We start from the raw sequence: 109,707 nt of genomic DNA, 5'->3' as shown, positions 1-109,707 counted from the left end.
GCATGCGCGGATCGCGCGCCGTATCCCTTGAGGCCGACCATGGCCAGCGCCTCCTCGACCGCGGCGGCCTTTTCAGCCTTGCTGCGCGGATCGCGGCGCAGGCCGAAGGCCACGTTCTCGGCGACGGTCAGATGCGGGAAGATGGCATAGGACTGGAACACCATGTTGGTGGGCCGCTTGTTCGCGGGAACCTCCTCCATGCGCTTGCCGCCGATCAGGATGGCGCCGTCGCTGATGTCTTCGAAGCCCGCGATGGTGCGCAGAAGCGTGGTCTTGCCGCAGCCCGACGGGCCCAGCAGGGAGAAGAACTCTCCGGCCCGGATGGTCAGGTCGATCCCGCGCAGCGCGTGATAGTCGCCGTAATACTTGTGGACGCGCTGACATTCGATCATTGGCTTGGCTTCGATCACATCAACCCTCCGGTGGGCTTGCCGCCGATGCGGGCATTGCCCCGGCGGCGGAAATATTCGCCGATCGCCAGAAGGACGATCGACAGGATCACCAGCACCGTGCCCAACGCCATGATGACGGGGATCGCGCGCGGAAAGCGTAGCTGGCTGAAGATGTAGGTGGGCAGCGTCGGTTCGTTCCCCGCCAGGAAGAAGGCCAGGATGAACTCGTCCAAGCTGATGGTGAAGCTGATCAGCAGCGCGCTGATGATGCCCGGCATGACCAAGGGCAGCGTGACCAGACGGAACGCGCCCCACTTGCTTTCGCCCAGGTCATAGGCCGCCTCCTCCAGGCTGCGGTCCAGCGACGAGAAGGCGGTGGTCAGCACGGCGATGGCATAGGGCATACAGATCAGCGTGTGCCCCGCGATGACCGTCATCAGCGACAGCTGCACCCCCATGCCCAGCAGCACGACCAGCAGCGACATGGCCACGATGATTTCCGGCAGCACCATGGGCAGCATGATGAACCCCATCATCCCGCCCTTGCCCGGAAACACGAAGCGGGTCGAGGCGCGCGCCGCGAAGATGCCAAAGCAGGTGGCCAGGATGGACGAGGCCACCGCCACGGTCAGCGAATTGGTCAGCGCCCGGCGCAGCGTCGCGTCGCCCCACATCTGCCGGAACCAGTCGGTCGTCACCCCCTGCAGCGGAAAGGCGATGATCGTGCCCGAGTTGAACGCGAACATCGGCAGCAGGATGATCGGCGCATACAGGAACAGCAGATAGAAGATTGCATAGGCCTGCAGGCCGCGTCCCTGGCGGTTCATTGGCGCACCTTGAGGAAGCGGCGGTTGAGGAACAGGAAGACCAGGCTGACCACCGCCACGATGGCCATGGCCGTCACCGCCAGCGCCGATCCCAGGGGCCGGTTGTCCAGCGCCAGCATCTGGACCTGGATCAGGTTGGCGATCATCGGGATCTTGCCGCCGCCGATGACCTCGGGCGTGACATAGTCGCCGATGGTCGGGATGAAGACGATCAGCACCGCCGCGATGACGCCCGGCATCGCCAGGGGCAGCGTCACCCGCCAGAAGGTCATCAGCCGGCTTTCGCCCAGATCGCGCCCGGCCTCCAGCAGGGATCGGTCGATCTTCTCCAGCGCGACGAAGATCGGCAGGATCGCGAAGGGCGCGTAGGCATGGGCCAGCGTCAGCACGATCGCGTTGGTGTTGTAGAGGATGAAGGTCAGCGGCTCGTCGATGATGCCAAGCCCCGTCAGGGACGAGTTGATGACGCCGTTGTACCCCAGGATCACCTTCCACAGGAACACCCGGATCAGATAGCTGGTCCAGAAGGGGATCGTGATCAGGAACAGCCACATGGCCTTCTTTTCGGGCCGCACGCAGAAGCTGACGTAATAGGCGACCGGAAAGGCCATCACCACGGTCGCCAGCGTCACGATGGCCGCCACGACCAGCGACCGCAGCATCACCGTCCGCACGATCGGGTCGGTCAGCACCTGGGTATAATTGTCCAGGGTGAAGTCGCGGATGATCTCAAGATAGCCGTCGGTCAGGAAGCTGTAGGCCAGGATGGTCAGCAGCGGCGCCGCCAGGATCACCAGCGCATACAGGAACGGCGGCGCGATCAGCGACAGCCCGGCCCGTGCCTGGTCGTCGAACTTGGCCTTTGCCATGGCGATCCCCTTCCGTCCGCCCCGCCGGGCCTTTCGCAATTGCTGTCACAGGCCGCGCGCGAGGAAAAGAGGTTTCTAGCCCGCCTAGCGCCACCAATGCCCGGTCAGCGCCAGCCGGGCCAGCGATGCGCGCCGCTGAAACGGCGTGATCGCGGTGGTGGCCTCGAACGGATCGGTGCGCCCGGCCATGATCTCGGACAGCAGGCGCGGCACGCGGGGGCCGGGATACAGCGCCGCCGCCGCCCGGCGCGGCAGCTTGCGGTGCATCCGTGCGGCCATGCGCAGCCCGTCGCGCGCCTGTTCTGCCAAGGCCCGCGCGTCCTCGGGGCGGGCCGGTTCCAGCCCCAGCCGGACTGCCTGCAATTGCGGCAGCGCGCGCAGCCACGCGGCCAGACCGGCACCGCGGGCCTGATGGGCCACGATCTCTCGCGTGCCTTCGGGCGCGCCGCAGCGGCGCGCGGCGGTCCACATCAGCGCGCCCGCCGTCGCGTCGACATAGGCCAGCACCGCCTGCGGCCCGTCAAAGGGCTGGCGTTCGCAATCCCTGCGCCGGGCCTCGGCCATGGGCGACAGGGCGCCCGCGTCGGTCCCCCAGGCCTCCCACAGGGGCGTCAGCACGTCGTGCAGCGGGGGCGCGGTGCCCTGCCCCATCTCGTCCAGCCGGTCGATCCACCATTGCAGCCGCATCTCGGCCAGCATCGGCTCGGCCGACTGGAACGGCGCGCGGGCGATCTCCAGGTTCAGCGCATAGAGCGTGACCAGCGCCGGACGGTCCGCCGCCTCGGCCACCAGCACCGCACCGAACCGGTCGGGGTCATGCTGGCGCAGCGCCTCGGTGCAGGCCTCCAGGGTCATGTGCCGTGGGTCCGCGCCAGATCGGCCAGTCGTGCCGGATCGAACCCCGCGGCCAGCGACCATTCGGGCCCCTTGGCCGTGTCCTTGACCTCGACGCCCGCTGCCGCGAACCCGTCGCGGATCGCATCCGCACGGGCGAAATCACGGGCTTGGCGCGCCGCCAGTCGCGCCGCCAGCAACGCCTCGATCTGGCCCGCCGCACCGGCATCGGCCTGGGCCCACTCGCCCACACCCGGCAGCAGCAGGCCCAGCATCCGGGCCGATGCCAGCAGCGTCTCCGCGTCCCCCCGACCCGCCAGGTCGTGCAACACCGCGATGGCACCCGCAGCGTTCAGGTCATCGGCAAGCGCCTCGATCAGCGCGGGTGCCGGGCTTGTTGCGGGTTCGATGCCCGCAACAAGCCCATGCCACCGCCGAAGCACAGCTTCGGCCTCCTGCGCCTTGGCCTCGGTCCAATCCATCGGCTTGCGGTAATGCGTGGACATCATCACGAAGCGGATCACCTCGCCGGGCACGCCCCGGTCCAGCAGGTCGCGCACGGTGAAGAAGTTGCCCAGGGACTTGGACATCTTCTTGCCTTCGACCTGCAGCATCTCGTTGTGCAGCCAGACATTGGCGAAACCCGCGCCGGGATGGGCGCAGCAACTCTGTGCGATCTCGTTCTCGTGGTGCGGGAACTGCAGGTCGATGCCGCCGCCGTGGATGTCGAAATGCGGCCCCAAGAGCGCCGCCGACATGGCCGAGCATTCGATGTGCCAACCCGGACGCCCCCGGCCCCAGGGGCTGTCCCAGCCCGGCAGATCGTCCGAGGACGGCTTCCACAGCACGAAATCCATCGGGTCGCGCTTGAAGGGCGCCACCTCGACCCGCGCGCCCGCGATCATGTCGTCGACCGAACGGCCCGACAGCGTGCCGTAGTCGGGAAAGGACCGCACGTCGAACAGCACATGCCCCTCGGCCTCATAGGCATGGCCCTTGGCGATCAGCTCGGCGGTCATCGCGATCATCTGGCCGACATAGGCGGTCGCCCGCGGCTCGTGGTCCGGACGAGCCGCGCCAAGCGCGTCCATGTCGGCGTGATACCAGCCGATCGTCTCCTCGGTCCGCTCGGCGATCAGCGCCGCCAGGGACAGGTCGGACCCGGCCGCACGGCGGCGCTGCGCCTCGGCGTTGATCTTGTCGTCGACATCGGTGAAGTTGCGCACATACGTGACCGCACGGTCGCCGTATTCATGCCGCAGCAGCCGCACCAGCAGGTCGAACACCAGGACCGGCCGGGCATTGCCCAGATGGGCGCGGTCATAGACGGTGGGTCCACACAGATACAGACGCACGTTGGCCGGGTCGATGGGGACGAACTCCTCCTTGCGGCGGGTGCGGGTGTTGGTCAGCCTGATCTGCGTCATGATGCGGCCCTTTTGGCAAGCGTGGCCAAGGGTCTATCGCATCGCGCCCTGGCTTTCCACCCAGGCAATCTGGCGCGGCAGCGATTGCGACGCCAGATCATAGCCCCCCAGGATCGTGGCCCGCGCCGCCTTGCGGATCGCCGCCGCCTGCGGATCGCCCGCCAATCCGCGGATCAGGGCCGCCGACAGGGCCGACCCGTCAAAGAACGGCACCAACCGCCCGTTCACCCCGTCGGTGATCAGCTCGCGCACCGGTTCGGTATCGGACGCCACGACATACCCCCCGGCCGCCATCGCCTCGGTCAGCGACCAGGACAGCACGAACGGATAGGTCAGATAGCAATGCACCCGCGCGACCTGCATCAGCGACAGATAGTCGCCATAGGGCACGCGGCCCAGGAAATGCACCCGCGACAGGTCCAGCCGGGCGCCGACCTCCGCCAGCAGCTTGTCCTTCCAGCTTTTCGCATCGCGCGGCTTGGCGCCATAGCTGGTGCCCTCGGCGCCGACCAGGACCACCTGCGCGTCGGGGCGCGCCGCCAGCACGTCGGGCAATGCCCGCATCAGCACGTGAAACCCGCGGTAAGGCTCCAGAGAACGGGACACGAAGGACAGCACCTCGTCCCCCGCGCGCAGGATCGTGCCGCCCGGAAGGGTCAGGCGGGCCGCGGGATCGGGGGCCACGCGGGCGGTGTCGATGCCGTCATGGATGACGGTGATCTTGCCGCGCAGCTCGGGCGGAAAGCTGTCGGCCTGATAACGGGTGGGCGCGATGGCCGCATCGGCCTGCACCATCGCCTGGACCAGATGCGCCGACCGCGCGACGGTCATGAAGCGCACCTCGTCCCGGTCGGGGCTGATCTCGGGGTCGAAGCCCACGTCGTGGCCGCGGGTGCGGTACATCAGCTCGGCATAGACCAGCAGGCGCGCGTGGGGCCAGATCTCCTTCAGGAACAGCGTCTCTCCCCAGCCCGGATGGCCGATGACGATGTCGGGGTGAAACCCGTGCCGGTCGCGCAGCGCACGCGCCCCCCGCGCCGCCAGCAGGCCGCGTTCCGCATGGTCCGCATAGGTCCGGCCCAGGGCGCTGTCGGTCTGCACCGCCGCCGGCGCCTTGTAGCGCAGGGTCCGGATCGGGCTGGGCCGCTGGTTGTTCTCATCCGTCAGGGCCAGGACCTGGTGGCCGCGCGCGGCCAGGGCCGGGGCCAGATGCGGAAACTGGCCCGGAAAGTTCTGGTGGACGAACAGGATCTTCATTCTTGGATCGGAAAGGCCGCGCGCAGCAGGGCGCGGGTGTAATCCTGCCGGGGCGCGTCAAAGATCTGCGCGACGCTGCCATGTTCGACGACCTCTCCGGCGCGCATGACCATGATGTGATGCGCCATCGCGCGCACCACGCGCAGATCATGGCTGATGAACAGGTAGGCCAGCCCGTATTTCCGCTGCAGGTCGCGCAGCAGATCCACGATCTGCACCTGCACGGTCATGTCCAGCGCGCTGGTCGGCTCGTCCAGGACGACGACCTTGGGGCGCAGGATCATCGCGCGGGCGATGGCGATGCGCTGACGCTGACCGCCGCTGAATTCGTGCGGATAGCGGTGCATCATCTGGGGGTTCAGCCCGACCTCGGTCATGATCTCGGTGACCAGCTGGCGGCGGTCCCGGCCGGGTTCGACCCCGTGCACGCCCAGGCCCTCGGTGATGATCTGTTCGATCGTCATGCGGGGCGACAGGCTGCCATAGGGGTCCTGGAACACGATCTGCATGTCGCGGCGCAGGCGGCGCAGCTGGCCGCTGGTCCAGGCCTGGATATCCTGGCCCAGATACAGAATCGGGCCGTCGCTTTCGATCAGGCGCATGATGCCCAGGGCCAGCGTGGTCTTGCCCGATCCCGATTCGCCGACGATGCCCAGGGTCTCTCCCGCGCGCAGCGACAGGGTCGCGCCGTTCACCGCCTTGACGTGCCCCGTCACGCGGCGCAGCAGGCCGCGCTTGATGGGAAACCAGACCTTCAGGTCGCGCGTCTCGACCAGGACCGGCGCATCGGGGGCGATGGGATCGGCCTGCCCGGTCGGCTCGGCGGCCAGCAGCTTGCGGGTATAGGGGTGCTGGGGCCGGGCAAAGATGTCCTCGACCGCGCCCTGTTCGACGATCTCTCCGTCCTTCATCACGCAGACGCGGTCGGCGATGCGGCGCACGATGCCCAGATCGTGGCTGATGAACAGCATCGACAGGCCCTCGTCGGCCTTCAGCTCGGCCAGCAGGGCCAGGATCTGGGCCTGGATGGTCACGTCCAGCGCCGTGGTGGGTTCATCCGCGATCAGCAGGTCGGGACCGTTGGCCAGGGCCATCGCGATCATCACGCGCTGACGCTGACCGCCCGACAGCTGGTGCGGATAGTCGGCCAGGCGGGTTTCCGGGTCGCGGATGCCGACGCGGGTCAGCAGTTCGATGATCCGCGCCCGCGCCTTGGCGCCCGACAGCCCCTGGTGCAGCGCCAGGCTTTCCGACAGCTGCTTTTCCAGCGTGTGCAGCGGGTTCAGCGAGGTCATCGGCTCTTGGAAGATGAAGCTGATGTCGTTGCCGCGGATGTCGCGCAGGGTGCGGTCCGATGCGCCGACCATCTCGCGGCCCGCGTATTTCACCGACCCCTGGACCTCGGCCGAGGCGCCCAGCAGCTGCACGGTGGACAGCGCCGTGATCGACTTGCCCGAACCGGATTCGCCCACCAGGGCCACGGTCTCACCACGGTCGATGTGAAAGCTGACGCCCTTGACGGCCGCGGTCAGGACGCCTTCGGACCGGAACCCGATGCGCAGGTCGCTGACCGCCAGCACGGCATCGCTGGACGGGGCGGGCACGGGACGCGCCTGCGACGCGCCGGGCATCGAGCCGCCATGGCTCTCGGCCACGGCCGCGGGGGCGCCGGGGGCGGGGCGGACGGGCTGATCGCTCATCGGAAGGTCTTTCTGGGGTCGAAGGCGTCGCGGATGCCCTCGAAGATGAACACCAGAAGCGACAGCATGATCGCGAAGGTGAAGAAGGACGTGAAGGCCAGCCAGGGCGCCTGCAGGTTCTGTTTCGCCTGCAACGCCATCTCTCCCAAAGATGCCGATCCGGCGGGCAGGCCATAGCCAAGATAGTCCAGCGCGGCCAGGCCGCTGATCGTGCCGGTGACGACAAAGGGCATCATCGTCAGCGTGGCGACCATCGCGTTGGGCAGGATGTGGCGGAACATGATCTTGCGGTCGCTGACGCCCAGGGCGCGCGCCGCGCGGACATATTCAAAGTTCCGCGCCCGCAGGAATTCCGCCCGCACGACCCCCACCAGCGCGGGCCAGCCGAACAGGATGGTGACGAAGACCAGAAGCCAGAAGCTGCGCCCCAGGATCGCGAACAGGATGATGATGACGTAAAGGCTGGGTGTCGAAGCCCAGATCTCCAGCACGCGCTGGAACACCAGGTCGGTGCGGCCGCCGAAATAGCCCTGGATCGCGCCCGCCGTGATGCCGATGGTCGAGGCCACCACCGTCACGATCAGCGTGAACAGGATCGAGGTGCGGAACCCGTAGATCACCCGCGCCAGCACGTCCCGCGCGGTGTCGTCCGTGCCCAGCAGGTGGTTGCCGTCGGGCGCGGAGGGCGCGGTGCCCACGTTGTTGATGGTGCGGTAGTGATAGGGGATCGGCGGCCAGATCATCCAGCCCTGTTCGGCCTTGGGCACATCGGTCGAACCCGACCGCACCGCCGCCATGAAGCCCTCCGGCTCGTCCCAGCATTCCTCGCGGCCGCCCGACACGATCAGGCATTGCACCGCCTCGTCGCGATAGATCGCCTCGGTCCCGAAATCGCCGCCGAACGCGGTCTCGGGATAGAAGTTGTAGGCGGGCCAGTACAGTTCGCCCTGATAGCGGACGACGATGGGTTTGTCGTTGGCCACGATCTCGGCGAACATCGCGGTCACGAACAGGACTGCAAAGATCACCAGCGACCAGAAGGCGCGTCCGTTCCGGCGGAAGGTGCGCCAGCGGCGGCGGTTCAGTTCCGACATCGCCATCAGCCCGCCCTCTTCTCAAAGTCGATGCGCGGATCGACAAAGACGTACATCAGGTCCGACAGGATGCCGACCACCAGGCTCATCAGGCCGAAGACGTAGAGCGTGCCGAAAATCACCGGATAGTCGCGCTGCACCGCCGCCTCGAAGCCCAGGCGCCCCAGCCCGTCCAGCGAGAAGATCGTCTCGATCAGGATGCTTGATCCGAAGAACACGCCCAGGAACATCGCCGGAAACCCCGCGATCACGATCAGCATCGCGTTGCGGAAGACGTGGCCGTACAGGACGCGGCGTTCGGTCAGCCCCTTGGCCCGCGCGGTCATCACGTACTGCTTGTTGATCTCGTCCAGGAAGCTGTTCTTGGTCAGCAGCGTCAGCGTCGCGAAACTGCTGATCGTGGCCGCGATCACCGGCAGGGCCGCGTGCCAGGCATAGTCCTTGACCTTGCCCCAGACCGACAGGTCCGCGAAATTGTCCGATGTCAGGCCGCGCAGCGGAAAGATCTGCCAATAGCTGCCGCCCGCGAACAGCACCATCAGGATGACCGCGAACAGGAAGGCCGGGATCGCATAGGCCATGATGATCACGCCCGACGTCCAGGTGTCGAAGCGCGATCCGTCGCGCACCGCCTTGCGGATGCCCAGCGGGATCGAGACGACATAGGCGATCAGCGTCGACCACAGCCCCAGCGTGATCGAGACCGGCATCTTCTCGACGACCAAGTCCATCACGCTGATCGACCGGAACCAGCTGGTCCCGAAATCGAAGCGGATGTAGTTCCACATCATGGAGAAGAACCGCTCGACCGGGGGCTTGTCGAAGCCGAACTCCTTTTCAAGCTGGGCGATGAATTCGGGGGGCAGGCCGCGCGCGCCCTCGTATCCCGCATCGCCGCCCAGCTGTTCGGCGCTGTCGGCCGTGGCGCCGGCCAGGTTGCCCAGCACGTCGCCCTCGCCCCGGACCTGGGCCGCGATCTGTTCGATCGGGCCGCCGGGGACGAACTGCGTCAGGGTAAAGTTCACCACCATGATCCCGATCAGGGTCGGGATGATCAGCAGCAGTCGCCGCAAGATGTAGGCGCCCATCAGCGCATGCCCTTCCCCGTTGGGTCCGTGCCCCTTGGCGGGGCCTTGTCGTTATCTGGGCTTGTCGGCAATCCGCGCCGGGAAATCAAGCGCATCGCCGTCTCAGCGCAGCTGGCCCGCCGCCCGCAGCTCGTCCGCGCGGGTCTGGTCGTACCACCAGAAGTCCGTGACCCCCAACCCAAGGGCGGGCAGGGTCTCGGGCCGGTCATAGACGTCCCAATAGGCGACCGTGGTCACCGGCTTGTACCATTGCGGGATCCAGAAGCGCAGGCTGCGCAGCGCCCGGTCCAGCGCGCGGATGGCGACGCGGTTCTCGGCGTCCGTCGTGGCGGCGCTGCCGATCTCGATCAGGCGGTCGATGGCGGGGTTGGCCAGGCCCATCGGGTTGAACACGTCGTCGCTGTGCTCGGACCCAAAGGCCTGTGCGGTGCCGCCGCCGATGCCGTAACCGTTGCCCAGGCTGTCGCGCACGATGTCGAAATCATGGCTGCGGGTGCGGGTGGTCAGTTCCGACGGATCGACCCGCGACAGGACCGCGTCCACGCCGATCGCACGCAGGTTCTCGACATAGGGGTTCACGATGCGGTCATAGCTCTGGTTGAAGTCCAGGAACTCGACCCGCAGCGTCTGGCCTGCGGCGTTGCGGCGCATGCCGTCCGTGCCGGTCGTCCAGCCCGCCTCGTCCAGCAGCGCCGCCGCCCGGCGCGCATTGCCGCGGTCCAGCTGGCGTTCGCCGCTGACCGGGGCCGAGACCGGATCATCGGTCAGGATGCCCGGCGGCAGATCGGCCGCGACGGGTTCCAGCAGCGCCAGCTCCTCAGGCGTGGGCGGGCCTTCGGCCTGCAGGTCGCTGTTGTCCCAGAAGCTGTCCAGCCGGGTGTTCATGCCATAGAACAGCGCCTGGTTCGACCATTCGAAGTTGAACATCAGCCCGATCGCCTCGCGCACGCGGATGTCCTTGAACTTGTCGCGCCGCAGGTTGAAGACCCAGGCATCGCCCGATGCGATCACGCCGTCGGGGATCTCCTCCTTGATGACGGCGCCCGCCGCCACCGCCGGAAAGTCATAGCCGGTCGACCACAGCTGTTCGGACGGCTCGACCCGGAAGGTATAGATGCCGGCCTTGAACGCCTCGAAGGCCGCGTCGAAATCGCCGAAATACTCGAAGCGCAGGGTGTCGAAATTGTGCCGGCCCTTGTTTATGGGCAGGTCCTTGCCCCAATAGTCCGGGTTGCGCCGCATCGTGATCGACCGCCCGAAATCCGCGCTGTCGAAGACATAGGGGCCGGACCCCAGGAACGGCGTGGTGCTGGTCTGCTGGATGTCGCGGCCAGTCGCTTCGAACTCGGCGCGCGAGAAGATCGACTGGTTGCCCATCAGCCCAAGCACGTCGCGGCGTTCGATGTCGGGCATGAAATCGAACCGGATGCGGTGCGTGTCCAGCACCGTGGCACTGGCGACGCGTGTCTTCAGCGCCTCGCTGTAGGACGGAAAGCCCTTGTCGCGCAGCAGTTCGAACGTGAACAGGACGTCGTCTGCCGTCAGCGAGCTGCCGTCGCTGAAACGCGCTTCGGGGCGCAGGTTGAAGATGATCCAGTCGCGGCTTTCGGGATATTCGACCGTCTCGCACAGCAGGCAGTACATCGAATACGGATCGTCCAGGACCGACTCCATCAGCGGTTCCAGCATCATCACCGACGGCGCCGTGGCCCGCCCCCGGAACGTGTAGGGATTGTAGCTGTCAAAGGTGCCGATGCCGTGCTGGGACATCTCGCCGCCCTTGGGCGCGTCCGGGTTCACGTAGGGCAGATGCGGAAAGTCCGCGGGCAGTGCGGGCTCGCCAAAGGTGGCGATGCCATGCGTCTTGATGACCGTCGGATCGCCGGCCGCGTCCTGCGCCCAGGCTGGGACCACGGCGATCCCAAGAAGCAGCGTGGCAAGGCGGGCGGCGTGGCGCATGTCGTCTCTCCGGTCTGGACCAGCGAGAGGCTAGGCCAGCGGGGGGCCGGGCTTCAAGCCGCGATTTCGTGAACGCGGGCCATGAAAAAACCCCGGCGCCGGGCCGGGGTTTTCTGGATGGCGCACGGTCGGGCGGGACCGATCAGGGATTGGCTTCCAGATAGGCGATCAGGTTGGCGCGGGCCTGCGGATCGCGGATGCCCGCAAAGCTCATCGCGGTGCCCGAGACGAAGCCGCGCGGGTTCTCCAGGAACGCCTGCAGGTGGTCAGGATCCCAGGTGGGGTATTCGGCCGCATGTTCGGTCATCGCGCTGGAATAGCTGAACCCGTCGATGCTGGCGGTCGGGCGTCCGACGACGCCGTTCAGGTGCGGGCCGACGCCGTCGCTGCCGTCGAGGGCGTGGCACGACCGGCACTTGGCCCATTCACGCTCGCCCGCGGCCGCGTCGGCCGAGGCCATCAGCGCGGCAAAGTCCAGCGGCGCTTCCTCTTCGCCCGCGGGGACGGTTTCCGGGACCGGGATGGTATAGGCCTGCGCAATTTCCTCGTCGCCGTGATCGCCGCCATGTCCGACAGTGAACAGGCCGCTGGCCGCCCAGTTGGCCAGCATCAAAAACAGCAGCGCGCCAATGAAGGCGCCGGCTGCCTTGGTCAGGGTCATCGTATTGAACATCGCGTGCGGTCCCGCCTTGGTAAGCTCGTCAGGTCGTGCGGTATGTATCCGCTTTCGCTTTCAAGGATCAAGGTATAGTTACCCCGGCACGCTCAAATTTAGAACAGCGGGGGCCCGGCCATGACCACGAATCGCATCGCGTTCCAGGGAGAACCGGGTGCCTACAGCCACGAGGCCTGCCGCAGCGCGCGCCCTGGAATGGAGGCCCTGCCCTGCCGCACCTTCGAGGACGTGATCGAGGCCGTGCGCGCGGGCGACGCCGATCTGGCCATGCTGCCGGTCGAGAACTCGACCTATGGACGGGTGGCCGACATCCATCACCTGCTGCCAGAATCCGGCCTGCGCATCATCGACGAAGCCTTCGTGCGCGTCCATATCAGCCTGCTGGCCGTGCCCGGCACGACCCTGGATCAGGTCCGCGAGGCGATGAGCCATACCGTCCTACTGGGCCAGTGCCGCGGGTTCCTGCGCCGGAACGCCATCCACGCGATCACCGGGGCCGACACGGCCGGTTCCGCCAAGGAGGTCGCCGCGCGCGGCAATCCGTCGCTGGCCGCGCTGGCCGCGCCCCTGGCGGGCGAGATCTATGGCCTGGACCGCCTGGCCGACCGGATCGAGGACCGGCAGAACAACACGACACGGTTCCTGATCATGTCGCGCCAGGCCGACGACAGCCGGCGCGCCGAGCGGATGCTGACCAGCTTTGTCTTCCGGGTCCGCAACATCCCGGCGGCGCTCTATAAGGCGATGGGCGGGTTCGCGACGAACGGCGTGAACATGACCAAGCTGGAAAGCTACATGGTCGACGGCGTGTTCACCGCGACCCAGTTCTATGCCGACATCGAGGGTCACCCCGAGGACGCGAACGTCGCCCGGGCGCTGGACGAGCTGCGCTACTTCACCTCCAGCCTGGACATCCTGGGCGTCTATCCGGCCGATCCGCTGCGCGAGACGCAGCGACAGGCAAGCATGGCGGACTGATCCCGCCTAGCGGGCAAAGTTGCGCATCTGGTGGACGAAATCCTCGATCCGGCGCTGATAGCGGCGGTCAAGCTGCGCCTTGCCCAGCTTGGCGGTCTGCAGCATCAGCCGGGCCTTCATGTTGCGCGGGCGGACCTCGGTCTCGAAGATCAGGCGCGACTTGACGCGGCTCAGCGCGACGACGGTGGCCACCACCGTCAGGTCCAGCGCATCGGAATGACCGGCCATCATCATCTGTTCGGGGCGGTCGAACCGCGTGACGGCCAGCCGCAGCTGCCGCGCCTTGCCCCGCCAGTCGAACCCGATGTTCCAGCCCATGCCGATCCCCGGTTCGTTCGACGGATCGATGCGCGCCACGGTTGCGCCGCGGCCGATCACCATCCGTTCCAGCGCGTCGAAATTCCCGACCACCTCGAACAGGCGTTCCGCGGGAAGGTCCGTGTCGATCCGCGTGGAGAACTTCATCTGAAACGACCCAATGACCCATCCAGGGCGGCCAGGACCGCCGACCCCTCCCTTGGCAGATAATCCGGATCGCGCGGCAGGTTCAACCGGGGGATTACCAAACCGCGATCATGGCACCCGAAAACCAAGGCGCGCCCGAATTCAGCGCAACGTTTCGGATTTGTGAAATTCTGTGCCACAATGACCTGATAAAGCGTGCGTTCTTCAATCTTTGGTTGTGTGGTTCGAATTGTATACAGTAAGCATGGTATCGGTATGTCGTCCGTGCCCGGAAAGGACATGACGGCATGCGCAACGCGGCGTCGGGCGATCACATGTTTGACAGGAAGACGATGCAAATGCCCGCAACGGCCGCGGATGATCCGCCCCCGGACGGCATGACGCTGCGCATCCTGGCCACCAGCGACCTGCACATGCACCTGCTGCCCTACGATTACCTGGCGGATCGTCCGTCGGACCGGATCGGGCTGGCGCGCACCGCATCGCTGATCGAGGCGCGGCGGACCGGGCCGCATGCCAGCATCCTCTTGGACAACGGCGATTTCCTGCAGGGCGGTCCGATGGGCGACCTGGTCGCGCGGCGCAGCGGACCCTTCGCCGGCACCCACCCGGCCATCGCGGCGATGAACGCGCTTGGCTATGACGCGGCGGCGTTGGGGAACCACGATTTCAACTTCGGCCTGCCCTTTCTGCGGCGCGCGGTGGCACGGGCGCGCTTTCCGATGCTGGCCGCGAACCTGACCGTGCGCCGCGGCGCCGATTTCGCCGCCACCTGCGTGATCGAGCGTGAGCTGACCGACCCCCAGGGCAACCGCCTGCCGCTGCGCATCGGCGTGATCGGCTTTCTGCCGCCCCAGACGGAGGAGTGGGACCAGGACCTGCGCGCCGTCATGCGCAGCGACGACATCCTGGACTGTGCCCGCCGCCTGGTGCCGCGGCTGCGTGCCCAGGGGGTCGATCTGGTCGTGGCGCTGGCCCACAGCGGCATCGGCGGCCCCGAGCCCCTGCCCCGGATGGAGCATGCCGCCCATGCGCTGGCCGCCCTGCCCGGCATCGACGTGCTGATCGCCGGCCACACGCACGAGGTCTTTCCCGGCCCCCGCTGGCGCGGCCGCCCCGGCATCGACGCCGATCGGGGAACGCTGGCGGGCAAGCCCGCGGTCATGCCTGGCTTTGGCGGATCGCATCTGGGGGTGATCGACCTGCGCTTTGCCCCGCGGGCGGATGGCGGGCTGGCGGTCGACCGCTTTGCCGTGCGCGCCGAATCGGTCACGCCGGCGATGCCGACCGCGGTGCTGGTGGCGCGACAGGTGGCGACCGCGCACAAGGCCACGCTGCGACAGCTGTCCACGCGCATCGGCCGCACGGCGCAACCCCTGAACAGCCATTTCGCGGTGATCGGCCATGATTGCGGCCTGCGCCTGGTGAACCTCGCACAGCGCTGGCATGTCCGGCAGCGGCTGGCGGGCACCCCGGATGCGGACCTGCCGGTGCTGTCGGCCTCGGCGCCCTATCGGGCCGGGGGGCGGGGCGGGCCGCAGCATTACACCGACGTCCCGGCGGGCACGCTGAGCCTGCGGCACCTGGCCGACCTCTACTCCTTTCCGAACCGGATCACCGCCATCCGCCTGACGGGCGCGCAGCTGCGGGGATGGCTGGAACGTTCCGCCAGCCTGTTTCACCGCGTCCAGCCCGGCGCGCGCGACGCGCCGCTGCTGAACCCCGAGTTTCCGGCCTACAACTTCGATGTCATCGACGGGGTCAGCTGGCGGATCGACCTGTCCGCCCCGGCGCGTTTTCACCCCGACGGGCGGCTTGCCGACCCGAATGCCCACCGCATCCGCGACCTGACCTGGCAGACCCGGCCCGTCGCGGACGACCAGGCCTTCGTGCTGGCCACGAACTCGTATCGGCTGGCAAGCTGCGGGCTGTTCAGTCCGCTGGTCTCGTGCAACCGGGTGATCCTGGACCGTGACGCGCTGACTTTGGACGTTCTGCGCCGCTATGTCCGACAGCTGCGGCGGGTCCGCATTCCGGCCCGGCCCAACTGGGCCTTCGCGCCCCAGCCCGGCACCACCGTCCTGTTCGAGACCGCGCCCGCCGCGCTGGACCGTCCCCTGCCCGAACCAGACCGGCTGCAGGGCGTGGGACTGAACGAGGACGGTTTCGCGGTGATGCGCCTGTCGCTGTAAGACATGCGCATGGGCTTGCATCCGCCGCGCGACCATCCTATCTGTGCGCCCGAGAGGTTGGCGCGGGCAAGCGCCTCGCCAAATCGGTCAGGTCCGGAAGGAAGCAGCCGTAACGAGTCCCGCATGGGTCGTTGTCCAGCCTCTCACCGTTTCCCCGCATGATCATCCGGTTTTCCTGCACCGCGCGGCCCGTGCCGGGGAACAACAGCGCGCCTTTCCGGTTGTCCTGCGTAACAAACAGGAGACCGACATGCTCAAGTTCATCGGCGGCGCCGCCGGCATCATCTTCATCATCGGCCTGCTGGTCGTGATCGGCATCCTGTCGCTGATCTTTTGAGACGCGCCAGACGGCCGACATGAAAAGACCCCGCCCGGACAACCGGGCGGGGTCTTTTCGTGTCCGTGACCGGGCGGATCAGGCGCGCAGGCGGCCGCCCGTGGCCTTTTCGACCTTCTCGACGACCTTGCGGCTGACCGCCTCGATATCGGCATCGGTCAGCGTCTTGTCGCGCGGCTGCAGGCGCACGGTGATGGCCAGCGACTTCTGGCCGCCCTCCAGCCCCTGGAACTGGTCAAAGACGGACACGCCCGCGATCAGCGCCTTGTCGGCCCCGGCGGCGGCGTTGACCAGGGTCAGCGCCTCGACCCCCGCATCCACAACGAAGGCGAAATCGCGATCGACGGCCTGCAGTTCGGACAGCTCCAGCGCGGGTCGCGTGGGCGTCTTGACCTTGGGGAAGGGCACCGCGGCCAGCTGGATCGTGAAGCCCACGGCCGGCCCCTTGACGTCCATCTGGCGCAGGACCTTGGGGTGGATCTCGCCGAAGGTTGCCAGCACGTTCGGCCCGAGCGCGATGTTGCCCGCACGCCCCGGATGCCACCAGCCGTCCAGCTTGCGGTTGATCTGCGCACGCGCAGGCGCGCCGATGGCGTTCAGGATCGCCTCGGCATCGGCCTTGGCGTCGTAAAGGTCCACCTTGCGGCGGCTGCCGAAGGGGTCGCGCGGCGCGGTCTGGCCAACCAGCAACCCGCTGATGCGGACCGCCTGCTCGCCCGGCTCTCCGCCCGAAAAGACCGGGCCCAGCTCGAACAGCGCCAGATCGGCGAAGCCGCGCGCCTGGTTGCGCGCCGCGGCCTGCAGCAGGCCGGGCAGCAGGTCGGGGCGCAAATGGCTCATCTCGCTGCTGATCGGGTTCTCGACGCGCACTGCATCATCCCCGCCGCCGAACAGCGCCGCCGACCCCTGGTCGATGAAGCTGTAGGTCACGCATTCGTTGTAGCCCAAGGCCGCCGCCATGCGCCGCGCCGTCTTCTCGCGGACCTGCAGGGGCGTCAACACGGGCTTTGGCACCCCGGCCTGGGCCCGCGGCAGGGGCTTGCCCTGCAGCTTGGTCAGGCTGGCGATGCGGGCGATCTCCTCGACCAGATCGGCCTCGCCCAGCACGTCGGGGCGCCAGCTGGGGACATGGGCCATCTCGCCCTCCAGCCGGAACCCTAGGGCCTCCAGCGTGGCGCGCTGATCGGCCTCGTCGATATCCATGCCGACCAGGCGGCTGGTGCGCGCGGGGTCCAGGCGATAGGCGCGACCCGTGTCGGGCAACGCGCCGGCGGTCACCACCTCGGAGGCCTCGCCGCCGCACAGGTCCAGCACCATGCGCGTGGCCAGCTCCAGCCCCGGCAGGGTGAAGGCCGGGTCGATGCCGCGTTCAAAGCGATAGCGCGCATCGCTGTTGATCTTCAGCGCGCGGCCGGTGGCGGCGGTGCTGATCGGATCGAAATAGGCGGCCTCGATGAAGACGTCGCGCGTCTCCTCGGACGCGCCCGATGCCGCGCCGCCCATGATGCCCGCGATGCTCTCAATGCCGTTGTCGTCGCAGATCACCACCGCGCCTTCGGGCAGGGCATAGGTCTTGTCGTCCAGCGCCACCAGCTCCTCTCCGGCCCGTGCGCCGCGCAGGATCAGGTCGCCCGCGACCTTGCCCGCGTCGAACACGTGCAGCGGCCGGTTCAGGTCGAAGGTGAAGAAGTTGGTGATGTCCACCAGCGCATTGATCGGACGCAGGCCGATCGCGCGCAGGCGCTTCTGCAGCCAGGCGGGCGACGGGCCGTTCGTCACGCCCCGCACCACGCGGCCGGCAAAGAACGGCGCCTTGGCGGCCACGCCCGCGTCGATCGTCACCCCCACCGGGCAGGGAAAGGCGCCGGGCACCCCATCGACCGTCACGGCCTTCAACGTGCCCAGGCCGCGCGCGGCCAGGTCGCGGGCGACGCCGTGGACGCCCAGGGCGTCGGGGCGGTTCGGCGTGATCTTGATGTGGATCATCGGGTCGATCTTGTCCGGCGCGTTCTGCGCCAGCCAGTCGACGAAGCGCTGCCCGACCTCGCCGGACGGCAGTTCGATGATGCCGTCATGCTCTTCGGACAGCTCCAGCTCGCGTTCGGAGGCCATCATGCCGTGGCTTTCGACGCCGCGGATCTTGCCCACGCCAAGCGTCGTGTCGATGCCGGGGACATAATCGCCGGGCTTGGCCAGAACGACCGTGATGCCCGCCCGCGCATTGGGCGCGCCGCAGACGATCTGCTTTTCGCCCTCGTCCGTCATCACCCGGCAGACGCGCAGGCGGTCGGCATCGGGATGCTGTTCGGCATGATCGATCCGCGCCAGGGTAAAGGTCCCCAGCTTGGCGGCAGGGTCCGCGATCTCCTCGACCTCCAGGCCAAGATCGGTCAGCGCCTCGGCGATCTGGTCGATGGTCGCGGTGGTGTCGAGATGCTCCTTGAGCCAGGAGAGGGTGAACTTCATGGCGTCTGCCTTCCGGGTCGGCCCGCGCGGGGACTTTGCCGCCTTGAACCGTGCCATGCGTCCTGGGTCAAGCCGGATCAGCGGATTTCCCCGAATCCCCGGCCCGGCACCACGCTTGCCGGGCCCTGCGCAGGGTGCAACTGTAGCGCGAAGCAAACCGAAGGTGTCATCATGAGTCTCATGTCCCGTCTTGCCCCCCTGCCCCTCCTGCTGCTGGCAGCCCTGCCCGCGCAGGCGCAGGACGCCCCGGCCCAGCCGCAGTGTTCCGGTCAGCCCGCCACCTGGCTGGGCGACGATCCCGATGCCAGCGACATCACCGCGGCGGGGGCCGCGCTGTCGCGGCAGATGACCACGACCGCCGGCACCAACCCCTATGCGATGTTCCGGGTGACGGGCGACATGCAGCCCCTGAGGCTGGAGGCGATGTCTGACGGCGACCCGTCGATCAGGCTGGAAACCCCCGACGGCGACCTGCTGGCCGAGAATGACGACGCCATCGGGCTGAATTCGCGGATCGAACAGTCGGTCGGGCCGGGCGATTACTGCGTGCGGCTGATCCCCATCGGGGACGCGGACATGACCGCGACCGTCCAGTTGACGCGTCCCGACATGCACGCCCTGCTGGTCGATCCCGTGGACACGACCATCGCCGCCTGCACCCCTGAAACGCCTGCCGAGACCCTGGGCCAGGGGCCGCTCAACGCCGCCCTGCCCGTTGAGGCGCAGACGGACGGCACCGTCCGCTATCTGCGATTCGCGCTGGACGGCAGCGCCTCCGTGACCCTGCGCGCGGTCAGCGACGGGCTGGACCCGAACATGATCCTGTTCGACGGGTCGGGCACGCAGATCGCCGCCAACGACGATGCCGACGGGTTGAACGCGCGCCTCGATTTCCCAACCGGTCTGGCAGAAGGCCACTATTGCCTGGGTGTCGCGCCGATCTCCTCGGGCGAGGGCACGATCACCGTCAGCGTCGAGGCGCTGGACCGCGACAGCTATCTGCGCACCGCCTGGCGCAAGGGAGAGCTGGCGCCGCCCACGGATGGCGACTATCCGATGCAGGCCATCGACCTGGCCGCCGACCGCGAAACGGTCGTCCTGCAGGACGGCACCGCGCAATGGCTGACCTTCACCCTGGACCGGGAGACCGCGCTGATTGTCAGCGCCTATGGCGAACTGGTCGGCGTCGATGCCAAGCTGGCGCTGTTTTCGCGGGACGGCGCGGTCGTGGCGCAGGCCGACGACCAGGACGGCAGCGTGGACGCCCGGTTGGGGCCGGTGGTGCTGGAACCCGGAGAATACCGGATGGCGCTGACGGACGTGAACCGCCCCGACCAGCCCGGCGCACCGATCCGCCCCGTGGGCCTGGTGTTCGAGCGGTTCGAGCGCGTCGACTGACCCCGGACGCTGTCGATCCCATCGGCCTGGGGCACGGCGCCGTGGTCGGTGGTGCTGCCGGATCGTCTCAGGCATCGTGGGGTCACTGACCGCGCGCAGGGTCCGTCGGGTTCTGCGGTGCGGATCTTGCGTGGCGGCGGGGCGTTCCTATCTTTGCAATGCGCCCGGATGGCGGGCGCGACATGGAACAGGAGAGCCTTGCGGATGGATGTGCAGCGCGAATTGCTGATCGAGCAGCGGGTGGCCAACGAGGCGAAATCGCCGCTGATCGCCTATCTGCTGCTGATCTTCCTGTGGGGGTTCGGCGTGCACCGCATGTATCTGGGCCGCTGGATCAGCGGGTTCATCATGCTGGCCATTTGGGGCGTAGGCTGGCTGACGGTGCCGATCCTGATTGGCTGGCCGGCGGTGGGCTTCGTGGTGCTGTGGTGCATCATCGACCTGTTCCTGATCCCCGGAATGGTCCGCGCAGACCGCGAGGACATCCGGCGGCGGCTGCGGTGATGGCGCGCCGTTAACCTGAGGTTGAAATTTCCGTGATCTGTAAAGGCGGCCCGTGCTAGGGCGGTCAACTATAGACATTTCCTTTTCAGATCCGGAGATTTCGACTTGCCCCTTGATACCCAACAGCGAATCCTCATCGAACAGCGTGTCACGAACGACACTAGGTCGCCCGTGATCGCCTATTTTCTGCTGGTTTTTCTGGGTGGATTCGGGGCGCACCGGTTCTATCTGGGCAAGACCGGCATGGCAGTCGCCATGCTGATCCTGTGGGTGCTGGGCTGGATGACGCTGATCCTCGGGGTCGGACTGATCATGCTGGCCGCAGTCGGGATTTGGGCGTTCGTCGATCTGTTCCTGATCCCCGGGATCATCAGGGCCGATCAGGACGCCCTGCGGCAGAGGCGGGCCGTGGAGTTCGGGGGTCATTCCGGACCGCACCCAACCGCCTTCCCCGCATCCGCACCGGGCGTTCCGTTCACCGCCTGACGTCCACGGCGCGCGCCCCTCGATCGCAAGGGCGCGCCGCCTTCAGCGCGACAGCCCGCCGCTGACGCTCGGCACGTCGCCTGCTGCAAAGCCATAGTGGCGCAGCCAGCGCAGGTCGCTTTCGAAAAAGGCGCGCAGGTCGGGGATGCCGTATTTCAGCATCGCGATCCGGTCGATGCCCATGCCAAAGGCAAAGCCCTGCCATTGATCCGGGTCGATCCCGCCAGAGCGCAGGACATGCGGATGCATCATCCCCGAACCCAGGATCTCCAACCAGGAATTGCCCTCGCCGATCTTCAGCTGGCCGCCCTCCCAGGAACAGCGGATGTCCACCTCGGCCGACGGTTCGGTGAAGGGGAAATGCGACGCGCGGAAGCGCAGCTCGACCGACGGCACCTCGAAGAAGGCCCGGCAGAATTCCTCCAGCGTCCATTTCAGATGCGCCATGCTGATGTCGCGGTCGATGGCCACGCCCTCGATCTGGTGGAACATCGGCGTGTGCGTCTGATCCATGTCCATGCGATAGACGCGGCCCGGCGCGATCACGCGGACCGGGGCGCCGTGATCCTGCATGGCGCGGATCTGCACCGGAGACGTGTGGGTGCGAAGCACGTGCGGCGGACGGTCGTCGCCCGGCGCGCGGTGCATGAAGAAGGTGTCGTGCTCCTGCCGTGCGGGATGTTCGGGGGCGATGTTCAGCGCGTCGAAATTGTACCAGTCGCTTTCGACCTGCGGCCCTTCGGCGACGGCAAAGCCCATGTCGGCAAAGATCGCCGTGACCTCGTCGGTGACCTGGCTGATCGGGTGGATCGACCCCTGGCGGCGCGGACGGCCCGGCAGGGTCACGTCCAGCCATTCGTCGCGCAGACGCGCGTCCAGCGCCGCATCCTCAAGCGCCAGCTTGCGCGCGCGCAGGGCGGCGTCGATCTCGTCGCGGATCTGGTTCAGCGCCTTGCCGGTGGTCTGGCGCTCCTCGGGGGACATGCGGCCCAGCTCGCGCATCATCAGGCTCAGCTCGCCTTTCTTGCCAAGCGCGGACAGGCGCACGTCCTCGATGGCCTGAGGGTCGGAGGCGGCAGAAATGCGGTCCAGCCATTGCTGGCGCAGGGGGGTCAGATCGTCCATCGCGGGGCCTTTCCTGGTTGCGCCCGCGTTAGCATGGCCGGGCGCGCGGGGTAAAGACCGCGCGCCCGTGCCGCCTTATTTCCAGATGTCGCGGTTCACGCCCGGCGCGATGCCAGGGTGATCGCCGATGCGGAAGGTCGGCTCGTGCCCGGCCTTGCGCTGGCGCAGATAGTCGCGGGTGACGACCGCAACGGTCCCCGACAGCGCGACGATGGCGATCAGGTTGATCGTGGCCATCAGCCCCATGCTGGCATCGGCGAAGTTGAAGACGGTCGTGACCGCCTGCAGCGAGCCCCAGACCACCATGCCCAGTGCCGCCAGCCGCAGGACCATGATGCCCGGCTTGCCCGCGCCCAGATAAACGATGGCGTTCTCGGCATAGGAATAGTTGCCGATGATCGAGGTGAAGGCGAAGAAGAAGATCGCCACCGCCACGAAGATCTGGCCGAAGCCGCCGAAATGGTCGGTCAGCGCGGCCTGGGTCAGGTTCACTCCGGTCAGCTGGTCCGAAGGCATGACATCGGCCAGCAGGATCATCACCGCGGTCGCCGTGCAGACCAGGATGGTATCGATGAAGACGCCCAGGGCCTGCACGAAGCCCTGGCTGGAGGGGTGATGCGGGTTGGGCACTGCCACCGCGGCGATGTTGGGAGCCGAGCCCATGCCGGCCTCGTTCGAGAAGAGGCCGCGCTTGACCCCGTTCAACATGGCCGCCGCGACGCCGCCCGCGACCCCGCCCACGGTCTCTTGCAGGCCGAAGGCCGAACGCACGATGCCGCCCAGGATGCCCGGCACCTCGGTGATGTTCATCACCAGGATGACGACCGCCGCCAGCAGGTAGAGACCCGCCATGATCGGCACGATGAACTGGGCCGCCCGCGCGATCTGGGGGATGCCGCCGAAGATGATGATGCCCGACAGGATCGCCACGCCGATGCCGACCATGCCCGCGCCGATGCCGAAGGCGCCCTCGACCGCCTGCGCGATCGAGTTGGCCTGGACCGCGTTGAACACCAGGCCGAAGGCGACGATCAGCGCGACTGCGAACAGCGCGGCCAGCCAGGGCAGGCCCAGGCCGCGGGCGATGTATTGCGCCGGTCCGCCGCGATACATCCCGTCCGACCCGTGCACCTTGTAAAGCTGTGCCAGCGTCGATTCCGCATAGGCCGTGGCCATGCCGACCAGCGCCACCATCCACATCCAGAAGATCGCGCCCGGCCCGCCCAGCGTCAGCGCCACCGCGACCCCCGCGATGTTGCCGGTGCCCACGCGGCTGGCCAGCGACACCGACAGCGCCTGGAACGGGGTAATGCCGTCCTTGTCCGTCTCTCCCGATCCGCGCACGCAGCGCCACATCTCGGCGAAGTGGACGAATTGCAGGAAGCCCAGGCGCAGGGTAAAGTAGATGCCCACGGCCAGCAGGCCGTAGATCAGCACATAGCCCCAGAAGATGGTGTTGAGAAACTCGATGATGGCGGTCATGGCGTTCTCCGCTGCCTTTTCAAGGGGCAGTCTGTAACAGCCATGTGAGCAATCGCAAGCCGCTTAGTCGCGGGGCGTCACGGTCAGCCAGACCCCGCCTTCGGGGCGCAGCGTCAGGATCATGCGCGGCTGCGGCTCTCGCCCCGGCACGCGGGCAAAACGGAACCGCGCCAGCAGCGTCGACAGGATGATCACCGCCTCCTGCAGGGCAAAGCTGGCGCCGATGCAGATGCGCGGACCCGCCCCGAAGGGCAGGAACGCATAGCGGTCGGGCGCGGTCAGAAAACGGTCGGGGTCGAAGGCGTCGGGCCGGTCCCACAGCAGGTGATGCCGGTGCAGCGCATAGATGGGCAGCATGACCGTATCGCCGGGATTGATCTGGCGTCCGCACAGCGTGTCGCTGGCCTGGGCGGTGCGCGACAGGAAGGCCGCGGGCGGGTACAGGCGCAACGTCTCGTTCACGATGCGCATGGTCAGGGGAAGCGAGCCCAGATCGGCGGCGGTGGCGGCGCGGTCGCCCAAGGCACGGCGCGCCTCCTCGGCGGCGGCCTCCTGGATGTCGGGGGCGAAGGCCATCAGGTACAGCGCCCAAGCCAGGGTCAGGGCGGTCGTTTCGTGCCCCGCCACGATGAAGGTCAGCAAGTTGTCGCGCAGCTCGTCGCGGGTCATCGTGCGCCCGGTCTCGGGGTCCTGCGCGACCAGCAGCAGGTCCAGAAGGTCAGGCGGCCCGTGCTTTTCGGCGGCCTGCGCGCGAGCGGCGATGGACTGGTCCGCGATGGCCTTCATCCGCTTCAGCCCTGGACCGGAAAACAGCCGCCCCGGCCGCGGCAGCCAGGCGGGCAGGCCCAGCACGTCCATCAGCGACAGTTTGGCCGTCTGCGCGATATAGGCGTCGATCGACTGATGCACCGCATCGCGGTCGAACATCCCGTCGCCGGAAAAGGTCACATCGGAAATCACGTCGAAGGTGGCGGCCACCGTCTCCTCGAACAGATCGACCGGACCGCGCGCGCCCGCCAGACGGCGGCAGGACGCCTTGGCGGCGGCGGTCATCACGGGGCCAAGCGCCTCGACATGGCGTTGTGCAAAGGCCGGGGCGGCGGCGCGGCGCTGCCAGCGCCAATGCGCACCCTCGGCCACGAACAGGCTGTCACCGATGGCCGGGTTCAGGATCAGCTTGGTCGTAACCGATTTCGGATAATCGTCCAGCTTCTCCTTGAGGATCCGGCGCAGGGCGGTCGGGTCCATCACCATGTGCCAACTGACGCCGGTCTTGCCCGACACGATGGGCTGGCGCGTGGCGATGGCGGGGATCAGTTCCAGCACGTTGCGGCGCGCGGTCATGGCCGTGCCCCACAGGCCAAGGGGGACGGTCGCCAACGGCACCTTGGCGGGATCGGCTTGGGGCAGGTCGAACATGGCGGCGGCCTCTGGCTGGGGCTGTCCTACAAAGCTGGGGCCGCGGGGGCTGCGGGTCAACCGTTGGACAGCGGCCCAGATGTCGCGGGCAGCAGGGCCGCGGCCGCCGCCGCCTGCACCGCGCGCGTCAGCCCGGACAGCCGATCCGCAGCCAGCCGCCCGATCTGCCAGTACAGCGACACATCCAGCGGCGTGCCCGGCACCATCTGCACCAGCCGACCCGAGGCAAGATCATCGGCGACCAGCATCTCCGGGTTTAGCCCCCAGCCCAGCCCCGCGCGGCACGCATCCACGAAACCCTGGGTCGAGGCCAGGCCATGCGCGGGCAGCACCGGCGATTGCCCCGTGACCTGCCGGACCCAAGCCAGCTGAAGCCCGTCCTTGCGATCAAAGGCCAGCGCCGGCGCACGGGCCAGCGCCGCCGCCGTCACCCCGTCAGGGAAATGCCGCCGCATGAAATCGGGGCTGGCCGTCGCGTGATAGCGCAGCCGCCCAAGGGGCCGCACCGCGCAGCCCTGCACCGGGCTGTCCAGCGACGTCACGGCGGCCAGCACCCTGCCCTGCCGCAGCCCGTCGGCGGTGTGCTGTTCGTCGTCGATGGCGATCTGGAACAGGTGCCCGCTGTCGCGCGCGTGGGCGGCCAGGGCGGGCATCAGCCAGGTGCCCAAGCTGTCGGCATTCGTCGCGATCGTCACCGTGACCCGCGCGACATCCCCGTCGGCCATCCCCGGCAGGTGCTGCGCCAAGGTCTGTTCCAGCATGCCCACATGGTCCATGTGGCGGCACAGGCGGGCTCCGGCTTCGGTCGCGGTACAGGGCTGTCCGCGACGGATCAGGACGGTGCCCAACCGCTCCTCCAGATTTCGGACCCGCTGCGAGATCGCCGAAGGCGTCACCCCAAGAGCCCGCGCCGCGGCCTCGAAGCTGCCGGTCCGCACGATCGTCGCAACGGCACGGGCAGCGGCATAATCCAGCATCAGTTTTCCTTACCCGGCATTAGCAGCATGAGTTTGTCTAATCCGGCAGGGGCGGCTAGAGCAACCGCGACCCCATGACCGGAGACGTCCCATGAGCCCTGCGATCTTTCTGACCGGCCTGATGACGGGCCTCAGCCTGATCGTGGCGATCGGTGCGCAGAACGCCTTCGTGCTGCGCCAGGGCCTGCGCGGGGATCATGTGCTGGCGGTCTGCCTGACCTGCGCGCTGTCGGATGCGGTGCTGATCGTGCTGGGCGTCACAAGCTTTGGCCGCATCGCGCAGTTGCTGCCCTGGATCGACCCGGTGATGCGCGTGGCAGGGGCGGCGTTCCTGATCTGGTACGGGGCGCGCAGCCTGCGCGCGGCGATCAGCGCGACCGGGGCGCTGGAGGCAGGCGGCGGGCGCGGACCGGGCGGGCTGCGGCGAACGGTGCTGGCCTGCTTGGCGCTGACATGGCTGAACCCGCACGTCTATCTGGACACGGTCGTGCTGCTGGGCACGATCTCGACCCGGTTCACAGAGGACCGCGACGCGTTCGCGGCGGGCGCGGTGACGGGGTCGTTTCTGTTCTTCTTCGCCTTGGGTTATGGCGCCGCCTGGCTGCGGCCGGTCTTTGCCAACCCCACCGCCTGGCGCATCCTGGAGGCGGTGATCGCCGTCGTCATGTGGTCCATCGCCGCCAAACTGCTGCTGGGGTGACGCACCACATGACAAAGGCCCCGAAATCGCGGGGCCTTTCCAGACAATGGATGACGATCAGATGTCGTCGCCCAGCTTGCCCTTGACGGTGCCCGACACGTTCTGTGCGGTCCCCTTGGCCTGCTGGGCCTTGCCTTCGGCTTCCAGACGCTCGTTGTCAGTCATCTTGCCGATGCCCTCCTTGACGTTGCCTGCCAGCTTGTTCCCTGCGGCTTTCGCCTTGTCGGTCATCTCGCCCATGGGGATCTCCTTGATGGGTGTGTCTCTGTGGGGGATGAACGCCCGACACGCATGCGGGTTCCGCGCATGACAAAGGCCCGCTCCCGGATCGGGAACGGGCCTTTGCGGCAATGCGGTGGCCGCGATCAGGCGGCGGCTTTGGCCTGTGCCACGATCGCGCCGAACGCGTCGGGTTCGTTCACGGCCAGGTCGGCCAGGACCTTGCGGTCAACCTCGATGCCGGCTTTCGACAGCAGGTTGATGAAGCGCGAATAGGTCATCTCGGCATCGACGGCGCGGACGGCGGCGTTGATCCGCTGGATCCACAGCGCGCGGAAGTTGCGCTTGCGGTTCTTGCGGTCGCGTGTCGCGTACTGGTTGGCCTTGTCGACGGCCTGGGTGGCGGTGCGGAAGTTGCGCGAGCGCGCGCCATAGTAGCCCTTGGCTTGATCAAGGACTTTCTTGTGACGGGCGTGGGTCACCTTGCCGGATTTAACGCGGGACATGTGTGGTTCTCCTGATCAGCGAGCGTAGGGCATGTATTTCTTGACGATCTTGGCATCCGCATCCGACAGGATGGTGGTGCCGCGCGCGTCGCGAATGAACTTGGTCGTGCGCTTGATCATGCCGTGGCGCTTGCCGGCCTGACCTGCCTTGACCTTGCCCGAGGCCGTCATCGAGAACCGCTTCTTGGCAGCGGATTTGGTCTTCATCTTCGGCATTTTCATCTCCTTCATCAGAGTGAACGCGCGGCTCGGCAATGCCATGTCGGCCGGCCGCACGGGAACGGAAGCGTCGCCTTACACAGGCGCGCGGGAATGCGCAAGGGGTCAGGACGCGGGCGCGCCGCCGGTGACCGTGTCCAGCGCGGCCGGGATGTCGGCCGGGCTGAAGGGTTCGGGATCCATCCAGGCCCCCGCGAACAGCAGCACGATCCCGCCCAGAAGCGCCAGGATCGCCGCGCGCGGCGGCTGCGTCTGCAGCAGCTGGACCACCGCAAGCACCACGGACAGAAGGCACAGGGCAACCCCTGCCAGCAAAAGAAGATCGGACATCACCACCCCCCGGGTTTCAAGGCCCCAGCGTTATTCCGGGTCGGTGGCGAAGATCAAGCGGTCATCGCAGGGGGCGATGCGCAGGATGTTCGTCGTGCCCGGCACGTTGAAGGGCACGCCCGCCATCACCACGACCTGCCGCGTCTCGTCGGCAAAGCCGTATTCGCGGGCGGCGCGGGTGCCGATGATCACGGCCTCCTTGAAGCGCGACATGCGCGGGGTCGTCACGCAATGCGTCCCCCAGGTCAGCACCATGCGGCGCGTGACCGTCAGGATCGGCGACAGCGCCAGGATCGGGACGCGGGGCCGTTCCCGGGCGATCAGGCTGATCGTCTTGCCCGACTGGCTGAAGGCGCAGATGGCGGCCACGTCGGTCGTCTCGGCGATCTCGCGCGCGGCGGTCACGATGGCGTCGGGGACCGACGACAGGCTGGCCTTGCGCGCCGCCTCGATGATCGAGCGATAGTTCGGGTCGGCCTCGACCGACCGGGCGACGTTGTCCATCGTGCGCACCGCCTCGACCGGAAAGCTGCCGGCGGCGCTCTCGGCGGACAGCATGACGGCGTCGGTGCCTTCATAGATGGCGTTGGCGACGTCGCTGACCTCGGCGCGGGTGGGCATCGGGCTGTCGATCATCGATTCCAGCATCTGCGTGGCCACGATCACCGGCTTGGCGGCGCTGCGGCACAGGCGGACCAGGCGCTTCTGGATCGGTGGCACCGAATGGACCGGCAGCTCGACGCCCAGGTCGCCGCGCGCGACCATGATCCCGTCGGACGCCTGCAGGATCTCGTCAAAGGCGCGCACGGCCGCGGGCTTCTCGATCTTGGACAGGATCGCGGCGCGACCCTTGGCCAGGGTCTTGGCCTCCTCGACGTCCTCGGCGCGCTGAACAAAGGACAGGGCCAGCCAGTCCACGCCCAACTCGCAGGCGAATTCCAGGTCGGCGCGGTCCTTGTCCGACAGCGCAGCCAGAGGCAGCACCACGTCCGGAACGTTCACGCCCTTGCGGTCGCTGATCGCACCTGCGACCGTGACCACGCAATCGGCGAAATCGGGTCCACATTTCTGCACCGTCAGGCGGATCTTGCCGTCGTTGACCAGCAGTTCCGACCCCTCGATCAGGGCCGCGAAGATCTCGGGGTGCGGCAACGAGACGCGGGTCGCATCGCCCAGATCAGGCGACAGGTCAAAGCGGAAATGATCGCCCACGGCCAATTCGTGCGGCCCGGCGGCAAAGGGACCCACGCGCAGCTTGGGGCCCTGCAGGTCGGCCAGGATGGCGATGGGACGGCCCGTCTCGGCCTCGATCTCGCGGATCGTGTCGTGGCGTGCCCGGTGATCGTCATGGCTGCCATGGCTCATGTTCAGGCGGAACACGTCGGCCCCGGCATCGAACAGGGCGCGGATCATCTCTTTCGACGATGATGCCGGTCCCAGGGTTGCCACGATCTTCACGTTGCGATGTCGTCTCATCATCCCGCCCTTGTCTCAGGTTTAGCGCTATCTATGCCGCAAATGCCGATGGTCGGCAACTGGCGTCTGTCCGCCATCCGTCGTAGACAGCCTGCATCATGACCGATGACACGACAGCGACGCCCTTCCGCATCCTGGGTCAGGACCGCCCCTCGCGGTGGCTGATCACTTGCGATCACGCCACGAACCGCGTGCCCGATTGGGTCGGCGGCGGCACCCTGGGCATCGCGCCCGCCGACATGGCCCGCCACATCGCCTATGACGTCGGCGCGGCCGGGCTGACCGAACGGCTGGCCGAACGGCTGGACGCGCCGGCGATCCTGTCCGATTTCTCGCGGCTTGTGATCGACCCGAACCGCGGAGAGGACGACCCCACCCTGCTGATGCGGCTCTATGACGGGACGGTGATCCCGACGAACCGCCTGGCGGACGCGGCCGAACGCCGGCGCCGGCTGGACCGGCTGCACCGCCCCTATCATGCCGCGCTGGCCCGGGTCGCGGCGCTGCACCCGGACCGCTGCATCTGCGCGGTCCACAGCTTCACGCCGCAGTTGCGGGGGCGCCCGCCCCGGCCGTGGCAGGTGGGCATCCTCTATTCGCATGCCGATCCGCGTCTTGGCCCGGCGATGGTCGCCGCCTGCCGCGATCAGGGCTGGATCACCGGAGAGAACCAGCCCTATGACGGGCATCTGGACGGAGACAGCGTCGATCGCCACGCTTTGCGCCACGGCCGCCCGAACATGCTGATCGAGGTCCGGAATGACCTGATCGCCACCCCCGAAGGCCAGCAGATCTGGGCCGACAGGCTGGCGCCGGTGATCACAAAGGTGCTGGCCGACAGCGGGTTGTGACGCCGCCGGGGGGTGCGGGGGGCTGGCCCCCCGCCGTCGCGGGACGCAACTCAGACCCCGGTCTTCAGGCTCTCTTCCAGATAGATCTCGCGCAGGCGCGTGGCCACCGGGCCGACCGTGCCCGCCCCTACCCGCGCCCCGTCGATCGCCACGACCGGCATGACGAAGGCCGACGCCGAGGTGATGAAGGCCTCGTCCGCCTCCTGCGCCTCGGCAATGGTGAAGGCGCGCTCCTCGACCTGCATCTGCGCCTCGCGGGCAAAACGCAGCACCGCCGCGCGGGTGATCCCGTGCAGGATGTCGTGGCTCAGTTCCCGCGTCACGATCGTGTTGCCCTTGACGATATAGGCGTTGTTCGAGGTTCCCTCGGTCACGCGCCCGTCCTCGACCATCCAGGCATCGTCCGCACCGCGCGCCTTGGCTTCCATCTTGGCCATCGACGGGTACAGCAGCTGCACCGTCTTGATGTCGCGCCGACCCCAGCGAAGGTCATCGACGCTGACGACGCTCCACCCGGTCCTCGCCGCGGGGGCGTCGGCCAGGCCGGGCTTCGATTGCGTGAACATCACCACCGTCGGCACCGTGTCCGCGGACGGATAGGCGAAATCGCGATCGCCCGGATTGCCGCGGGTCACCTGCAGATAGACCAACCCGTCGGTGATGTCGTTCCGCGCCACAAGGTCGCGATGCGCGGCCAGATACGCGTCGTCCGACAGCGGATTGGCGATGGCCAGTTCCGACAGCGACCGCTTCAGCCGCACCATGTGCCCTTCGAAATCGATCAGCTTGCCGCCCAGCACGCTGACCACCTCATAGACGCCGTCGGCCATCAGGAACCCCCGGTCAAAGACCGATACCATGGCCTGATCCTCGGGGGTGTAATCGCCATTCACATAGACCGTCCGCGTCATCGCTGCCTCCGTGCCGTCGCGTGTTCGGGCCCGGTCCTGCGCCCAAAGCCCCGCTGCGTCAAGAACCGCGCCCGATGCCGCATTGCGGAAATAGGGCTTGCTGCAACCGCAGCGCAACATTATTACCGATGGCAGGCCCGAATCTTGTCGAACAGGACCCTGCCATGAGCTTTCGCCAACAGCCCCTGCCCCCCGCGCGCTTGAACCGCTGTCAGCTGTTCGGCCCCGGATCGCGCCCCGCGCTGTTCGCCAAGATGGCCGCCTCTGCCGCCGACGTGATCAACCTGGACCTGGAGGATTCGGTCGCGCTCGCCGACAAGGACCAGGCCCGCGCCAATATCATCGCGGCGATCAACGACGTCGACTGGGGCACCAAGACGCTGTCGGTGCGCATCAACGGGCTGGACACGCCCTTCTGGTACCGCGACGTGGTCGATCTTCTGGAACAGGCTGGTGATCGGCTGGACCAGATCATGATCCCCAAGGCGGGATGCGCGGCCGACATCTATGCCGTCGATGCGCTGGTCACCGCCATCGAACGCGCCAAGGGCCGTACCAAGCCGATCGCCTTCGAGGTCATCATCGAATCCGCCGCCGGCATCTGCCATGTCGAGGAGATCGCGGCCGCGTCCTCGCGCCTGCAGGCGATCAGCCTGGGGGCTGCCGATTTCGCGGCGTCCATGGGCATGGCCACCACCGGCATCGGCGGCACGCAGGAGAATTACTACATGATCCGGGACGGCCAGAAATACTGGCCCGATCCGTGGCACTGGGCCCAGACCGCCATCGTCGCGGCGTGCCGCACGCACGGGCTGCTGCCTGTGGACGGCCCCTTCGGCGACTTCAGCGACCCCGAGGGGTTCCGCGCCCAAGCCCTGCGCAGCGCCACATTGGGCATGGTCGGCAAATGGGCCATCCATCCCAGCCAGATCGCACTGGCCAACGAGGTGTTCTCGCCCAGCGAGGCCGCCGTCACCGAGGCGCGAGAGATCCTGGCCGCGATGGAGAAGGCCAAGGCCGAAGGCGCCGGCGCCACCGTCTACAAGGGCCGCCTGGTCGACATCGCGTCGATCAAGCAGGCCGAGGTGACCCTGCGCCAGTCCGACCTGATCGGCGCCTGAAGACCCCCCGCGGGCCGGACCAGTGGAGGGGGACGGCCCGCACCACGAGGGAGGAGAGGCCCCGCGAGCGATCGCGGGGCCTTATCGTATGACCGCGGGTGAGGCCTGCCGATGGCCGGACCATGGACGGTCCTGGCCACGGCAGCCATCCCGGTCAGCCGCCCTGAACCTTGCCTCCCCTCGAACTCCAGCAGTACCGCCCACCGGGCATCCCGGTATGTCCGAAGGGTGACGCGACGCGCGCCGTCAACCGGCGCACCGGCCCGTGCGTCACCTTAGCGGGCGTTACCGCGTGGCGCCGGAAGCGCATGCGCAGCGCAGTTCCTCATTCGCACGCATTGCTGTTTCTACAGCCATGCGGCCGATGCAGGTCCAAAGTCGGTTTGCTGGGGACAAAATGACCCTCTGGGTTGCTCCTACCGATCAAACGCCGGAACAGTTCCGGTCCTCCGACGGGCCCGCCGTCGGTCACCCTGCAATATCGAGCACCGCCCTCCGCTGCCGCCGTCTGCGGTCCGTTGTCCACCATTGAATCTTGTACCGCCCGGTGCCGTGCATTCGAGCGGGCTCCAAGCCTCCAGTTCCGCCTCGACGATCAACGACGTTGGGCCATAGGATACATTGACCACATGCGCCGGCCCGCCGGTCAGGCCGACTGATCGATCCCGCGGATGGCATACCCGGACGGCTCGACAGCCAGAAAGGCTGCAAACTGTATCATGCAGTGCCCCCGACTATTGCCACGTAAGCCCATCAAGACGTGCAGACGCGGGATTAACATTGCAGGCAGACCCTACGCCGCTGCCCCGCAGCCAAGATGATCGGCGATCACGCTCGCCGCAGCTTCCTGAACGCGGCCGAGGCGCCCCAGCCGGCGATCACCGCCACCGCCAGCGACATCAAGCCATAGAGCAGCGGCTGGTCGAAGGCCAAACGGTACAGCCAGCGTTCCAGGCCCACCTTGCGCACCTCGATCGCGGCGCCATAGGCGTCGATCACCGCCCCCTCCCGCAGCAGGAAGATGCGGGCGCGGTAATCGCCCTCGATCAGGTTGACAGGCAGGCGGATGTCCGTGCGGAACAGCGTGTCCTCGACCAGGGTCACGGCCCCCTCCTCCATCCGGTAATGGCCGTTCTGCTGGCGCAGGCGCAGCAGGGCCTGGGTATAGGGCAGCGTATCCTCGACCTCGGGGGCGCCGGCGAAGGCGCGCAGCACCAGCGGCAGCGAGATGCGGTACCGGTTGTCCCAGTCCGGCGCCAGGATGTCGTCCAGGGGCCGCGTCGTCGCCACCGCATAGAAGCTGGGCGCGGCCCCCACATCGACGCGTTCGGTGTTGACCCAGATGCCGAAGCGGCGGGCCTTCTGCCAGATGGTCAGCGGTTCGGACGGGGCCTCGATCGTCACGATCACGTCCAGGGGGCCGTTGGGAATCGGCGTCTCGCGCCGCACGGCGCCATAGATCAGGATGTCGCTGCCATCGAAGCTGGTCGTGATCGCCACGGCGCTGTTCGACAGGCCCGCCACCACCTGCTCCCCCCCCTGGTCGGCGGGGGCGACCGGATCACCGCGCGGCGACCCCGGATCGGGGAACAGCGGCCAGACCTGGGGGGCGTCCACCGGGGGGATCAGGCCCGCATCCGGGTCCGTGGGCATGGTCGATCCCGCCCCTTGCGCCATCAGCGCGCCCGGCAGCAGCACCAGCATCATCGCCAGGACGACCCCCCGCATCATTGCCCCCGCGTGGTGATGACGAACAGGTCGTCAGGTGTCAGGAACAGGTCCAGCGCCAGCTTGCCGCAGACCGCCAGCACCAGAAGCGCCAGCAGGATGCGCAGCTGCTCGGCCCGCAGGCGCGCGCCCAGCGTGGTGCCGATCTGCGCGCCGATGACACCCCCCACGATCAGCAGCACCGCCAGCATCACGTCGACCGTGTTGTAGCTGACCGCGTGCATCAGCGTGGTGAAGGCGGTCACGAAGGTGATCTGGAACAGCGACGTTCCCACCACGACCTTGGTGGGCATGCCCAGCAGATAGATCATCGCCGGCACCATGATGAAGCCGCCGCCGACGCCCATGATCGCGGCAAGAACCCCCACCGCGACCCCGACCAGAAGGGGCGGAATGACACTGATATAGAGGCCCGAGGCACGGAACTTGACCTTCAGCGGCCAGCGGTGGACCCACATGTGCTGGTGCAGGCGCCGCCGCCCCGTGGGATGGCGCGCACGCAACAAGGCCCGCAGGCTCTCCTGCAGCATCATCGCGCCGATCAGGCCCAGGAAGACGACATAGCACAGCTGGACGACCAGCTCGACCTGGCCCAGCTGCTGCAGGATATTGAAGACCACGACCCCCAGGCCCGATCCGACCATGCCGCCGGCCAGCAGGACGCCCCCCATGCGGAAATCCACGGTCTTGCGCTTCATGTGCGCCAGTACGCCCGACACCGACGATGCGACCACCTGGTTCGCGCCGGTCGCCACCGCGATGGCGGGCGGGATGCCGATGAAGAACAGCAGTGGCGTGATCAGGAAGCCGCCACCGACGCCGAACAGGCCGGACATGACGCCCACCAGCCCGCCCAACCCCATCAGGGTGAAGGCGTTGACCGAGACTTCGGCGATGGGAAGAAAGATCTGCATCGCATCCCGGCCCGTTGCGCACCGTCCCACGATGCAACGCGGCGCGCCCGACGTCAAACCGCTTCCGCCCTGCGGCGCAGGAACGGGTTGAAGCAGAAAGCCGCCCCCGCTAAGCAGATCGGGTCACATCCGCGTGCGCAGGGGCGCGGTCAGCCGGAACAGGGGACAGGATGCGCATTCTCATCACCAATGACGACGGGATCAACGCCCCGGGCCTGGAGGTGCTGCACCAGATCGCCACCGAACTGGCCGGCCCGCATGGCGAGGTCTGGACCGTCGCGCCCGCGTTCGAGCAGTCGGGCGTGGGCCATTGCATCAGCTATACCCACCCCACCATGGTCGCGCGCCTGGCCGAACGCCGCTATGCCGCCGAGGGCAGCCCAGCCGACTGCGTTCTGGCGGCACTGGGCGACATCGTGGGCGTGGCCCCCGACCTGGTGCTGTCGGGCGTCAATCGCGGCAACAATGCCGGAGAGAATGCCATGTATTCGGGCACCATCGGCGGCGCGATGGAAGCCGCGCTGCAGGGCCTGCCCGCGATCGCGCTGTCGCAGTACCTGGGCCCGCGCACCGCGGACCTTGCCGACCCCTTCGAAGGCGCGCGCACCCATGGAGCCGCGGTGATCCGCCGCCTTCTGGATCATGGCGACTGGTCGACGGATGCCGACTTCCGCCTGTTCTACAACGTAAACTTTCCGCCGGTCCCGGCCGCGGAGGTCCGGGGCCTGCGCGTCGCACCCCAGGGCCAGCGCCAGGGATCGCGTTTTGCCGCCCAGCCCTACAGCGCGCCGAACGGGCGCCGGTTCATGTGGATCGCGGGCGGGTCGCAGCAGGCGCCGGCGCGCGACGGGACCGATGTGGCCGCCAACATGGAGGGGTTCGTCTCGGTCACGCCGATGCGGGCGGACCTGACCTGCCATGCGTCGCTGGACCGACTGGCGGCAGCGCTGGACGATCCGCTGGCACGGGCCGCCGAATGAGCGACGAGGACGACGACGCGGAACGCAAGATGCGGTTCGTCTTTCAGCTGCGGTCCCGCGGGGTCACCGATCCGCGGGTCATGGCCGCGATGGAGGGGATCGACCGCGGCCTGTTCGTGCGCGGCCAGTTCGCCGACCGCGCCTATGAGGACACCCCCCTGCCCATCCCCTGCGGCCAGACGATCAGCCAGCCCTCGGTCGTCGGCCTGATGACCCAGGCCCTGGACGTCGGTCCCCGCGACACCGTGCTGGAGGTCGGCACCGGTTCGGGATACCAGGCCGCGGTCCTGTCGGGGCTGTGCCGGCGCGTCTACACCGTCGACCGCCACCGCCGCCTGGTCCACGAGGCCGAGGCGATCTTTCGCGAACTGGGCCTCTACAACATCATCGCGCAGGTGGCCGACGGATCGCGGGGCCTGCCCGACCAGGCCCCCTTCGACCGCATACTTGTGACCGCCGCGGCCGAGGATCCGCCCGGGCCCCTGTTGGCACAGCTGAAGATCGGCGGTATCATGGTGGTGCCTGTCGGACAGTCGGACGCGGTCCAGACCCTGATCCGCGTGACGCGGACCCAAGAGGGTTTCGATTACGACGAGTTGCGGCAGGTGCGGTTCGTTCCGCTGGTCGAGGGGTTGGGCCAGACATGACCCCCGGCCACCATCAGGCAGGCCGAGGACAGGACCATGACAAGACGTGATATTCGGACCGGCTGCGCCATGCTGGCCGTGCTGGCGCTGACGGCCTGCGGGCCGGACGGCAGTTTCGACCCCGACCTGCGCGGGCTGATCGGGGGCATGGACACCGCCCCCGCGGCCGCAGCCGCGGCACCCCGTCCGGCGCCCGACGCACGCGGCGTCATCAGCTTTTCCAGCGGCCAAGTCGCGGTCGCGCAGGCGGGCGACACGCCTGCATCGATCGCCGCCCGGCTTGGGCTGGATGCGGCGGCTTTGGCCGCCCATAACGCCCTGCCTGCCGACGCGCCCCTGCTGGCGGGTGCAGTCCTGGTCCTGCCGACGCAGGTCGCCGCCGGTGCGCCCGCGGGGGCCGCGACCGGTGGCGGCACGGCGATCGTGACCGACCCCTTTGCCGGCAGCGCCCCGGCCAGCCCCACGGCGCGACGCGCCGCCCCGGCCCCTGCCGCCGCTGCAAACCCGGGCGAACATGTCGTCGCCGCCGGAGAGACGGCCTGGGCCATCGCGCGTCGCTATGACGTCAGCGTCCAAGATCTGGCAAGCTGGAACGGCCTGCCGGCCGACATGAGCCTGCGGACCGGCCAGCGTCTTCTGGTGCCGCAGCCCGGCCAGAAACCCGACAGGCTGGCCACGACCGCCCCCGGCGCGGGCAGCCCGACCCCGACCCCGCCCTCGGCCACGCGTCCCCTGCCCGCCGAGGAGACGCCACCCGCGGGCGCCCCCGCGCCAGATACGCCCCAAACCGACCTGGGATCCACGCGGACCGCGGCATCGGGCGGCGGCCAGTTCCGCATGCCGGTCCAGGGGTCAATCATCCGGGTCTATGAAAAGGGCCAGAACGACGGGATCGACATCGCGGCCTCGGGCGGCACAGCGGTCACAGCGGCAGGCAGCGGCCAGGTGGCGGCGATCACCCGCGACAGCGCGGGCACGCCGATCATCGTGGTCCGCCACGAGGGCGACCTGATGAGCGTCTATACCAACCTGGGCGATGTTGCCGTCGCCAAGGGCGACAGCGTCAGCGCGGGACAATCCCTGGGCCAGGCGGGCGACGCGGGCTTCGTCCATTTCGAGATCCGCCGGGGGTTCGAAAGCGTCGACCCCGAGCGGTACCTGAACTGATCCCCGGACGGGGATCAGAGATGCGTCAGCCGTTCGTCCAGTGCCGTGGCGATCTCGCGTCGCACCACGGCACGCAGGTTGCCCGAAAAGCGGGCGCCCATCTCTCCCTCCAGCTCCTCGCGGATCATCTCCTGCAGGTGGGCGCGCATGGTCTTGTCGTCCATCATCTGCGCGACGGTCTGGGCGACGATCTGTGCGACCGGCAGATGCGACAGTGCGGCGGCATCGTGCGCCTGCGGACGGTCGGGACCGTCGCCCGCGGGCGCATGGGCCTGCGGCGCAGGGACGACATCGGCGGTCGCTGATCCGCGGACCTGCGCAGGACCGATGGCGGCATCCTGTGCGGATGCCTGGGCGGGCATCGCCGGCGGCAGCAGGCGCCACAGCAGCCAGTCGCCCCACGCAGAGAGCAACCGTGCGATACGGGACCGGGGCGCCGCTGCGGCCGGGATGACCGCCGGTGCCACGGCAGGCACCACGACCTCCTCGGTCAGGGCATCGGCGATGGGCGCCTCGACGATTGCGTCAGGCAGGGCCAGCGCCACTGCCGCCCTGCCGCGGGCCTTGCCTGTCGCGCGCCGGGGCCGCGACGGCGGGACGCCGTCGTCCGGCAGATCCGCGACCGCCCTGCGCAGATGCGGGGCCAGCTGGATGACCGAAGCCGTGCTGCCCGCCAGCAAACCCCGCGGGGTCGGATCCTGAGACAGGCGGTGCAGCATCGTGCGCGCGTCGCTGTGAGTCACGGGCTGGCCGTCGATCATGTGCCGGATGCTTTGCATTTCGGCACGGATGCGGGCGATTTCCTGGGCGGCCTGACCGATCGGCTGATCCTGGGTCAGGACCGGCAGGGTGACGACCTGAGCGGGCTGCGCCTGCACGACCTTGCGGGTGCGCGCGCGGGCGGGTTTGGCCTCCGGGTCGGCCTTAGCGCGGGGGGCCTTGGCACGGGCAGGCTTGGTGGCGGGGGCGGCCGCATCGGCCTTGGCACTGCGGCTGCGGGGTGCCTTGGGCGCCGCAGCGGCCTTGGCGGTGCTGCGCCGCGGTGCGGGGGTGTCGGTCGCCGAATCCTCGACGGGGGTCATGCGGCGCGCCTCAGTCATGGCGCACCGCCGGGGCCGGATCAGTTCCGGCCGATGGCGCGCAGCACGCGGTCCAGGCTTTCGCCCTGCTTGCTGGTTGCGGGCGCGTCCCGCACAGCATTGTAATATTGCGATGGGTCATAGGTGGGTATCCCCAGTTGCAGGTTTTCTACCGTCAACAGACCCATAGCAGCCAGAAGTTGATAATGAGCTAACTGCAGATTCGATTCCGCGGAAATCCGGTCGGCCCGCGCCTCCAGCAGCGATTGTTCGGCGTCCAGCACGTCCAGCGTGGTCCGCGCACCCAGCAGCGCCTCCTCGCGGACGCCGTCATAGGCCTGCTGCGCGGCCGAGATCTGCTGGTTGATCGCGGTGATCTGCGCGCGGGCGACGGCGATGTTCGCCCAGGTCTCTCCGACCTGCTGGCTGATCTGGCGCGCGGTGTTCAGCAGCGCCGAACGCGCCTGGTCGCGCTGTGCCATCGCGCGGCGATGCGCGGCCGACAGGCGCCCGCCCGAATACAGGGTCTGGCTCAGTTCCAGCCCCACAGACGACGAATTGCGGCTGCCATAGCGGCCGCCCAGGCTGGCTTCGGGCGCGCGGGTCACGCCGACGCTGGCCGTGCCCGACAGGGTCGGGTTGCGTTCGGCGGCGGCGGCGGCCACGCCGATCTCGGCCGCGGCGGCCTGGCGTTGCGACTGGCCGATGGCGGGGTGGGTGCGCTGTGCGATCTGGCGTGCCTCGTCCAGGGTGGCGGGCAGGTTGGGCAGCGGCGGCGGCGCGTCCAGGCGACCCGGCTGGCGGCCGGTCACGGCCAGATAGGCCTCGCGCGCGATCTCCAGCTGGCCGTTGGCGGCAGCCAGCGCGGCACGGGTCGCCGCCAGCTGCGCATCGGCCAGCGCCACGTCGGTCACGGTGATCTCGCCCACGTCGAATCGGTCCTGCGCAGCCTGGCGCTCGCTGGACAGGACGTCGACCGAGTTTTCCTGCAGCCCGACCTGCTGGATGGCCTCGCGCACGTCGAAATAGGCGACGGTCGCGGCCAGCAGGATATCCTGTTCGACCCCCACCAGCGCCTGTCGCGTGGCCAGGACCTGTTCCTTGGCCCCGTCGATGGCCAGCTGCGAGCGTCCGAAATCATAAAGCGTCAGCTGCGCGCCAAGGGACAGCGAGGTCGACCGCACGGTCGTACCCCCCTCGGTCCGCGAGGCGGACTGGCGCGCGACCCATTCGACGACCGGGCGCAGGGCCGCGACGGAGGCCGCGACATCCTCGTCGGCGGCGCGCAGGACGGCGCGGTTCTGTTCGATCAGCGCCGAATGGCGATAGGCCGCCACCATGGTGTCGGCCAGCGATTCGGCGCGGGCGGGCAGTGCCGCGGCCAAGGCCAGCAGCGCACCCCCTGCGAACCGCGCAAGCGGGGTCACAGTGCGAATCCGCGTTGCAGGCCGAACCCGGGCAGCATCGGCGCCTTTGCATTGAACGAATAGCGCCAGCTGAGCTGGCCGTTCTGCCGGGTGCCGATCCGGGCGACGCCCAGCGCGCCCTCGACGAACAGGGCGGCGACGCGGCCGCCCTCGCGCAGCTGCTCGACGATGGCGGCGGGGATGTCCTGGACCGCGCCCTCGATCAGGATCACGTCATAAGGGCCCTGCTTGGGCGCGCCTTCGGTCAGGGGGGCGTGCAGGACGGCGACGTTGTCGATGCCCGCCTCCGACAGGCGCTGTTCGGCCTCGGAGGCCAGTTCCGCGTCGTCCTCGATTGCGACGACGGCCTCGGCCATGCGGGCCATGACGGCGGCCGAGTAGCCGTAGCCGCAGGCCAGGTCCAAGACCAGCTCGTCGGGCTGGATGTCCAGCGCATCGACCATCTTGGCCAGAGTCCGCGGCTCCAGAAGGACGCGGCCGTGGCCGATGTCCAGGTTCTCGCCGGAATAGGCGACAGAGCGGCGGCTGGCGGGAACGAACTCCTCGCGCGGAATGGTCAGCATCGCGTCGATCACCGGGAACTTGGTGACGTCACTGGTGCGCACCTGCGTGTCCACCATCGTCGTGCGGCGCGCGGCGAAATCGCTCATGTCGGGGAACCTCTGCTGGACCTGTTTGGCCGACTATTGCCATGTTTCCCGCAGTTGGGCAACGCAGGACATCGGCCCCGCGCTTCGCGTCTTGCAAGGGTCGCGGCAATCCGCTAGGACACGGCCACTCTCGACGGCGGCGGGTTGGCGGAGAGGTTACGCACCGGATTGCAAATCCGTGAAGACCGGTTCGATTCCGGTACCCGCCTCCACCTCATCCTGACCGAGGGGACCTTCCTGCATGATCTATGACGCCACGACCCGCATCGCCGAGGCCGCGCTGTGCCTGCGCGCGCGGTTGGGCGGATCGCGGGCGCTGCGTGAGCGTCTGGTCTGCACGGGCGCGCCCGGCCCCGCCGCGATCTGGCTGCATGCCGCATCCGTCGGAGAGCTGACCTCGGCCCGCGTGGTGATCGAGGCACTCGCCGCCCGCCACCTCCTGACGGTCACCACCAACAGCGAGACGGGCCGCGCACTGGCGCAGGACTGGGGCTTGGCCGCGCGGCTGGCGCCTCTGGATCTGCCCGGCGCGCTGGCCCGGTTCCTGGATGCCGCGCGCCCCACGCTGGCGATCACCGTCGAGGGAGAGTTCTGGCCGCTGCGGTCGCGCCTGCTGGCCGAACGCGGCATCCGCCAGGCGATGATTGGGGCGCGCATGTCGGAACGGTCGGCGGGCACCTGGGCGCGGTTTCCGCGCATCATCGGGCCGATGCTGGGACGCGTCGCGGCCCTGTCGGCGCAGGATCAGGGCAGCGAGGCGCGCCTTTTGAACCTGGGCCTGCCGCACCGCGCGCTGCTGCCGCGGCTGGACCTCAAGCTGCTGGCCCCGGCGGCGCAGCCCGTGCCCCCGGACAGTGCGGCCCGCGACCGGGTGATCCTGGCGGCATCGACGCATGAGGGCGAGGACGGGCCGGTGCTGGACGCCTTTGCCGCGCTGCGGGATGCCCGGCCCGACCTGCGCCTGATCCTGGCGCCGCGCCATCCCGACCGGGGCGATGCCATCGCGGCACTGATCGCGACGCGCGGCCTGTCCTTCGCGCGCCGCAGCGCGGGCGCGGACGATGCGCCGTCGGGCGGCGTACTGCTGGCCGACACCTTGGGAGAGATGGCGCGCTGGTACGCGCGCGCCGGGATCTGCATCATCGGCGGCAGCCTGCAGGACCATGGCGGCCACACCCCGTGGGAGCCCGCGGCCCATGGCTGCGCGCTGATCCACGGCCCCCATGTCGGCAACTTCGTCGAGGCCTTCGATGCGCTGGACGGGCACGGCGCGGCGCGACCGGCAGGCGATCTGACGGCGACCCTGTCGCGGCTGACCGACACGCCCCACGAGGCCCGTGCGATGGGCCGCGCGGCGCGGGCCGTGCTGGTGGACCGGGCGGGCGATCCTGCGGTGCTGATCGCGCGGCTGGACGATCTTGCACGCGCCCCCGGCGGACCCGATATAGGGATCATCTGACAGGAGTTGTTGCGATGATCCGCTATGCCTTGCGCTGCGACCAGGGGCATGATTTCGACGGCTGGTTCCGGTCCTCGGACGGGTTCGAGGCGATGCGGGATGCGGGTCAGGTCGGCTGCGCGGTCTGCGGCGCGACCAAGGTCGACCGGGCGCTGATGGCCCCGGCGGTCAGCGACAAGACCCTGACCGCCCCGCGAAACCCGGCCGAGGCCGCCTTGCAGGCGCTGCGCCGCAAGATCGAGACCAGCTCCGACTATGTCGGCCTGTCCTTCGCCGAGGAGGCCCGCGCGATGCACGAGGGCACGCGGCCCGCCCGCGCCATCCATGGAGAGGCCCGCCCCGAGGATGCGCGCAGGCTGATCGAGGACGGCGTTCCCGTGGCCCCCCTGCCCTTCGTCCCGCGTCCCAAGACGAACTAGCGCCGCCCCTTGCGGTTCGCGCGCACCGCCCCTAAAAGCCCCGCCGACGCACATCCTTTGGCTGGAGGCCCTTGATGCCGCTTCTGGTAATGAAATTCGGCGGCACCTCGGTGGCCGATCTGGACCGGATCAAGAACGCCGCCCGCAAGGTGCAGCGCGAGGTCGAGCGGGGCTATGACGTGATCGTCATCGTCAGCGCCATGTCCGGCAAGACGAACGAACTGGTCGGATGGGTCGAACAGACCTCTCCGCTGTTCGACGCGCGCGAATACGACGCGGTGGTCAGTTCCGGAGAGAACGTGACCGCGGGCCTGATGTCCCTGACCCTGCAGGAGATGGGCGTGCCCGCACGCAGCTGGCAGGGCTGGCAGGTGCCGATCAACACGACCGCCGCCTATTCGGCCGCGCGCTTCGTGGACATCCCGCGCAAGAACCTGGACCAGAAGTTCGCCGAAGGCTTCAAGGTCGCCGTGGTCGCGGGCTTTCAGGGCCTGTCGCCCGAAGGCCGCATCACCACGCTTGGCCGCGGCGGATCGGACACGACCGCGGTGGCGTTCGCCGCCGCCTTCGATGCGGAACGCTGCGACATTTATACCGACGTAGACGGGGTCTATACCACCGATCCCCGCATCACCTCGCGCGCGCGCAAGCTGCCCCGCATCGCCTTCGAGGAGATGCTGGAGCTGGCATCCCTTGGCGCCAAGGTGCTGCAGACGCGGTCGGTCGAACTTGCGATGCGCTACAAGGTGCGCCTGCGGGTGCTGTCCTCGTTCGAGGATACCGACGAAAATTCCGGCACGCTGATCTGCGATGAGGATGAAATCATGGAATCGAAAGTCGTCAACGGTGTCGCCTCGTCGCGCGACGAGGCCAAGATCACCCTGGTCACGGTCGAGGACCGTCCCGGCATCTCGGCCGCGATCTTCGCGCCGCTGGCCGATGCGGGCGTGAACGTCGACATGATCGTTCAGAACATCTCAGAAAAGGACTATGACGATCACCCGGGTTCGGTGACCGACATGACCTTTTCCGTGCCGATCAACCAGGTCGAGCGCGCCAAGCGTGCGATGGAGGAGGCCCGCCAGGCCGGCCACATCGCCTATGACGAACTGGTCGTCGACACCGAGGTCGCCAAGGTGTCCGTCGTGGGCATCGGCATGCGCAGCCATGCTGGCGTCGCCGCCCGCATGTTCAAGGCGCTGGCCGATGAAAACGTCAACATCAAGGTCATCTCCACCTCCGAGATCAAGATTTCGGTGCTGATCGATCGGAAATACATGGAACTGGCCGTGCAGGCGCTGCATGATGCCTTCGAACTGGAGAAGGCATAACGCCCTCTGGTTGGTTCCCCGGTCGGGGACACGCGTAACGGCAGAAGGCGGGGCAGGCGATGCAGGATCGCACCGACAGCGACTCTCGCAAGCTGCTGAAGCGGCTCAAGGAAATCTTGGCCGCGGCGGGCGGTGGGCAGGATCGGCTTGACCAGATCACCCACCACATCGCCGATTCGATGGGCACCGAGGTCTGCTCGATCTATCTGTTCCGCGATGCCGACACGCTGGAACTGTGCGCCACCGAAGGGCTGCGCCCCGAGGCCGTCCACCAGACCCGGCTGCGCCTGGGCGAGGGTCTGGTCGGCCGCGTCGCCCGAACCGGGCGCAACGTGAACACCGCGAACGCCCCCGCCCAGCCCGGCTTCCGCTTCATGCCCGAGACCGGGGAGGAGGTCTTTCCCGCCTTCCTGGGCGTGCCGATCCAGCGGGTCGGGGAACGGCTTGGCGTCCTGGTCGTGCAATGCGCGACCGCCCGGCAGTTCTCCGAGGACGAGGTCTATGGGCTGGAGGTCGTGGCCATGGTCCTGGCCGAGATGACCGAACTGGGCGCGTTCCAGGGCAGCCAGTCCGACAGCCTGCCGCTGGCACACCGCTTTCCGCTTCTGGTGCGCGGCGCCACCGGGCAGGAGGGCGTTGCCGAGGGGCGCGTCTGGCTGCATGAGGCGCGTGTGGTCATCGCCAACCCGGTTGGCGACGACCCCGACAAGGAGCTGGCCCGCCTGCACGAGGGCGTGGAGACCCTGCGCGAGACGGTCGACAGGATGCTGGGCGCGGTCGACATGGGCGACGGCGATCATGCCGCGGTCCTGGAGACCTATCGGATGTTCGCCCATTCGCGCAGCTGGCTGAAGCGCATGGAGGAGGACATCCGCCTTGGCCTTTCGGCCGAGGCCGCGGTGGAGAAGGAGCAGTCCGGCGCCCGCGCCCGGCTGGAGATGGCCGCCGACCCCTATCTGCGCGACCGCCTGCACGATCTGGACGACCTGTCCAACCGCCTGCTGCGCATCCTGACCGGACAGGGACACGACACCGGCGCCGAGATGCCCGAACGCCCGATCCTGGTCGCCCGCAACATCGGCCCGGCCGAACTGCTGGAATACGGGCGTCGGCTGAAGGGCGTCGTGCTGGAGGAGGGATCGGTCGGCAGCCACGCGGCCATCGTCGCCCGCGCGCTGGCCATTCCGCTGGTCATCCACGCCACCCGCATCACCACCGAGGCGCTGAACGGCGACCCGATCCTGGTCGACGGCGATCAGGGCGTCGTCCACCTGCGCCCCGAGGAAACCGTCCACAAGGCGTTCCTGGACAAGATCGCCATGCAGGCCGAGGCGCAGGACCGCTATGCCGACCTGCGGGACCAGCCCGCCACGGGCACCTGCGGCACCACCATCCAGATGTTCATGAACGCAGGCCTGATGGCCGACCTGCCCTCGCTGGAGGGGTCGGGCGCCGAGGGGGTGGGCCTGTTCCGGACTGAACTGCAGTTCCTGGTCCGCAGCCACGTCCCCCGGCGCGCCGAGCTGGCCGGTCTGTATGCGCGCGTCATGGACAACGCCCAGGGCAAACCGGTGATGTTCCGCACGCTGGACATCGGGTCGGACAAGGTTCTGCCCTACATGAAGCCGCAGGACGAACCGAACCCCGCGATGGGGTGGCGCGCGATCCGCGTGGGCCTGGACAAGCGCGGCGTGCTGCGGATGCAGCTGCAGGCCCTGATCCGCGCCAGCGTGGGCCGGCCCCTGCACGTCATGTTCCCCTTCATCGCGGACATCACGGAATACGAGGCCGCGCACCGCATCCTGATGCAGGAGATGGCGCGCGAACAGCGCCTGGGGCATTCCATGCCCAGCGACATCCGCGTCGGCGCCATGCTGGAAACGCCGTCCCTGGCCTTCGCACCCAAGCGGTTCTTCGAGATGTGCGACTTCATCTCGATCGGCGGCAACGACCTGAAGCAGTTCTTCTTTGCCGCCGACCGCGAGAACGAGCGGGTCCGCCGCCGCTATGACACGCTGAACGTGTCGTTCCTGTCGATGCTGCGCCAGATCATCGCGCGCTGCGCCGATGCCCGCGTGCCGCTGTCCTTTTGCGGCGAGGATGCCGGGCGGCCGGTCGAGGCGCTGGTCTTTGCGGCCCTGGGCATTCACCGCCTGTCGATGCGGCCGGCGTCGATCGGACCGGTCAAGCACCTCATCCGGCGCATCAGCATCGTCGAGCTGGCCCGCGTCATCGAGGAGGCCGAGGCCGAGGGCCTGACCAGCGTGCGCGGCCCCGTGACGGCCTGGCTTGCACGACAATGAACCGATAAGGCCGATTCCTGCTTGCCCGGCGGGCCCATATCGGCCGATAAGCGAGCAAACCGCCCGGCACGCTTGCTGCACTGCGGCGTGCCGCGTATATTCGCTTATCCTTGTCGAGACATCCCCGGATATGAAACGTCGTCAATTTCTCAATGCTGCCACCGCCCTGGCTGCCGGTGGATCGCTGATGGCGGTCCCGGCACAGGCCCAGGCGCCTGCCGAAGGCGTGGACCCCGCAGCCTTCGGGCCCCCTGCCCCGCAGCCCTTCGACTTCGAACAGGTCGCGACGCTGGCGCAGGAACGGTCCGCGCGCCTGTACGTCCAGCCGGTCGCGGAACTGGTCGGCAGCTTTGCCAACCTGGACTATGACCAGTATCGCGGCATCCGTTTCCGCCGCGACCAGGACCCGCTGGCGGGCAACGCGACCTTCCGGGTGGATCTGCTGTCGCCCGGTTCGATTTTCTATGAACCGGTGCAGATCAACCTGGTCCGCGACGGCGTCACCCGGCCGATCCCGTTCGACCCGGCGCTGCTGGAATTCGACGAACGCTATTTCCCCGACGGCCCGGACCTGAACACGATCGGCAACATGGGCTGGTCCGGGTTCCGGATGCGCACGCCGCTGAACCGCCCCGGCGTCATGGACGAGTTCATCGTCTTTCAGGGCGCCAGCTATTTCCGCGCGGTGGCACGCGGCACGCTGTACGGCCTGTCCGCGCGTGGCTTGGCCATCAAGACCGGCAGCCCCGACGGCGAGGAATTTCCGCTGTTCACCGATTTCTGGATCGTCGAGCCCAAGCCCGGCGCGGAAAGCGTCCGCATCTATGCGATCCTGGACAGCAAGTCGGTCGCGGCAGCGTTCCAGTTCGACGTGACGCCCGGCGCAGTGACCATGGTGCGGACCCGCGTCGCGCTGTTCCCGCGCGTCGATCTGCGCGAGACGGGCCTGGCGCCACTGACGTCGATGTTCTGGTTCAGCCCGGCCAGCCGCCGGGTCGTCGACGACTATCGCCCCGCCTGCCACGACAGCGACGGGCTGCAGATGCAGACCGGTGCGGGCCAGTCGCTGTGGCGCGGGCTGATGTCGCCGCGCAACCTGCAGATCAGCAGTTTCGTCGACACCGATCCGCGCGGCTTTGGCCTGGTCCAGCGGCCCCGCGACTTCGAGACCTATCAGGATGCCGAGGCGATGTACCATCTGCGTCCCTCCGCCTGGATCGAGCCCGAGGGCGATTGGGGCGCGGGCGAGGTGCGCCTGATAGAGATCCCGGTCGAGAACGAGTTCAACGACAACATCGTCAGCTACTGGCTGCCCTCCGACACGATCCCCGGCGGAGAGCGGACCGAGTTCCGCTATCGCCTCAGCTTTGCGGGGCTGCCGCCCAGCAACCTGCCGTTGGCCAAGGTCCGGCAGGTGCGGTCCGGCCGGTCGATCAATGTCGAGACGACGCGCAGCTATATCATCGATTTCGATCTTGGCATGTTCCGCGAGACGCTGCCCAACTATCAGGTCAGCGCGTCCGAGGGCCGGATCGCGCATGCCTATCTGAAACCGCTGCCGGAACAGGGCGTGCTGCGTCTGGCATTCGAATTCGAACCGGGGCGGACGCAGCTGTCCGAACTCAGCGCGCTGCTGACCGATCCCGACGGCCTCGCCCTCAGCGAGACCTGGCTGACGCGCTGGACGGCATGACCATGGACCATGACATGACGACGGCCGGTCGTTCCGACGCGCCGGCCGTGGCACCCGTTGTGCCGCCTCTGGCGCCGCTGACGATGCCCGTGCAGGATTTCGCGCGCCACCCGCAGGCGGGGCCCACGCGGCGCATGAACAGCCTTCGCGTCTGGCTGGCGCGGCTGATCGCCTTTGGCGGCACCGCGGTCCTGGCCGTCGTGGGCTTTTCGCAGATGCTGGCGGCCTTCGGCGCCGATCCCACGCCGATGCAGATCGCGCTGCTGGTGCTGTTCGTGCCGACCTTTGCCTGGGTGGGCTTTTCGTTCTGCGGGACGCTGGCCGGGTTCCTAGCCCCCCGCCTGACCACGCCGGATGGGCCGAACGATGCCCGCGTCGTCGTCGTCATGCCGATCTATCACGAGGATGTCGCGACCAGCACGGGCCTTTTGGTCGCCCTCGCCCGAGAGTTGGAGGCCGAGGGCATGGCCGACCGGACCGAGATCTTCGTGCTGTCGGACACCCGCGACCCCGCCATCGCCGTCAACGAGACGCTGGTGATCGACCGCGCCCGCGCCCTGTCGCCGCTGCCCCTGTGGTATCGCCGCCGCCTGTCCAACGACGATCGCAAGTCCGGCAACCTGGCGGAATTCGTGCGCCAATGGGGCGGACGCTATGACCAGATGGTCGTGCTGGACGCCGACAGCGTGATGTCGGGCGCCACCATCCGCGCATTGTCGGCGCGCATGTCGGCGGACCCCCAGGCGGGCCTGATCCAGACCATGCCCATGCTGGTCGGCGGAGAGACGATCTTTGCCCGCCTGACCCAGTTCGCGGGTCGCGTCTATGGCCCGATGATCGCGCGCGGCGTGGCCGCGTGGTCGGGTGATACCGGCAACTACTGGGGTCACAACGCGATCATCCGCGTCAGCGCCTTTGCCCAGGCCTGCGGCCTGCCCCGCCTGCCCGGCAATCCGCCCTTTGGTGGCACCATCCTCAGCCACGACTTCGTGGAGGCCGCCGCCCTGTGCCGGGCCGGATGGGCCGTGCGCCTGGATCACGACCTGCGCGGCAGCTATGAGGGATGCCCGCCCACGCTGCTGGACATGGCCGTGCGCGAACGCCGTTGGGCGCAGGGCAACCTGCAGCATTCCCGCCTGCTGGGGGTCAAGGGCCTGCGCGGTGTCAGCCGGGCGCACATGATCATCGGCATCATGGGCTTTCTGATGAGCCCGCTGTGGCTGGCCCTGATCCTGGTGGGTCTGGTCCTGTCGGCCACCGTGCTGCTGTCGACGCCGGAATATTTCCCCAACGCCTATCAGCTGTTCCCCGAATGGCCGGTCTTCGACAGCCGCCGGATGCTGTGGCTGTTCGCCATCGCCATGGGCCTGCTGCTTCTGCCCAAGTTCATCGCGACCTTCCGGGCCTGGGCGCGTCCCCTGGCGCGCAACTCCGGCGGCCGCGTACGCATCTTTGCCAGCGCCATCTTCGAGACGGTCCTGTCCGCGCTGATCGCGCCCGTGCAGATGCTGGTCCAGACCCGCCAGATCTTCGAGATCCTGTCGGGCCGCGACAGCGGTTGGAACGCGCAGACCCGCGCCGGATCGATGCCGTCCTGGGGCGTGGTGCTGCGCCACCATTGGGCGCATGTCGTCCTGGGCCTGGGCACGCTGATCGTGCTGGCGACCTTCTCTCCTGCCCAGCTAATCTGGCTGTCACCGATCCTGGCGGGGCTTATCCTGTCGCCGCTGACCTCGCGCCTGTCGGCCAGCCCGGTCTTCGGCCGGTGGGCACGTCTGCGCGGCCTGCTGGTCACCCCCGAGGAACGCGATCCCCCCGCCATCCTGACCGAGGCCGCGGCCATCAGCCGGTCCCTGCCCCAGGCCATGACCGGGCGTGACAGCCTGCTGCGGCTTGGGTCCGACGCCGACCTGCTGGCGCGCCATGTCGCGATGCTGGCCCCCCTGCCCGACGACCTGCCCCGCGCGGTCCGCCTGGCCCGGATCACCGCCGGCGCCAAGATCGAGCATGCCAACGGACAGGTCGCCGCCCTTGACGACATGGATCGCACCGAAACGGACGCCATGCTGCTGGATCCGGCCCTCCTGACCCGGTGGAGCCGGTTGCCCGCATGAACCGTCTGATTGCGCTGGATATGCTGCGCGGCTACGCGCTGGTCAGCATCATGATCAACCACATGCCGATCTCGGTCCTGCGGGGGACGACGCTGCCGAACTTCTCGATCTTCGATGCGTCCGAGATGTTCGTGCTGCTGTCCGGCTTCCTGGTAGGCCTCGTCTGGCGCAGCGTCGAAACTCGCGAGGGACGCCGCATGGCCCAGCGCCGGTTCGCCCGCCGCGCGTTCGAGGTCTGGCGCGCCATGCTGATCGGCGCAGTGCTGATGGCGCTGCTGTCGGCGGCCCTGCTGGCGCTGGATCGTCCGCACACGGCGATCTGGAATCAGTACGCGATCTGGATCCTGGAGAACCCGTTGGGCTTCGTCGGCACGGTCGCCACCTTCTGGGTCCAACCCAACATCATCGATGTGCTGGCCGTCTACGTGATCCTGATCACCCTTTCGGTGGTCGTGGTGCCGCTGATGCTGCGCTGGCCGCTGATCGTGGCGTTGGGGTCGGTCCTGCTGTGGTGGCACGCGCCCGAACTGAACGCGATGATCCCGAACCACCGGACCGAGAACGGCTTCCTGTTCAACCCGTTCGGCTGGCAGATGCTGTTCTATACAGGTACGGCGATCGGCCTCTATCGCCAGACGATCATGGCGGTTCTGTGGCCGTGGCGGCACGTGCTGACGGTGCTGGCGATCGGCATGTTCGCCTTCGGCAGCGCCATCGTCATCGGCGCCCGGATCGGAGAGCCCGCGCTGGCTTTCCGCCAGGCGCTGATGCAGGTCTATGGCACCATCGACAAATGGAGCCTGGACGGCACCCGCTATCTGGCGATCGTCGCCGCCGCGTGGCTGGTCTCGGTCCCTTTGGCACGGCCGATGGAATGGCTGGCGGCCACCCGCCCCGGCGTCGCATTGCAGCAGATCGGCAAGGGCGGACTGTTCGCCTTCGTGGCCTGCGTGCTGCTGTCGGTGCTGGGCGACGCGTTCCAGATGACCCCCGCGGACCAGCCCACTTGGCGGCGTCTTGCGGTCGATCTGTGGGCCTGCGTGGCGCTGTGGTGGGTGTCGGCCCTGTGGCTGGAGCACGGCGCCCCCTGGCAGCGTGCCCGCAAGGCACGACGGGCCTGAATCGAAAAGGCCGCCCGTGACGGGCGGCCTTCTTGCTGTCGCGCCGGCGGTTCAGCCCACCAGTGCGCAGGCGTTGCGCTGATGGCGTTCGGCCATCTTGCGCACCATCCTGTTCTGCGGAAGATCGCGTGCAGGAAGGGTCGCGCGACCCGCATCGATCAGGTCCGGAAACAGGGTCAGCAGCTCCTGCCGTGCGGCCGGGCCGACCATGCGCAGGGCCTGCACGCCGGTATAGAGCGATTCGGTATCCGCCCCGTTGGACCGGATTACCTCGTGGCGGTCGAACATGATGTGGAAATATTCGACCTCGGCCAGATCGGTGGCCAGTTCGAACCCGTCCAGCGACAGCAGTTGCTTGGCGGCGACCAACACCTCGAACGTACCGAACATGCGCTGCGCGATCCGGGACCGCACCAGCACCCGATGCTGGGGAGAGACGATCAGATCCCGGGACGGTGTGTTGATGCCTAGGGCACCTGCCGCGATGCGGACCGGCGTCAGGCGCGAATTGCGCGCCAGCGCCACCGCGGACAGGCGCTGCGATCCCGTCCAGCGCAGCGGCTGCGCCCCGTTGTCGCGCGTCATGACCAGATCGCCCGGGCGAAGGGTCTGGACGGCCACCGGCCCATCCGGCGTGTCGATCAGGGTGCCGGCGGCAAAGCACACGATTTCGATATCGTCATCCGCCAGCACGAGCGTCCCGTCACCGCTGATCGTGGTGTTGATCACGGCGGTATCAAGCACCTGCTGGGTCAATCCTGTGACCTGCGGCAGCGCGGCACGCAGAGCCCCAGTCGGGTCCAGCCCTGCAATGGTTTGGTTCACCTCGTTGAGCGGAACCGTCACGGTCGTGTTCACACCAAGGACCCGAACAGTGAGGGTCGCCTGAAGGCGGTCTGCGGTCAGGGGCTGATCGCTGATGAAATACACGTTGCCGTCATTGTCGCGGAAATAGTCGACGTCCACTGGATTTACCTGCAGGCGGACGCCGTTGGTCAACGCACCCGACAGCTGACCGATATTGGCGGCCGCTGTCGACAGGACGCCGGACCCTAGATACGTGCCCGGCAGGGGCTCTCCATCGATGATCGGCGTCAGGAACTCACCGGCTGTAACGGTGTTCGGTCCGGTCTCATCGTCCTGGACGCGATAGCCGTCAAAGGACTGGCCGGCGCCGAAATCATTCAGCACGGAGGTGGGCGGCAGCGTCACCACCGGAGAGTCGACGGTTCCGGTAATGGTCGTGCCTTCAAGTTGGGTAAGGACGGGCATGGGCGTCTCCTTGGAACAGGGGCGTAAGAGGTCCGTCCCCGCAGAACAGCTCTGGGGGCCAATCAGGTAATCGGAATTGCCGGGGCGCCCGAAGGCACCCTTCAGGGGTCAGTAAGCGATCGGCCAGTGCGGGCACGGGGGATGGGGTCGGATGCCGTGTCGCATGGTCTGGCCTCGCTCCGATCGGGGCCCGTGCGCAAATACTGCAGGGGCCAAGTGCAGGACCGCGACGGCGACCCTGTTAACCTTCATTACCACATTATGTACGCGAAGATGCATGACCAAGAAAGAACCGAACGGTACGGTTCCAGTCGAGATGGGCTGCAACTCTAGCAGTGATACGTTCAGAGCGAACGAAATCTGCTAAGGACACGTCGCCTCTCACCAACGTGAATTATCGCTGAAACGGAGGTGAAACGTACCGAAATGTTTAGATAAAATAATTGCAGACAGTGCAGAAATTCTTAAAGGTGAGCAATTTAAACTCTACGCACTCCTGGGTTGTAATATCTGGAATCTTCGCAAGACGCTGATTATCACTTTATCGTGACTACCTACTGAAGCAGCACATCAGATCATTGGACTTGCCCGGCTTTTGTAGAGTGTTGATTTCCACCCAGAACTGAGCCGGGTAAGCGCATAATTTCCACTGAGAAGTGAGCCATGTGAACCTTCCCCCATAGCGGTCAGCGGCGGGGGTAACGGAGTGATCCACATGGGGCTTTTGAACATCATCCGACGCATGCACTTGCGCGAGAAGCTGTCGATCCGCGAGATCGCTCGGCGCACGGGTCTTTCGCGCAATACCGTGTCAAAGCATCTGGCGGCGAACACGATCGAGCCAAAGTTTGCGGCGCCGGAACGTCCAAGCAAGCTTGACCCCTTCTCGGAGAAGCTGGCCGGCTGGCTGAAGACGGAGATCGGCAAGCCGCGCAAGCAGCGACGAACGCTGAAGCAGATGCACGCCGATCTGGTCAAGCTCGGCTTCACCGGATCCTACAACCGCGTGGCCGCCTTTTCGCGGGACTGGCGCGCGGACCGTCAGCGTGAGCAGCAGACGGCAGGACGGGGGACCTTTGTCCCCTTGTCCTTCAGTCCGGGCGAGGCCTTCCAGTTCGACTGGAGCGACGACTTCGCCATTTTGGGTGGAGAGCGTGACCCATGCTTCAGATGGCCCACATCAAGCTGTCGCACAGCCGGGCCTTTTTGCTGCGCGCCTATCTGCTGCAGACCCACGAGATGCTGTTTGACGCCCACTGGCACGGGTTCCGGGTTTTTGGTGGCGTGCCTGCCCGGGGCATCTACGACAACATGAAGACGGCAGTGGATCGTGTCGGCCGCGGCAAGGAACGAGAGGTCAACATGCGCTTCCTCGCCATGACGAACCACTACGTCTTCGAGCCCGAGTTCTACAATCCGGCAGCGGGTTGGGAGAAAGGGCAGGTCGAGAAGAACGTGCGGGACTCCCGTCACCAGTTGCTTCATGGAATGCCTGACTTCGCAGACCTCGCCGCGTTGAATGTCTGGCTGGAACAGCATTGTCTGGAGCTGTGGAAAAGCACGGCGCATGGGACGCGGCCTGGCACGATCGCTGATATCTGGGCCGAAGAACGGGCTGCCTTGATGCCGTTGCCGGTGGCCTTTGACGGCTTCATCGAGCTGAGCAAGCGCGTCTCGCCCACCTGCCTGATCAGTTTCGAGCGCAATCGCTATAGCGTTCCCGCGTCATTCGCCAACCGTCCCATCAGCTTGCGGATCTATCCGGACCGACTTGTCGTGGCGGCCGAGGGTAACATCCTGTGCGAGCATCCTCGCGTGATTCAACGCAGCCACCAGCTGCCGCCGCGGACGATCTACGATTGGCGGCACTACCTGGCTGTCCTTCAGCGCAAGCCCGGAGCGCTTCGGAATGGCGCACCTTTCCTGGAATTGCCGCCTGCCTTCAGGCAACTACAGGGCCAAATGATACGCAAGCCGGGCGGCGATCGTGAGATGGTCGATATCCTCGCCCTGGTTCTGCAGCATGACGAGCAGGCCGTGCTGACGGCGGTGGAGCTGGCCCTGGCCGAGGGCGTGGCGACCAAGACCCATGTACTGAATCTCCTGCACCGCTTGATCGATGGGAAGGTGGTTGGCGGGCCGCCCCTGGATACCCCGCAGGCGCTGGCCCTGCGGCGCGAGCCATCGGCCAATGTCGAGCGCTACGACAGTCTGCGCAGCCAGACCGAAGGTGGCCGTCATGCGTCATGATCCCGCCAGCGGTGCCATCGTCATCATGCTCCGCAGTCTGAAGATGCATGGGATGGCGCAGTCGGTCACTGACCTCATCGAACAGGGGGCGCCTGCTTTTGACGCTGCTGTGCCGATCCTGGCTCAGTTGCTGAAAGCGGAGCTGGCCGAGCGCGAGGTCCGTTCCATTGCCTATCACATGAAGGCGGCGCGCTTCCCCGCCTACAAGGACCTCTCGGGGTTCGACTTCGCCGCCAGCGAGATCAATGAAGCGACTGTGCGTCAGCTGCACTGCGGCGAGTTCATGGAGGGTGCGCAGAATGTTGTGCTGATCGGTGGCCCAGGGACCGGAAAGACCCATGTGGCGACGGCATTGGGCATTCAGTCCATCGAACAGCACCGCCGGCGGGTCCGCTTCTTCTCGACTATCGAACTGGTCAATGCCCTCGAGCAGGAGAAGACAAGGGGGAAGGCCGGACAGATTGCCGAAAGTCTCAGCCGCCTCGATCTCGTGATCCTGGACGAGCTGGGCTATCTGCCCTTCAGTGCATCAGGCGGCGCTTTGCTCTTCCATCTGCTGAGCAAACTCTATGAGCGCACTAGCGTGGTCATCACCACGAATCTCAGCTTCAGCGAATGGGCCACGGTCTTCGGCGACGCCAAGATGACCACCGCACTGCTCGATCGCCTGACCCACCGTTGCCACATCCTGGAGACCGGAAACGACAGCTTCAGGTTCAAGGCAAGCTCAGCCGCAGCGGCCACGAAAAAGAAGGAGACAAACCATACCTTGACCCCTCTATGACCCTATATCCATAATCAGAGGTGGCTCACTTCTCGATGGAAAACCCGGCTCAGTTCTGGGTGGAAATCAACAGTCAGCCTCCACGGAGAGATCCGGTTCCTCCCACGCGCAAGCGCGCGGGTCCCTCCCAATTTCACCGCTCCAGCCCCGTGTGTCAGATCACCGTCCGGCCGCAGGTCGGGCTGCGCCCACCCTGCTTTGCCCTTCGAATGACATCAGGTCATCCAAAGTGAAACGCAGGGATGGCTTCGCCACTGGCGGAACAGGAAGGAGCGGGCGGGGAAGCTGGACCACCAAAAAGGCAAAGCCGTGATACAAACGGAAATTTTGCTTGGTATTCACGAAAGGAAAAATGGTGCACCCGGAGCGATTCGAACGCCCGACCCCCAGATTCGTAGTCTGGTGCTCTATCCAGCTGAGCTACGGGTGCAACATGCGGTGGGAATTAGCGGCCACGCCGGGGGGATGCAAGGGCGAAAAGACAAAAAGATGACTCCTTTTTGGCAAATTGTCCTTCAGCGCGCCGCAGCATCGGCGCGGACCGACAGATCGGCCATCCCGCGGGGGATGTGGATGCAGAACTGGCTGCCCTCGGCATCGCTGCGCAGCAGGATCAGCCGGCCCCCGTGCCCACGCACCAGATCGGCCGCGATCGTCAGACCCAAGCCCGTGCCCCCGCGGCGCGTGCTGCCTGTGAAGGGCTTGAACAGGTATTCGCGCGCCTTGTCCGGCAGGCCCGGTCCCGAATCGCACACCTTGATCCACCAATCGCTCTCTGCCTCGCCGGCGCCGATCTCGACCGTGCCGGGGCCGCCGGTCGCCTCGATCGCCTGGCGGGCATTGCGGGCCAGGTTGGCCAGCACGCGGTACAGCTGATCGCGATCGGCGCGGATCACAAGGCTGGGGGGAATGTCGGTCAGGAACTCGACCCGCCCTGCCGCCTCCCCTGCCAGGGTCTCGGCCTCAATCACCTCGGCGGCCAGCTGCGCCAGGTTGAAGCGTGACAGCGTCGGCGCAGGCTCCTCGGCCTTGCCGAAGGCCAGCGTCGTCTCGCACAGGTTCACGGCGCGGGTGATCGAATTGACCAGCTTGGGCGCGGCGCGGCGCACCTTGGGGTCGGCGCTGTCCTCCAGACGGTCGGCAAAGATCTGTGCGGTGGTCAGGATGTTGCGCAGGTCGTGGCTGATCTTTGCGATCGCCTGGCCCAGCTGTGCCATGCGCTCCTTCTGCTTGAGGGAGGATGTCACGGTCTGCTGCATCGACTGCAGGGCGGTCTCGGCCTCGCGGAGTTCCGCAAGGCGCGCGTCGGGGATGATGATGTGGCGGCTGTCCTCGGGCGCGCTGGCATAGGCGGACATGTGGGTGATCACGCGGCGGATCGGCACGAGGATCATCCGTTGCGCGGCTGTGAACAGCAGGACCGCCGTCAGGATCGAGAACGCGGCCGATACCGCCAGCAGGCGCAGGCCGTAGTCGATCATCGCCTGACGCAGGGGCGCGGTCTCCATGGTGATCTCGATCAGCTGGCCCGCCTGATTCACCGGTGCGCCGATGACGCGGATCACGCGATTCTGTCGGTCGGCCAACGCCCGCAGCGAATCGCCTATCGTGTGCAGCACACCTTCGGACCGCAGATCATACGTCGCGGCGATCGGGCCCGGGATGGGCGACGACAGGACCAGCTGGCGCACGTCGTTGCGCCGCAGCACGACGTTGAACACGCCGGCCGTCTGCAGCAGCTCGGCCTCCAGATCCAGGGCGATCGATTCGTCGGTGGCCAGCAGGGCCAGGCTGGCGATCTGCGCCCGTTCAAGCCGGCTCTCCAGATAGTCCAGCCGGAAGCCCGCCAAGGATGGCAGCAGGATGAACAGCTCTGCCAGGATGACGAACATGGTTGTCAGCGCGGCGAATCGGCCAGAGATCGTGTTCAGTCGCATCGTGTCCGGGTTATGGTGTCGCGGGCCGGACTTGTCAGCCAAGCGATTGCGGGTTTGCACATCAAACGAATGTGATCGTGACCCGGTTCCCGGACCGATTGGCCCGTGATTTACCGGTTTGGATGGTTGACGTGGGCCTGCGGGTCCACTATCCAGCGGGCTTCGAACAACCGGCGTCGTGGCGCAGGGCAGTCTTCTGCAATCTGCCCCGTCCCGATCCGCCCCGCAAGAACCGACCCGGAGACTGATCATGAAGCGCACCTTCCAACCGTCGAACCTCGTTCGTGCGCGCCGTCACGGCTTCCGCGCCCGCATGGCCACCAAAGGCGGCCGTCTGGTGCTGAACCGCCGCCGCGCCAAGGGCCGCAAGCGTCTGTCGGCCTGATCATTCGTGATCCTGCCGGCGGTCACGACCGCCACGTAAAGGCTTTCGACATGCCGCCTCTGCCCCATCCTGCTGAAGTTCAGCCAAGGGATGTCGGCACGGCGGCATTTCGCATGCCGCCCGTCCTGCAGAAACGCGCCGATTTCCTGGCCGCCGCCCGTGCGCGCCGTCAGGGAATGCCGGGCTTCCTGCTGCAGGCCCGCAGGCGGGACGATGACGGCCCGGCACGGATCGGATTTACCTGCTCCAAGAAGATCGGCAATGCCGTGGCCCGCAATCGCGCCAAGCGGCGCCTGCGCGAGGTCGCCCGCCTTGGGCTGGGCGATCTGGGTCATGCCGGATGGGACTATGTCCTGGTCGGACGCCCCGAAGCGACCATCGCCCGGCCCTTTGCCGATCTGCAGGGCGATTTCGCGCGCGCCATGGCCAAGATCCACGCATGAGCCCGCTGGCGCGCCTTGTCGCGCTGCCGGTGCGCGGCTATCGGCTGCTGGCCTCTCCTTGGGTCGGGCATGGCTGCCGGTTCCAGCCGACCTGTTCGGCCTATGCGCTGGATGCGCTGGCCCGCCACGGCGCCCTGCGCGGCAGCTGGCTGGCCCTGCGCCGCATCGGGCGCTGTCATCCCTGGGGCGGGCACGGCTATGACCCGGTGCCCGGCGCCGATCCCGACAATGAAAGGGCCCGCGATGCTGGACGACGCTGACACCACCGAGATCCACCCCCTGTTCGCGGGCGCCCCCCAGGGGACCGAGTTCCGCAAGCTGCGCAAGCGGCTGGTCCGCGAGACCCGCGCCGCGATCGAGGATTACGCGATGGTCCGCCCCGGCGACCGCTGGCTGGTGTGCCTATCGGGCGGCAAGGACAGCTATACCCTGCTGGCGATCCTGCACGAGCTGCAGTGGCGCGGCCTGCTGCCGGTCGAGCTGCTGGCCTGCAACCTGGACCAGGGGCAGCCCAACTTTCCGGCCACGGTGCTGCCCGAGTTCCTCAAGGCGCGCGGCGTGCCGCACCGGATCGAATACCAGGACACCTATTCCATCGTGAAGGAGAAGGTCCCGGCAGGCCGCACCTATTGCGCGCTGTGTTCGCGTCTGCGCCGCGGCAACCTGTACCGCATCGCGCGCGAGGAGGGCTGTTCCGCCGTCGTGCTGGGCCATCACCGCGACGACATGCTGGAGACGTTCTTCATGAACCTGTTCCATGGCGGTCGCCTGGCCACCATGCCGCCGAAGCTGCTGAATGAGGATGGCGACCTGACCGTCCTGCGCCCGCTGGCCTATGTGGCCGAGGACGATTGCGACCGATTTTCGCGGGCGATGAACTATCCCATCATCCCCTGCGATCTGTGCGGAAGCCAGGAAGGGCTGCAGCGCGTCCAGGTGAAACGCATGCTGGACGAATGGGAGGCGCGTACGCCCGGACGACGGCAGGTGATGTTCCGGTCGCTGATGAATGTCCGGCCGTCGCACCTGCTGGATACTGAACTATTCGATTTTTCCGCGATTTTCCCGCCCGAACAGGGTGATAAGCCCGCCCTTCCGCCGATCCTGCGCGATCTGGCCAGGGAACATTAACGGTACGACAAGCAATTTGATCTATTCCTGACCCCGGTGATTCCGTGAAAGGTCCGGTATGTCAAAGAATGCGAACCGCTTGTTCTCGCCCCTCCGCAGGCTGCTTGGCGGCGCCAAGCGGGGTCAGGACCTGTCCCGCAGCCTGCTGCTGATGCGGCTGGAGAACACCGAAGCCCTGGGCAACATCCTGGACAAGGCCGCGATGGGGCACCTGATGGTGCAGCTGTCGATGACCCTGGGTGGCGCGGTGCGTCCCTATGATCCGGTGCAGGTGCTGGCGCCCGGCCTGTTCGCCTTCGTGCTGCGCGACCGGACCGACCGCGACGCGCTGCAGGTCGCGCGCAGGCTGCACCAGCAGGGACAGACGCCCGTCGCCCTGTCGGGCCAGCAGCTCACCCCGGTGATGACCGGCGTTCTGATCCACGCCACGACCCCCGACCTGCCCTCAATCACCGCGCTGGTCGACAATGCCCGCCAGCGGATGAACCTGGTCGAGGATTGCGCCCTGGGCCAGCTGCGCCTCTATCCCTACGACCCTGCCCTGTCCGGGCCGGGCCTGATCGCGACCGTCAGCGACGCCGTGGTCGCGGCGCAGATGGAGGCATGGTTCCAGCCGCAGGTGTGCTGCAATTCCGGCCAGATCACCGGGTTCGAGGCGCTGGCCCGCTGGAACCACCCGACCCGCGGCATCCTTGCCCCGGGGGTGTTCCTGCCGCACATGTCGCCTGCCGATCACAACACCCTGACGCTGTTCATGCTGGCGCAGTCCATGGCCGCGCTGAAGACCTGGGACAAGGCCGGGTTCGACGTGCCGACCGTGTCGATCAACATCTCGAACTGCGAACTGTCGGACCGCGGTTTTGCCGACTGCCTGCTGTGGGAGCTGGATCGCCACGAGATCTCTCCACGCCGCCTGGTGGTCGAGGTACTGGAAAGCGTCGGCCCCGTCACCAGCAGCGGAGAGACCCGCGAGAACCTGCGCAAGCTGGCCGAGGCAGGCTGCCAGATCGACCTGGACGATTTCGGCACCGGCTATGCCAGCCTGGACGCGATCCGACAGTTCGGCATCAACCGCATCAAGATCGACCGCAGCTTTGTCACCGCCTGCGACATCGACAACGGCCAGCAGCGGATGATCCTGGCGATCCTGGCCCTGGCCGAGCGGTTGGGCATCGCGGCCTTGGCCGAAGGGGTTGAAACCCGCGAGGAATACGCGTTCCTGGCGCAGATGGGCTGCGACGAAGTCCAGGGCTATGCTATCGCCCGGCCCATGCCGCTGACGAAAAGCCTCGACTTCCTGGCCGGCCACGCGGACGCCGCGGCGCGCCTTCCCACGATCGGCCTGCGCGGCTGACATCCGCCCCACTGACCCGCGCCCCGCGGTCGCACGCGCGGGGCGTTTCGGCGAATTCCCTTGCATTCCTGCGTCAAATGGCAAATCCGCTTGACCTTTGGGGGTGCGTTCTGTTGAACCGCCCAGACTGACGCGATGACGGTGGTGACGGAATGGAAGACAACAACCGCAATTTGATCCTGGCAACGGTCCTGTCGTTTCTGGTGATCCTGGTATGGTATACGGTCTTCGCCCCCGAACCCGTCTCCGACCAGCCCTCGGGGCAGCCGCTGACGGAACAGGTCGTGGGCGACCAGCCGCTGGCCACCCCCGGAACGGAAGCGGCCATGACGGCCCCCGCCGACCTGGCGGCCGAGCCGGATGCCGCAGAACCCGCCGGTCGGGTCGCGATCCAGTCGTCGGCGCTGTCGGGGTCCATTTCGCTGGCCGGCGGTCGCATCGACGACCTTCTGCTGACCCGCTATCAGGAAACCCGCGACGAGGGGTCTCCGGACGTGCGACTGCTGACGCCGTCCAGCGCGACGGCCGATGACAGCATTCCCGTCGACAGCGCCCAGTACAAACCCTATTACGCCGTCTATGGCTGGACCCCCGGTCCGGGCGTGGATGCAAGCCTGGTTCCGAACCCCGCGACCGTCTGGACGCTGGAATCGGGCGAGACGCTGTCCCCCGGTCAGCCGGTGACGCTGGCATGGGACAACGGCGCGGGCCAGATCTTCCGCCGGACCTTCGCGCTGGACGACAACTATCTGTTCACCGTCGGCCAGAGCCTGCAGAACAACGGCGATGCGGCGTTCTCGGCCGCGCCCTACGGCATCATCGCGCGCCATGGCCGCCCCGACACCCAGAACAACTTCATCCTGCACGAGGGCGTGGTCGGCATGGTCGACGGCACCCTGGTCGAGATGAAATACGACGACGTCGCGGAACTGGACCCGATCGACCGCGAAGGCCGGGCCGAGGTCTATAACGTCACCGGCAACGGCTGGATCGGTTTCACCGACAAGTACTGGATGTCTTCGCTGGCCCCCGCGCCCGGCCAGGCCTTCACCGCGGTCGTGAAATACGCCGACGGCGCCGACATCTATCAGACCGAGGCCCGCTTCCCGATGCAGACGGTGGAGCCAGGCACCCAGCTGAGCGCGGACAGCTACCTGTTCGCCGGCGCCAAGGTCTGGGAGGTCATCCGCGGCTATGAGGAGACCCCCGGCATCCAGCGCTTCGTCGATTCGATCGACTGGGGCTGGTTCTACTTCCTGACCAAGCCGATCTTCCAGCTGCTGCACTGGCTGCACGGCATCATCGGCAACATGGGCTGGGCGATCATCGCGCTGACCTTCGTGCTGAAGACGCTGGTCTTCCCGCTGGCGCGCAAGTCCTACATCTCGATGGCGAAGATGAAGGAGCTGCAGCCGCAGATGGAGGAGATCAAGGCGCGCACCGGTGACGACCGGATGAAGTTCCAGAAGGAAGTGATGGAGCTCTACAAGCGGGAAAAGGTGAACCCTGCCGCGGGCTGCCTGCCGATCCTGCTGCAGATCCCGATCTTCTTCTCGCTCTACAAGGTGATCTTCGTCACCATCGAACTGCGCCATGCACCGTGGTTCGGCTGGATCCAGGATCTGTCCGCACCCGACCCGTCCAGCCTGCTGAACCTCTATGGCCTGCTGCCCTATGGCGTGCCGGCACAGGGGACGCTGCTGCACTCGGTCACGCTGCCCGCGCTGGCGATTGCCCTGGGCATCAGCATGTGGATGCAGCAGCGTCTGAACCCGGCCCCCACGGACGCCGCGCAGAAGATGATCTTTGCTTGGATGCCGTGGATCTTCATGTTCATGCTGGGCGGCTTCGCCTCGGGTCTGGTGCTGTACTGGATCACCAACAACGTGATCACGATCCTGCAGCAGTACACGATCATGTCGATGCACGGGCACCGTCCGGACCTGTTCGGCAACATCAAGTCGTCGATGCCCACGCGCAAGCGTCCCGGCAACAAGCCCGGCGCAGGAAAGTGACCGCGCATCTGGCCCTGATCCGCCGCCATCCGATCAAGTCGGTCGGCGGAGAGGGGCTGGAGCAGGTCACCCTGCAGACCGGCCGTCGCCTGCCCGGCGATCGTGAATGGGCGGTGCTGACAGAGGCCGGTGAACGCCACGCCTTGGCCCACCAGACCGACGGACAGCCGGATCGTTGGCTGCCCAAATCCTGCTTCCTGCGCGGCGTCGTCTCGGCCGACCTGCAGGCCATCGTCGGCGGGTGGCGGGACGGCATGCTGCACCTGTCCCACCCGCGGGCTGGCACGCTGGTGCTGGATCCTGCCACCCAGGGACAGCAGTTGATCGATTGGTTGCGCCCGCTTTGGCCGACCGATGCCCCTGCCCCCACCCGGCTGGTGCATGGAGCGGCCGTCTGGACCGATCAGAAGCGGCCCTTTGTGTCCATCCTGTCCCTGTCCAGCCTCGCCCATCTGGAAGCTCAATGCGGCCAGGCCTTCGGCACGCATCGGTGGCGCGGCAACCTGTGGGTCGATGGCTGGGCGCCCTTTGCGGAGCGCGACCTGATCGGCCGCACCATCCGCATCGGCGCGGCAGAACTGCGGGTCACCGACCATGTCGGCCGCTGCGACGCCACCAGCGCGGATACCGACAGCGGGACGCGCGATATCGACATGGTCCAGACGCTGGACCGGCTTTACGGCCACACCGATTTCGGCATCTTCGCCGAGGTTGTCACCGGCGGTCCGGTCCGCCTGCAAGATCAGGTCCACGCATGAAAGTCGCCTTTCCCACCGCCCCCGATCCCGAAGCCTCCAAGGCAGAGCAGGCTCGCCTGCTGTTCGCGGGGCCGGTCGATTTCGTCAAGGGCGTCGTCCACATGGACGGCCTGCCGCCACCGAACCGTCCCGAAGTCTGCTTTGCGGGCCGATCGAACGTGGGCAAGTCCAGCCTGATCAACGCGCTGACCGGCCGCAAGGGGCTGGCCCGCGCGTCGAACACGCCGGGCCGCACGCAAGAGATCAACTATTTCGCCCTGGGCGAGCACTCCTATCTGGTCGACCTTCCGGGCTATGGCTTTGCCAAGGCCCCCGTCGCCGTCGTCGCGAAATGGCAGGCGCTGCTGAAATCCTACCTGGCCGGGCGTCAGACCCTGCGCCGCGCGTTCTGCCTGATCGATTCGCGCCATGGCGTGAAGGATGTCGACCACGAGATCATGACCCTGCTGGACCGGTCCGCGGTGCCGTTCCAAGTGGTGATGACCAAGACCGACAAGCTGGGCCCGAACGCCCTGGCCCCGGTCCTGGACCAGGTGCGCGAAGCGTTGCAGAAACACCCTGCCGCCTATCCGGAACTGGTCGTCACCAGCTCCGAAAAGAACCAGGGCATCGCCACGCTGCGCGCGATCATCGCCGGGCTGGACTGATCGGCGCATGCGTCCTAGGGTCCGCCCCGTCAGATCGGGGCCCCAAGGATGAGAACACAGAACATGAACCGTGACTGGATCGCCACCGCACGCACCCTATCCGAAGCCCTGCCCTATCTGCAGCGCTATTCCGGGGCGGTCGTCGTGGTCAAGTTCGGCGGCAACGCCATGGGCGACGACGAGGCGATGGCCGAATTCGCCCGCGACGTCGTGCTGATGAAGCAGGTCGGCATGAACCCGGTCGTCTGCCATGGTGGCGGGCCGATGATCAACGACCTGCTGGGTCGCCTTGGCATCGAGAGCCGCTTTGTCCGCGGCAAGCGCGTCACCACCAAGGAGACCGTCGAGGTGGTCGAGATGGTGCTGTCCGGCTTGGTGAACAAGCGCATCGTCCAGGCGATCAATGACGCGGGCGGCCGCGCAGTCGGCATCTCGGGCAAGGACGACGACATGATGGTGTGCGAGGCCGACGACCCGGAACTGGGTTTCGTCGGTCGCCCAGTCGAGATGAACGTCCAGATCATTCGCGACCTGTATACCGCCGGGATGATCCCGGTCATCGCCCCCGTCGCCACCGGCATGGAGGATAACGAGACCTTCAACGTCAACGGCGACACCGCGGCGGGGGCCATCGCCGGCGCGCTCAAGGCCGACCGCCTGCTGCTTTTGACCGATGTCGCGGGCGTCAAGGACGCGACCGGCCAGGTGGTCACGCAGCTGCATCCCGACCAGGTCCGCGCGATGATCGCCGACGGCCAGATCGCCGGCGGCATGATCCCCAAGACCGAGACCGCGCTGAAGGCGCTGGACGACGGGGTGCGCGCGGTGGTGATCCTGGACGGACGCGTGCCCAACGCCTGCCTGCTGGAGCTGTTCACCGAACACGGCGCCGGATCGCTGATCCGGACCACCGAACCGCGCGTGACCCCGCGCGGCCTGCGTCAGGTCGCCAGCAGCCTGTGATCGGGGCATGGCGAAGGGCGCTTGCCCCTTCGCCAGCGCCTGTGGCAGGCTGCCGAAACCGACAGCATGGCACAAAGAGGCAGCATTTCCATGACCCCACTTGGACACAGACGCCTGATCCTGACACGTCATGCGAAATCGGCCTGGGACGATCCCACCCTGGACGATCACGACCGGCCACTGAACGATCGCGGTCGCCGGTCCGCGCGCGCCTTGGGCGACTGGCTGGCCAGCCGCGGGTATGAACCCGAGGAGGTCCTGTGTTCGTCCTCGGCCCGCACGCAGGAAACCTGGGCAGTAATCGCCGGTGCCCCCCTCGAGGTACGGCCGCTGATGCGGATCGAGCCGGGCCTGTATCAGGCCGGCGCGGAAAAGATGATGGCGGTGCTGAAGACGGCGACGATGCCGACGGTGATGATGCTGGGCCATAACCCGGGCATTTCGGAATTCGCATCGATACTGCCCGCGCGCCTGCCGATGGACCCAGATTTCCGCCGCTATCCGACCGGCGCGACGCTGGTGGTGGATTTCCAGATCGACAGCTGGGCCGACCTGCAGAAGGGTCAGGGCAGCGTGATGGATTTCGTGCGCCTGGACGGGCGCATCTGAGGATGTCCGGCGGGCGCGCCGCGCCCCCGCCGTCGATCAGTGACCCAGGATCTGGCTGAGAAACAGCTTGGTCCGCTCGGATTTCGGGTTGTTGAAGAAGTCGGTTGGATTGTTCTGCTCGACGATCTGACCCTGATCCATGAAGATCACCCGGTTTGCCACGGCCTGCGCAAAGCCCATTTCGTGGGTGACGCAGATCATGGTCATCCCCTCCTCGGCCAGCTCGATCATGGTGTCCAGGACCTCCTTGATCATCTCGGGGTCCAGGGCGCTGGTCGGCTCGTCGAACAGCATGATCTTGGGCTGCATACACAGCGACCGGGCGATGGCCACGCGCTGCTGCTGACCGCCCGACAACTGGCCCGGATATTTCCCGGCCTGTTCGGGGATCTTGACCTTTTCCAGGAACCGCATCGCGGTCGCCTCGGCCTGCTTGCGCGGCACCTTGCGCACCCAGATGGGCGCCAAGGTGCAGTTCTCCAGCACGGTCAGGTGCGGAAACAGGTTGAAGTGCTGAAAGACCATGCCGACTTCGGAACGGACCTTGTCGATGTTCTTGATGTCGCTGGTCAGTTCGACCCCGTCGACGACGATATGGCCCGCCTGATGCTCCTCCAGCCGGTTGATGCAGCGGATCAGGGTCGATTTCCCCGACCCCGACGGACCGGCGATGACGATCCGTTCCCCCTTGTGCACGGTCAGGTCGATGTCGCGCAGGACGTGGAACGTGCCGTACCACTTGTTCATGTTGCGGATGTCGATGGCGACCTCGTCGCTGACGGTCATCTGGCTGCGGTCGATGCGGCGTTCGATGTGTTCCATAACCAGGGTCCTTACCTGTGGTCGCGTTGCAGGCGGCGTTCCAGATACATCGAGTATCGCGACATGCCGAAGCAGATGAGAAAGAAGATGGCGCCGACGAAAATGAACGGCTCCCAGTAGATGCCCTTCCATTCGACATTGGCGCGCACCGCGTCCGACATGGATTTCAGCGGATCATAGAGCCCCACGAAGGTCACCAGCGTCGTGTCCTTGAACATGCCGATGAAGGTCGACACGATCCCCGGGATCGAGATTTTCAGCGCCTGCGGCAGCACGATCAGGCGCTGCGCCTTCCAGTAGTCCAGGCCCAGGGCATCGGCGGCCTCGTACTGCCCCTTGGGCAGCGCGGCCAGACCGCCGCGGATCACCTCGGCCATGTAGGCGGCGGCGAAGATCGTCACCATGATGATGACGCGCAGGATGATGTCGAAATTGGTGCCCGGGGGCAGGAAGTAGTTCAGCAGCAGCGAAGCCACGAACAGCAGCGTGATCAGCGGCACGCCGCGGATGAACTCGATGAAGATCACCGCCAGCGACTTGATCAGGAACATGTCCGACTGACGCGCCAGCGCCAGAACGATGCCCAGGGGCAGTGACAGCGCGATGCCCGCCACGCCGATGGTCAGCGACAGCAGGAAGCCGCCGAAACGGTCCGACCGCACCGCGTCGATCGACAGCGGCAGCAGCGCCTCGGCATCGCGGGCCGCGTCACCTGCCAGCACCAGCCAGAACAACACCGTCACCAGGATCGCCACGACCGTCGCCAGCATCGGAGAGACGCGCGACAGCGCCCGCCAGGCAAGCCAGCCCAGCAGGGGCCCGACCAGCACGAAGATCGGCCCCCACAGGGTGCCGCCCCACAGGAACCATACGCCCAGCAGCGGATAGACCAGCGAGAAGGGCAGCATCCAGCTGATGTTGCGCTCTGATGCGACCAGTCCCGCGACAAGCGCCGCAGCCGCAAAGATCAGCCAGCCCGCCGGTGCGCCCAGCACGACCATCGCCCACAGCGTGACGACGGCGGTGATGCCCAGCACCACGCGGCGGATCGACAGCGAGGCCGAGAACAGCACCGGCGCCAGCGCGACCATCAGCAGGCCGAAGGTCATCGTGGGCCGCCAGTACAGCTCGACCGGATAGAAGCCGAAGACGTACTGGTTCCAGCGTTCGCGGATCACCGCGAAACAGGCGCCGCGGGCGTCCTCGCCCCAGGTGGCCGCGATGATCGCGCGGCATTCGTTCAGGCTGGAGGCGTTCCAGACCGAATGGGCGAACCAGTCCCAGAAGGTCGAGACCAGGAACCAGATGATCAGCGCCCCAAGAAGGGTCAGCACCGTGTTGACCGGCCCCGAGAAGAGGTTCGTCCGCAGCCAGCGGATCGCCCCCGATTCGCGGACCGGCGGCGCGGCCGAGGGCAGCATGGTGTCGCGCACGAAGGGCACGGTCTGGGCGTGGGTGTCGCTCATCTCACCGCTCCTTCAGTTTGACGCGGGCGTTGAAGACGTTCATCCCGGCGGAAATGATCAGGCTGAGGGCCAGATAGGTCAGCATCATCAGCACGATGGCCTCCAGCTCGCGGCCGGTCTGGTTCAGCGTGGTCCCCCCCAGGGTGCCGCGCAGGTCCATGTAGCCCACGGCAATCGCCAGCGAACTGTTCTTGGTCAGGTTCAGGTACTGAGAGATCAGCGGCGGAATGATCACGCGCAGCGCCTGCGGCAGGATCACCAGGCTCATGGTGCGGTTCGGGCGCAGGCCCAGGGCGAATGCCGCCTCGGACTGGCCGCGGCTGACGGCCAGGATGCCGGCGCGCACGATCTCGGCGATGAAGGCGGCGGTGTACAGCGTCAGCGCCAGCCACAGCGCGACCAGCGAGTTCGACACGTTCAGCCCACCGGTGAAGTTGAAGCCCTGCAGCGTGGGCGGCTCCAGATGCAGGCCGAAATACCAGATCAGCAGCAGCGACGGCACGATCATCACCGCCAGCGACATCCACCAGGTGGTGGGCCGACTGCCGGTGCGGTCCTGCACGTTCTGCGCCCAGGACGCGATCATGCGGCGTGCGAACCACCCCCCGACCAGCACCACGACAAAAGCGATGGTGGCCCAGTTGAAGGTGATGCGCGCGCCCAGGTCCAGGCTGCCCGGATCGTTCGTCATCGCCAGCGTGGGCAGCGCGGTATAGCGATTGGTCAGCGCCACGTGGTCAAAGAGGATCATCCCCGATGTCGCGGCCTCGCCGCGGAATGCGTTGGGCGGCGGCAGGATCTCGGTGAAGATCGCATAGACGATCAGGATCCACAGCAGCAGCGGCATGTTGCGGAAGATCTCGACAAAGACGGTCATCAGCCGGGCGAACAGCCAGTTCTTGGACAGGCGCGACACGCCCACGATCACGCCCAGGACCGTCGCCGCGATGCAGCCCAGCACCGCCACGATCAGCGTGTTCAGCAGGCCCACGACCGATGCGCGCAGGTGCGAATCGTCGGCGGTATAGGGGATCGGCGTCTGCGGGATGTCATAGCCCGCGCGCTGGAACAGGAACCCGAAATCGAAGCTCTTGCCCATCAGGGCCAGGTTGCGGATCGTGTTGTCGACCAGCCACCATGCGGCGGCCATGACCAGAATGAACACGATGACCTGAAATGTCAGGGACCGATACCGCTGGTCGTTGACCAGCATGCTCAGCCGGAACGGCGGCGTCGCCGTTGCCCGGATGTCCGTCATCTTTCTTACCCCTGTCGCCTGCCATCGGCTTTGCGCCGTTTTTCGCTTGGGCAGGATTATCGTTGATGGAGGGTCGGGGTCGGGCCCGTCATGGGTCCGACCCCCTGTCGTGTCAGCCGATCAGCGGAACGGCGGTGCGTAGAGCAGGCCGCCCTGGGTCCACTGCGCGTTCAGGCCGCGGGCCAGGCCGATCGGGGTCTGCTCGCCGATGTTGGCGGCAAAGATCTCGCCATAGTTGCCGCCCGCCAGGATGGCGCGACGCGCCCATTCGGCGTCCAGGCCCATCATCGCGCCCAGCTCGTCCGTGGTGCCCAGAAGGCGCTGAACCTCGGGGTTCTCGGACGACCGGACCAGCTCCTCGATGTTGCGCGAGGTCACGCCGTATTCTTCGGCGGCGATCAGCGCGTTCAGGGTCCAGCGGGCGATGTCGCCCCAGTTGCTGTCGCCGTGGCGCACGGCCGGCCCAAGGGGTTCCTTGGAGATGATCTCGGGCAGGATGATGTGGGTTTCCGGGTCGGCAAAGGCCGCACGGGTGGCCGCAAGGCCCGACGCGTCGGTGGTATAGGCGTCGCAGGCGCCGGCCATGTACTGCTGCTCGCCCTCGGCATTGCTGTCGATGTTGACCGGCGTATAGGTCATGTTGTTGGCGCGGAAATAGTCGGCCAAGTTCAGCTCGGTCGTGGTGCCGGTCTGGATGCAGATCGTCGCGCCGTCCAGTTCCTTGGCCGAGGTCACGCCCAGATCGGACCGGACCATGAAGCCTTGGCCGTCATAATAGTTCACCCCGATGAAATCCAGCTTCAGGTCGGTGTCGCGCGAATAGGTCCAGGTCGAGTTGCGGGCCAGGACGTCCACCTCGCCCGACGACAGCGCGGTAAAGCGCGTCTGGCCGGTGGTCGGCACGAATTTGACCTTGGCGGGATCGCCCAGGACGGCTGCGGCCAGCGCGCGGCAGAACGCGACGTCAAAGCCGGTCCAGTTACCGCTGGCGTCGGGCGCTGCGAATCCGACCAGGCCGGTGTTGACGCCGCAGTTCAGCTCGCCGCGCTCCTTGACCTGGGCCAGCGTCGACCCCTCCTGGGCCATGCCCATGCCTGCCAGCAGGGTCGCCGCGGCCGCCGTCCCCAGGAAAACCGATTTTTTCATAGTTACCTCTGTGTTGGAGCGCCCGCGGCCGATCGGTCCGCGAACGCTGATGCGGACCCTTCGGGGGGTCCTTGTCGGCATAGCACGACAGCGGCTGCCGTCCTATTAGGCGGTATTGTGCCGATACAAGTTGCCGCGTCAAGAACCCCGTCCGGTCACGCAAGCGCTTTCAACCCCGGCGGGACAGGCTCCACAGCCGTTCTGCCGAAAGTATGGACAGGCGCCGGCCCTCGGCCGCCTCGGCCGCCTCTTCGTCCGCGCCCCATCGTTCGGCCTGGAAATCCTCGTCGATGCGGGACAGGCGGTGCGCCTCGGCTCCGTCGATGCGACCCTCGATCACCGCCAGGCCCAGGATCAGCGATCCTGGAATCGTCACCAGATCGTGCAGCGCAGTCAGCCCCCACTGGTCCTGCGCGCGTACCCGCGCATGCAGGCGGTCAAGCGCACCCTGGTCCTGATCGATGGGAATCACCCCCTGCGTGACCCGCAGCGGCGCGTCCAGATGCCGGGCAGACCAGTCGATCAGCGGATCCCATTCGCGCGCCTGCAGGTCGATCAGCGATTGCGGATCGGTTGCCCGATAGGACAGCAGATCGGTGCCGCCATAATTGGCAAGCATGGCCGCGACCGCATCGAATTGCGGGGCCACCTTCTCTACGGCAGAGTTCACGGCGCGGGTCAGCGGCATGGTCTGCGGCGCGATCACCTCGCCCTGGGCCAGCCATTCGTCGGCTACGGCGCGGGCCAGCGCCTCGGTCGGCAGGACCAGCGCATGCTTTCCGGGCGTCCGCAGAACGCGGCTGTCCAGCATGATCTCGAACCCGCCATCCGCGGGTCGCAGGTCCGCATCGGTCCAGAACCTGCGCGCCTTCCATTCGCTCATGCCGCCCACTCCTCGATGGCCGTTTTCAGTCCGGTGAAATCGTCCAGGATCCGGATCGCCCCGGCATCCTGCAGCGCATGCGCGGGGTGATAGCCCCAGCTGACGCCGAAACCGGCCAGCCCGGCCGCCCGCGCCATCTCCATGTCAAAGCTGGTATCGCCGACCATGACGGCGCGTCCGGCCTCGGTCCCCGTCTCGGCCAGGGCCGCGTGCAGCATCGAGGGATGCGGCTTGGAGGGATGCCCGTCCGCCGTCTGCAGGCTGAGGAACCGCCCCTGCAGACCGTGCGCCGCGATCATCGCATCCAGGCCCCGGCGCGACTTGCCCGTCGCCACCGCCAGCAGCAGGTCGTCGCGGTCGGCCAGCCGGTCCAGGCATTCCATCGCGCCCGGATACAGCGGCGCGGCACTGTCCAGCCGCGCGCGCATGAAGCTTTCCTTGTAGCCCGCCACGATCCGCGCCTGCGTGTCCGCATCGACGTCGGGCGCCAACTGGGCGACCGCCACGGGCAGCGACAGCCCCACGATGGACAGGACCCGCGATTTCGGCAGCGGCGTCAGGCCGACCTGGTCAAAGGCAAAGCCCATCGCGTGGGTGATGTGGTTCTGGCTATCAACCAGCGTGCCGTCGACGTCAAAGACGACCAGCCTCATGCGTCATCCGCAAAGGGATCGTCGGGCACGTCGTTCTCTTGCCAGCCGACGGATTTCCAGGTCCTGCCCATATGGTCGGGCAAGGGCGCGGTGATGGTCATGCGTTTCTTGGTGATCGGATGGTCGAAGGTGATCGAGCGCGCGTGCAGGTGCAGCTTCTTGCTGATCTCTCCGCCCAGCTGCGCGCCCCAGCCATCGCCCAGATTCTCTTGCCCCGATCCGCCGTACTTGCCGTCGCCCACGATCGGATGGCCCAGTTCGGCCATATGGGCGCGCAGCTGATGGGTGCGGCCCGTGATCGGCACCAGCGCGCACCAGCTGGCCCGCGTGGCCAGCGCGTCCAGCACGGCGTAATCGGTCGTGGCGCGTTTCGCGCCCTCGGTCGCGTCGATGTCGCGGGGGTGGACGGCGATCATCTTCTCGTTGTCGCCGCCCCGGCCCTGCCCGCCCTTGACCAGGCCATAGCGGATCGTGCCCATCCGCGGATGCGGCACGCCCGCGACCGCCGCCCAATAGATCTTGCGCGTGGTGCGCGACCGGAACGCCTCGGACAGGGCCCGCGCCACGCGGTCGGTCCGCGCCAGCAGCAGGACGCCCGACGTGTCCTTGTCCAGCCGGTGCACCAGCTTGGGACGCTCCTTGAACCCGAACAGCAGCGCGGTGGTCAGGCCGTCGACGTGACGCCCGCCCAGCCCGCTGCCGCCCTGGCTGGGCAGACCTGGCGGCTTGTTCAGCGCGATGATGTGCTCGTCCTTCCACAGGACGGCGGCCTGGATCATCTCGGCATCGCTGTCGGTCACGCGCGGCCCAAGCGGGCGTTCGGACCGTTCGGCCGCGGGGCCGGGTTCGGGCAGCGGCGGCACGCGGACCTCCTGGCCCGGCGCGATGCGGGTGGCGGCCTTGACGCGCCCCCCGTCGATGCGCAGCTCTCCCTTGCGGCACATCTTCTCGATGGCCACCTGCGACAGCTGCGGGAAGCGTTTCTTCAGCCAGCGATCCAGCCGCATCTCTGCGTCGTCGTCGCCGACAATGATGGTCTGCACGGCACTCATGCCCAAATCCCTCGTCCCAAGGCCAGTCCGGCCATCACGGCCGCCAGCGACAGCAGGACCGAAAGCCCCACATAGGCCAGCGCCATGACGCCCTGACCCCGTTCCCACAACGTCAGCACATCCAGCGAAAAGGCCGAAAACGTCGTGAATCCCCCCAGCACGCCGGTCAGCAGGAACGGCGCCCAGGCATTGCCCAGCCTGTGCGCCAGCAATGCGGCCAGCAGCCCCATCACAAAGCTGCCCGCCACATTGACCAGCAGCGTCGCCGACCATGCCAGCGGCATGACGCGATAGATGGCATAGCGGCAGGTCGCCCCAAGGGCCCCGCCAATGGCGACTTGCAGAAAGGGGTTCATGCGCGCGTCTGTGTGGCCCCGCGCGCGCAAAGTCAACCGCCGCGCTTCAGCCGCTGGCTGACGAACCAGTCCAGGCGGCGTTTCAGCTCGCGTTCGAACCCGCGTTCGACGGGCGTGTAGAGGACTGGGCGCTTCAGCCCGTCGGGGAAATAGTTCTGGCCGCTGAACCCGTCCTCGGCGTCGTGGTCATAGGCATAGCCCGCGCCGTATCCCTGCTCCTTCATCATCTTGGTGGGCGCGTTCAGGATATGGGCGGGGGGCATCAGGCTGCCCGTGCGCCGGGCCTCAGCCCGAGCGTTCTTGTAGGCCGCGTATCCAGCATTCGATTTCGGCGCCAGCGCCAGATAGATGACCGCCTGGCCAAGGGCCAGTTCCCCCTCGGGCGAACCAAGCCGCTCGTACAGCGCCCAGGCATCCAGGCAGTGCCGGGCGGCGGCAGGATCGGCCAGGCCGATATCCTCGATCGCCATGCGCGTGATACGCCGCGCCAGATAGCGCGGGTCCTCTCCCCCCTCCAGCATGCGCGCCAGCCAGTACAGCGCGGCGTCCGGGTCACTGCCCCGCACCGACTTGTGCAGGGCCGAGATCAGGTTGAAATGCTCCTCGCCTGACTTGTCGTACTTGGGCGCACGTTTGTTCAGACGTTTCGCCAAGGCGTCGGGATCGACCTTGCCCTCGACCTTCCAGGCGGCCACCTGCTCGATCAGGTTCAGCGCGGCACGGCCGTCGCCATCGGCCATCTCCAGCAGGGTGTCGCGCGCCTGCGCCGTCAGGGGCAGCTTGCGTCCCAGCTCGCGTTCCGCGCGTTGCGCCAGCAGTTCCAGATCGGCCAGCGTCAGACGCTCCAGCACGACGACCTGGGCCCGCGACATGACCGCGGCGTTCAGCTCGAAGGACGGGTTCTCTGTCGTGGCGCCGACCAGAAGGATCGTGCCGTCCTCCATATGCGGCAGAAAGCTGTCCTGCTGCGCCTTGTTGAACCGGTGGATCTCGTCGACGAACAGCAGCGTGGCGCGACCCTGGCTCCGCCGCAGGCGGGCGGCGTCAAAGACCTTCCGCAGGTCGGGCACGCCGGTAAAGATGGCGCTGATCTGCACGAATGCCAGATCTGTCTCGTCCGCCAGCAGGCGGGCGATGGTCGTCTTGCCGACGCCCGGCGGGCCCCACAGGATCAGCGACGACAGGCTGCCCGATGCCAGCATGCTGCCAAGCGGCCCGTCGGGGCCCAGCACCTTCGCCTGACCGATGACCTCGGACAGGCGGGTGGGTCGGATGCGGTCGGCCAGCGGCCTTGCCCCCGTCCCGGACGGGGGGTCTGCCTGCGGTGCGGTATCGAACAGATCTGCCATGACGCGCCCATTCTAGGCATGTCCGGGCAGGCGCGACAGCCCTGTTCGCAGGGCCATCGACGGTCAGTGCATCTTGGTGGCCAAGTCGATCGCCACGCACTGGAACTCGCCGTCGTCGATGAACAGCGGACGCCCCAGGGCGACAGCGGACAGGCCGCAGCGGCCGTACCAGCGCGGCCAGTTCGACCCGGTCAGCGCGATCAGCTTGGTCGCGCCCATGTCACGGGCCGATCCGGTCATCGCCTCGACCATCTTGAAGTGCACCTTGCGCCGGTACATCTGCGGGATGGAGTGGCTGACGAACACGCGTGAGCATTCCCACACATGCGGGTCGACGGGCGCCTTCTCGAACAGCAGGTCCTGGGGAATGCTGCCGCCCAGGATCCCCTCCTGCGCGTCCCGGATCATGTAGGAATAGATGCCGCAGCGCGCGGTCGTCGGGGTCAGGCGGATTCCGGCCAGAACCTCGGTCCGGTCATGGATGGCGATCCAGCGGCTTTGCGGGGTGTCGTACTGGTCGAACTCCATATCCTCGGATTCGGGCAAATCCCAGTTCTTCTGGATAATGAAGCTCTGCTTGCGGGCGCGAAACAGGTTGGCAAACAATTCGCCGTGGTTGTGAAGATTTGAAAAAGAAAGTGTTGTCGTCTGCATCTGATACTCCTGGGGTGTGAGGGCACCCTTCCTCGCCTCGCGGACCCCTTGGGCGACACATCTACAGCAAACGGTATTCCTTGGCCCTCTGCAGCGCCTCGGCGGTCGTCCGCGCCTTCAGGCGTTCCCGGACAGAAATCAACCTTGCCTTGAACGCGCTTTCGGTAATGCCAAGCTTGGCAGCCGCTGCTGCATGACGATCCCCCTCCGCAATGCATCGAAGGGCTTCTTTCTGAGCCTTTGTCAGGCTCGCAGGCGGCTCGGTCATGTCGTGAAGCCGCCGTACCGTGGTCGAGATCTCCTCGATCTCGGCATCGGAAAGTTCGCGATCAGCGCGCGCGAAGGACGCGATGGTGCGCGATGCGATCGGACCGTGGGACACGGTCAGACCGAAGATCAGCCCGTGATCTGCGGCATCCTTGAGGATGTTGAACGGGTCTGGGATCGGCAGCGCGGACCACCGGCAGGCGCCGGTCGTCGAGAACCCCCAGGCGATTGTCGGATCGCGCAGGGCATAGCCGTTCTGGGAATAAAATTCGGACCATTTTTCGTCATAGGTCTGAAACTGCATCAGCGGTGCAGCGAAACGGATATGCAGCCCCACGAAATAGCCGGACAGGGCATGCTTGCCCAGCTTTCGGAGATCTGCATTTATGTCTGCACGAGATGACATGGCTTTTTGGATATGTTGAAATGATTGACGTCAAGGTTCAAACAAGTTGTGACCCATCGAAGTTTCGATTTGGTTAATGTCCTCGGCTTCGCGATAAAATACATCACCCTCCCTCGCGGAATCGGCGCTACGCTCACCAACATTCCGTCCGTGGATGATACATACGCGAAGCCACTCGCGGAAGGTGAAGAATTTTTCGTTCCTCGACGTCAACGCGTTTTGGCTGTGCTAAATTAGCAAACCCCGCCGCAATTTCTTGCGACGGGGTCTAAATCACTGGCCCATCCGGGCTGCGCGATCAGTCTTCGGCAGTGAATTCCGATTCCAGACGCGCACGGTCTGCGGCACCCTTGGCGCTGGTGTCGCGGTCGACCAGTTCGATGATCGCCATCGGCGCCATGTCGCCATAGCGGAAGCCGGCCTTCATGATGCGGACATAGCCGCCCTGACGGTCCTTGTAACGCTCACCCAGAACGTCGAACAGCTTGGCGACATGCATGTCCTGCTTCAGCTGGGCGTTCGCCTGGCGGCGGGCGTGCAGATCGCCGCGCTTGGCCAGCGTGATCAGCTTCTCGACGATCGGACGCAGTTCCTTGGCTTTCGGCAAGGTGGTCTTGATCTGCTCGTGCTCGATCAGCGAGCCGGACATGTTGGCGAACAGCGCCTTGCGGTGTTCGTGGGTACGGTTGAGGCGGCGATAGCCACGGGCGTGACGCATGATGATCTCCTACAGCGTGTTTTGCTTTGTCCGGCGGCCCATGCGTGCGGGCCGCTCTCCTTGGGGCAGATGCCCGATGGTCAGCGGGGGTCGCCCCCCGCCGTGATCTCAGAACTGGTCGTCGAAACGCTTGGCCAGATCCTCGATGTTTTCCGGCGGCCAGTCGACCACGTCCATGCCCAGATGCAGGCCCATGCCCGACAGCACTTCCTTGATCTCGTTCAAGGACTTGCGGCCGAAGTTCGGGGTCCGCAGCATCTCTGCCTCGGTCTTCTGGATCAGATCGCCGATATAGACGATGTTGTCGTTCTTCAGGCAGTTCGCCGAGCGGACCGACAGCTCCAGCTCGTCGACCTTCTTCAGCAGGCGCGGATCAAATTCCAAGCCATCGTCGCTGTCCTGGCGGTTCGCGGCTTCCGGCTCGTCGAAGTTGACGAACACGGACAGCTGGTCCTGAACGATGCGCGCGGCATAGGCCACGGCGTCTTCCGGCGTCAGCGACCCGTCGGTCTCGATCTTCATGGTCAGCTTGTCATAGTCCAGCACCTGCCCCTCACGGGTGGGCTGCACCTCATAGCTGACGCGCTTGACCGGAGAAAAGATCGCGTCGATCGGGATCAGGCCGATGGGAGCATCCTCGGGACGGTTCTTGTCGGCAGCGACATAGCCCTTGCCCGTCTGCACGGTCAGTTCCATGTTCAACTCGGCGCCGTCATCCAGATGGCAGATGACGTGGTCACGGTTCAGAACCGTGATGCCGGCCGTTTCCTGGATGTCGCTGGCCTTAACCTCGCCCGGACCCTTGGCGGACAGCGTCAGGCGCTTGGGGCCTTCGACGTCCATCTTGAGCGTGACGCCTTTCAGGTTCAGCACGATGTCGGTCACGTCCTCGCGGACGCCGGCGACGCTGCTGAACTCGTGCAGAACGTTGTCGATCTGCACGGCCGTGATGGCACCGCCCTGCAGCGAGGACATCAGCACCCGGCGCAGCGCGTTGCCAAGCGTCAGGCCGAAGCCCCGCTCCAGCGGCTCGGCGACCAGGGTGGCCGTGCGGGTCGCGTCGGCGCCCGGCTTGACGACCAGCTGGGTCGGCTTGATCAGTTCGGCCCAATTCTTGTGGATCATGGATTTTCCTCCATACTTGCTTCCTGCCCATGACCGTGGCCGGAAACGCCCGAGGTGAAATGCGAAAGTCCGGCCCATGCGCGGACGCACGGGCCGGTCAATGATGATCCAGGATCAGACGCGACGGCGCTTGGGCGGGCGGCAGCCGTTATGCGCGATCGGCGTCACGTCACGGATGGCCGTGATGTTGAAGCCGGCAGCGGCCAGCGCGCGCAGAGCCGATTCGCGGCCCGAACCGGGGCCCTGGACTTCGACGTCCAGCGTGCGGACGCCGTGTTCCTGCGCCTTGCGGCCGGCATCTTCGGCAGCCATCTGGGCGGCGTACGGGGTCGATTTGCGCGAACCCTTGAAGCCCATCGTGCCGGCCGAGGACCAAGCGATGGCGTTGCCCTGGACGTCCGAGATCAGGATCTTGGTGTTGTTGAAGCTGGAGTTCACATGCGCAACGCCGGTGGCGATGTTCTTGCGTTCCTTGCGCTTCATGCGGGTCTTGTCACGTGCCATGTCGCTTGCCCCTTATTTCTTCTTGCCGGCGATCGGCTTGGCCGGGCCCTTGCGGGTGCGCGCATTGGTATGCGTGCGCTGACCGCGGACCGGAAGGCCGCGACGGTGGCGAAGACCGCGATACGAGCCCAGGTCCATCATGCGCTTGATGTTCATCTGGACTTCGCGGCGCAGGTCGCCCTCGACGGTCAGGTTGGCATCGATGTATTCGCGGATGGCCAAGACTTCTGCGTCCGACAGATCGTTGATGCGGCGCGACGTGTCGATGCCAGTCGCTTCGCAGATCTGAGCGGCGTACAGGTCGCCGATGCCGTGGATATAGGTCAGAGCGATGGGGACGCGTTTCCCCGTCGGAATGTTGACGCCAGCAATACGAGCCACGCGTTTTCCTTTTCAGTTGCGGTTCCGTAACGCCGGAACCTTTTTTCACAACGCAAGGCCCGAAAGCTGTGCCTCCGGGCCAAATCGATGGTCCACCCGCGATCCGGGTGATTCTCTTGCGAGATGACGTGAACTAGCGGCAGATCGCCGCGTCGTCAAGCAGGCAGCTTTGCCGCGATCTGGGCGGCGACCTGCTCCATCGGTGCCATGCCGTCGACGGTTTGCAGGTTGCCCTTGGCGTAGTAGTAGCCCAAGAGCGGCGCGGTCTTCTTGTAGTATTCGCGCAGGCGGTCGGCAAAGACCTCGGGGGTGTCGTCGCGGCGCACCGGCTGGCCGGCGGCACGCGATTCCTCGGCGCGCTTGACGATCCGTCCGACCAGGGCCTCGTCGTCGACCTGCAGTTCGATCACCGCGTCCAGTGCCATGCCGGATTCGGCCAGAAGGCGCCCCAAGGCATCCGCCTGCGCCAGCGTCCGGGGGAAGCCGTCGAAGATGAAGCCCTTGCCGCCCTTCTCAAGCTGCTCGCGGATCAGGCCGATGACGATCTCGTCCGTGACCAATTCGCCCCGGTCCATGACCTCGGCGACGCGACGGCCCATCTCGGTTCCCGACGACCGGGCGGCACGCAGCATGTCCCCGGTGGACAGCTGGACAAGGCCCTTGTCGGCCACAAGGCGGCCGGCTTGGGTTCCCTTGCCGGCACCCGGCGGCCCCAACAGGATGATGTTGATGGTCATGGCGTCTGTCCCCCTCAGGTGGCCATTGATGCGGCCTTGTCGTGTCGTCGGTACGGTCGCGCCCTCAGCGGCGCGACGGCAGGCGGCGCGGCTTGGCGGTGCCCGGCTTGCGCTTGCCGCGCAGCTGGGATTTCTCGATCAGCCCCTCGTACTGGTGCGCCAGCAGGTGGCTCTGAACCTGGTTGATCGTGTCCATCGTCACCGACACCACGATCAGGACCGAGGTTCCGCCCAGATAGACCGGGATCGAGAACTGGTCCCGCAGGATCTCTGGCATCAGGCAGACCAGTGCCAGATAGGCAGAGCCGATCACCAGCAGGCGGTTCACCACGTAATCCAAATAGTCCTGGGTCCGCTTGCCCGGACGCATGCCCGGAATGAAGCCGCCCTGGTTCTTCAGATTCTCGGCCACGTCATCGGTCTTGAACGAGACGTTCTGCGTGTAGAAATACGTGAAGAACACGATCATCGCCGCGAAGAACAGCAGATAGAGCGGCTGGCCGGGCCCGAAATAGGCCAGGATCACCGACATGATCGGACCGGTCTCGTTCCCCGAGAAGGTCGAGATGGTGATCGGCAGCAGCAGCAGTGAGCTGGCGAAGATCGCCGGGATCACGCCCGCGGGGTTGACCTTGACCGGCAGGTGGCTGGTCTGGCCGTCATAGACCTTCATGCCGACCTGGCGCCGGGGATACTGGATGCGGATCTTGCGCAGCGCGCGTTCCATGAACACCACGAAGGCGATGATCGCCACCAGCATCACGATCACGAACAGGATCACCGGGGTCGAGATAGCGCCCGTGCGGCCCTGCTGGAAGAAGGTGGCCAGCGCGGCCGGGATCTCGGCCAGGATGCCCACGAAGATGATCAGCGAGATGCCGTTACCGACGCCGCGTGCGGTGATCTGTTCGCCCAGCCACATCAGGAACATGGTTCCGCCGACCAGGGTGATGACCACCGATGCCTGGAAGAACAGGCCGGGTTCATGCGCCAGGCCGCCGGCCTCCAGGCTGCGTGCCAGGCCGTATGCCTGGAACAACGCCAGCGCCACGGTGCCGTAGCGGGTGTACTGGTTGATCTTCTTGCGGCCGGTCTCGCCTTCCTTCTTCAGCTGCTCCAGCGACGGGACCATCGAGGTCAGCAGCTGCACGATGATCGAGGCCGAGATGTAGGGCATGATGCCGAGGGCAAAGACACCCATCCGGCCAAGCGCGCCGCCGGTGAACATGGACAGCATGCCGCCGATGCCCGTCGAGGCCTGCTCCATGAAGTTGCGCAGCGCCGCGCCGTCGATGCCGGGCACCGGAATATAGGTGCCGATGCGGTACATGATCAGCACGCCGATCGTGAACCAGATCCGCTGGCGAAGTTCCGTGGCCTTGCCGAGCTGCCCCCAGGAGAGGTTCGCGGCCATCTGTTCTGCGGCTGACGCCATGCTGTTTATGTCCCGTGTCATGACAGCGCCGCCGACCCGTTTTCGCGGGGACCGGCGGCGCCTGAAAACCTAGATGCTATCTATGGGGCAGGAAAGCCCCCTTCAACAGCTTATTCGGCCGCCGCGTCGCGCGCTGCCGGCAGGTTGACCTTGCCGCCCGCCTTCTCGACCGCGTCGATCGCGGCTTTCGAGGCACCGGTGACGGTGATGGTCATGCCCGACTTCAGCTCGCCGGTGGCCAGCAGACGGATGCCGTCCAGCTTGCGGCGGACCAGACCCGATGCGACCAGCGCGTCTTCGGTCAGCTCTGCCTTGCCGTCGATCTTGCCCGCATCGATGAAACCCTGGATCTGGCCCAGGTTCACGACGGCGAACGACTTTGCGTTCGGCTTGCTGAAGCCGCGCTTGGGCAGGCGGCGGTACAGCGGCATCTGGCCGCCTTCGTATCCGCCCAGGGCGACGCCCGAACGCGACTTCTGGCCCTTGATACCCCGGCCGGCGGTCTTGCCCTTGCCCGAGCCCGGACCACGCGCAACGCGCTTCTTCGAGCGGTTCGCGCCATCATTGTCGCGGATTTCATGCAGTTTCATGTCGCTTCTCCTTGCCGGACACTCCCTCGAAGCGAAACAGGGGGCCACGGCTTTTCTTGCTTGTTGAATCACTGTGCCATTGAGCACCGGGGCCCTATACGCGCAATGCCCGCATCTTTCAAGCGATCCCGCCACAGGGGCCGCGCCAATCGCGCCCGACACCATCTTGTGTCTTGAGTGGCGCGCCCCCCTGCCCCACGCATGGGCCATCCCCGATACTACCGGAAGTTGCCATGCCCCGCCTTGCCCTGATCCCCGTCCTTGCCCTGCTCTCCGCCCTGCCGGCCGCGCCCGTCGCCGCGCAGGAGGCAGAGCCGACCTTCTGCACCGCCCGTATCAATGACCGCGATGTCGTCATGGGCTATGACAAGGCCGAGGCGCGGCTGTCGGATACCTATTCGCGCCGCGAACAGCTCGCCACCCGCATCGGGCGCCACGACTGCCCCAGCTATGTCGTCCTGCGCAGTCTAACGCCCGAACTGACGGACGAGGAACGCCTGCCCTTCTGCCTCCGCTTCGACAAGGCCAGCGAATCGGTGATGGGCTATGACCTGGGGGCGCGGGATGCCTGGGGCGTCTGCCGCAGCCAGACCCGCGCCGTCTGCCGCCGCGTGAACCAGACGACCGCCGCCGCAGGGGCGCTGTCGGGTGCCGCGGCCCGACGGTCCGTGCAGGGGCTGCAGGCGCTGCCCGATGCGTCCGGGGCGGTGATCCTCAGCGGCGCGGGCACGGCGGTGTCCGGGGCCCTGGCCTCGCTTGGCGGTGCGGCAGCGGCGGTCGCGGCCTCTCCGGTGCTACTGACCGGGGCTGCGGTATCGGTCGTGGCGGTGGGCGGCACGCTCTATGCCTGCCGCGAATAGCGCTGAAACGCAAAACGCCCCGCAATGGCGGGGCGTTCCACTGTCCTGACCGCGGGGATCAGGCCTTTTCTTCGATGATCGCCACCAGATGCGGGATCTTGTTGACCATGCCGCGCACGGAGGGGGTATCCTCCAGCTCGCGGGTGCGGTTCATCTTGTTCAGGCCCAGGCCCTTCAGGGTGGCCAGCTGGTCCTTGGGGCGGCGGATCGGCGATCCGATCTGCTTGACGACGATGGTTGCCATGCGTCTTGCTCCTTACGCTTCGACAGCGGCGTCAGCCGGCTTGTCGTTCGAGGGCAGGATGTCGGCCACTTTCTTGCCGCGACGGGTCGCGACGCTGCGCGGGCTCGACTCTTTCTTCAGACCGTCCAGGGTGGCGCGGATCATGTTGTAGGGGTTCTGCGACCCCTGCGACTTGGCCACGACGTCCTGCACGCCCAGCATCTCGAACACGGCGCGCATCGGGCCGCCTGCGATGATGCCGGTACCGGCGACGGCCGTGCGCATGATGACCTTGCCGGCGCCATGACGACCTTCGATGTCGTGGTGCAGGGTACGGCCGTCACGCAGCGGGACGCGGATCAGGCCGCGCTTGGCCTGCTCGGTCGCCTTGCGGATCGCCTCGGGGACCTCTTTGGCCTTGCCCTTGCCGAAACCGACGCGGCCGCGTTGGTCACCGACGACGACGAGTGCCGCAAAGCCAAAGCGCTTGCCGCCCTTGACCGTCTTGGACACGCGGTTGATGGCAACCAGGCGGTCCTGGAATTCCGGGTTCTCTTCGCGGTCGTTGCGACCGCCCCGGCGGTTGTTGTCACGTTCTGCCATGAGGCATTCCTTGTACGCGGGCGCGCGCGGCGCCGGTTGTGTCGATCCCGGTGAACGGATGTTCCCGGATCATCGGGACGGCGCCGCCACTGGGGCATGCGCCGTCCGCAGGATCAGAACTTCAGACCACCTTCACGGGCGGCGTCGGCCAGAGCCTTGACCTTGCCGTGGAAGATGAAGCCGCCGCGGTCGAACACGACTTCTTCCACGCCGGCGGCTTTCGCACGCTCGGCGATGGTCGAACCGATCTTGGCCGCAGCCTCGACGTTGTTCTTGCCGATCAGGCCCAGGTCCTTCTCCAGCGTGCTGGCCGAAGCCAGGGTCACGCCCTTCAGATCGTCGATCACCTGCACGAAGATGTTCTTCGAGGACCGGTGGATCGACATCCGCGGACGGCCGTTCGACATCGCCCGCAGCTTGTTCCGAACGCGCAGGCGGCGCTTCTGGAACAGCTCTTGCTTTTTCAGTGCCATTTCATGCGCCCCTTACTTCTTCTTGCCTTCCTTGCGGAACACGAACTCGCCCTTGTAGCGGATACCCTTGCCCTTGTAGGGCTCGGGCTTGCGCCACTCGCGGATGTTCGCTGCGACCTGGCCAACAAGCTGCTGGTCAATGCCTTCCACAACGATTTCGGTCTGCTTCGGAGACGACACCGTGACGCCTTCCGGCACCTCGAAGATCACGTCATGCGAGTAGCCCAGAGCCAACTTCAGGTCCTTGCCCTGCATGTTGGCGCGGTAACCCACACCCTGGATCTCCAGCTCCTTCTTGAACCCGGTGGACACGCCCACGGTCAGGTTCTCGATCATCGAGCGGGTCATCCCCCACTGCTGGCGCGCACGCTTGGACGTACCGCGGGGCTTGACCGCGACGGAGCCATCTTCCAGCACCAGATCCACATCATCGGTCGCCGTGAAATGACGGGTGCCCTTCGGCCCCTTCACTTCGATGGTCTGACCCTTGATCTCGGCCGTCACGCCCTTGGGCAGTTCGACCGGCTTCTTACCAATACGAGACATTCTGCCCTCCTTAGAACACGGTGCAGAGGACTTCGCCGCCAACATTGGCATTGCGAGCCGCTGCATCCGACATGACGCCCTTGGGAGTCGAGACGATCGAGACGCCCAGACCCTGACGGACCTGCGGGATTTCCTTGGACCCGGCATAGACCCGGCGACCCGGCTTCGACACGCGCGACAGTTCCCGGATGACCGGGGTTCCGTCGTGGTACTTCAGCCCGATTTCCAGCTCTTTGTGGCCCTCGGTGGTGGTCACTTCCTCGTAGCCGCGGATGTAACCTTCGTTCTTCAGCACGTCCAGAACCCAGGCACGCAGCTTGGAGGCGGGGGTGCGGACGGTCGATTTGCCGCGCATCTGCGCATTGCGGATGCGGGTCAGCATATCGCCGAGAGGATCGTTCATCATGGTATGTGCCCCCTTACCAGCTGGACTTGACCAGGCCGGGGATCTGACCGTGCGAGCCGAGCTCGCGCAGCATGATCCGCGACAGTTTCAGTTTGCGGTAATACGCATGCGGACGACCGGTCAGTTGGCACCGGTTGTGCAGGCGCGTCGCCGACGAGTTGCGCGGCAGTTCGGCCAGCTTCAGCGTGGCCTTGAACCGCTCTTCCATCGGGCGGGACTGGTCCTTGATGACCTCGTTCAGTTCAGCACGCTTTGCAGCGTATTGCTTGACCAGACGTGCGCGCTTGTTCTCGCGCTCGATCATGGATTTCTTTGCCATATCTTCTTTCCCTCCGCGATCAGCTGGTGAACGGCATGTTGAAATGCTTCAACAGCGACTTCGCTTCCGCGTCGGTCGTCGCGGTGGTGCAGATGATGATGTCCATCCCCAGAACTTCGTCGACCTTGTCGAAGTTGATTTCCGGGAAAACGATGTGCTCTTTCAGGCCCATCGCATAGTTGCCGCGGCCGTCGAACGACGTCGGCTTCACGCCGCGGAAGTCGCGGACGCGGGGCAGCGCGATGTTGATCAGGCGGTCCAGGAATTCGTACATGCGGTCGCCGCGCAGGGTCACCTTGCAGCCAAGCGGCATCTCCTCACGCACGCGGAAGCCGGCGATCGACTTCTTGGCATAGGTGATGATGGCCTTCTGACCGGCGATCAGCGACAGCTCGTCGGCCGCCTGCTTGACCTTCTTGGTGTCCTTGACGGCTTCGCCGACACCCATGTTCAGGACGATCTTGTCCAGACGCGGGATCTGCATGTCGTTCTTGTAGCTGAACTCTTCCTTCAGCGCGGCCTTGATGGTGTCGGTGAACACCGCGCGCAGGCGGGGCGTGTACTTGGCGTCGTCCAGCATCAGATCACGTCTCCCGTGGTCTTGGCAAAGCGGACCTTGCCGCCGTCTTCCATGCGGAAGCCGACGCGGGTTGCCTTGCCGTTCTTGTCCATCAGCGACAGGTTCGACAGGTCGATCGGCATGGCCTTCGACACGCGGCCGCCCTGGCTGTTCTGGGACTGCTTGGTGTGGCGGATGGCGACGTTCACGCCGTCCACGATGGCCTTGTTGTCCTTGGGCATGACAGCGGTGATCTCACCCTGCTTGCCCTTGTCCTTGCCGGCCAGCACGACGACCTTGTCGCCCTTCTTCAGCTTGGCAGCCATCACAGCACCTCCGGTGCAAGCGAGATGATCTTCATGAAGTTCTTCGCACGCAGCTCGCGCACGACCGGCCCGAAGATACGGGTGCCGACCGGTTCGCCCTGGTTGTTCAGGATGACGGCGGCGTTGCGGTCGAAGCGGATCGAGGTTCCGTCTTCGCGATTCACTTCCTTGGCGGTGCGAACGACGACGGCCTTGCGGACGTCACCCTTCTTCACCCGGCCCCGGGGGATGGCTTCCTTCACGGACACGACAATGATGTCGCCCACCGACGCATAGCGACGGTGCGAACCACCCAGGACCTTGATGCACTGAACCCGGCGAGCGCCCGAGTTATCAGCAACATCCAGATTGGTCTGCATCTGGATCATTTGGTTTCTCCCGACCTTTGGGGACCGCCGACTGCGGCCCCAGGGTTTCGATCATTTCTGATCTGTAATGATGGACTTCAGGCGTTGACCGCTTCGTCCGTCAGGACAGTCCAGCGTTTCGTCTTCGAGATCGGGGCGCATTCGACGATGCGAACGGTGTCCCCGATCTTGAACTGGTTCTGCGCGTCATGCGCGCGGTATTTCTTCGACGAGCGCACGATCTTGTGCAGCACGGGATGCTTGAAGCGGCGCTCGACCAGGACGGTGATCGTCTGTTCGTTCTTGTCGCTGGTGACGCGGCCTTGCAGGATACGTTTGGGCATGGGCCGGGCTCCTTAGTTCGAGGCCGCGGCTTCGGCCGCTTTCTGGTTCAGAATCGTCTTCACGCGAGCCACGTCGCGACGGACGGTGCGCATCCGTGCGGTGCTTTCCAGCTGACCGGTCGCCTGCTGAAAGCGCAGGTTGAAGGCCTCTTTCTTCAGCGCAACCAGCTGATCCTTCAGCTGGTCGGGCGTCTTAGACTTCAGTTCGGTGGCGTCCATGACGCGTCTTCCTTTCAACATCACCGGAGAGCCCCTGTCGCCAGGGCCACCCTGATTCCGGTGGAGTTTCGTGATGAAGGCCTGCGCATACAGGCTGAACGCCCGTTTGGCAAGCCCGTTTGCGGGAAAAGGCAGGGGCCCCGCCGATCGCTCGGCGGGGCCCCCTTTCGCGCTGGCCCGGCGGGCCGACGCTTACCAGTCTCCGCGTGCGACGATGCGGGTCAGAACCGGCAGCTTCATCGCGCCGAGGCGCAGGGCCTCGCGGGCGATGGTGTCGTTCACGCCGTCGATCTCGAACATGATCCGGCCGGGATGCACCCGGGCCGCCCAGAAGTCGACGGAACCCTTGCCCTTACCCATCCGGACCTCGGTGGGCTTGGACGACACCGGGACGTCCGGGAAAATCCGGATCCAGACCCGGCCCTGACGCTTCATGTGACGGGTGATCGCGCGGCGGGCCGCCTCGATCTGGCGCGCGGTGACGCGCTCCGGTTCGGTTGCCTTCAGGGCGAACGAGCCAAAGTTCAGGTCGAAACCGCCCTTTGCCTCGCCGTGGATACGGCCCTTGTGCTGTTTGCGGAACTTGGTCCGTTTCGGTTGCAGCATTGTTTTCTACTCCTTACCGGGCGTCGCGGCGCGGACCACGGGGGGCCGGACCTTCCTGGGCCTCGGCAGCGCGGCGATCATGGGCCTGGGGATCATGTTCCATGATCTCGCCCTTGAAGATCCACACCTTCACGCCGATGATCCCGTACGGGGTCGTGGCTTCGCAGAGTGCATAGTCGATGTCGGCCCGCAGGGTGTGCAGGGGCACGCGGCCCTCGCGATACCACTCGGTCCGTGCGATCTCGGCGCCGCCCAGACGGCCGGCGACGTTCACGCGGATGCCCAGGGCGCCCATGCGCATCGCGTTCTGGACCGAACGCTTCATCGCACGGCGGAACGACACGCGACGCTCCAGCTGCTGAGCGATCGACTCGGCGACCAGTTGCGCATCGACGTCGGGCTTGCGCACTTCGACGATGTTCAGGTGCAGTTCGCTGTCGGTGAAGTTCGCCAGCTTCTTGCGCAGGGTCTCGATGTCCGCACCCTTCTTGCCGATGATGACACCGGGACGCGCTGCGTGAATGGTCACGCGGCACTTCTTGTGGGGGCGCTCGATGATGACGCGGCTGATGCCGGCCTGCTTGGCTTCGGTGCGGATGAAGTCCCGGATCTTCAGGTCTTCAAGCAGCAGATTGCCATAGTCCTTGTCGTCGGCGTACCAGCGGCTGTCCCAGGTGCGGTTGACCTGGAGGCGCATGCCGATCGGATTGACCTTCTGACCCATTACGCTTGCTCCTCGACTTGGCGCACCTTGATGGTGATTTCCGAAAACGGCTTCATGATCTTGCCGAAGCGGCCACGTGCCCGCGGACGGCCACGCTTCATCACCAGGTTCTTGCCGACCCAGGCCTCGGCGACGACCAGGTTGTCGACGTCCAGACCGTGGTTGTTCTCGGCGTTCGCGATGGCGGACTGAAGGCACTTCTTCACGTCGCCGGCGATGCGCTTGTGCGAGAAGGTCAGGTCGGCCAGAGCCTTGTCGACCTTCTTGCCGCGGATCAGCTGAGCCACCAGGTTCAGCTTCTGCGGCGAGGTGCGAAGCATCTTCGTCTTGGCGAAGGCCTCGTTCTCCGCCACGCGGCGCGGATTGTTTTCCTTACCCATGACGATTACTTCCTCTTGGCTTTCTTGTCCGCGGCGTGCCCGTAATAGGTGCGCGTGGGCGAATATTCACCGAATTTCTGACCGATCATCTCTTCGCTGACGTTCACGGGGATGTGCTTGTGCCCGTTGTAGACGGCAAAGGTCAGGCCGACGAATTGCGGCAGGATGGTCGAGCGACGCGACCAGATCTTGATGACGTCGGATTTCCCCGACTCACGGGCCTTCTCGGCTTTCTTGAGCACATAGGCGTCAACAAAGGGGCCTTTCCAAACAGAACGTGCCATAGGTCAGCGCCCCTTCTTCTTCGCGTGACGCGAACGCAAGATGTACTTGTCGGTCGCCTTGTTGCTGCGGGTCTTCTTGCCCTTGGTGTCCTTACCCCAGGGCGTGACCGGCGTGCGGCCACCCGAGGTGCGGCCCTCACCACCACCATGCGGGTGGTCGATCGGGTTCATGGCGACACCGCGGACGCTCGGGCGGATGCCCTTGTGGCGGTTGCGGCCGGCCTTGCCGAGGTTCTGGTTCGAATGGTCGGCATTCGACACGGCGCCGATGGTCGCCATGCATTCCTGACGGACCAGGCGCAGCTCGCCCGAGGACAGGCGGATCTGGGCATAGCCGCCGTCACGACCCACGAACTGGGCATAGGTGCCAGCCGAACGCGCGATCTGGCCGCCCTTGCCGGGCTTCAGCTCGACGTTGTGGACGATCGTGCCGATGGGCATGCCGCTGAAGGGCATGGCGTTGCCCGGCTTCACGTCGACTTTGGAACCCGCCACGACCTTGTCGCCGATGGCCAGACGCTGCGGTGCCAGGATATAGGTCTGCTCGCCGTCTTCGTACTTGATCAGCGCGATGAAGGCGGTGCGGTTGGGATCGTACTCAATCCGCTCGACCGTGCCGGCCATGTCGAACTTGGTGCGCTTGAAATCGACGATGCGATACAGGCGTTTCGCGCCGCCGCCTTGGCGCCGCATGGTGATCCGTCCGGTGTTGTTCCGGCCGCCTTTCTTGGTCAGACCCTCGGTGAGGCTCTTGACCGGGCGACCTTTCCAAAGCTCCGAACGGTCGATCAGAACCAGCCCACGCTGGCCAGGCGTCGTCGGTTTGTACGACTTCAATGCCATCTTTCTGTCTTCCGTTGCTTTGGACCAGGGTGGTCCGTTTCAGTCAATTGCGGCGGCCCCGGAATGCCGGGGCCGCCAGATCGCGTCCGGTTATCAGAGACCGGTCGAAACGTCGATGGTGCTGCCGGCTTCCAGCGTCACATAGGCCTTCTTGACGTCGCTGCGACGACCCAGCTGGCCGCGGAAGCGCTTCTGCTTGCCCTTGGTGATGGTGGTGTTGACCGCCTTCACCTTGACACCGAACAGGGCCTCGACGGCCTGCTTGATCTGCGGCTTGTTCGAGTCCTTGGCGACCTGGAACACGACGCCGTTGTTCTCGGACGTCATGGTGGCCTTCTCGGTGATGATCGGCTTGACGATCACGTCGTAATGTTCTGCTTTCGCGCTCATTTCAGACGAGCCTCCAGAGCTTCGACACCGGCGCGCGTGATGACCAGGGTATCACGCTTGAGGATGTCATACACGTTGGCACCCATCGACGGCAGGATGTCCACGCCTTCGATGTTGCGGGCGGCACGGGCGAAGTTCTCGTTCACTTCGGCACCGTCGATCACCAGCACGCGCTTCCAGCCGTTCTCACGGACGGCCTTGGCGACGGCTGCGGTCTTGGCATCGGCGAGGTTCAGATCCTCGATGATCACCAGTTCACCCGCGGTGGCCTTCGCCGACAGCGCGTGACGCAGACCCAGGGCACGGACCTTCTTGGGCAGATCGAAGGCGTGCGACCGCGGGGTCGGACCCTTGTAGACGCCGCCGTGACGGAAGGTCGGCGCCTTGCGGGAGCCGTGGCGTGCGCCGCCGGTGCCCTTCTGGCGATAGATCTTCTTGGTCGAGTAGCTGACGTCCGACTTGCCCAGCACCGAGTGGGTGCCGGCCTGTGCCTTGGCGCGCTGCCAACGCACGACGCGCTGCAGGATGTCGCCGCGCGGCTCCAGCCCGAAGATGTCGTCGGCCAGATCGATCGACCCGGCTGCGCCGGAATCCAGCTTGATCACATCAAGTTTCATCACTTGTCTCCTTCCGGCGCGTCGTCATTGGAGGCCGGCTCTTCCGCGTTGGGATCGGCAGCGTCCTTGTCCGACTTGATCGAGGCTTCGGCCTCGGCCAGGGCGGCGGCTTCCTGCTCGGCGGCCAGACGGGCGGCCTCCTCACGGGCGGCTTCTTCCTCGGCGGCGGCGGCGGCGGCGGCTTCCTCAGCCAGGCGCGCGGCTTCGCGGGCGGCGGACCGCAGGGCGGCCGGATAGATCAGGTTCTCGGGCGTCGCCTTCTTCACGGCGTCCTTGACGGTGACCCAGCCACCCTTCGAGCCCGGAACCGAGCCCTTGACCATGATCAGGCCGCGCTCGGAATCCGTGCGGACGACCTGCAGGTTCTGCGTGGTGACGCGGACGGCACCCAGGTGACCTGCCATCTTCTTGCCCTTGAACACCTTGCCGGGGTCCTGGCACTGGCCGGTCGAACCGTGCGAACGGTGGCTGACGGACACGCCGTGCGACGCGCGCAGACCGCCGAAGTTGTGGCGCTTCATGGCGCCCGCAAAGCCCTTACCGATCGAGATGCCGGCGATGTCCACATACTGACCCGAGAAGTAGTGGTCAGCCGTGATCTCCTCACCGACGTTGATCAGGTTCTCTTCCGCAACGCGGAATTCCACGATCTTGCGCTTGGGCGCGACCGAGGCCTTGGCAAAGTGACCGCGCATCGCTGCGGTCGTGCGCTTTGCTTTCGCCTCGCCGGCGCCCAGCTGGACGGCGGTATAGCCATCGGTCGCGGCGGTGCGCTGCGCGATGACCTGCAGGCCGTCCAGTTGCAGGACGGTGACGGGAACCTGACGGCCGTCCTCGAGGAACAGACGGGTCATGCCCAGTTTCTTGGCGATGATACCAGTACGCAACATGATCTGCCTCCTCAGACTTTGATCTCGACGTCCACGCCGGCGGCGAGGTCGAGCTTCATGAGGGCGTCAACGGTCTGCGGGGTCGGATCGACGATGTCCAGCAGACGCTTGTGCGTGCGGATTTCCCACTGGTCGCGCGACTTCTTGTCGATGTGCGGACCGCGCAGGACGGTGAATTTCTCGATCTTGTTCGGCAGCGGGATCGGGCCGCGGACGGTCGCGCCGGTGCGCTTGGCCGTGTTGACGATTTCCTGGGTGCTGGCGTCCAGCACGCGGTAATCAAAGGCCTTCAGCCGGATCCGGATATTCTGGCTTTGCATAAAGACATCCCTCTTGCGGGGAGTTCCAGTCGAGAGGCTGACGGCGCACCACGCGGCGCCAGCATCGGACCGTACGAAAAAAACGCAGGCCGCCCACGATGAGGCGGCCACGCGCAAAACCGACGATTCTTCGCGAACCGGCAGCGTTGCGGTCCTATGCCGCAAATCGGCCTGCCCGTCAAGCGCCACGGGCCGCATGAAAAAGGCCACCCCGAAGGGTGGCCTTTCCCGCAGCATTCCTTGGCCCGTTCGGGCCCTGGATCACTTGATGATCTTGGAGACGACGCCTGCGCCGACGGTGCGGCCGCCTTCGCGGATGGCGAAGCGCAGCTTCTCTTCCATCGCGATCGGGGCGATCAGTTCGACCTCGAACTTCAGGTTGTCGCCGGGCATCACCATCTCGGTGCCCTCGGGCAGCTTGACGGTGCCGGTGACGTCCGTGGTCCGGAAGTAGAACTGCGGGCGGTAGTTCGCGAAGAACGGCGTGTGGCGGCCGCCCTCTTCCTTGGTCAGGATGTAGGCCTCGGCCTCGAACTGGGTGTGCGGGGTGACCGACTTCGGCTTGACCAGGACCTGGCCGCGCTCGACGCCGTCACGGTCGATGCCGCGCAGCAGGACGCCCACGTTGTCGCCGGCCTCACCGCGGTCCAGCAGCTTGCGGAACATCTCGACGCCCGTGCAGGTGGTCTTCTTGGTGTCGCGGATGCCCACGATCTCCAGTTCGTCGCCCACGTTGACCGCGCCGCGCTCGATGCGGCCGGTGACCACGGTGCCGCGGCCCGAGATCGAGAACACGTCCTCGATCGGCAGCAGGAACGGCTGGTCGATCGCACGCTCGGGGGTCGGGATGTACTCGTCGACGGCGGCGATCAGCGCGCGGATCGAATCCTCGCCGATGGCGTTGTCGCGGCCTTCCATGGCTGCCAGCGCCGAACCCTTGATGATCGGGATGTCGTCGCCCGGATAGTCGTACGAGCTCAGCAGCTCGCGGACTTCCATCTCGACCAGTTCCAGCAGTTCCTCGTCATCCACCTGGTCGACCTTGTTCAGGTAGACGACCATGTAGGGGATGCCCACCTGGCGACCCAGCAGGATGTGCTCGCGCGTCTGCGGCATCGGGCCGTCGGCGGCGTTCACGACCAGGATCGCGCCGTCCATCTGGGCGGCACCGGTGATCATGTTCTTGACGTAGTCGGCGTGGCCCGGGCAGTCGACATGCGCATAGTGGCGCGTCTCGGATTCGTATTCCACGTGCGCGGTCGAGATCGTGATCCCGCGGGCCTTCTCTTCGGGCGCGCCGTCGATCTGGTCATAGGCGCGGAATTCGCCGAAGTACTTCGTGATGGCCGCCGTCAGCGTCGTCTTGCCGTGGTCAACATGGCCGATCGTGCCGATGTTGACGTGCGGTTTGTTCCGTTCAAACTTTGCCTTTGCCATGTGGGCCTCCTGGATCCGCGGGGCATGGCTGAAAGGGCCCCGGATTGACGTGCGCCGCGATGTATAAGGCCCGCGCGGGGAAATCAAGGGCGGGCTTGCGTGCCGTGGCTAATCATGTCGGGGTCGGGGCGCCTGCCCGCCTCTTTGCAGGAACCGCCGGGCGACCCATATCGTTTGGCAGCGCAAGGCGCCGGGCCATCAGGTCCGCGCCCATCCACAAGGGGGATTCGCATGAGCCTGATGAGAAGCCTGACCAAGGTCGCCGCCGGCGTGATGCTGGCCAAGGGGATCGGCACGATGATGAACAACCAGCATGGCGGGCGTCCCGGCCAGCGCAAGGCCAGCGGCGGCCTGCTGGACAACCTGCTGGGCAACAACACCGGCGGTACGTCGGGCGGCAGCCTGAACCAGATGCTGGGCCGCGCCCTTGGCGGCGGCACCGGGACGGGCAGCGGTTCGCTTGGCGGCCTGCTGGACAAGCTGGGCGGCCAGCGCGGCGGCAGCAGCATGGGTGGCGGCAGCCTGGGCGGAATGCTGGGCGGCCTTCTGGGCGGCGCGGCCGCGGGCGGTGCGGCGGGCCACCTGGCCACCAAGGGATCGCAGGAAAAGAACAATGCCACTTTTGGTGCGCTGTTCGACGATGCGCTGGCCCATGACGGCGAGCCGCAGGTCGCGCCCACCCCGGAACAGAATGCCATCGCCGGGCTGATGCTGCGCGCGATGATCCAGGCGGCCAAGTCCGACGGCCATGTCGACGACACCGAACGCCAGCGCCTGCTGGGTCATCTGGGCGATGATCTGGACGATGACGAACGCCAGTTCATCCGCGACCAGATGGCCGCGCCCGTCGATGCAGCGGGCCTTGCCCGCGAGGTCCCCGAGGGCATGGAGCGTCAGGTCTATCTGATGTCACTGCTGGCGATCGACTTCGACAGCGAGGCCGAGGCCCGCTATCTGAATGACCTGGCAACCGCGATGAAGCTGGACCGCGCCACCGTCAACGCCGTCCATGCCGAGGCGGGCGTGATGCCGCTTTACAACGGCGCCTGAGACCGCGCCGACCATCGCCGCCGTCCCATCGGGGCGGCGGCTTTTTCATGGGCGGTTGATCTTTCTTGTCCCGGACGGACCGGAACATTCGCCGTGCTGTGCGGTTGGCCTGCGAACCGCAAACGCATGAGGCCACAGATGTCCGATACCCCCGCCCGTCCCCCGTTCCGCAGTGGCGCCATCGCCGAGCCGCGCCTTCCCGCCCCCGATTTCCCTGCGCAGGAACAGCCCTTTCCCGGCCTTGCCCAGAAGATGGACCCCCTGCCCGACCATGGCGAGACCAGCTATCGCGGCGCAGGCCGCCTATCGGGCAAGCGCGCCCTGATCACCGGCGGCGACAGCGGCATCGGCGCCGCAGCAGCCATCGCCTTTGCCCGCGAAGGCGCGGACGTCGCCATCTGCTATCTGCCCGACGAACAGGCCGATGCCGACGCGGTCGTCTCGCTGATCGAGGCGGAGGGCCGCGTGGCCGTCGCCGTTCCGGGCGACCTGCGCGACGAGGGCTTCTGCAAGGAGATGGTCGAGAGCGCCGTGTCCCAGCTGGGCGGGCTGGACATCCTGGTCAACAATGCCGGTCGCCAGCAGTTCTGCGAAAAGCTGGAGGACCTGACGACCGAGGATTTCGACGCCACGATGAAGACCAACATCTATGCGCCCTTCTGGGTGACGCGGGCCGCGCTGCCCCACATGGATGCGGGCGCATCGATCATCATCACCTCTTCGGTGCAGGCGTTCTCGGGGTCGGCGCATCTGTTCGACTATGCGCAGTCCAAGGCCGCGAACGTGGCATTCGCGCAGTCGCTGGCGAAACAGCTGGCCCCGCGCGGCATCCGCGTGAATGCGGTCTGTCCCGGCCCCTACTGGACCGCGCTGCAGATCAGCGGCGGCCAGCCGACCGACAAGGCAAAGGAACATGGCGCAAGCCAACCCCTGGGTCGCCCCGGGCAGCCGGTCGAGATCGCGCCGATCTATGTGCTGCTGGCCTCGGACGAGGCCAGCTATATCACCGGCGAATATTTCGGGTCCGTCGGCGGCGGCGGGCTCTGAGCGACCCTTCCGGGCAGCTCAACCGCCTTGGACCCTCGCGGCACGTCTCGGCGTCGCGAGGGGTGCCGCTTCAGGCAAAGCGGTTGTCGCGCGGGAAACCGCGCGGCGCCATTCGGCCGGCACTGCCCCGCTTGCCCAGCCATTCGGTCAGGTCCGGTTCGGTCCGGGTCTTGCCGCCGGTCATGGGCCAGGACAGGCCCTGCGCCAGCGTCAGGCAGATCGCATCGACCAGCTCATCCGCCTTGATCAGCCCACCGCCCTTGCCAAAGCGCTGCAGCCGCACGCCCTTGCCGCGTGCCATCTCGGGCAGTTCGGCCAAGGGAAAGACCAGCATCTTTCGGTTTTCGCCAACCACGGCGACGTGGTCGCCCGATACCGGACGACACAGCAGCGCGTCGCCATTCAGGACCTGCTTTCCGGTCTTTGTCTGAGCCAGGATGTCCCCCGCGCCCACGATGAACCCGTCGCCCGCCCGAGATGCCACCAGATACTTCGCCCCCTCGCGCCACGGGAACATGGCGATGACCTGCGCCTCGTTGGGCAGATCGACCATCAGGCGCAAGGGTTCTCCCATCCCGCGCCCGCCGGGCAGCGTGTTGACCGGAAGGGTGTAGAACCGCCCGTTCGACGCGAATATCATCAGCTTGTCGGTCGTCTCGGCATGCAGGGCCTGGCCGGGGCCGTCGCCGTCCTTGAACTTCAGTTCGGCGTCCAGCGGCTGATGGCCCTTCAGGGTGCGGATCCAGCCCATCTTCGACAGGACCACGGTCACCGGCTCACGCTCGATCATGGCCTCCAGGTCGATCACGGGCATCTCGGTGGCCTCGCTGATCGTGGTGCGGCGCTGACCCTCGGGGCGCGACTTGCCGAACAGGTTGCGCACCTCCTTCAGCTGGTCGGCGATGCGCGCCCATTGCGCGGCCTCGCTGTCCAGCATCGCCTGAAGCCCCTCGCGTTCGGTCAACAGGGCGTCGCGTTCGGCGCGCAGCTCGATCTCCTCTAGCTTGCGCAGGGCGCGCAGGCGCATGTTCAGGATCGCCTCGACCTGCACGTCGTTCAGGCCGAACTCGGCCATCATCACGGCCTTGGGCTCGTCCTTGGTCCGAATGATCTCGATCACGCGGTCCAGGTTCAGATAGGCGACCAGATAGCCTTCCAGCACCTCCAGGCGCGACGCGATCTTGTCCAGACGATAGGCCGCGCGGCGCACAAGAACGTCGCGGCGGTGGTCCAGGAACGCGCGCAGGACCTCCTTGAGCGAGCAGACCTTGGGCACGCGGCCGTCGATCAGCACGTTCATGTTCAGGTTGAACCGGATCTCCAGGTCGCTGGCGCGGAACAGCGCGCCCATCAGCTGTTCGGGGTCGACGGTGCGGGCACGCGGTTCGATGACGATGCGCACGTCCTCGGCGGATTCGTCGCGCACATCGGCAAAGATCGGAATCTTGCGCGTCTGGATCAGTTCGGCCAGCCGTTCGATCAGCTTGGATTTCTGCACCTGATAGGGAATCTCGGTGACGACGATCTGCCACAGCCCGCGGCCCAGATCCTCCTGCGTCCAGCGCGCGCGCAGGCGGAACGCGCCGCGCCCGGTGCGATAGGTCTCGGCGATGCTGTCCGCCGATTCGACCAGCACGCCGCCGGTCGGGAAATCGGGCCCTTTGATCAGGGTCGCCAGCGTGTCGTCGCGCGCGTCGGGCGTCTTGATCAGATGCAGGCAGGCGTCCACGACCTCGTGCAGGTTGTGGGGGGGGATGTTGGTTGCCATGCCTACCGCGATCCCCGACGCACCGTTGGCCAGCAGGTTCGGAAAGGCCGAGGGCAGCACGACCGGCTCGCTCAGCGTACCGTCATAGTTGGGGCGGAAATCGACCGAATCCTCGGCCAGGCCATCCATCAGCGCCTCGGACGTCGCGGCCAGGCGGGCCTCGGTGTATCGCGCAGCGGCAGGGTTGTCGCCGTCAATGTTGCCAAAGTTCCCCTGCCCGTCCACCAGCGGATAGCGCATGGCGAAATCCTGGGCCAGGCGGGCCATCGCGTCATAGATCGCGGCGTCGCCATGCGGGTGATAGTTGCCCATCACGTCGCCGGTGATCTTGGCCGACTTTCGGAACGCCCCGTTGGGCGCCAGGCGCAGTTCGCGCATCGCATAGAGGATGCGGCGGTGCACCGGCTTCAGCCCGTCGCGGGCATCGGGCAGCGCGCGGTGCATGATCGTGGACAGCGCATAGGTCAGGTACCGCTCGCCGATCGCGCGGCTGAGGGGTTCGGAAGAGGTGCCCTGTTCGGGCTGGGGGATCAGATCGTCGGCCATGCGCCTTGGATAGGCCCCATGGCCCGCCCGGTCCAGATCGAAAAGCTGGCCGGGAACGCTGCCGTCCGCGTGGCGTTGGACGATCAAATCGGTTAATCCGATGGCCGCAACGGGGGACGGGCGCGATGATCAGGCTGGGACTGCTGATGCTGGTGACGCTGCTGGGCGTGTTCATGACGCTGGACCGGTTCGGCCAAGGCGACCTGCGGACCGAACGCAAGCCGGAACCGGCAACGCGGGCCAGCGCCGCGACCGATGCGGGCGCGCCGTCGCTGACCGCCCCTGCGGCCGGCACCCTGCCCGCGACCCCGCCGGTCGACATCGTCCCCGCCGCCAGCCAGACCCCGGAACGCACGCAGCGCTTTCCCGGTCCGCCGTTGGAACCGTCGCCCGAATATGCGGGGGCGACACCGGAGGCCGCGCAAGCTGTGCCTGCCGACGGGCCGGTGCTGTATGTCACGGCCGACCGGGTGAACATGCGCGCAGGCGCGGGCACCGACAATCCGGTCGTGGCCAGCCTGACCGGCGGATCGGCGGTGCAGGCCTTGGGACCGACGGGCGGCGAATGGGTGCAGGTGCAGACGGCCGAAGGCCAGCAGGGATTCGTCTCGGCCCAGTTCCTGACGTCCGACGCCCCATGAGGCGCGTGCTGATCACCGGCTGTTCGTCGGGCATCGGCCTGGACGCCGCGCGCCACCTGCAGGCGCAGGGCTGGCAGGTCGTGGCCACCTGCCGCACCCCGACGGACATCGCCGCCCGGCAGGCCGAAGGGATGGAGTGCCTGCCCCTGGACCTTGCGTCCGAGGACAGCGTCGCCGCCTGCGCCGAGGCCGCGCTGGCCGGCGGTCCGATCGACGCGCTGGTCAACAACGCGGCGTTCGCCCTGCCCGGCGCGGTCGAGGACATGCCCCGCGGCGCCCTGCGCGCCATCTTCGAGGTCAATTTGCTTGGCACGCATGACCTGACCACCCGGCTGATCCCGCATTTCCGCGACCGCGGTGCGGGGCGGATCGTCACCATCAGTTCGGTCCTGGGGCTGGTCGGCATCCCGTGGCGCGGCCCCTATGTGGCCACGAAATTCGCGCTGGAGGGGCTGACCGACGTGCTGCGCCTCGAGATGCACGGCACCGGCATCCACGTCACCCTGATCGAGCCGGGGCCCATCACCAGCCGCATTCGCGAAAACGCCATCCCGCATTTCGAGCGGTGGGTGAACTGGCAGGCCAGCCCGCGCGCCGACCAGTACCACGCCAGCCTGCTCAAGCGCCTCTATGAGCCCTCGGGCAAGGACCGGTTCGAGCTGCCGCCGCGCGCGGTCAGCGACCGCATCCTGACCGCGCTGACGGCGGCGAATCCCGCCCCGCGCTACTATGTCACGGCGCCGACGCGCATTTCCGGGGTCGCGCGGCGGGTTCTGCCGACCCGCGCTCTGGACTGGTTTGCGCGGCGCAACTAGGTTGGCGGCCGAAAGGCGGTGTCCCCCATGCCCGATCAATCCCTGTTCCTTGTCACGATCCTGTCCGTCGGGGTCGTCATCGCGATCCTGCTGACGGGGATCGGCGGCTTTGCCAAAGGCGGCGATTTCAACCGCAAGCATGGCAACCGCATGATGCGCTGGCGGCTGTATGCCCAGGTCGCCGCGCTGGTCATCCTGATGCTGTTTTTGTGGCTGAGGTCGATTTGATGGTCGTTCTGAACAAGATCTATACCCGCACCGGCGACAAGGGCGACACCGCCCTGTCCGACGGCAGCCGCGTGGCCAAGCACGACCCCCGTGTCGAAGCGTACGGCACCGTCGACGAACTGAACGCGACCCTGGGCCTGTGCCGCCAGCATGCGACGGGCGATCTGGCCGAACGCATCGCCGTGATCCAGAACGACCTGTTCGACCTGGGCGCCGACCTGTCGCGCCCGAACATGGCCGCGGACGATCAGGCGGGCTATCCGGTCCTGCGCATCATCGACGCCCAGATCGACCGCCTCGAGGCCGAGATCGACGCGATGAACGCCAACATCGCGCCGCTGCGCAGCTTCATCCTGCCCGGTGGCAGCGCGCTGGCTGCGCATCTGCACCTGTCGCGGACGGTGGCGCGCCGGGCGGAACGCCGCGCCACCGAACTGCTGGCGGGGGGCGACGTGAACGCCAGTGCGATCCGCTATCTGAACCGGCTGTCGGACTGGTTGTTCGTCGCGGGCCGCGTGGCCAACAACGACGGCGCGGACGATATCCTGTGGGTGCCGGGCGCCAGCCGCTGACGGGGGCGTCGCCGCAAACGCTGCGTCCTGTGACGCTTTTGCCCTGTCCTTGCCGGATTTCCCTGTCTAACAATCCTGCGACAGATGACGCAAACAAAGGGAGAGAGGCCGATGAAAGTCCTCGTGCCAGTCAAGCGCGTGATCGACTATAACGTGAAGGCCCGCGTGAAGGCGGACGGATCGGGTGTCGATCTGGCCAACGTGAAGATGTCGATGAACCCCTTCGACGAGATCGCCGTCGAAGAAGCCATCCGCCTGAAGGAAAAGGGCGCGGCCACCGAGATCGTGGCCGTCAGCATCGGCGTCAAGCAGGCCGCCGAAACCCTGCGCACCGCGCTGGCCATGGGGGCGGACCGCGCCATCCTGGTCGTCGCCGCCGATGACGTGCATCAGGACATCGAACCGCTGGCCGTCGCCAAGATCCTCAAGGCCATCGTCGATGCCGAACAGCCGCAGCTGGTCATCGCCGGCAAGCAGGCGATCGACAACGACATGAACGCGACCGGCCAGATGCTGTCGGCCCTGCTGGGCTGGAGCCAGGCGACCTTCGCCAGCAAGCTGGAGATCGCGGGCGACGCGGCCCATGTCACCCGCGAGGTCGACGGCGGCCTGCAGACCATCGAGGTCAAGCTGCCCGCCATCGTGACCGCCGACCTGCGCCTGAACGAGCCGCGCTATGCGTCGCTGCCCAACATCATGAAGGCCAAGAAGAAGCCGCTGGAGGAGAAGACCGCCGCCGATTACGGCGTCGACGTCACCCCGCGCCTGACCGTGGTCAAGACCCGCGAACCCGAGGGCCGCAAGGCCGGGATCAAGGTCGGCTCGGTCGACGAACTTGTGTCGAAACTCAAAGAAGCGGGGATCGTGTGATGGCTGTTCTTCTTCTGGCCGAAGTCACCGGCGGCGAACTGAACCGCGATGCGACCGCCAAGGCCGTCCATGCCGTCACCGCCCTGGGCGACGTGACCGTGCTGTGCGCAGGCGCGCAGGCGCGTGCGGCGGCCGATCAGGCCGCGACCATCGCCGGCGTCTCCAAGGTGCTGGTCGCCGAGGATGCGCGTTACGGCCACCGGCTGGCCGAACCGACCGCCGCGCTGATCGTGGCGCTGGCGGGCGATTACAGCCACATCGCGGCCCCCGCCACCACGGATGCCAAGAACGTCATGCCGCGTGTCGCGGCCCTGCTGGACGTGATGGTGATGTCCGACGTCTCCGCCGTGATCGACGCCGACACGTTCGAGCGTCCGGTCTATGCCGGCAACGCCATCCAGACGATCACCTCGGCCGACAGCAAGAAGGTCATGACCATCCGCGTGGCCAGCTTTGACGCGGCCGGCGAAGGTCCCGCGGCGCCCGTGTCCGACGCCACGCTGGCGGACGATCCGGCCCTGTCGAAATGGCTGAACGACGAGGTCGCCCAGAACGACCGCCCCGAGCTGACCTCGGCCGGACGTGTCGTGTCGGGGGGGCGCGCCCTGGGCTCCAAGGAGCAGTTCGTGATGATCGAACAGCTGGCCGACAAGCTGGGCGCCGCCGTCGGCGCATCGCGCGCGGCGGTCGATTCGGGCTATGCCCCGAACGACTGGCAGGTGGGCCAGACCGGCAAGGTCGTGGCGCCCGCGCTCTACGTCGCGGTCGGCATTTCCGGTGCGATCCAGCACCTGGCCGGCATGAAGGACAGCAAGGTCATCGTGGCCATCAACAAGGACGAGGAAGCGCCGATCTTCCAGGTCGCCGATTACGGCCTGGTGGGCGATCTGTTCACCATCGTCCCGGAACTGACCGAAAAGCTGTAATCCCGCACAAGGATTGCCACGGACCGCCCCCCGGCGACGGGGGGCGGTTTTGCATTGCAGCATGTCCCGCCCCGCCCTATCGTCCCGGCGTCGGAACAGGGGATGCAGGCATGACGGTTCAATCGGTTGGCGTGATCGGCGCAGGTCAGATGGGCAACGGCATCGCGCATGTCTTTGCGGTGGCGGGCTATGACGTGCTGCTGACCGACATCAGCCAGGATGCGCTGAACAAGGCCATCGCCCTGATCGACCGCAACCTGGAACGCCAGGTCGCCCGCGACAAGATCACCGCCGAGGTCAAGGCGACCGCCATGGGCCATATCCGCACGACGCTGAAGCTGTCGGACCTGGGCCAATGCGACCTGGTGATCGAGGCCGCGACCGAACGCGAGACGGTGAAGCAGGCGATCTTCGAGGACCTGGTCCCGCACCTGAAGCCCGAGACGATCCTGACGTCGAACACGTCGTCGATCTCGATCACGCGGCTGGCCTCGCGCACCGACCGGCCCGAAAAATTCATGGGGTTCCACTTCATGAACCCCGTTCCCGTCATGCAGCTGGTCGAGCTGATCCGCGGCATCGCCACGGACGAGGCGACCTATCGCGAACTGCACGCCGTCGTCGAGAAGCTGGGCAAGACATCGGCCACCGCCGAAGATTTCCCCGCCTTTATCGTGAATCGCATCCTGATGCCGATGATCAACGAGGCGGTCTATACGCTCTACGAGGGCGTGGGATCGGTCAGCAGCATCGACAGCGCGATGAAGCTGGGCACCAACCACCCGATGGGCCCGCTGGAGTTGGCCGATTTCATCGGCCTGGACACCTGTCTGGCCATCATGAACGTGCTGCATGACGGCTTGGCCGACACGAAATACCGCCCCTGCCCGTTGTTGACGAAATATGTCGAGGCCGGTTGGCTGGGCCGCAAGACGGGCCGCGGCTTTTATGATTATCGCGGCGATACACCAGTTCCGACGCGCTGACTGTCGCATTCAGGCGGGCGCGCCCTGAGAATCTGCCCAGCATGAGGGCAGATCTTCACACCGACAGGAGAGACCCATGACCAAGCCCATCCTTGCCGCCCTGCTTCTGGGCGTGGCCGCCCTGCCTGCCCATGCCGCCGATCCTGCCGAATGCGGCACCGTGCGCCTGTCCGATCCGGGCTGGACGGACATCACCGCGACGAACGGCGTCGCGGCGGTCGTGCTGGAGGCCCTGGGCTATGCCCCGAACATCGCCACCCTGTCCGTTCCCGTCGGCTATGAGGCGCTGAAGGGCGCGCAGACCGACGTGTTCCTGGGCAACTGGATGCCGGCGCAGGCCGCGTTCCGCGAGGATCTGGACGCCGATGGCGGCGTGACCGAGCTGGCGCAGAACCTGGAGGGCGCCAAGTTCACCTTGGCCGTGAACCCCGCCGCCGCGGCCCTCGGCGTCGCGGATTTCGCCGATCTGGACGCCCATCGCGACGCGTTCGAGGGCAAGATCTATGGCATCGAACCCGGCGCCCCCGCGAACCAGAACATCCAGGGCATGATCGATGCCGATCTGTTCGGCCTGGGCGATTGGGAGCTGGTCGAGAGCGGTGAACAGGCGATGCTGGCGCAGGTCACCCGCAATGCCGATACGCCCACCGTCTTCCTGGCCTGGGCGCCCCACCCGATGAACGAGGCGATCGAGATCACCTATCTGTCGGGCGGCGACGAACAGTTCGGCCCCGATTTTGGCGGTGCGACCGTCCACACCCTTGCCCGCAGCGAATGGGCCGAAATGTGCCCCAATGCAGCGCGGCTGTTCAGCCAGCTGGTCTTCGACGTGTCAATGGAGAACCAGCTGATGGGCGCGATCCTGGACGACGGCGCCGATGCGCAGGACGCGGCGCGCGAGTGGTTGGCCGCCAATCCCGATGCGATGGGTCCCTGGCTGGACGGCGTCACCACGCTGGACGGGCAGCCCGGCCTGGATGCCGTGCAGGCCGCCGTCGCCGGATAACAGCCCGTGAAACCCAATATCCTGATCCTCATGGCGGATCAGCTGTCGGGGGTTCTTTTCCCCGACGGCCCCGCCGCTTTCCTGCACAGCCCGAACCTGCGGCGACTGGCCGAACGGTCGACCCGGTTCGCGAACACCTATACCGGCAGCCCGCTTTGCGCGCCGGGGCGGGCCAGCTTCATGTCGGGCCAGTTGCCAAGTCGCACGCGGGTCTATGACAACGCGGCGGAATTCGCGTCCGACATCCCGACCTATGCGCATCACCTGCGCCGGGCGGGGTACCACACCTGCCTGTCGGGCAAGATGCATTTCGTCGGCCCTGACCAGTTGCACGGCTTCGAGGAGCGTCTGACCACCGACATCTATCCCGCCGATTTCGGCTGGACCCCGGATTACCGCAAGCCGGGGGAGCGGATCGACTGGTGGTACCACAATCTTGGATCCGTCACCGGCGCGGGCGTGGCCGAGATCACCAATCAGCTGGAATATGACGACGAGGTCGCCCATCACGCGACGCGCAAGCTGTACGATCTGGCACGCGGGGCCGACGGCCGGCCGTGGTGCCTGACCGTCAGCTTTACCCACCCCCACGATCCGTTCGTGGCGAGGCGCAAGTACTGGGACCTGTACGACGGCATCCCGGAACTGGAGCCGCCGCGGCCGATCCCCTATGACCAGCAGGACCCGCATTCGCAGCGCCTGATGGATGCGTGCGATTGGCGCGGGCTAGAGATCACCGACGATCATATCCGGCGCGCGCGGCAGGGCTATTTTGCCAATATCAGCTATGTCGATGACAAGATCGGCCAGATCCTGGACGTGCTGGAGGCGACACGCCAGCAGGACACGATCATCCTGTTCCTGTCCGACCACGGCGAGATGCTGGGCGAACGCGGGCTGTGGTTCAAGATGAACTTCTTCGAAGGCTCGGCCCGGGTGCCGCTGATGATCGCCGCGCCGGACATGGCGCCAAGACGTGTCGACCAGCCGGTCAGCACCATCGACGTGCTGCCGACGCTGTGCGACCTGGCGGGCCTTCCGATGGACGAGATCGCGCCCTGGACCGATGGCCGGTCGCTGGCGCGAGGCGCGCCGCGTGGTCCGGTGCCGATGGAGTATGCCGCCGAGGGCAGCATCGCACCCATGGTCGCCCTGCGCGACGGGCGCTGGAAATACATCGCCTGCGACGCCGATCCCGAAATACTGTTTGATCTGGACAGCGACCCGGCAGAGTGCGTGAACTTGGCCGGCGATCCGGCCCATGCGGCGGTGCTGTCCGATCTGCGTGCACAGGCGGCGCAGCGGTGGGACCTGTCGGCCTATGACGCGCAGGTGCGTCATTCGCAGGCCCGCCGCTGGATCGTGTACGAGGCGTTACGCAACGGGGCCTATTATCCATGGGACCACCAGCCGCTGCAGCGTGCGTCCGAACGCTACATGCGCAATCACATGGACCTGAACGTGCTGGAGGAAAACCAGCGGTTTCCCCGTGGCGAATAGGAACGGGGGCCGGTCACCCGGCCCCTGATCTGCTTACGCGTCGGTTTTGGCGTCGCGCTTTTCCATGAACTGATCGAATTCCGCCTTGTCCTTAGCCTCGCGCAGCTTGGCCAGGAAGTCGATGAATTCGCGATGCTCGTCCTCCAGCCGCTTCAACGTCTCGGCGCGATAGGCGTCGAAGGCGCTGTTGCCGGTCGACGGCGCGGAATAGCGGGGGGCGGCGGTGCGTTTGCTGCATCCGAACATGCGTTTGCTCCAGATCATGTAGCCCAGAAGGGCCAGGCCCACGGGCCAGACGAAGATGAAACCCAGCACCATGGCGACAAGCCAGGCGGGGCGACCGCGCGCATCCAGCCAGTCGCGACCACGGGCCAGCACATCGGTGATGCGCTGCTGGGTCGTCGCCGGGCGAAGCACGGGGGTTGCGATGGTCATCTGTGGTATCTCCCTATGTTAATGTGAATTACATTTACATAGATGGGTGGCGAGGAGGGTTCCGTCAAGATCGTCGTGCAACTATTCAATCCTGGATCAGTCCAAGCCCGCGCAGATAGATCAGCGCCCCGCTTTCCAGCATTTCGGACGGCTCGACCGGGCTGCGGCAGCCGGGCTTGCCGCGGCCGAACAGCTCGACCACACCGTGGCTCAACGCCCAGATGTGGTTGGCCACCATGCGGGCGGGCGGACGGCGGTCTTCGGGCAGGCGGGCGGCCATCGCCTCGGCCGCGGTTACAAGCACGCCCTGCGCCCGCGCAGATGCGGCCGCCAGATCGACATTGCCCACGACAGAGATGCCGCTTTCGAACATCGCCATGTAATAACCGGGCCGTTCGGCGGCAAAGTCCAGATAGGTCTGGCCCATGCGCAGGAACGCGGTCAGAGGCCGCGGACGGCCACCGTCGAATGCGGCCTCCAGCCGGGCGGCGAATTCGATGAAGCCCTGGCGCGCGACCTCCTCTAGCAGGTCGTCGCGACCCTTGAAGTGGCGATAAGGGGCGGCTGGGGACACGCCGGCGCGGCGCGCGGCCTCGGTCAGGGTGAAGGCCTGCGGGCCCTTCTCCTGGACCAGGTCGGCGGTCGCCTCGACCAGGGCCTGGCGCAGGTTGCCGTGGTGATAGGACTTGCGGTCGGGGGTGATGGGCGCGGCCACTACATGCCTTCGCCGAAATAGTCCCCCACAAGCGCCTCCAGCGCGTCCGCCAGGGCCTGCGCCTCGGGGCCGGAGGTGGTCACGCGGATCTGGCTGCCGCGCGGGGCGGTCAGCATCAGCAGACCCATGATGCTGTCGCCAGAGACGGCCATGCCGTCCTTTTCGACCCTTGCCTGCGCGTCATGCCGTTCGACCACGTCAACGAACTTGGCGCTGGCCCGGGCGTGCAGGCCCTTGACGTTGATGATCGACAGGTCGCGGGTGATCGCATCGGTCATCGCGGATACCGCCCGCTGTCCAGCGCGGCCTCGGGCGGGACGTTGTAGGAATTGATGTACTTGCGCCCCGCGTCCTTGGCAAAGCCCACCGCGACCGGCACGCTGAGATGCCGCGACTTGGCCAGCTTGACCAGCATCGGCAGGTTGGCACCGTAGAGGATGGTGCGGTCCTGCACCGCGCAGGCCGGCAGGGACAGGTTCGAGGGAGACCCGCCGAACAGATCGGTCACCAGGACGACGCCGTCGCCCAGATCGACCGCATCCGCGGCCGCCTTGATCTCGGCGGTCTTGGCTGCGCGATCATGATCATCCTCGATCGCGACGGCGGCGATGCCGACCTGCGGACCCACGACATGTTCGACGGCCGAGAGATACTCTCGGGCCAATCCCCCATGCGCCACTATGACAATACCGATCAACGCGCCTCACCAAGCCCAGAAGACTTCCAAAACACCCCAAACCTCATGACGCCTGCCTTTGCGACGCGCGAGCCTCGCCCGCAGGCGATGCGTCCGCACCAGACTGCAGCGTCATGCCCCGACGCTCCAGTTCCCTGTGCCTTATTGACACCGGCCAGCCCGCATCTGCAAGCGCCAGGGCCATCTTTTCCACCAAAGTGACGGAACGATGCTGTCCCCCGGTACAGCCGAAACCGACCGCCAGGTGCGATTTGCCCTCGTCCATATGGGCTGGCAGAAGAAATTCGACCAGATCCCGGGTCCGCTGAAAGAATTCGGCGAATCGCGGATCGGCGGCGACATGCGCCTGCACGCGGTCGTCACGACCGTCCAGCGGCCGCAGGTCCGGGTTCCAGTGCGGATTGGCCAGAAAGCGACAGTCGAACATCAGGTCCAGGCCCCGCGGCACGCCACGTTTGTAGCTGAAGGAGTGCAGCGACACGCTGAGCCGCCGGTCGGGGCGCACGTCGAACCACCGCGTCAGCTCGGCCTTGAGGTCATGGGGCGACAGTTCGGTCGTATCGACCAGCACATCGGCCCGCACGCGGATCGGTGCAAGCAGGTCGATCTCGGCCAAGACCCCGGCCATCGGCGCCTCATCGGGGGCCAAGGGATGGCGGCGGCGCGTCTCGCTGTAGCGGCGGACCAGGGTATCGGCGTCGCAGTCCAGATACAGCACCTCGGGCGCATAGCCGGGAAGGCGCGTCAGTCGGTCAATCAGCTCGATCACGTTGAAGGCGGAAAAGTCGCGATTGCGCACGTCCAGCCCCAAGGCCAGCGGCGTCGGACGCGCGGGTCCGTCCAGCAGGCGCGGGATCAGCGACAAGGGCAGGTTGTCGATCGCCTCGAAGCCCAGATCCTCCAGCACGTTGATGGCGGTCGATCGCCCTGCCCCGGACGGCCCGGTGACCAGCACCAGCCGTTGGGCCTCGGGTTCGATGGCGTCGTGGTCCATGCGTCCTTCCCTATGGCGCTGCGCGCGCGGTCATGCCAGCCGTCGGCCCAGCATCAGCTGCCGCAATGCAGCGTAAAGATGGGGGCGATAGGGGCCCAGCACAAGCGAAACCCGGACCCCCAGCCAATGTTGATGGCGCACCTGTGGCAACCGGTCCTCTTCGTCGCGTCCAAGGTCGCAGGCCAAGGCCACCGGGACCGGCGCCGACGGCTCTGCCTGAAGGATGCCCACGCCCCGCGCCTCGATGCGTCCCAGCAGCGGCAATGGCGCCTGCGCCATCAGTCGGCCCGCGGACAGGCGCAGGTCGGTGCGGTCATCGGCGACCAGCGTCGCGCCCACTGCCATCAGCTGCAGCGCCAAGGTGGACTTGCCGGATCCGGACGGTCCCAGAATGACAAGTCCACCCCCGTCAAGCGCGACCGTGGTCGCGTGAACCTGCATCATGCGAATCACCTCCTGATCCGATCCTGCCCGAAAACAGGTTAATTTTCCGCCTGTGGCACGGCGTCGCGCCGGCTAAACGGTCCTGATGGCGATAACATTTGATGTTTCCGCTAACTGTTTGCGCTGACTTGTTTCGGGCCGAATCCGCCGTGCTATAGGCCGATGAAACGCCGCACCCCAAGCCACGGAGCCCCCGACATGACCACGCGCGTAAACCCGACCTGCCGACTGGAAGACCAAGGCATTACGGGGCTGGGCCAGGTGCACTACAACCTGCTGGAACCCGCCCTGATGACACAGGCCGTCGCCCGCGGAGAGGGCAAGCTGGGCCTGGGCGGGGCGTTCCTGGTCTCGACCGGCGCGCATACCGGCCGCTCGCCCAAGGACAAGTTCGTCGTCCGCACCTCGTCGGTCGAGAACAGCATCTGGTGGGACAACAACAAGCCGATGGACCCGGCGGCGTTCGATCTGCTGCATGCCGACATGCTTCAGCACATGAAGGGTCGCGACTATTTCGTGCAGGACCTGTTCGGTGGTGCGGATGCCGATAACCGCCTGGACGTGCGCGTGGTGACCGAGCTTGCCTGGCACGGGCTGTTCATCCGCCACCTTCTGCGCCGGCCCCAGGCCGACGAGCTGGCGACCTTCACGCCCGAATTCACCATCATCAACTGCCCCGGCTTCAAGGCCGATCCCGCGCGTCACGGTTGCCGGTCCGAGACGGTGATCGCGATGAACTTCGACAAGAAGCTGATCCTGATCGCCAACACCGCCTATGCCGGCGAGAACAAGAAATCGGTCTTCACGCTGCTGAATTACCTGCTGCCGGAAAAGGGCATCATGCCGATGCACTGCAGCGCCAACCACGCACCGGGAAATCCCGGTGACAGCGCGATCTTCTTCGGCCTGTCGGGAACGGGCAAGACCACCCTGTCGGCCGATCCGTCGCGCGTCCTGATCGGCGACGACGAACATGGCTGGTCCGACACCGGCATCTTCAACTTCGAGGGTGGCTGCTACGCCAAGACGATCAACCTTTCGGCCCAGGCCGAACCCGAGATCCACGCGACCACCAGCCGCTTCG

General features: G+C 66.6%; 118 protein-coding genes, 2 tRNA genes, 1 other RNA gene and 1 pseudogene (2 of these 122 only partly in view). 45 read left to right on the top strand and 77 right to left on the bottom strand.

Translation table 11 applies throughout. From position 1 onward, the window contains the following. The 11 genes from EOJ32_RS05985 to EOJ32_RS05935 all read right to left on the bottom strand — a co-directional run. Nucleotides 1-392, bottom strand: the beginning of a protein-coding gene (locus EOJ32_RS05985) for an ABC transporter ATP-binding protein (protein ID WP_127899308.1). The gene continues 709 nt to the left of window position 1, outside the view; the window shows 392 of its 1,101 coding nt (coding positions 1-392); its start codon is at nt 390-392; its stop codon lies beyond the left edge, outside the window. A gap of 14 nt (nt 393-406) precedes the next feature. Next, nucleotides 407-1,219, bottom strand: coding sequence for an ABC transporter permease (locus EOJ32_RS05980; protein ID WP_127897987.1), 813 nt, complete (start codon nt 1,217-1,219; stop codon nt 407-409). Further along, nucleotides 1,216-2,088, bottom strand: a complete 873-nt coding sequence (locus tag EOJ32_RS05975) for an ABC transporter permease (protein ID WP_046000153.1) — start codon at nt 2,086-2,088, stop codon at nt 1,216-1,218. The genes EOJ32_RS05980 and EOJ32_RS05975 overlap by 4 nt, the downstream gene beginning before the upstream one ends. An 84-nt stretch (nt 2,089-2,172) precedes the next feature. Continuing rightward, on the bottom strand, nt 2,173-2,943 hold the full coding sequence (locus tag EOJ32_RS05970; protein WP_127897986.1) for a squalene/phytoene synthase family protein: 771 nt from the start codon (nt 2,941-2,943) through the stop codon (nt 2,173-2,175). Continuing rightward, on the bottom strand, nt 2,940-4,349 hold the full coding sequence (cysS, locus tag EOJ32_RS05965) for a cysteine--tRNA ligase (RefSeq protein WP_127897985.1): 1,410 nt from the start codon (nt 4,347-4,349) through the stop codon (nt 2,940-2,942). Before cysS ends, EOJ32_RS05970 begins: the two co-directional genes overlap by 4 nt. A gap of 33 nt (nt 4,350-4,382) precedes the next feature. Next, complete coding sequence (locus EOJ32_RS05960; protein ID WP_127897984.1) at nt 4,383-5,606, bottom strand: glycosyltransferase; 1,224 nt, start codon at nt 5,604-5,606, stop codon at nt 4,383-4,385. Continuing rightward, on the bottom strand, nt 5,603-7,237 hold the full coding sequence (locus EOJ32_RS05955) for an ABC transporter ATP-binding protein (protein WP_127899307.1): 1,635 nt from the start codon (nt 7,235-7,237) through the stop codon (nt 5,603-5,605). The genes EOJ32_RS05960 and EOJ32_RS05955 overlap by 4 nt, the downstream gene beginning before the upstream one ends. Nucleotides 7,238-7,302: 65 nt before the next feature. Next, nucleotides 7,303-8,406, bottom strand: a complete 1,104-nt coding sequence (locus tag EOJ32_RS05950) for an ABC transporter permease (RefSeq protein WP_127897983.1) — start codon at nt 8,404-8,406, stop codon at nt 7,303-7,305. Continuing rightward, nucleotides 8,406-9,488, bottom strand: coding sequence for a microcin C ABC transporter permease YejB (locus tag EOJ32_RS05945; RefSeq protein ID WP_127897982.1), 1,083 nt, complete (start codon nt 9,486-9,488; stop codon nt 8,406-8,408). Before EOJ32_RS05945 ends, EOJ32_RS05950 begins: the two co-directional genes overlap by 1 nt. A 102-nt stretch (nt 9,489-9,590) precedes the next feature. Continuing rightward, nucleotides 9,591-11,447: an extracellular solute-binding protein gene (locus EOJ32_RS05940; protein ID WP_127897981.1), complete on the bottom strand. Its 1,857-nt coding sequence runs from the start codon at nt 11,445-11,447 to the stop codon at nt 9,591-9,593. Between the two features lie 142 nt (nt 11,448-11,589). Then, entirely contained in the window at nt 11,590-12,120 is a 531-nt protein-coding gene (locus tag EOJ32_RS05935) for a cytochrome c family protein (protein WP_127897980.1), read from the bottom strand. 120 nt (nt 12,121-12,240) lie between these two features. Here EOJ32_RS05935 and EOJ32_RS05930 point away from each other — a divergent pair, with 120 nt between their 5' ends. Next, nucleotides 12,241-13,101 carry a prephenate dehydratase gene (locus EOJ32_RS05930; RefSeq protein ID WP_045981499.1) on the top strand — a complete coding sequence of 287 codons (861 nt, stop codon included), beginning with the start codon at nt 12,241-12,243 and terminating at the stop codon, nt 13,099-13,101. Nucleotides 13,102-13,107: 6 nt separating this feature from the next. Here EOJ32_RS05930 and EOJ32_RS05925 read toward each other — a convergent pair whose 3' ends face one another. Further along, nucleotides 13,108-13,566, bottom strand: coding sequence for a hypothetical protein (locus EOJ32_RS05925; RefSeq protein WP_046000145.1), 459 nt, complete (start codon nt 13,564-13,566; stop codon nt 13,108-13,110). A gap of 332 nt (nt 13,567-13,898) precedes the next feature. Between EOJ32_RS05925 and EOJ32_RS05920 the strand changes: the two genes are divergently transcribed. Together EOJ32_RS05920 and ffs are read left to right on the top strand one after the other, a co-directional pair. Then, nucleotides 13,899-15,758, top strand: coding sequence for a bifunctional 2',3'-cyclic-nucleotide 2'-phosphodiesterase/3'-nucleotidase (locus EOJ32_RS05920; RefSeq protein ID WP_240542507.1), 1,860 nt, complete (start codon nt 13,899-13,901; stop codon nt 15,756-15,758). A gap of 50 nt (nt 15,759-15,808) precedes the next feature. Further along, nucleotides 15,809-15,907, top strand: an RNA gene (gene ffs, locus EOJ32_RS05915) — signal recognition particle sRNA small type. A gap of 266 nt (nt 15,908-16,173) precedes the next feature. Here ffs and pheT read toward each other — a convergent pair. Further along, entirely contained in the window at nt 16,174-18,561 is a 2,388-nt protein-coding gene (gene pheT / locus EOJ32_RS05905; protein WP_127897979.1) for a phenylalanine--tRNA ligase subunit beta, read from the bottom strand. A gap of 171 nt (nt 18,562-18,732) precedes the next feature. Between pheT and EOJ32_RS05900 the strand changes: the two genes are divergently transcribed. The 3 genes from EOJ32_RS05900 (at nt 18,733) to EOJ32_RS05890 (ending at nt 20,949) form a co-directional block, all read left to right on the top strand. After that, on the top strand, nt 18,733-19,959 hold the full coding sequence (locus tag EOJ32_RS05900; RefSeq protein ID WP_127897978.1) for a hypothetical protein: 1,227 nt from the start codon (nt 18,733-18,735) through the stop codon (nt 19,957-19,959). Between the two features lie 204 nt (nt 19,960-20,163). Continuing rightward, on the top strand, nt 20,164-20,463 hold the full coding sequence (locus EOJ32_RS05895) for a TM2 domain-containing protein (RefSeq protein WP_042244914.1): 300 nt from the start codon (nt 20,164-20,166) through the stop codon (nt 20,461-20,463). A gap of 171 nt (nt 20,464-20,634) precedes the next feature. Then, on the top strand, nt 20,635-20,949 hold the full coding sequence (locus EOJ32_RS05890) for a TM2 domain-containing protein (protein WP_240542506.1): 315 nt from the start codon (nt 20,635-20,637) through the stop codon (nt 20,947-20,949). Between the two features lie 42 nt (nt 20,950-20,991). Here EOJ32_RS05890 and pheS read toward each other — a convergent pair whose 3' ends face one another. The 4 genes from pheS to EOJ32_RS05870 form a co-directional block, all read right to left on the bottom strand. Further along, nucleotides 20,992-22,074 (bottom strand): phenylalanine--tRNA ligase subunit alpha, encoded by a 1,083-nt coding sequence (gene pheS, locus EOJ32_RS05885; RefSeq protein WP_127897976.1) that lies wholly within the window; start codon nt 22,072-22,074, stop codon nt 20,992-20,994. Between the two features lie 75 nt (nt 22,075-22,149). Then, nucleotides 22,150-23,556 (bottom strand): sodium:alanine symporter family protein, encoded by a 1,407-nt coding sequence (locus EOJ32_RS05880; RefSeq protein WP_127897975.1) that lies wholly within the window; start codon nt 23,554-23,556, stop codon nt 22,150-22,152. Nucleotides 23,557-23,619: 63 nt separating this feature from the next. Beyond that, nucleotides 23,620-24,975, bottom strand: coding sequence for a cytochrome P450 (locus EOJ32_RS05875; RefSeq protein WP_127897974.1), 1,356 nt, complete (start codon nt 24,973-24,975; stop codon nt 23,620-23,622). A gap of 56 nt (nt 24,976-25,031) precedes the next feature. Further along, nucleotides 25,032-25,952, bottom strand: coding sequence for a LysR family transcriptional regulator ArgP (locus EOJ32_RS05870; protein WP_127897973.1), 921 nt, complete (start codon nt 25,950-25,952; stop codon nt 25,032-25,034). 91 nt (nt 25,953-26,043) lie between these two features. Here EOJ32_RS05870 and EOJ32_RS05865 point away from each other — a divergent pair, with 91 nt between their 5' ends. After that, nucleotides 26,044-26,652 (top strand): LysE/ArgO family amino acid transporter, encoded by a 609-nt coding sequence (locus tag EOJ32_RS05865; RefSeq protein WP_127897972.1) that lies wholly within the window; start codon nt 26,044-26,046, stop codon nt 26,650-26,652. A gap of 57 nt (nt 26,653-26,709) precedes the next feature. On the opposite strand, the gene EOJ32_RS05860 is transcribed toward EOJ32_RS05865, so the two are convergent. The 5 genes from EOJ32_RS05860 to pyk form a co-directional block, all read right to left on the bottom strand. Beyond that, the gene (locus EOJ32_RS05860) at nt 26,710-26,892 is read right to left on the bottom strand and encodes a CsbD family protein (protein WP_045981490.1); all 183 of its coding nucleotides are present in this window, start codon (nt 26,890-26,892) and stop codon (nt 26,710-26,712) included. A gap of 125 nt (nt 26,893-27,017) precedes the next feature. After that, a complete protein-coding gene (gene rplT, locus EOJ32_RS05855) occupies nt 27,018-27,377 on the bottom strand; it encodes a 50S ribosomal protein L20 (RefSeq protein WP_045981489.1) in 360 nt (119 codons plus the stop codon). Nucleotides 27,378-27,392: 15 nt separating this feature from the next. Continuing rightward, complete coding sequence (gene rpmI, locus EOJ32_RS05850; RefSeq protein WP_042244892.1) at nt 27,393-27,593, bottom strand: 50S ribosomal protein L35; 201 nt, start codon at nt 27,591-27,593, stop codon at nt 27,393-27,395. Between the two features lie 108 nt (nt 27,594-27,701). Continuing rightward, nucleotides 27,702-27,926, bottom strand: coding sequence for a hypothetical protein (locus EOJ32_RS05845; RefSeq protein ID WP_045981488.1), 225 nt, complete (start codon nt 27,924-27,926; stop codon nt 27,702-27,704). 30 nt (nt 27,927-27,956) lie between these two features. After that, complete coding sequence (gene pyk, locus EOJ32_RS05840; protein ID WP_046000136.1) at nt 27,957-29,402, bottom strand: pyruvate kinase; 1,446 nt, start codon at nt 29,400-29,402, stop codon at nt 27,957-27,959. 98 nt (nt 29,403-29,500) lie between these two features. On the opposite strand from pyk, the gene EOJ32_RS05835 reads away from it, so the two are divergent. Then, nucleotides 29,501-30,253 carry an N-formylglutamate amidohydrolase gene (locus tag EOJ32_RS05835; protein WP_127897971.1) on the top strand — a complete coding sequence of 251 codons (753 nt, stop codon included), beginning with the start codon at nt 29,501-29,503 and terminating at the stop codon, nt 30,251-30,253. A 50-nt stretch (nt 30,254-30,303) separates the two neighbouring features. Here EOJ32_RS05835 and EOJ32_RS05830 read toward each other — a convergent pair whose 3' ends face one another. Then, nucleotides 30,304-31,164, bottom strand: a complete 861-nt coding sequence (locus EOJ32_RS05830) for a D-amino-acid transaminase (RefSeq protein ID WP_127897970.1) — start codon at nt 31,162-31,164, stop codon at nt 30,304-30,306. 164 nt (nt 31,165-31,328) lie between these two features. Between EOJ32_RS05830 and EOJ32_RS05825 the strand changes: the two genes are divergently transcribed. Further along, on the top strand, nt 31,329-32,285 hold the full coding sequence (locus EOJ32_RS05825; protein ID WP_127897969.1) for an L-malyl-CoA/beta-methylmalyl-CoA lyase: 957 nt from the start codon (nt 31,329-31,331) through the stop codon (nt 32,283-32,285). 828 nt (nt 32,286-33,113) lie between these two features. On the opposite strand, the gene EOJ32_RS05820 is transcribed toward EOJ32_RS05825, so the two are convergent. Together EOJ32_RS05820 and EOJ32_RS05815 are read right to left on the bottom strand one after the other, a co-directional pair. After that, nucleotides 33,114-34,016, bottom strand: coding sequence for a TIGR02186 family protein (locus EOJ32_RS05820; protein ID WP_240542505.1), 903 nt, complete (start codon nt 34,014-34,016; stop codon nt 33,114-33,116). Next, nucleotides 34,013-34,927, bottom strand: a complete 915-nt coding sequence (locus EOJ32_RS05815) for a sulfite exporter TauE/SafE family protein (RefSeq protein WP_045981483.1) — start codon at nt 34,925-34,927, stop codon at nt 34,013-34,015. The genes EOJ32_RS05820 and EOJ32_RS05815 overlap by 4 nt, the downstream gene beginning before the upstream one ends. 170 nt (nt 34,928-35,097) lie before the next feature. Here EOJ32_RS05815 and surE point away from each other — a divergent pair, with 170 nt between their 5' ends. Genes surE through EOJ32_RS05800 form a run of 3 tightly spaced genes read left to right on the top strand, consistent with a single transcriptional unit; the run spans nt 35,098 to nt 37,721 of the window. Then, nucleotides 35,098-35,907: a 5'/3'-nucleotidase SurE gene (gene surE, locus EOJ32_RS05810; protein ID WP_127897968.1), complete on the top strand. Its 810-nt coding sequence runs from the start codon at nt 35,098-35,100 to the stop codon at nt 35,905-35,907. Next, entirely contained in the window at nt 35,904-36,554 is a 651-nt protein-coding gene (locus EOJ32_RS05805; protein WP_045981481.1) for a protein-L-isoaspartate(D-aspartate) O-methyltransferase, read from the top strand. The genes surE and EOJ32_RS05805 overlap by 4 nt, the downstream gene beginning before the upstream one ends. A 36-nt stretch (nt 36,555-36,590) precedes the next feature. After that, nucleotides 36,591-37,721 carry a M23 family metallopeptidase gene (locus tag EOJ32_RS05800; protein ID WP_205963181.1) on the top strand — a complete coding sequence of 377 codons (1,131 nt, stop codon included), beginning with the start codon at nt 36,591-36,593 and terminating at the stop codon, nt 37,719-37,721. Between the two features lie 14 nt (nt 37,722-37,735). Here the strand turns inward: EOJ32_RS05800 and EOJ32_RS05795 are convergent, their stop codons facing one another. Genes EOJ32_RS05795 through EOJ32_RS05785 form a run of 3 tightly spaced genes read right to left on the bottom strand, consistent with a single transcriptional unit; the run spans nt 37,736 to nt 40,877 of the window. Continuing rightward, nucleotides 37,736-38,821, bottom strand: coding sequence for a hypothetical protein (locus EOJ32_RS05795; protein ID WP_127897967.1), 1,086 nt, complete (start codon nt 38,819-38,821; stop codon nt 37,736-37,738). Between the two features lie 20 nt (nt 38,822-38,841). Continuing rightward, nucleotides 38,842-40,227: a TolC family outer membrane protein gene (locus tag EOJ32_RS05790; RefSeq protein ID WP_046000130.1), complete on the bottom strand. Its 1,386-nt coding sequence runs from the start codon at nt 40,225-40,227 to the stop codon at nt 38,842-38,844. Beyond that, complete coding sequence (locus tag EOJ32_RS05785) at nt 40,224-40,877, bottom strand: protein-L-isoaspartate O-methyltransferase (RefSeq protein ID WP_045981477.1); 654 nt, start codon at nt 40,875-40,877, stop codon at nt 40,224-40,226. Before EOJ32_RS05785 ends, EOJ32_RS05790 begins: the two co-directional genes overlap by 4 nt. A gap of 138 nt (nt 40,878-41,015) precedes the next feature. Between EOJ32_RS05785 and EOJ32_RS05780 the strand changes: the two genes are divergently transcribed. The 8 genes from EOJ32_RS05780 (at nt 41,016) to opgC (ending at nt 51,317) form a co-directional block, all read left to right on the top strand. Beyond that, nucleotides 41,016-41,089, top strand: a tRNA-Cys gene (locus EOJ32_RS05780). Nucleotides 41,090-41,118: 29 nt separating this feature from the next. Next, complete coding sequence (locus EOJ32_RS05775) at nt 41,119-42,336, top strand: 3-deoxy-D-manno-octulosonic acid transferase (RefSeq protein WP_127897966.1); 1,218 nt, start codon at nt 41,119-41,121, stop codon at nt 42,334-42,336. Between the two features lie 14 nt (nt 42,337-42,350). Further along, nucleotides 42,351-42,755, top strand: coding sequence for a DUF1178 family protein (locus EOJ32_RS05770; RefSeq protein ID WP_127897965.1), 405 nt, complete (start codon nt 42,351-42,353; stop codon nt 42,753-42,755). 74 nt (nt 42,756-42,829) lie between these two features. After that, entirely contained in the window at nt 42,830-44,086 is a 1,257-nt protein-coding gene (locus EOJ32_RS05765; RefSeq protein WP_045981474.1) for an aspartate kinase, read from the top strand. A 59-nt stretch (nt 44,087-44,145) separates the two neighbouring features. Further along, on the top strand, nt 44,146-46,389 hold the full coding sequence (ptsP, locus tag EOJ32_RS05760; protein ID WP_127897964.1) for a phosphoenolpyruvate--protein phosphotransferase: 2,244 nt from the start codon (nt 44,146-44,148) through the stop codon (nt 46,387-46,389). Nucleotides 46,390-46,576: 187 nt separating this feature from the next. Continuing rightward, the gene (locus EOJ32_RS05755) at nt 46,577-48,082 is read left to right on the top strand and encodes a glucan biosynthesis protein (protein WP_239441280.1); all 1,506 of its coding nucleotides are present in this window, start codon (nt 46,577-46,579) and stop codon (nt 48,080-48,082) included. Next, a complete protein-coding gene (mdoH, locus tag EOJ32_RS05750) occupies nt 48,079-50,196 on the top strand; it encodes a glucans biosynthesis glucosyltransferase MdoH (RefSeq protein WP_127897963.1) in 2,118 nt (705 codons plus the stop codon). Before EOJ32_RS05755 ends, mdoH begins: the two co-directional genes overlap by 4 nt. Beyond that, the gene (gene opgC, locus EOJ32_RS05745; protein ID WP_045981540.1) at nt 50,193-51,317 is read left to right on the top strand and encodes an OpgC domain-containing protein; all 1,125 of its coding nucleotides are present in this window, start codon (nt 50,193-50,195) and stop codon (nt 51,315-51,317) included. Before mdoH ends, opgC begins: the two co-directional genes overlap by 4 nt. A gap of 51 nt (nt 51,318-51,368) precedes the next feature. Here opgC and EOJ32_RS05740 read toward each other — a convergent pair whose 3' ends face one another. Further along, complete coding sequence (locus EOJ32_RS05740) at nt 51,369-52,589, bottom strand: Hint domain-containing protein (protein WP_127897962.1); 1,221 nt, start codon at nt 52,587-52,589, stop codon at nt 51,369-51,371. Between the two features lie 715 nt (nt 52,590-53,304). On the opposite strand from EOJ32_RS05740, the pseudogene istA reads away from it, so the two are divergent. Together istA and istB are read left to right on the top strand one after the other, a co-directional pair. Beyond that, a pseudogene (istA, locus tag EOJ32_RS05735) lies at nt 53,305-54,839 on the top strand (IS21 family transposase). Next, nucleotides 54,829-55,623, top strand: a complete 795-nt coding sequence (gene istB, locus EOJ32_RS05730; protein WP_127897961.1) for an IS21-like element helper ATPase IstB — start codon at nt 54,829-54,831, stop codon at nt 55,621-55,623. The pseudogene istA and the gene istB overlap by 11 nt, the downstream one beginning before the upstream one ends. Nucleotides 55,624-55,976: 353 nt before the next feature. Here istB and EOJ32_RS05725 read toward each other — a convergent pair. After that, a tRNA-Arg gene (locus EOJ32_RS05725) sits at nt 55,977-56,053 on the bottom strand. A gap of 85 nt (nt 56,054-56,138) precedes the next feature. Next, nucleotides 56,139-57,560, bottom strand: a complete 1,422-nt coding sequence (locus EOJ32_RS05720) for a HAMP domain-containing sensor histidine kinase (RefSeq protein ID WP_127897960.1) — start codon at nt 57,558-57,560, stop codon at nt 56,139-56,141. 250 nt (nt 57,561-57,810) lie between these two features. On the opposite strand from EOJ32_RS05720, the gene rpmH reads away from it, so the two are divergent. The 10 genes from rpmH to EOJ32_RS05670 all read left to right on the top strand — a co-directional run bounded on the left by rpmH (nt 57,811) and on the right by EOJ32_RS05670 (nt 65,865). Next, nucleotides 57,811-57,945 carry a 50S ribosomal protein L34 gene (rpmH, locus tag EOJ32_RS05715; protein ID WP_042247969.1) on the top strand — a complete coding sequence of 45 codons (135 nt, stop codon included), beginning with the start codon at nt 57,811-57,813 and terminating at the stop codon, nt 57,943-57,945. 50 nt (nt 57,946-57,995) lie between these two features. Next, the gene (rnpA, locus tag EOJ32_RS05710; protein ID WP_127897959.1) at nt 57,996-58,388 is read left to right on the top strand and encodes a ribonuclease P protein component; all 393 of its coding nucleotides are present in this window, start codon (nt 57,996-57,998) and stop codon (nt 58,386-58,388) included. Beyond that, nucleotides 58,385-58,648, top strand: a complete 264-nt coding sequence (gene yidD, locus EOJ32_RS05705; RefSeq protein WP_127897958.1) for a membrane protein insertion efficiency factor YidD — start codon at nt 58,385-58,387, stop codon at nt 58,646-58,648. Before rnpA ends, yidD begins: the two co-directional genes overlap by 4 nt. Beyond that, nucleotides 58,632-59,519 (top strand): tRNA 2-thiocytidine(32) synthetase TtcA, encoded by an 888-nt coding sequence (ttcA, locus tag EOJ32_RS05700; protein ID WP_127897957.1) that lies wholly within the window; start codon nt 58,632-58,634, stop codon nt 59,517-59,519. Before yidD ends, ttcA begins: the two co-directional genes overlap by 17 nt. 58 nt (nt 59,520-59,577) lie before the next feature. Beyond that, nucleotides 59,578-60,873: an EAL domain-containing protein gene (locus EOJ32_RS05695; RefSeq protein WP_127897956.1), complete on the top strand. Its 1,296-nt coding sequence runs from the start codon at nt 59,578-59,580 to the stop codon at nt 60,871-60,873. A gap of 152 nt (nt 60,874-61,025) precedes the next feature. Further along, nucleotides 61,026-62,888 (top strand): membrane protein insertase YidC, encoded by a 1,863-nt coding sequence (gene yidC / locus EOJ32_RS05690; protein ID WP_127897955.1) that lies wholly within the window; start codon nt 61,026-61,028, stop codon nt 62,886-62,888. Then, nucleotides 62,885-63,646: an MOSC domain-containing protein gene (locus EOJ32_RS05685; protein ID WP_127897954.1), complete on the top strand. Its 762-nt coding sequence runs from the start codon at nt 62,885-62,887 to the stop codon at nt 63,644-63,646. The genes yidC and EOJ32_RS05685 overlap by 4 nt, the downstream gene beginning before the upstream one ends. Beyond that, nucleotides 63,643-64,293: a ribosome biogenesis GTP-binding protein YihA/YsxC gene (gene yihA, locus EOJ32_RS05680; RefSeq protein ID WP_045982133.1), complete on the top strand. Its 651-nt coding sequence runs from the start codon at nt 63,643-63,645 to the stop codon at nt 64,291-64,293. Before EOJ32_RS05685 ends, yihA begins: the two co-directional genes overlap by 4 nt. 63 nt (nt 64,294-64,356) lie before the next feature. Then, nucleotides 64,357-65,256 (top strand): acetylglutamate kinase, encoded by a 900-nt coding sequence (gene argB / locus EOJ32_RS05675; protein WP_045982134.1) that lies wholly within the window; start codon nt 64,357-64,359, stop codon nt 65,254-65,256. Nucleotides 65,257-65,346: 90 nt separating this feature from the next. Continuing rightward, complete coding sequence (locus EOJ32_RS05670; protein WP_127897953.1) at nt 65,347-65,865, top strand: histidine phosphatase family protein; 519 nt, start codon at nt 65,347-65,349, stop codon at nt 65,863-65,865. 36 nt (nt 65,866-65,901) lie between these two features. On the opposite strand, the gene EOJ32_RS05665 is transcribed toward EOJ32_RS05670, so the two are convergent. The 18 genes from EOJ32_RS05665 to rplO form a co-directional block, all read right to left on the bottom strand. Further along, entirely contained in the window at nt 65,902-66,687 is a 786-nt protein-coding gene (locus tag EOJ32_RS05665; protein WP_045982136.1) for an amino acid ABC transporter ATP-binding protein, read from the bottom strand. Between the two features lie 11 nt (nt 66,688-66,698). Then, complete coding sequence (locus tag EOJ32_RS05660; RefSeq protein WP_127897952.1) at nt 66,699-68,153, bottom strand: amino acid ABC transporter permease; 1,455 nt, start codon at nt 68,151-68,153, stop codon at nt 66,699-66,701. A 1-nt stretch (nt 68,154) separates the two neighbouring features. Next, nucleotides 68,155-69,411, bottom strand: coding sequence for an amino acid ABC transporter permease (locus EOJ32_RS05655; protein ID WP_240542503.1), 1,257 nt, complete (start codon nt 69,409-69,411; stop codon nt 68,155-68,157). Nucleotides 69,412-69,531: 120 nt separating this feature from the next. Continuing rightward, complete coding sequence (locus EOJ32_RS05650) at nt 69,532-70,557, bottom strand: amino acid ABC transporter substrate-binding protein (RefSeq protein ID WP_045982139.1); 1,026 nt, start codon at nt 70,555-70,557, stop codon at nt 69,532-69,534. 169 nt (nt 70,558-70,726) lie between these two features. Next, nucleotides 70,727-71,440, bottom strand: coding sequence for an ATP12 family chaperone protein (locus EOJ32_RS05645; RefSeq protein ID WP_045982140.1), 714 nt, complete (start codon nt 71,438-71,440; stop codon nt 70,727-70,729). Next, nucleotides 71,437-72,093, bottom strand: coding sequence for an HAD-IA family hydrolase (locus EOJ32_RS05640; protein ID WP_127897951.1), 657 nt, complete (start codon nt 72,091-72,093; stop codon nt 71,437-71,439). Before EOJ32_RS05640 ends, EOJ32_RS05645 begins: the two co-directional genes overlap by 4 nt. After that, nucleotides 72,090-73,145 carry an RluA family pseudouridine synthase gene (locus EOJ32_RS05635; RefSeq protein WP_127897950.1) on the bottom strand — a complete coding sequence of 352 codons (1,056 nt, stop codon included), beginning with the start codon at nt 73,143-73,145 and terminating at the stop codon, nt 72,090-72,092. The genes EOJ32_RS05640 and EOJ32_RS05635 overlap by 4 nt, the downstream gene beginning before the upstream one ends. Continuing rightward, nucleotides 73,142-73,501, bottom strand: coding sequence for a fluoride efflux transporter CrcB (gene crcB, locus EOJ32_RS05630; RefSeq protein WP_127897949.1), 360 nt, complete (start codon nt 73,499-73,501; stop codon nt 73,142-73,144). The genes EOJ32_RS05635 and crcB overlap by 4 nt, the downstream gene beginning before the upstream one ends. A gap of 32 nt (nt 73,502-73,533) precedes the next feature. Further along, nucleotides 73,534-74,850, bottom strand: a complete 1,317-nt coding sequence (locus EOJ32_RS05625; protein ID WP_045982144.1) for a replication-associated recombination protein A — start codon at nt 74,848-74,850, stop codon at nt 73,534-73,536. A gap of 63 nt (nt 74,851-74,913) precedes the next feature. Then, entirely contained in the window at nt 74,914-75,504 is a 591-nt protein-coding gene (locus EOJ32_RS05620) for an acyl-homoserine-lactone synthase (RefSeq protein ID WP_045982145.1), read from the bottom strand. Nucleotides 75,505-75,565: 61 nt separating this feature from the next. After that, on the bottom strand, nt 75,566-76,177 hold the full coding sequence (locus tag EOJ32_RS05615) for an autoinducer binding domain-containing protein (RefSeq protein WP_045982146.1): 612 nt from the start codon (nt 76,175-76,177) through the stop codon (nt 75,566-75,568). Nucleotides 76,178-76,475: 298 nt separating this feature from the next. Continuing rightward, on the bottom strand, nt 76,476-76,895 hold the full coding sequence (rplQ, locus tag EOJ32_RS05610; protein ID WP_042247916.1) for a 50S ribosomal protein L17: 420 nt from the start codon (nt 76,893-76,895) through the stop codon (nt 76,476-76,478). 108 nt (nt 76,896-77,003) lie between these two features. Further along, nucleotides 77,004-78,020 (bottom strand): DNA-directed RNA polymerase subunit alpha, encoded by a 1,017-nt coding sequence (locus EOJ32_RS05605; protein ID WP_042247914.1) that lies wholly within the window; start codon nt 78,018-78,020, stop codon nt 77,004-77,006. A 114-nt stretch (nt 78,021-78,134) separates the two neighbouring features. Then, nucleotides 78,135-78,524: a 30S ribosomal protein S11 gene (gene rpsK, locus EOJ32_RS05600; RefSeq protein WP_042247912.1), complete on the bottom strand. Its 390-nt coding sequence runs from the start codon at nt 78,522-78,524 to the stop codon at nt 78,135-78,137. 12 nt (nt 78,525-78,536) lie between these two features. Next, nucleotides 78,537-78,905: a 30S ribosomal protein S13 gene (rpsM, locus tag EOJ32_RS05595; RefSeq protein ID WP_045982147.1), complete on the bottom strand. Its 369-nt coding sequence runs from the start codon at nt 78,903-78,905 to the stop codon at nt 78,537-78,539. Nucleotides 78,906-79,060: 155 nt separating this feature from the next. Continuing rightward, nucleotides 79,061-79,636: an adenylate kinase gene (locus EOJ32_RS05590; RefSeq protein ID WP_371706120.1), complete on the bottom strand. Its 576-nt coding sequence runs from the start codon at nt 79,634-79,636 to the stop codon at nt 79,061-79,063. 70 nt (nt 79,637-79,706) lie between these two features. Beyond that, a complete protein-coding gene (gene secY, locus EOJ32_RS05585; RefSeq protein WP_127897947.1) occupies nt 79,707-81,077 on the bottom strand; it encodes a preprotein translocase subunit SecY in 1,371 nt (456 codons plus the stop codon). A gap of 110 nt (nt 81,078-81,187) precedes the next feature. Next, the gene (gene rplO, locus EOJ32_RS05580; RefSeq protein ID WP_045982150.1) at nt 81,188-81,667 is read right to left on the bottom strand and encodes a 50S ribosomal protein L15; all 480 of its coding nucleotides are present in this window, start codon (nt 81,665-81,667) and stop codon (nt 81,188-81,190) included. 233 nt (nt 81,668-81,900) lie between these two features. On the opposite strand from rplO, the gene EOJ32_RS05575 reads away from it, so the two are divergent. Further along, on the top strand, nt 81,901-82,527 hold the full coding sequence (locus EOJ32_RS05575) for a hypothetical protein (RefSeq protein WP_127897946.1): 627 nt from the start codon (nt 81,901-81,903) through the stop codon (nt 82,525-82,527). Nucleotides 82,528-82,585: 58 nt separating this feature from the next. Here EOJ32_RS05575 and rpmD read toward each other — a convergent pair whose 3' ends face one another. From rpmD to tuf, 21 genes are all read right to left on the bottom strand, one after another. Then, on the bottom strand, nt 82,586-82,771 hold the full coding sequence (gene rpmD, locus EOJ32_RS05570) for a 50S ribosomal protein L30 (RefSeq protein WP_046000102.1): 186 nt from the start codon (nt 82,769-82,771) through the stop codon (nt 82,586-82,588). Between the two features lie 12 nt (nt 82,772-82,783). After that, nucleotides 82,784-83,353 (bottom strand): 30S ribosomal protein S5, encoded by a 570-nt coding sequence (rpsE, locus tag EOJ32_RS05565; RefSeq protein WP_042247897.1) that lies wholly within the window; start codon nt 83,351-83,353, stop codon nt 82,784-82,786. Between the two features lie 113 nt (nt 83,354-83,466). After that, entirely contained in the window at nt 83,467-83,826 is a 360-nt protein-coding gene (gene rplR / locus EOJ32_RS05560; RefSeq protein ID WP_045982153.1) for a 50S ribosomal protein L18, read from the bottom strand. 12 nt (nt 83,827-83,838) lie between these two features. After that, complete coding sequence (gene rplF / locus EOJ32_RS05555; protein ID WP_045982154.1) at nt 83,839-84,372, bottom strand: 50S ribosomal protein L6; 534 nt, start codon at nt 84,370-84,372, stop codon at nt 83,839-83,841. 10 nt (nt 84,373-84,382) lie between these two features. Further along, on the bottom strand, nt 84,383-84,775 hold the full coding sequence (gene rpsH, locus EOJ32_RS05550) for a 30S ribosomal protein S8 (RefSeq protein WP_045982167.1): 393 nt from the start codon (nt 84,773-84,775) through the stop codon (nt 84,383-84,385). 16 nt (nt 84,776-84,791) lie between these two features. Then, nucleotides 84,792-85,097, bottom strand: coding sequence for a 30S ribosomal protein S14 (gene rpsN / locus EOJ32_RS05545; protein ID WP_042247889.1), 306 nt, complete (start codon nt 85,095-85,097; stop codon nt 84,792-84,794). Between the two features lie 19 nt (nt 85,098-85,116). Then, a complete protein-coding gene (gene rplE, locus EOJ32_RS05540) occupies nt 85,117-85,677 on the bottom strand; it encodes a 50S ribosomal protein L5 (protein ID WP_045982155.1) in 561 nt (186 codons plus the stop codon). Then, nucleotides 85,677-85,982: a 50S ribosomal protein L24 gene (rplX, locus tag EOJ32_RS05535; RefSeq protein ID WP_045982156.1), complete on the bottom strand. Its 306-nt coding sequence runs from the start codon at nt 85,980-85,982 to the stop codon at nt 85,677-85,679. The genes rplE and rplX overlap by 1 nt, the downstream gene beginning before the upstream one ends. Further along, nucleotides 85,982-86,350: a 50S ribosomal protein L14 gene (rplN, locus tag EOJ32_RS05530; RefSeq protein ID WP_022708219.1), complete on the bottom strand. Its 369-nt coding sequence runs from the start codon at nt 86,348-86,350 to the stop codon at nt 85,982-85,984. The genes rplX and rplN overlap by 1 nt, the downstream gene beginning before the upstream one ends. Nucleotides 86,351-86,427: 77 nt before the next feature. Beyond that, a complete protein-coding gene (gene rpsQ / locus EOJ32_RS05525; protein ID WP_045982157.1) occupies nt 86,428-86,673 on the bottom strand; it encodes a 30S ribosomal protein S17 in 246 nt (81 codons plus the stop codon). A 12-nt stretch (nt 86,674-86,685) separates the two neighbouring features. Continuing rightward, nucleotides 86,686-86,892 carry a 50S ribosomal protein L29 gene (gene rpmC / locus EOJ32_RS05520; RefSeq protein ID WP_045982158.1) on the bottom strand — a complete coding sequence of 69 codons (207 nt, stop codon included), beginning with the start codon at nt 86,890-86,892 and terminating at the stop codon, nt 86,686-86,688. Nucleotides 86,893-87,084: 192 nt separating this feature from the next. Then, complete coding sequence (gene rplP, locus EOJ32_RS05515; protein WP_127897945.1) at nt 87,085-87,498, bottom strand: 50S ribosomal protein L16; 414 nt, start codon at nt 87,496-87,498, stop codon at nt 87,085-87,087. Between the two features lie 13 nt (nt 87,499-87,511). Continuing rightward, nucleotides 87,512-88,222 (bottom strand): 30S ribosomal protein S3, encoded by a 711-nt coding sequence (rpsC, locus tag EOJ32_RS05510; RefSeq protein WP_045982160.1) that lies wholly within the window; start codon nt 88,220-88,222, stop codon nt 87,512-87,514. Continuing rightward, the gene (gene rplV / locus EOJ32_RS05505; protein ID WP_042247864.1) at nt 88,222-88,602 is read right to left on the bottom strand and encodes a 50S ribosomal protein L22; all 381 of its coding nucleotides are present in this window, start codon (nt 88,600-88,602) and stop codon (nt 88,222-88,224) included. The genes rpsC and rplV overlap by 1 nt, the downstream gene beginning before the upstream one ends. A gap of 5 nt (nt 88,603-88,607) precedes the next feature. Beyond that, nucleotides 88,608-88,886, bottom strand: coding sequence for a 30S ribosomal protein S19 (gene rpsS, locus EOJ32_RS05500; protein ID WP_045982161.1), 279 nt, complete (start codon nt 88,884-88,886; stop codon nt 88,608-88,610). Between the two features lie 3 nt (nt 88,887-88,889). Next, nucleotides 88,890-89,729, bottom strand: a complete 840-nt coding sequence (gene rplB, locus EOJ32_RS05495) for a 50S ribosomal protein L2 (protein ID WP_045982162.1) — start codon at nt 89,727-89,729, stop codon at nt 88,890-88,892. A 93-nt stretch (nt 89,730-89,822) separates the two neighbouring features. After that, nucleotides 89,823-90,119 (bottom strand): 50S ribosomal protein L23, encoded by a 297-nt coding sequence (locus EOJ32_RS05490; protein ID WP_046000098.1) that lies wholly within the window; start codon nt 90,117-90,119, stop codon nt 89,823-89,825. Further along, on the bottom strand, nt 90,116-90,736 hold the full coding sequence (gene rplD / locus EOJ32_RS05485; protein ID WP_045982164.1) for a 50S ribosomal protein L4: 621 nt from the start codon (nt 90,734-90,736) through the stop codon (nt 90,116-90,118). Before rplD ends, EOJ32_RS05490 begins: the two co-directional genes overlap by 4 nt. Then, nucleotides 90,736-91,626, bottom strand: coding sequence for a 50S ribosomal protein L3 (gene rplC / locus EOJ32_RS05480; protein WP_045982165.1), 891 nt, complete (start codon nt 91,624-91,626; stop codon nt 90,736-90,738). The genes rplD and rplC overlap by 1 nt, the downstream gene beginning before the upstream one ends. A gap of 11 nt (nt 91,627-91,637) precedes the next feature. Next, nucleotides 91,638-91,946, bottom strand: coding sequence for a 30S ribosomal protein S10 (rpsJ, locus tag EOJ32_RS05475; protein ID WP_042247848.1), 309 nt, complete (start codon nt 91,944-91,946; stop codon nt 91,638-91,640). A 261-nt stretch (nt 91,947-92,207) separates the two neighbouring features. Then, nucleotides 92,208-93,383, bottom strand: coding sequence for an elongation factor Tu (gene tuf, locus EOJ32_RS05470; protein WP_045983513.1), 1,176 nt, complete (start codon nt 93,381-93,383; stop codon nt 92,208-92,210). 231 nt (nt 93,384-93,614) lie between these two features. Here tuf and EOJ32_RS05465 point away from each other — a divergent pair, with 231 nt between their 5' ends. Both EOJ32_RS05465 and EOJ32_RS05460 read left to right on the top strand, forming a co-directional pair. Continuing rightward, entirely contained in the window at nt 93,615-94,433 is an 819-nt protein-coding gene (locus tag EOJ32_RS05465; protein WP_127897944.1) for a DUF533 domain-containing protein, read from the top strand. Nucleotides 94,434-94,571: 138 nt separating this feature from the next. Beyond that, the gene (locus EOJ32_RS05460) at nt 94,572-95,480 is read left to right on the top strand and encodes an SDR family oxidoreductase (RefSeq protein ID WP_127897943.1); all 909 of its coding nucleotides are present in this window, start codon (nt 94,572-94,574) and stop codon (nt 95,478-95,480) included. 70 nt (nt 95,481-95,550) lie between these two features. Here the strand turns inward: EOJ32_RS05460 and parC are convergent, their stop codons facing one another. Continuing rightward, nucleotides 95,551-97,794, bottom strand: coding sequence for a DNA topoisomerase IV subunit A (gene parC / locus EOJ32_RS05455; protein WP_127899301.1), 2,244 nt, complete (start codon nt 97,792-97,794; stop codon nt 95,551-95,553). A 125-nt stretch (nt 97,795-97,919) separates the two neighbouring features. On the opposite strand from parC, the gene EOJ32_RS05450 reads away from it, so the two are divergent. The 9 genes from EOJ32_RS05450 to betC all read left to right on the top strand — a co-directional run bounded on the left by EOJ32_RS05450 (nt 97,920) and on the right by betC (nt 105,338). Then, nucleotides 97,920-98,435 carry an SH3 domain-containing protein gene (locus EOJ32_RS05450; protein ID WP_127897942.1) on the top strand — a complete coding sequence of 172 codons (516 nt, stop codon included), beginning with the start codon at nt 97,920-97,922 and terminating at the stop codon, nt 98,433-98,435. Continuing rightward, nucleotides 98,432-99,250: an SDR family NAD(P)-dependent oxidoreductase gene (locus tag EOJ32_RS05445; protein WP_127897941.1), complete on the top strand. Its 819-nt coding sequence runs from the start codon at nt 98,432-98,434 to the stop codon at nt 99,248-99,250. The genes EOJ32_RS05450 and EOJ32_RS05445 overlap by 4 nt, the downstream gene beginning before the upstream one ends. 27 nt (nt 99,251-99,277) lie before the next feature. Continuing rightward, complete coding sequence (locus EOJ32_RS05440) at nt 99,278-99,478, top strand: twin transmembrane helix small protein (protein WP_127897940.1); 201 nt, start codon at nt 99,278-99,280, stop codon at nt 99,476-99,478. Beyond that, nucleotides 99,478-100,050, top strand: coding sequence for a cob(I)yrinic acid a,c-diamide adenosyltransferase (locus tag EOJ32_RS05435; protein WP_046000094.1), 573 nt, complete (start codon nt 99,478-99,480; stop codon nt 100,048-100,050). The genes EOJ32_RS05440 and EOJ32_RS05435 overlap by 1 nt, the downstream gene beginning before the upstream one ends. Nucleotides 100,051-100,161: 111 nt before the next feature. Beyond that, complete coding sequence (locus EOJ32_RS05430) at nt 100,162-100,920, top strand: electron transfer flavoprotein subunit beta/FixA family protein (protein ID WP_046000093.1); 759 nt, start codon at nt 100,162-100,164, stop codon at nt 100,918-100,920. After that, nucleotides 100,920-101,846 (top strand): electron transfer flavoprotein subunit alpha/FixB family protein, encoded by a 927-nt coding sequence (locus tag EOJ32_RS05425; RefSeq protein ID WP_127897939.1) that lies wholly within the window; start codon nt 100,920-100,922, stop codon nt 101,844-101,846. Before EOJ32_RS05430 ends, EOJ32_RS05425 begins: the two co-directional genes overlap by 1 nt. A gap of 110 nt (nt 101,847-101,956) precedes the next feature. Then, nucleotides 101,957-102,832, top strand: coding sequence for a 3-hydroxybutyryl-CoA dehydrogenase (locus tag EOJ32_RS05420; protein WP_045982758.1), 876 nt, complete (start codon nt 101,957-101,959; stop codon nt 102,830-102,832). A 76-nt stretch (nt 102,833-102,908) separates the two neighbouring features. Beyond that, nucleotides 102,909-103,838, top strand: a complete 930-nt coding sequence (choX, locus tag EOJ32_RS05415) for a choline ABC transporter substrate-binding protein (RefSeq protein ID WP_045982757.1) — start codon at nt 102,909-102,911, stop codon at nt 103,836-103,838. A gap of 30 nt (nt 103,839-103,868) precedes the next feature. After that, on the top strand, nt 103,869-105,338 hold the full coding sequence (gene betC, locus EOJ32_RS05410; RefSeq protein ID WP_127899300.1) for a choline-sulfatase: 1,470 nt from the start codon (nt 103,869-103,871) through the stop codon (nt 105,336-105,338). Nucleotides 105,339-105,371: 33 nt separating this feature from the next. Here betC and EOJ32_RS05405 read toward each other — a convergent pair whose 3' ends face one another. The 6 genes from EOJ32_RS05405 to EOJ32_RS05380 form a co-directional block, all read right to left on the bottom strand. Then, nucleotides 105,372-105,773, bottom strand: coding sequence for a DUF2852 domain-containing protein (locus EOJ32_RS05405; RefSeq protein WP_052714837.1), 402 nt, complete (start codon nt 105,771-105,773; stop codon nt 105,372-105,374). Nucleotides 105,774-105,858: 85 nt separating this feature from the next. Next, the gene (locus tag EOJ32_RS05400) at nt 105,859-106,488 is read right to left on the bottom strand and encodes a TetR/AcrR family transcriptional regulator (RefSeq protein WP_240542502.1); all 630 of its coding nucleotides are present in this window, start codon (nt 106,486-106,488) and stop codon (nt 105,859-105,861) included. Then, a complete protein-coding gene (locus EOJ32_RS05395; protein ID WP_127897938.1) occupies nt 106,488-106,766 on the bottom strand; it encodes an HPr family phosphocarrier protein in 279 nt (92 codons plus the stop codon). The genes EOJ32_RS05400 and EOJ32_RS05395 overlap by 1 nt, the downstream gene beginning before the upstream one ends. After that, nucleotides 106,763-107,185, bottom strand: coding sequence for a PTS sugar transporter subunit IIA (locus tag EOJ32_RS05390; RefSeq protein WP_045982754.1), 423 nt, complete (start codon nt 107,183-107,185; stop codon nt 106,763-106,765). The genes EOJ32_RS05395 and EOJ32_RS05390 overlap by 4 nt, the downstream gene beginning before the upstream one ends. Before the next feature lie 43 nt (nt 107,186-107,228). Beyond that, nucleotides 107,229-108,179, bottom strand: coding sequence for an RNase adapter RapZ (rapZ, locus tag EOJ32_RS05385; RefSeq protein WP_127897937.1), 951 nt, complete (start codon nt 108,177-108,179; stop codon nt 107,229-107,231). A 30-nt stretch (nt 108,180-108,209) separates the two neighbouring features. Beyond that, nucleotides 108,210-108,623 carry an HPr kinase/phosphorylase gene (locus EOJ32_RS05380; RefSeq protein ID WP_240542501.1) on the bottom strand — a complete coding sequence of 138 codons (414 nt, stop codon included), beginning with the start codon at nt 108,621-108,623 and terminating at the stop codon, nt 108,210-108,212. Nucleotides 108,624-108,821: 198 nt separating this feature from the next. Between EOJ32_RS05380 and EOJ32_RS05375 the strand changes: the two genes are divergently transcribed. Next, a protein-coding gene (locus tag EOJ32_RS05375) for a phosphoenolpyruvate carboxykinase (protein ID WP_127897936.1) crosses the window boundary here: on the top strand, nt 108,822-109,707 show its 5' portion. It continues 710 nt past the right edge of the window; the window shows 886 of its 1,596 coding nt (coding positions 1-886); it begins with the start codon at nt 108,822-108,824; its stop codon lies off the right edge, out of view.

Source organism: Paracoccus sp. Arc7-R13 (assembly GCF_004010775.1).
GTDB lineage: Bacteria > Pseudomonadota > Alphaproteobacteria > Rhodobacterales > Rhodobacteraceae > Paracoccus > Paracoccus marcusii.
Note: the sequence above shows the minus strand (reverse complement) of the source record. Positions and strands in the feature narration are given on the sequence as shown.

Excerpts from the sequence above, each read along its gene's own strand:
- EOJ32_RS05635 (WP_127897950.1), bottom strand. The coding sequence starts at position 73,145 with ATGAGTGCCGTGCAGACCATCATTGTCGGCGACGACGACGCAGAGATG.
- rpmD (WP_046000102.1), bottom strand. The coding sequence starts at position 82,771 with ATGGCAACCATCGTCGTCAAGCAGATCGGATCGCCGATCCGCCGCCCC.
- EOJ32_RS05875 (WP_127897974.1), bottom strand. The coding sequence starts at position 24,975 with ATGTTCGACCTGCCCCAAGCCGATCCCGCCAAGGTGCCGTTGGCGACC.
- rpmC (WP_045982158.1), bottom strand. The coding sequence starts at position 86,892 with ATGGACGCCACCGAACTGAAGTCTAAGACGCCCGACCAGCTGAAGGAT.
- tuf (WP_045983513.1), bottom strand. The coding sequence starts at position 93,383 with ATGGCAAAGGCAAAGTTTGAACGGAACAAACCGCACGTCAACATCGGC.
- EOJ32_RS05815 (WP_045981483.1), bottom strand. The coding sequence starts at position 34,927 with ATGCAGATCTTTCTTCCCATCGCCGAAGTCTCGGTCAACGCCTTCACC.
- EOJ32_RS05950 (WP_127897983.1), bottom strand. The coding sequence starts at position 8,406 with ATGGCGATGTCGGAACTGAACCGCCGCCGCTGGCGCACCTTCCGCCGG.
- rplR (WP_045982153.1), bottom strand. The coding sequence starts at position 83,826 with ATGGCACTGAAAAAGCAAGAGCTGTTCCAGAAGCGCCGCCTGCGCGTT.
- EOJ32_RS05620 (WP_045982145.1), bottom strand. The coding sequence starts at position 75,504 with ATGCAGACGACAACACTTTCTTTTTCAAATCTTCACAACCACGGCGAA.
- EOJ32_RS05605 (WP_042247914.1), bottom strand. The coding sequence starts at position 78,020 with ATGATCCACAAGAATTGGGCCGAACTGATCAAGCCGACCCAGCTGGTC.
- rplF (WP_045982154.1), bottom strand. The coding sequence starts at position 84,372 with ATGTCTCGTATTGGTAAGAAGCCGGTCGAACTGCCCAAGGGCGTGACG.
- rpsQ (WP_045982157.1), bottom strand. The coding sequence starts at position 86,673 with ATGCCCAAACGTATCCTGCAAGGCCGCGTCACCAGCGACAAGAACGAA.
- EOJ32_RS05615 (WP_045982146.1), bottom strand. The coding sequence starts at position 76,177 with ATGTCATCTCGTGCAGACATAAATGCAGATCTCCGAAAGCTGGGCAAG.
- EOJ32_RS05695 (WP_127897956.1), top strand. The coding sequence starts at position 59,578 with ATGTCAAAGAATGCGAACCGCTTGTTCTCGCCCCTCCGCAGGCTGCTT.
- EOJ32_RS05655 (WP_240542503.1), bottom strand. The coding sequence starts at position 69,411 with ATGACGGACATCCGGGCAACGGCGACGCCGCCGTTCCGGCTGAGCATG.
- mdoH (WP_127897963.1), top strand. The coding sequence starts at position 48,079 with ATGACCATGGACCATGACATGACGACGGCCGGTCGTTCCGACGCGCCG.
- EOJ32_RS05450 (WP_127897942.1), top strand. The coding sequence starts at position 97,920 with ATGATCAGGCTGGGACTGCTGATGCTGGTGACGCTGCTGGGCGTGTTC.
- EOJ32_RS05765 (WP_045981474.1), top strand. The coding sequence starts at position 42,830 with ATGCCGCTTCTGGTAATGAAATTCGGCGGCACCTCGGTGGCCGATCTG.
- EOJ32_RS05425 (WP_127897939.1), top strand. The coding sequence starts at position 100,920 with ATGGCTGTTCTTCTTCTGGCCGAAGTCACCGGCGGCGAACTGAACCGC.
- parC (WP_127899301.1), bottom strand. The coding sequence starts at position 97,794 with ATGGCCGACGATCTGATCCCCCAGCCCGAACAGGGCACCTCTTCCGAA.
- rplO (WP_045982150.1), bottom strand. The coding sequence starts at position 81,667 with ATGAAACTGCATGAAATCCGCGACAATGATGGCGCGAACCGCTCGAAG.
- rplV (WP_042247864.1), bottom strand. The coding sequence starts at position 88,602 with ATGGGTAAGGAAAACAATCCGCGCCGCGTGGCGGAGAACGAGGCCTTC.
- EOJ32_RS05940 (WP_127897981.1), bottom strand. The coding sequence starts at position 11,447 with ATGCGCCACGCCGCCCGCCTTGCCACGCTGCTTCTTGGGATCGCCGTG.
- yidC (WP_127897955.1), top strand. The coding sequence starts at position 61,026 with ATGGAAGACAACAACCGCAATTTGATCCTGGCAACGGTCCTGTCGTTT.
- rpmI (WP_042244892.1), bottom strand. The coding sequence starts at position 27,593 with ATGCCGAAGATGAAGACCAAATCCGCTGCCAAGAAGCGGTTCTCGATG.
- EOJ32_RS05920 (WP_240542507.1), top strand. The coding sequence starts at position 13,899 with ATGCAAATGCCCGCAACGGCCGCGGATGATCCGCCCCCGGACGGCATG.
- rpsH (WP_045982167.1), bottom strand. The coding sequence starts at position 84,775 with ATGAACGATCCTCTCGGCGATATGCTGACCCGCATCCGCAATGCGCAG.
- EOJ32_RS05645 (WP_045982140.1), bottom strand. The coding sequence starts at position 71,440 with ATGAGCGAATGGAAGGCGCGCAGGTTCTGGACCGATGCGGACCTGCGA.
- EOJ32_RS05465 (WP_127897944.1), top strand. The coding sequence starts at position 93,615 with ATGAGCCTGATGAGAAGCCTGACCAAGGTCGCCGCCGGCGTGATGCTG.
- EOJ32_RS05660 (WP_127897952.1), bottom strand. The coding sequence starts at position 68,153 with ATGAGCGACACCCACGCCCAGACCGTGCCCTTCGTGCGCGACACCATG.
- EOJ32_RS05670 (WP_127897953.1), top strand. The coding sequence starts at position 65,347 with ATGACCCCACTTGGACACAGACGCCTGATCCTGACACGTCATGCGAAA.
- rpsC (WP_045982160.1), bottom strand. The coding sequence starts at position 88,222 with ATGGGTCAGAAGGTCAATCCGATCGGCATGCGCCTCCAGGTCAACCGC.
- EOJ32_RS05785 (WP_045981477.1), bottom strand. The coding sequence starts at position 40,877 with ATGAGCGATTTCGCCGCGCGCCGCACGACGATGGTGGACACGCAGGTG.
- EOJ32_RS05880 (WP_127897975.1), bottom strand. The coding sequence starts at position 23,556 with ATGACCGCCATCATCGAGTTTCTCAACACCATCTTCTGGGGCTATGTG.
- rpsK (WP_042247912.1), bottom strand. The coding sequence starts at position 78,524 with ATGGCACGTGACAAGACCCGCATGAAGCGCAAGGAACGCAAGAACATC.
- surE (WP_127897968.1), top strand. The coding sequence starts at position 35,098 with ATGCGCATTCTCATCACCAATGACGACGGGATCAACGCCCCGGGCCTG.
- EOJ32_RS05380 (WP_240542501.1), bottom strand. The coding sequence starts at position 108,623 with ATGATGCAGGTTCACGCGACCACGGTCGCGCTTGACGGGGGTGGACTT.
- EOJ32_RS05980 (WP_127897987.1), bottom strand. The coding sequence starts at position 1,219 with ATGAACCGCCAGGGACGCGGCCTGCAGGCCTATGCAATCTTCTATCTG.
- EOJ32_RS05900 (WP_127897978.1), top strand. The coding sequence starts at position 18,733 with ATGAGTCTCATGTCCCGTCTTGCCCCCCTGCCCCTCCTGCTGCTGGCA.
- EOJ32_RS05925 (WP_046000145.1), bottom strand. The coding sequence starts at position 13,566 with ATGAAGTTCTCCACGCGGATCGACACGGACCTTCCCGCGGAACGCCTG.
- rplX (WP_045982156.1), bottom strand. The coding sequence starts at position 85,982 with ATGGCTGCCAAGCTGAAGAAGGGCGACAAGGTCGTCGTGCTGGCCGGC.
- rplB (WP_045982162.1), bottom strand. The coding sequence starts at position 89,729 with ATGGCATTGAAGTCGTACAAACCGACGACGCCTGGCCAGCGTGGGCTG.
- EOJ32_RS05665 (WP_045982136.1), bottom strand. The coding sequence starts at position 66,687 with ATGGAACACATCGAACGCCGCATCGACCGCAGCCAGATGACCGTCAGC.
- EOJ32_RS05870 (WP_127897973.1), bottom strand. The coding sequence starts at position 25,952 with ATGCTGGATTATGCCGCTGCCCGTGCCGTTGCGACGATCGTGCGGACC.
- EOJ32_RS05830 (WP_127897970.1), bottom strand. The coding sequence starts at position 31,164 with ATGACGCGGACGGTCTATGTGAATGGCGATTACACCCCCGAGGATCAG.
- EOJ32_RS05740 (WP_127897962.1), bottom strand. The coding sequence starts at position 52,589 with ATGCCCGTCCTTACCCAACTTGAAGGCACGACCATTACCGGAACCGTC.
- opgC (WP_045981540.1), top strand. The coding sequence starts at position 50,193 with ATGAACCGTCTGATTGCGCTGGATATGCTGCGCGGCTACGCGCTGGTC.
- rplD (WP_045982164.1), bottom strand. The coding sequence starts at position 90,736 with ATGAAACTTGATGTGATCAAGCTGGATTCCGGCGCAGCCGGGTCGATC.
- EOJ32_RS05460 (WP_127897943.1), top strand. The coding sequence starts at position 94,572 with ATGTCCGATACCCCCGCCCGTCCCCCGTTCCGCAGTGGCGCCATCGCC.
- EOJ32_RS05775 (WP_127897966.1), top strand. The coding sequence starts at position 41,119 with ATGATCTATGACGCCACGACCCGCATCGCCGAGGCCGCGCTGTGCCTG.
- EOJ32_RS05720 (WP_127897960.1), bottom strand. The coding sequence starts at position 57,560 with ATGCGACTGAACACGATCTCTGGCCGATTCGCCGCGCTGACAACCATG.
- pyk (WP_046000136.1), bottom strand. The coding sequence starts at position 29,402 with ATGAGACGACATCGCAACGTGAAGATCGTGGCAACCCTGGGACCGGCA.
- EOJ32_RS05835 (WP_127897971.1), top strand. The coding sequence starts at position 29,501 with ATGACCGATGACACGACAGCGACGCCCTTCCGCATCCTGGGTCAGGAC.
- EOJ32_RS05755 (WP_239441280.1), top strand. The coding sequence starts at position 46,577 with ATGGCGGTCCCGGCACAGGCCCAGGCGCCTGCCGAAGGCGTGGACCCC.
- ttcA (WP_127897957.1), top strand. The coding sequence starts at position 58,632 with ATGCTGGACGACGCTGACACCACCGAGATCCACCCCCTGTTCGCGGGC.
- secY (WP_127897947.1), bottom strand. The coding sequence starts at position 81,077 with ATGGCGTCAGCCGCAGAACAGATGGCCGCGAACCTCTCCTGGGGGCAG.
- EOJ32_RS05490 (WP_046000098.1), bottom strand. The coding sequence starts at position 90,119 with ATGAGCGCGAAAGCAGAACATTACGACGTGATCGTCAAGCCGATCATC.
- EOJ32_RS05575 (WP_127897946.1), top strand. The coding sequence starts at position 81,901 with ATGCCCCGCCTTGCCCTGATCCCCGTCCTTGCCCTGCTCTCCGCCCTG.
- EOJ32_RS05825 (WP_127897969.1), top strand. The coding sequence starts at position 31,329 with ATGAGCTTTCGCCAACAGCCCCTGCCCCCCGCGCGCTTGAACCGCTGT.
- EOJ32_RS05435 (WP_046000094.1), top strand. The coding sequence starts at position 99,478 with ATGGTCGTTCTGAACAAGATCTATACCCGCACCGGCGACAAGGGCGAC.
- EOJ32_RS05795 (WP_127897967.1), bottom strand. The coding sequence starts at position 38,821 with ATGACTGAGGCGCGCCGCATGACCCCCGTCGAGGATTCGGCGACCGAC.
- EOJ32_RS05440 (WP_127897940.1), top strand. The coding sequence starts at position 99,278 with ATGCCCGATCAATCCCTGTTCCTTGTCACGATCCTGTCCGTCGGGGTC.
- rplP (WP_127897945.1), bottom strand. The coding sequence starts at position 87,498 with ATGCTGCAACCGAAACGGACCAAGTTCCGCAAACAGCACAAGGGCCGT.
- ptsP (WP_127897964.1), top strand. The coding sequence starts at position 44,146 with ATGCAGGATCGCACCGACAGCGACTCTCGCAAGCTGCTGAAGCGGCTC.
- EOJ32_RS05805 (WP_045981481.1), top strand. The coding sequence starts at position 35,904 with ATGAGCGACGAGGACGACGACGCGGAACGCAAGATGCGGTTCGTCTTT.
- EOJ32_RS05820 (WP_240542505.1), bottom strand. The coding sequence starts at position 34,016 with ATGATGCGGGGGGTCGTCCTGGCGATGATGCTGGTGCTGCTGCCGGGC.
- yihA (WP_045982133.1), top strand. The coding sequence starts at position 63,643 with ATGAAAGTCGCCTTTCCCACCGCCCCCGATCCCGAAGCCTCCAAGGCA.
- rpsJ (WP_042247848.1), bottom strand. The coding sequence starts at position 91,946 with ATGCAAAGCCAGAATATCCGGATCCGGCTGAAGGCCTTTGATTACCGC.
- rnpA (WP_127897959.1), top strand. The coding sequence starts at position 57,996 with ATGCCGCCTCTGCCCCATCCTGCTGAAGTTCAGCCAAGGGATGTCGGC.
- choX (WP_045982757.1), top strand. The coding sequence starts at position 102,909 with ATGACCAAGCCCATCCTTGCCGCCCTGCTTCTGGGCGTGGCCGCCCTG.
- rplQ (WP_042247916.1), bottom strand. The coding sequence starts at position 76,895 with ATGCGTCACGCCCGTGGCTATCGCCGCCTCAACCGTACCCACGAACAC.
- EOJ32_RS05860 (WP_045981490.1), bottom strand. The coding sequence starts at position 26,892 with ATGGGCGAGATGACCGACAAGGCGAAAGCCGCAGGGAACAAGCTGGCA.
- EOJ32_RS05445 (WP_127897941.1), top strand. The coding sequence starts at position 98,432 with ATGAGGCGCGTGCTGATCACCGGCTGTTCGTCGGGCATCGGCCTGGAC.
- EOJ32_RS05975 (WP_046000153.1), bottom strand. The coding sequence starts at position 2,088 with ATGGCAAAGGCCAAGTTCGACGACCAGGCACGGGCCGGGCTGTCGCTG.
- istB (WP_127897961.1), top strand. The coding sequence starts at position 54,829 with ATGCGTCATGATCCCGCCAGCGGTGCCATCGTCATCATGCTCCGCAGT.
- betC (WP_127899300.1), top strand. The coding sequence starts at position 103,869 with ATGGCGGATCAGCTGTCGGGGGTTCTTTTCCCCGACGGCCCCGCCGCT.
- EOJ32_RS05800 (WP_205963181.1), top strand. The coding sequence starts at position 36,591 with ATGACAAGACGTGATATTCGGACCGGCTGCGCCATGCTGGCCGTGCTG.
- EOJ32_RS05945 (WP_127897982.1), bottom strand. The coding sequence starts at position 9,488 with ATGGGCGCCTACATCTTGCGGCGACTGCTGCTGATCATCCCGACCCTG.
- EOJ32_RS05970 (WP_127897986.1), bottom strand. The coding sequence starts at position 2,943 with ATGACCCTGGAGGCCTGCACCGAGGCGCTGCGCCAGCATGACCCCGAC.
- rapZ (WP_127897937.1), bottom strand. The coding sequence starts at position 108,179 with ATGGACCACGACGCCATCGAACCCGAGGCCCAACGGCTGGTGCTGGTC.
- rplT (WP_045981489.1), bottom strand. The coding sequence starts at position 27,377 with ATGTCCCGCGTTAAATCCGGCAAGGTGACCCACGCCCGTCACAAGAAA.
- EOJ32_RS05960 (WP_127897984.1), bottom strand. The coding sequence starts at position 5,606 with ATGAAGATCCTGTTCGTCCACCAGAACTTTCCGGGCCAGTTTCCGCAT.
- pheS (WP_127897976.1), bottom strand. The coding sequence starts at position 22,074 with ATGGACGATCTGACCCCCCTGCGCCAGCAATGGCTGGACCGCATTTCT.
- EOJ32_RS05420 (WP_045982758.1), top strand. The coding sequence starts at position 101,957 with ATGACGGTTCAATCGGTTGGCGTGATCGGCGCAGGTCAGATGGGCAAC.
- EOJ32_RS05865 (WP_127897972.1), top strand. The coding sequence starts at position 26,044 with ATGAGCCCTGCGATCTTTCTGACCGGCCTGATGACGGGCCTCAGCCTG.
- rpsE (WP_042247897.1), bottom strand. The coding sequence starts at position 83,353 with ATGGCAGAACGTGACAACAACCGCCGGGGCGGTCGCAACGACCGCGAA.
- cysS (WP_127897985.1), bottom strand. The coding sequence starts at position 4,349 with ATGACGCAGATCAGGCTGACCAACACCCGCACCCGCCGCAAGGAGGAG.
- pheT (WP_127897979.1), bottom strand. The coding sequence starts at position 18,561 with ATGAAGTTCACCCTCTCCTGGCTCAAGGAGCATCTCGACACCACCGCG.
- EOJ32_RS05640 (WP_127897951.1), bottom strand. The coding sequence starts at position 72,093 with ATGAGGCTGGTCGTCTTTGACGTCGACGGCACGCTGGTTGATAGCCAG.
- EOJ32_RS05895 (WP_042244914.1), top strand. The coding sequence starts at position 20,164 with ATGGATGTGCAGCGCGAATTGCTGATCGAGCAGCGGGTGGCCAACGAG.
- EOJ32_RS05650 (WP_045982139.1), bottom strand. The coding sequence starts at position 70,557 with ATGAAAAAATCGGTTTTCCTGGGGACGGCGGCCGCGGCGACCCTGCTG.
- EOJ32_RS05405 (WP_052714837.1), bottom strand. The coding sequence starts at position 105,773 with ATGACCATCGCAACCCCCGTGCTTCGCCCGGCGACGACCCAGCAGCGC.
- rpsN (WP_042247889.1), bottom strand. The coding sequence starts at position 85,097 with ATGGCAAAGAAATCCATGATCGAGCGCGAGAACAAGCGCGCACGTCTG.
- rpmH (WP_042247969.1), top strand. The coding sequence starts at position 57,811 with ATGAAGCGCACCTTCCAACCGTCGAACCTCGTTCGTGCGCGCCGTCAC.
- EOJ32_RS05395 (WP_127897938.1), bottom strand. The coding sequence starts at position 106,766 with ATGACCGATGCGATCACCCGCGACCTGTCGATCATCAACGTCAAGGGC.
- EOJ32_RS05770 (WP_127897965.1), top strand. The coding sequence starts at position 42,351 with ATGATCCGCTATGCCTTGCGCTGCGACCAGGGGCATGATTTCGACGGC.
- EOJ32_RS05625 (WP_045982144.1), bottom strand. The coding sequence starts at position 74,850 with ATGGCAGATCTGTTCGATACCGCACCGCAGGCAGACCCCCCGTCCGGG.
- rplE (WP_045982155.1), bottom strand. The coding sequence starts at position 85,677 with ATGCTGGACGACGCCAAGTACACGCCCCGCCTGCGCGCGGTGTTCACC.
- rplC (WP_045982165.1), bottom strand. The coding sequence starts at position 91,626 with ATGTTGCGTACTGGTATCATCGCCAAGAAACTGGGCATGACCCGTCTG.
- EOJ32_RS05935 (WP_127897980.1), bottom strand. The coding sequence starts at position 12,120 with ATGTTCAATACGATGACCCTGACCAAGGCAGCCGGCGCCTTCATTGGC.
- EOJ32_RS05845 (WP_045981488.1), bottom strand. The coding sequence starts at position 27,926 with ATGTCCGATCTTCTTTTGCTGGCAGGGGTTGCCCTGTGCCTTCTGTCC.
- EOJ32_RS05930 (WP_045981499.1), top strand. The coding sequence starts at position 12,241 with ATGACCACGAATCGCATCGCGTTCCAGGGAGAACCGGGTGCCTACAGC.
- rpsS (WP_045982161.1), bottom strand. The coding sequence starts at position 88,886 with ATGGCACGTTCTGTTTGGAAAGGCCCCTTTGTTGACGCCTATGTGCTC.
- EOJ32_RS05955 (WP_127899307.1), bottom strand. The coding sequence starts at position 7,237 with ATGCCCGGCGCGTCGCAGGCGCGTCCCGTGCCCGCCCCGTCCAGCGAT.
- yidD (WP_127897958.1), top strand. The coding sequence starts at position 58,385 with ATGAGCCCGCTGGCGCGCCTTGTCGCGCTGCCGGTGCGCGGCTATCGG.
- rplN (WP_022708219.1), bottom strand. The coding sequence starts at position 86,350 with ATGATCCAGATGCAGACCAATCTGGATGTTGCTGATAACTCGGGCGCT.
- argB (WP_045982134.1), top strand. The coding sequence starts at position 64,357 with ATGAACCGTGACTGGATCGCCACCGCACGCACCCTATCCGAAGCCCTG.
- crcB (WP_127897949.1), bottom strand. The coding sequence starts at position 73,501 with ATGAACCCCTTTCTGCAAGTCGCCATTGGCGGGGCCCTTGGGGCGACC.
- EOJ32_RS05430 (WP_046000093.1), top strand. The coding sequence starts at position 100,162 with ATGAAAGTCCTCGTGCCAGTCAAGCGCGTGATCGACTATAACGTGAAG.